This window comes from Bacteroidota bacterium (assembly GCA_021300195.1).
Taxonomy (GTDB): domain Bacteria; phylum Bacteroidota; class Bacteroidia; order J057; family JAJTIE01; genus JAJTIE01.
Window position 1 is genome coordinate 1 of record JAJTIE010000010.1, and the last position, 97,358, is coordinate 97,358.

The window sequence follows — 97,358 nt, forward strand, 5'->3', positions numbered from 1 at the left end:
GAGGAGCTAAAGGCCCAGCTAGCCGCCGATGCCGAACAGGCGCGCAGGATGATGGATGGGCCGCGATAGTGGACGAGGGTGCTTGTTCTATTGACCTAGTGGCCATTTCGCATCGATGGTGTCCTCCCCCCTGACTGTCCCGTTCCGGAAGCCGTGGGGATGGGGGCTATGTGCTGCAGGCCGCGGGCGAGGAGGCTGGTGCAGGTGTTTCCGGCGGGGCGTGGTAGTGTAAGAAGATCTCTACTTTTTCTTGATAAAAAGTACCAAAAACCAAGGGCTGTGCCAGGCCTTGGCAGGCGGAACTTTCGCGAGGACGATGCGGAAACAGCAGGATACAACCCGCGATACTACCCGCGGGGGTTCCCCGCCAAAAAGAACGCGCTTCGCTCAAACAGCTTTTTGTTTTGCCGCTACGGCTCCGCCCCCCTTCCGGGCGCTAGCCTGGCAAGGCCCGGGGAAAACTGAATTTATATTAAACTGAAAAGCAGGAAGATTAGTGATATAAATTACTATTTCCAAAGTGGAACATTCCTATTTTTTTCGATTAAAAGTCCCTCGTAAACAAAACGCCCATATTCTCTTGTTATATTATATTGGTCCTTATAAGTCCAGTATTTTCTGAATGAATTTTTGCAAAAAAGTGCATTGTAGTACTCAGCCCATTTATAGAGTTCAGCAAAACTAGAAAAGGGATATTGATCAACAATATAGTATAAATAGCCCATCATTATATCATTGTAATTTATTACTATATTACATTCCTTCCATTGATATTCATATTTTTTAGTATTTAGACTATCATAGTATAATTCATACTTATTTCTTTTTACACGGACTGTTAGATATACATACTCGAATATATCGGTAAATACATATGAAAATCTCAATCTCTTCTGTGGGTCATTGCATCTTTCAATACATGGATGAATGTCATAAAAAATAATACTATCATTAATGATTATTTGTACCGAATCAAGATCAAAATCCGCACCAAAGAAGAAGTGCAAAGTATCTCGCTCCATAGTATAAGACAACAAGGGTACAAAAAAAACTATGCTAAAAAATAATCTCGTTATCATTATTTATTCCTCGATGGTTTAGGAGCTTCTGGTCTATCGGGTATATCAGACTTAGGAGAAGCATTGGGATTAATCCCTCCATTACCTAAATCCTCAGAAGTAGGCAAACCCTCATAAATAAGCTCAATTTGCTCAATGCTAATATCTATTTCCGGCTCTTGATCCCCTATTTGACTGGAATTCATGACATTACCAGGTATGCGTGGAAAATTATGCTCTAACCCTGCGGTATGCCCGCCCTCGTGTATAGAAACAGCCATAATCTGGATCATATCTGTAATGAGCGAATTGTTTTTTTCTAAGTCATAAACGGCTATTCGGATCCTGTTTATTGACGGACTACCGACTTTGTCCGCTTTACCAAGTATTATATCCTTATTATTACGCTGTTCTATGGCATCAACAAATTCCAGATAAAAGCCATCGCTTACATTTCCATACTCGTCAAAGCGGACTTTCTCTGCCTCATCAGCTGACAGGAATTCTACACTTACATTCAATATATATTGTATCCTCTGACCACTAGTCGAAATTCGTTCACCAGAAAATTCACTACCCATTCCCTGAATAAATGCCATGGTATGGGGTAAAATGTTTAAGTTACCCTCATCTACTATATTACCTAATGCATCCACAGTAGCAGGCTTTGTAGCATGATTAATAACCTTTACGTGGAGGCTCATATTCCTGAGAATTGTACCATCAGGAAGTAACTGTTCGGTAGCCTTTGACCACTCAAGCCCATCCAGATCAACGCCATCTATGGGTCTATTCATTGCAAATGGATATGGACTCCATGAGGGGTACTGCCGCAGTAAGGGATCCACAGTCAGGAAGCGGCCCAGGGCGGGATTATACAGCCGGAAGCCGTAATCCTCGATCAGCTGGGGGCCCCAGTCGGTGTCATTTTCCTTGCCGTTAAAGCCGAAACGATACGCAGCCATGGAGAAACTCCGCCCCTCCATGGCTGCACCGAATGCAGTATAATCCTGGGCCTGCGCTACCTGCGCCACCCCTGGCGGGGCGCCATTTCCGCGTGTGCGGCACCTGGCTGGGCGGGGTGGTTGCTCGCGTATCATGCGGCCTGCTAGGGCTGGTTGTTCATTTCGTAGTGCTTGTTTCCACGTTTGTAAAGGTAATTATTTTGCTTCACGTCTACGTTGCGTGGGTTGTCGCGGCAGTTCAGCAGGGGGGGAGCAGGTAGGGGTTCCAGTGGGTGTAGGTTTCGGGCTGGGCCCAGAATCAGGCTGAAAAAGCCAGTATTATTTAGGTTCTTTGCAGTTATTCCTGTTGTTTTTGTTTGTATGAACCCTGTCGCACGTTTTGCCGAGGCCCTGCTTGCCTATCCCCACCACACGGCCATACAGGCCCGTGGCAGCAGCTATAGCTACCATCAGCTTGCCCAGCTGGTTACGGCCATCCAGCAGCGGCTCAGCCTGCATGCCTTGCCCGACCGGGTGGGCGTGCTTACGGGCGATGAAGCCCATACCTATGCAGCCCTGCTTGCCATCATGGGCCTGGGCAAAACCTATGTACCCCTAAACCGGCACCACCCGGCCGAGCGCAATGCGCAGATTATAGCCGATGCAGGCCTCAGCCTCATTCTGGCTGCCGAGCCCGATCAGATAGCGGGGTCGCTGCCGGCAGCTACCCCCCTGCTGAGCCTGGACAACCTGCCCCTGGCCGAGGGGCAGCCCGAGGTGCAGGCCGTGCGGCCCGATGACCTGGCGTACATCCTCTTCACCAGCGGCAGCACCGGCCGGCCCAAGGGGGTGCCCATTACCTATCAGGCCCTGCACCACTTCCTGCATACCGTTACGGATCCGGCCCTGTGGCAGCTGGGCCCCGAGGATCGGTTCCTGCAGATGTTCGACCTCACCTTCGACCTCTCGGTGTACAGCTACCTGGTGCCCCTGTGCATGGGGGCCAGTACCTACATTGTGCCGCACACGGGCATCAGCTATATGCACATTTATAGCCTGCTGGAAGAGGAGGCGCTGACCATTGCCCTGATGGTACCCAGTGTGCTGGCCTATCTGCGGCCATTCTTCGACGAGATCCGGCTGCCAGCCCTGCGCTACAGCCTCTTCTGTGGCGAGGCCCTGCCCCACACCCTGGCTGCCGACTGGTACCGCTGCCTGCCCCATGCGCGGCTAGAGAATGTGTATGGCCCCACCGAGGCCACCATCTTCTGCCTGCGCTACCCCTGGCAGCCCGCTGCGGCCGAGGCCGAGAGCCACCAGGGTGTGGTGCCCATAGGCCAGCCTATGCCCGGGGTGCACACCTGCGTGGTGGATGAGGATGGACAGCCCGTGGCGGCAGGCAGTGTGGGCGAGCTGTGCCTGGCAGGGGTGCAGCTCACCCCCGGCTACTGGCAGCAGCCGCAGCTAAGTAGCCGCGCCTTTTTTGCCCACGCTGGCACCCGCTACTACCGCACGGGCGACCGCGTGCGCCTGAATGAGCACGGAAACTACCTGTACCTGGGCCGCACAGACCAGCAGGTGAAGATAGACGGATACCGGGTAGAGCTGGGCGAGATAGAGCACCATGCCCGCCAATACACGGGCCTAGCCCAGCTGGCAGTGGTGCCGGTTAGCCAGGGTAGCAGCACCAGCCTGCACCTGTACCTGGAGGGCTACACGGGCCCCCTGGAGCCCCTACGGGCCCACCTGGCCAGCCAGCTGCCCCCCTACATGCAGCCCCGCGCCATCCACACCCTGGCGCGCCTGCCCCTGAATGCAAATGGAAAAATAGACCGAAAAGCCCTGGCCAGCCAGGCACTGCAGGCCCAGTAGCAGCCATCCGGCACCCCGCAGGGAGCCCGGCACCGCTGCACGGCCCCCTTGTCTTTACCGCCCAGCCTCCCTTTCTTGCTTGTGTAATGATTACCAATAACTCCACCCGCCCAATTATCCGCCCAGCTACCGAGGCCGATGTGCCCTTTCTGGCCTGGGTACTGCTGCAGGCCGAGGCCAGCGGCACCCAGGTCATCAGCTATCAGCGCCTGTTCCAGCTGGCAGACAACGAGCTACAAGACCTGGTGACCACCCTGCTGGAAGAGGAGATAGCGGGCTGCGACCTGAGCTACGTAAACTATGCCATAGCCGAGGTGGATGGCCAGCCTGCCGGGGCCTGTGCCGCCTGGATAGAGGCCCAGAGCCACGCCCCCTGCCAGCTGATACGCGGCCAGATGCTGGCCTATGCGCTGGGGCCCGAGCGCCTGCAGGCTGCCAAACCCAGGCTGGACATCCTGGCCGAGCTGAACCTGAACCGCACACCCGGCAGCCTGCAGCTAGAGAGCTTTGCCGTGCGGCCCGAATACCGTGGCAGGCAGATAAGCACACAGCTGATACACCACCACCTGCAGCACTACCAGGCCGCACACCCGGCTCTCGCCCTGGCCGAGATACAGCTGATGGCCGAGAATGAGACGGCCCTGCACGCCTACCTGAAAGCAGGCTTTGAAGTAGCCGAACGCAGAAATTCTGCACATCCCGATATTACCCGGCTGCTACCCGGTAGGGAGAAAATCCTGCTGCGCAGGGCCCTCCGCTAAGCGCCATACACGGGCTTTTACCTATATTTAGCCCACATTGTACGTTTTACGATTTGCACAACGGATGAGAACCGATATTCAAGAGAAGCTCAATACCCTCTTTCGCCAGGTTTTTCAGGACAACCAGATAGAGGTGCGGGCAGACATGACGGCCGCCGACGTGGCCAGCTGGGATAGCCTAAACCACATGACGATGATACAGGCTGTGGAGAAGGCCTTTGGCGTAAAATTTAAGCTCAAGGAAATAACCAAAATGCAGAATGTAGGCGATATGGCCCGCCTGATTGAGGAAAAAGGAGCCTAGCCCCGCTGGATGAGGGGAGGGGCACGGTCGGTACCCCTGTCGTGCAGCAGTGCCTTTACCCGGGCCCTACGCTACGAGAATTGCAAATCTGTGAAGAACTACGCACCCATAGCCCTGGCTACCCTGGCCCTGGCCCTGGCCCTACTGCTGGGGCTGGCAGCCTGCTACCCCTGGCTGCAGCAGTGGCAGGCCCGCTATGAGACGCGCGTACAGCTGAACGGACAGGCCGTAGACCTGGCCCTCAAGTATCAGGATCTGGACCGCATCTTTACCTTCCTGCGGCCCGAAGAGGCCCGACAGGCCCGGCAGCAGATAGCCCGGCTGATAGCGCGCGAAAAGAAGCCCAGCCCGCCCGGGGCCAATGCACAGGACGTAGACTCGGGCGACTCGGCCAAGATCATCAACCCCATCTACCAGGGGCAGCACGCACTGGATGGTTTTTTTATGGCACTGGGCCAGCTGCAGGCCCAGCCCCAGCCACTGCGCATAGCCCACTATGGCGATAGCCAGATAGAGGGAGACCGCCTGACGGTATTCCTGCGTGCCCTCTTTCAGCAGCGCTTCGGCGGGCGGGGTATCGGCTATGTGCCCATGGCCGAGCCAGCCACCAGCCAGAATTTTGTACAGCGCGAGCATACCAACTTTGTGCGCTATTCTGTCTTTCACAACAAGCTGAAGAGCGGCGAGTACGCCCTGGGCGGGTGTATGTGGCGGCTGCCCAAGGGTACGGAGCAGGGCTACTATGCCTTTGAGCTGGCAAAGGGCGTAGCCTACGACCAGCTGAAGCTGATGTGGGGCAATGCCCCCACGGCCTGGCAGCTGCGGGTATACCTGGGCAACGACTCGCTCCTCTACACCGAGGAGCTGCCTGCCGCCGCAGGCTTCCAGCTTACACAGCTGCGCATACCGGCCGGCAGCCGCAAGCTACGCCTGGAAATACTGGCACCGGCCAGCCCCGACCTGTATGGCCTCCTCTTCGATGGCAATACAGGCCTTACGGTAGACAACTATAGCATACGCGGCCATGCCGGAAATGGCCTGCTAGAGATCAGCAGTGGCTTTATGCAGCAGCAGTATGCCCGCCTGAATACCAAGCTGGTGATCCTGCAGTATGGGGGCAATGTAGTGCCCTACATCGATGTGGAAGACTTTGGCTGGCTAGAGCAGGCCAACTATAACTTGATCCGAAAGTTTCGCAGCCTATTGCCCGATGCCAGCATCCTGGTCATTGGCGTGGGTGATGCCGCCTACAAGAATAAGGAGGGCGAGCTAACCACCTGGCCTACGGTGGAGAAGATACGCAATGCCCAGAAGCGGGCCGCGCTGCGTGCCGGCGTGGCCTTTTGGGATCTGTGGCGCGTAATGGGGGGCCCAGGCAGCATCGTAGCCTGGGCCGCCCATAATCCCCCCCTGGCGGGCGAGGACTATGCCCACCTGACCTGGCATGGCCAGCGCCTGATTGCCACCGCGCTTTTTCAATCGCTCATGCATGAGTACGAACGCTTCCGGCAGCGGCTGGCAGCTACGCATACCGCCACACACGGGCCGGGCACAGCACCCACTATGCAGGCCCGAAAACCAAACCTGGCTAATCAAAATCACGTAAACCAATGACAGCTGTATGAGGAGGATCCATTCTATTGCACGTATTGGCTTGCTGTTCATCCCGGTGCTATTTCTGGCATGGACACATGCCGGGAATGGCGGGCTACCCTATGCCGGCAAATACTGGGCACCTACCGATAGTGTAGACCAGGCCGCGTATATCGGGCGAAAAATTGCCTTTCGGGATAAGTATTCTTTCCTGGACTACGACCACAACTACATCCAGTGGGCCAATTCTCTGGCAGTGAATAACTTCTTTGAGAAACTGAAGAATAGCCGCCAGCAAAAGGTAAAAGTGGTGCACATCGGCGACAGCCATGTGCAGGCCGACATCGGCACCGGCCATATACGAAACCTGCTACAGGATGTATTTGGCCCCGGGGGAAGGGGGCTTATCTTCCCCTACGCCACCGCCAAAACCCACCCGGGTGTGGACTACCAGACGTACAGTTACGGAAAGTGGACCTCGGCCCGAAACGTACAGCTGGCACCCCAGCTGCCCCTGGGCACCACGGGCGTGAGTGCCCGCACCGAGGACCAGACGGCTGTATTCAAGATTGTGTTTAACCGATACTACAATGACGTAAACGCCCGGGTGCTGAAGATTTTCTGCGATGCCTCCGAGCAGACCTTCGACCTCAAGCTGCGATACGGAACCGACCCGGCAGATACACTCACCCTCCGCCCACACCACCGCCCACAGGGCGCTCCCTACCTGCTAGCCCACCTACCCAAAAGCCCCGGTATGCTGGAGTGCAGCATGCTGAAGGCAAATGACCGGCAGCGCTATTTCCAGCTATACGGCATTAGCCTGGAGACGGAAGACGATGCAGGCATCCTGTACCACAGTGTGGGCATAAATGGGGCTGCCTTTGGCCATGTGCTGAAGCAGGGGCGGATGGAAGAGGAGCTGGGTGCTATACAGCCTGACCTGGTGGTGATAGACCTGGCCGGCAATGAATTCTACCTGGGCCTGGACGAAACTAGCTTTCGTGAGCGGCTAACCCAGGTGGTGAAGGTGGTCCGACAGGCCGCGCCTGCCGCCAGCATCCTCATTACCTGCTCGCAAGACATCTATCGTAGCTACTATGTCAACATCGGAGAGGCCGAAAGAGCCGCCGAGATCTCAAAAGAGGTGGCTTTTGCCAATAACTGCGCCTTCTACGACTATTACCACATTACCGGGGGGCGCTACAGCATGCTCAAGTGGCGAAGCTTCCAGCTAGCCAAGCAAGACCGCATACACCTTACCTACGAAGGTTATCAGCTAAAGGGTGAGCTTTTTGCCAACGCGCTCCTTACCAGCTATCATCAGTACCTGCTGGGCTACTACCAGATGCCGTTTGTAGCAGAGAGCCTGCCCACCCCCAGGTTTAGCAGTAGCCCAAAGGTGGCACCCTACCAGCCAGTGCAGACCCCCAGCCTGCCGGCTACCGCCACCGCCAGCACCTATACCCCCCCCAGCCCACCTGCAGGGGTCAAGGCCCAGTACTACACCGTACAGAGCGGCGATGTGCTGGGCAGTATAGCCGAGAAGTATGGGGTAAGCGTGTATCAGCTGCGTGTTTGGAACGGAATATCCGGAAACCTGATTCGTGTGGGCCAGCGCCTGACTGTATATAGCAACCAGGCTGTAAGCCAGGCACCGGCTGCCGCTGCACAGAACCCCAGCCCTGCGGCTGTGGCCCGCAGCACCGGGGCCTACCACACCGTGCAGGCAGGCGAAACCCTCTACGGCATTAGCCGCCGCTATGGTGTTAGTGTTTCGGCCATTATGCAGCTAAACGGGCTCCGAGGTTCCGATATTCGCCCGGGTCAGCGTCTGCGCGTCAAGTAATGGAGCACCTTCTCGATCAGCTTGGCCGCGCACTTGCCCACCTGCCGGGCCAGCCACATGCACAGCTGTTGTTTCAGGGGGTGCTTTTCTTTGTGGTATTTACCGCTGTGTATGCCCTGTATACCCTACTAGGCAAAACAAAGGCCCGGGTATACATACTGCTAGGTTTCAGCCTGTACTTTTACTACAAATTTAGCGGCTGGTTTGTCTTCCTGCTCATCGGCACAGGGGGGCTGGGCTGGCTGCTGGGCCAGGCCATAGCCCGCACCCGGCACCAGGGCCGCAGAGACTTGTACAAATACACGGCCATAGCCCTGAGCCTGGGCCTGCTGGCGTACTTTAAGTACACCAACTTCTTTGTACAGAGCTACTGGAGCCTGGCCAACCCCGGCGAGGCCGCCCCCCTGTATGACATTCTGCTGCCTATTGGCATCAGCTACTACACCTTCAGGGGTATCAGCTACATCCTGGAGGTGCACGGCGGCGAACCTGCCGAGCCAAACCCGGCCCACTATCTGTGCTACCTCAGCTTTTTTCCCAGTATGCTGGCAGGGCCCATCAGCCGCCAGGATGAGCTGCTGCCCGCCCTTAGGCAGCCCTATACCCTCAGCCGGGTGCAGATGGGTACGGCATTCTTTCTCTTTATCAAGGGGCTGTTCAAGAAGGTGGTGATTGCGGACTACCTGGCTGAGAACTTTGTGAACCGCATTTTTGGTAACCCGGGCCAGTACAGCGGCCTGGAAAACCTGATGGCTACCTATGCCTTTGGCTTCCAGCTGTATGCAGACTTTAGCGGCTACATAGATATGGCACTTGGCATAGCCCTGCTGCTGGGTTTTGAGCTGCGGCCCAACTTTAACGAGCCCTTCAAGGCGGGCAACATCAGCGAGTTTTGGCGCCGCTGGCACATGACGCTTAGCAGCTGGTTCAACGACTACGTGTTTGTCCCCCTCAGTTTTGCCTGGCGCCGCTGGCGCAGGCTGGGCACGGTGCTGGCAGTGCTGCTCACCTTTTTCCTCAGCGGGCTGTGGCATGGGCCCCACTGGGGCTATGTGCTGTGGGGTAGCAGCCATGGCCTGATCATTGCCCTGGAGGTAGCCGGTGCCGGTCTGCGTCGGCGCATTCGCACCGCTATGCCCCACGGCTTGTACCGCTTGCTCAGCATCCTGCTTACCTACCAGGTGCTGGCCTTTACCTACATCCTGTTTCAGGCGGCGGTGCTGGGCAAGGACCTGGCCTACATCGGCCTGATGTATGACAAGATCCTCACGCAGGTAGATTACAGCCTGCTGGGCGATTTTGTTTCGGCCTACCGCTGGGTAGTGGTGGTGCTGCTGCTGGCCGTAGTGCTGCACTTTTTGCCCTGCCGCTACAAGGAAGCAGTCCGTACGGCCTTTGTGCGCTGCCACTGGCTGCTGCAGGGCGTTATCATAGCCCTGGCTGTGGTGCTGATCTATCAGGTAAAGAGTGCGGCCCTTTTGCCCTTTGTCTATCTCCAGTTCTAGTTCTATCGGCCAGCCCGCTGCCCAGGGGCACCTGTTGCGCTGCAACAACCCCCATCCGTGCACCAGGCCCACTGCCTAGGGGCGCTGCAGCTGGTTCAGGCTGTTCAGGCTTCGGCCCTTGCCCGTCAGTTTGTTCATGGTCTTCATCATCTTCTTCATGTCCTGAAACTGCTTGAGCAGCTGGTTTACCTCCTGTATGCTGGTGCCACTACCGTTTGCTATGCGCTTTCGGCGGCTGCCATCTATCACATTGGGGTTCTGCCGTTCTTTGATGGTCATACTCAGGATGATGGCCTCTATGCGCTTAAAGTCCTTGTCGTCCACATCCACCTCCTTCTTCAGCTTGCCCATGCCGGGTATCATGCCAATCAGGTCTTTTATGTTCCCCATCTTCTTGATGGTCTGTAGCTGGCTGAGAAAGTCTTCGAAGTCGAACTGGTTTTTGCGCATTTTGCGCTCCAGTTTTTCGGCCTGCTCCTCGTCATACTGGGCCTGGGCACGCTCTACCAGGCTCACCACGTCGCCCATGCCTAGTATTCGGCTGGCCATCCGCTCGGGGTGAAACCGGTCTATGCCGTCCATTTTCTCTCCGGTGCCGATGTACTTGATGGGCTTGTTCACCACCGCCTTTATGCTCAGCGCCGCGCCGCCCCGGGTGTCGCCGTCCATCTTGGTCAGCACCACGCCGTCAAAGTCCAGGCGATCGTTGAAGGTCTTGGCCGTGTTCACGGCATCCTGGCCGGTCATGGCATCCACCACAAACAGGATCTCGTGCGGGCCTACTGCCTGTTTGATGGCCACAATCTCGTCCATCATCTGCTCATCTATCGCCAGGCGACCTGCCGTGTCGATGATCAGGGTATCCTTGTTGTTTTTGCGTGCATAGTCCAGCGCAGCCTTTGCCAGCGAAACCGCATCCTTGTTGTCCGGATCCTTATAGATTTCTACCCCCACCTGCTGGGCTATCACCGTCAGCTGATCTATGGCAGCGGGGCGGTATACGTCGCAGGCGGCCACCAGGGGTATGCGGCCCTGCTCCTTCAGCATCCGGGCCAGCTTGCCGGTAACGGTGGTCTTGCCCGAGCCCTGCAGGCCCGACATCAGGATGACGGTTGGCGGCTTCTGGCTAAAGTGGATGCCCTCATGTTTGCCACCCATCAGGGCTACCAGCTCGTCGTTCATCACCTTGGTGAGCAGCTGGCCCGGGCTTATGCTGCTGATCACGTTCTGCCCAATGGCAGCTTCCTTCACCTTGTCGGTAAACTCCTTGGCTACCTTGTAGTTTACGTCGGCATCCAGCAGGGCGCGGCGGATCTCGCGCACTGTCTCGTTCACGTTTATTTCGCTGATCTTGCCTTGCCCCTTCAGGGTTTTGAAGGCACGCTCCAGTCTATCGGACAGATTCTCAAACATAGCGCTAATATACGGCATTTGACTATCAGCAGCCCCATGTGCCGAAAAGCTGCAGGCGGTGCCCGGCTGGTGCCCGCTTGTAGGTGTGCGTGTATACCTGTGTTTGAATCGGAAATTGTGTATTTTTGGCCGCCAAAAAGTAGCATTCATGGAAAAATCGGCCATCAAAAGAGGAAAGGGAAGGGTGTTTGACAACCCAGTTCTCGAATTCCTGACCAAATCCTCGCCCTATTTGATCTGGGGCCTGTACCTCCCCCTTATTTCGCTTTCTGCCTACTGGGGTCTGGTCGTGCATCGCCTGCCGGTATTGGCTATGGCCGGCATCTTTCTGTCTGCCTTGTTCTTCTGGACGTTTGCCGAGTATATCCTGCACCGCTACGTATTCCATTGGGTGAATGAAAATAAGTGGGTACAGAAGTTTCACCACCTGGCCCACGGCTACCACCACGAGTACCCGCGCGACAGTGAGCACCTGTTTATGCCCGTGCTGCCCAGCATTGTGCTCGCCTCTACCTTCTTTGGGCTGTTCTGGTTGGCCTTTGGGGTGTATGCCTACGCCTTTTTCCCGGGCTTTGTGGTGGGTTATCTGGCCTATGCCACCATGCACTTTGCCATGCATACGGTCAATCAGCCCATCAAGCCACTACGTGCCATCTGGCGCCACCACCACCTGCACCACTTCAAGACCTATGACCGTGCCTATGGGGTGAGCACCACCATCTGGGACCACGTGTTTGGCACCATGCCTAAGGTACGAAAGCCCGAGCAAAAAGCAGCCTGAGCAGGTCCAACCTCCAATCGTTAACCGCCCCTCTTACCACCTGAAAAATGAGCATACTCGTAGTCGGCAGCGTAGCCTTCGATAAAATAGAAACTCCCTTTGGCCAGACTGACCGGATAGTGGGAGGGGCTGCTAGCTATATAGCCCTGTCTGCAGCCAATTTTCACCAGCCAGTAAACCTGGTGGGTGTGGTGGGTGGCGACTTTCCGCAGGCGTTTATCGAAAAGCTGCAGCAGCGCGGCGTGGACACCCGGGGCCTGGAGATTCGCACACACGAAAAAAGCTTCTTCTGGCATGGCAGGTACCACAACGACCTGAACACCCGAGACACCCTGGAGACCCAGCTGAATGTGCTCGAGACCTTTGACCCCCAGGTGCCGGAGGCATACCGCGAGAGCGAGTTCCTGATGCTGGGTAACCTGATGCCCGACCTGCAGCGTAGCGTCATCGGCCAGATGAAGAAGCGCCCCAAGCTGATCGTGATGGACACCATGAACTTCTGGATGGACATTGCGATGGACAGCGTGAAGCAGACCATTGCACAGGTAGATGTGCTCACCATCAACGATGAAGAAGCGCGCCAACTGAGTGGGGAGTACAGCCTGGTGAAGGCTGCACGCCTGATTATGAAGATGGGCCCCCGTTTTGTAATCATCAAGAAGGGCGAGCACGGGGCGCTCCTCTTTCATTCCGACCAGGTGTTTTACGCCCCGGCCCTGCCGCTGGAGGAGGTGTATGACCCCACCGGCGCCGGCGATACCTTTGCCGGTGGCTTCCTGGGCTACCTGGCCAGCACCTCAGACATCAGCTTTGCCAACATGAAAAATGCCATCATCTATGGCAGCACGATGGCTAGCTTCTGCGTAGAGCGCTTCGGCACCGAGCGGCTGGAGAGCCTGACCCTGGCGGATATACGCGGGCGCTACCAGGCGTTTCTAGACCTGGTGCAGATAGAGATGCAGCTGGTATAGATTCCGTTCTTTCTGCGGCCCAAACCTGCCGGATCACCGATCTGTATCTCCGGGCCTTTTCTGTAAACGCTTTGGGCTACAGGTCAGAAAGGCCTGTCTTGTGGTGTGCGTTCGCTACCGCCCTTTGACCCTGTACCCTATGCTGTGCAGCTAATCTTCATGTCTTTCATTCTGAGTAAAAAATGCAGGCTTCTTCATCTGGCCTTGCTAGGCTAGCGCCCGGAAGGGGGACGGGGCCGTAGCGGAAAAACAAAAAGCTGTTTGAGCGAAGTGTGTTCTTTTTGGCGGGGAACCCCCGCGGGTAGTATCGCGGGTTGCATCCTGCTGTTTCCGCATCGTCCTCGCGAAACTGCCGCCTGCTAAGGCCTGGCACAGCCCTTGATTTTTGGTACTTTTTATCAAGAAAAAGTACAAATCTTCTTACACCACTACGCCCCGCCAGGCAGCAAATCCCCGCATGGGTAGTGCCAGCTATCGGGCGCTAACCTGGCGCGGACCATTTGCCGGGCGTGTTAGAAGAAAATCCCCGCACGGGTAGTGCCACCTACCGCCAGCGCGAACTGCATATATACGGCAGCAGCAGGATAGGCATGAACCAGGTAGAGCGCATCTGGGGCTGGTAGCAAGCCCACACTGGCATTGCGGCCTAGCCAGCAGCATGCACCAGCTGTCATTTTGGCATGGATATGCAGAATAAAGTGCGTAAATTTGCTGCTTGCGCAGTGCATCATCGCCACAGCCGGAAACTATGAGCCAGCCCAATCAGCATAAAACCACCCAGAAAGTATTTAACCCCATGCCGGTGCCCACAGGTGGAACTGGCACCCATACGGAACTGGACGAAGCGCGGCAGGGCACAGCCTATACGCTGCAGCCTGGCAGCGAGACGGCCCTGCTGCTGCCTGGGCGCAGTGCCTATATAGAGACGTATGGCTGCCAGATGAACTTCAGCGACACCGAGATAATAGCCAGCGAGCTGAGCCGCATGGGCTACGGATTTACCAAAACTGAGCAGGAGGCAGACCTGGTACTGCTAAACACCTGTAGCATACGCGAGAACGCCGAACAAAAGGTGTGGAACCGCCTGGAGCAGCTAAAGCACCTGAAGAAAAAGCGGCCAGCACTAATGGTGGGCCTGATGGGCTGCATGGCCGAGCGCCTGAAAACCCAGGTGCTGGAGGAAGCCCAACTGGTAGACCTGGTGGTGGGCCCCGATGCCTACCGCAGCCTGCCCCAGCTGATAGCCCAGGTAGAGAGCGGCCAAAAGGCCGTAAACGTGCTGCTAAGCCGCGAAGAAACCTATGCCGAGATTGCACCTATCCGCCTGAATACCAATGGCGTATCAGCTTTTATCTCCATCACGCGGGGCTGCAACAATATGTGCTCCTTTTGCGTGGTGCCCTTTACCCGCGGGCGCGAGCGGAGCCGAGACCCAGAGAGTATTGTGCAGGAGGCCCGCAGCCTCTTCCATGAGGGCTACCGGGAGGTAACCCTGCTGGGCCAGAATGTGGACAGCTACCGGCACGAAGACACCGGCTTTGCACGCCTGCTGGAGCGGGTGGCGCAGATAGACCCCCTGCTGCGCGTACGCTTCAGCACCAGCCACCCCAAGGATATGACCGATGAGGTGCTGCACACCATGGCGGCCTACGCAAACATCTGCAACTTTATCCACCTGCCCGTGCAGAGCGGCAATAGCCGCATACTGGAGCTGATGAACCGTGGCCACACACGCCAGTGGTATCTGCAGCGCATAGCCCGCATGAAGGAGCTGGTGCCCGGCATTGGGCTAAGCACCGACATCATCACAGGCTTTTGCAGCGAAACCGAAGACGAGCACCAGGACACCCTGAGCCTGATGACCGAGGTGGGCTACGACAGCGCCTTTATGTTTTACTACAGCGAGCGCCCGGGCACCCTGGCCGCCCGCAAGCTGGCCGACGATGTGCCTCTGGAGGTGAAGAAGCGCCGACTGAGCGAGATTGTAGACCTGCAAAACCGCCTGAGCCGCGAAAGCAACCAGCGCGACCTGGGCAAGACCTTCCGCATACTGGTAGAGGGCAATAGCAAGCGCAGCGACCTGGACTGGTGTGGCCGAAACGACCAGAACAAGATGGTGGTCTTCCCTAAGACAGATGCGCCCGTGCAGCCCGGCGACTATGTGCAGGTACGGGTACAAAAGGTAACGGGGGCAACGTTGATCGGAGAGATGATTAAAGAAACCCCATGACCCGCACCCAGATCAAGCAGCGCTTTAGCATAGTAGGCGATACGGAGGCACTGAACCGCGCCATAGATGTGGCTATCCAGGTGGCCCCCACCGAGGTGAGCGTGCTGGTGGTGGGCGAGAATGGAACCGGCAAAGACGTGTTTAGCCGCATCATCCACCAGCTAAGCCCACGTAAGCACAAGCCCTTTATTGCCATCAACACAGGGGCCATACCGGAGGGCACGCTGGATAGCGAGCTGTTTGGACACGAAAAAGGCAGCTTCACCAGTGCCTACGAGAGCCGAAAGGGCTACTTCGAGGAAGCCAATGGCGGCGTAATCTTTCTGGACGAAATAGCCGAGATGCCTATAAGTACCCAGGCACGCCTACTGCGGGTGCTGGAGAATGGCGAATACCTGCGTGTGGGCAGCAGCAAGGTGCAGAAAACCGATGTGCGCGTAATTGCCGCTACCAACAAAAACCTCATTGAGTACATCCGGCAGGGCAAGTTTCGCGAAGACCTCTACTTCCGGCTCAATACCGTTACCATCCAGGTGCCCCCGCTGAGGGAGCGGGGCAACGACATAGAGCTGCTCTTCCGCTATTTTGCCAATGAGTTTGGCACCCGCTACGGCAGGCCCCCCGTGCAGCTTACTGCCGATGCCAAGGAGCTGCTGTATGACTACCACTGGCCGGGAAACATCCGCGAAATGCGCAATTTTGCTGAAAAAGTAACCGTGCTGTGCGAGGGCGACGCGCTGGATAGGGCCAGCCTGCAGCGCTATCTGCCCACCCAGGAGAAAATGCTGATGCTCAGCCAGGGAGCTGGCTACCAGCAGGCAAGCGAAGAGAGAGCCGGCCAGGGCTTCAGCAGTCGGAACGAGGAGTTCATCATACGCGGCATCCTGGAGCTGCGAAAGGAGATACACGAAATACGAGAGCTGCTGGAGCTAAGCCTGCGCCCTGGCTATACAGACAGCTACGAGGACCTAAGGAGCAGTAAGTATGCGGGACCCTACTATGCAGGTAACAGCCCCTTTGCCAGCCCAGACCCCATACCCACGACCCCGGTTACCCCCCCGCTGCTGGAAGAGTCGTTGTCGATCGAAAAAAAAGAGAAAGACCTGATAAAACGGGCGCTGGATAAATACGGCCAAAACCGGAAGAAGGCCGCCCGCGAACTGGGCATCAGCGAACGTACGCTCTACCGAAAAATAAAAACCTATGACCTGGAGTAAACCCACAGCCACCCCTAACGTAAAGCCTGTATGCGGTACTACCACCTAGTGTACACCTGCCTGCTGGGCCTGGCCCTGCTAGCCGCCTGCCAGTACAGCCAGGCTGGCGGCAAGCTGGAGGGAGAGACCATAACCGTGGCCAAGCTGGGCAATACGGCCACCCTGGTAGTGCCTAGCCTGGCACAAAACTTTACCGAAGCGCTGCGCGACAAATTTCTGCAACAAACGCGGCTGAAGCTGACCGACCGCGAGGGGGACCTGCAATTTAGCGGAAACATCACCCGATATGAGGTGGTGCCCCTGACAATACAGGCGGGCGACCAGGCCAGCCAGAACCGGATGAACCTGACTGTGCATATCCGCTTTACCCACCGGCTGGCACCAGAGCAGAGCTGGGAGCAGGATTTCACCAACTTTATAGACTTCCCTGCCGAGCAGAATGCACAGGCCGAAACGCTGTACCTACCCGAACTGGTGAATAAACTGGTGCAGGATATCTTTACAAAAACCCTCTCGAACTGGTAATTTAAAGGACTATGAATCCCATTCAGCTGTACCAAAAGGCCTTCTACACCAACCTATCGCTAGCCGAGCGAACCTGGATGGAGGAGCAGATGCAAGCGCATCCCTACTTCTCGGTGCTTCATCTGGTAGAAGCCAAAAACAGCCTGCACGAGGGCCGAGCAGATGCAGAACACCTGCGCACCATCGGTGCCATCTATGCCACCGACCGGCAAAAGTTTGCCGAATACATGGATCAGGCCCTCAAGATCAAACTGCCTGAAGTGCCCCCCCCACCGGCAGAATCCACCGATTCTGACCATGCCAGCGCAAAGGCCATAGACGAAAAGGAGGAACCTGAGGTGCCCGTACTACCCGTGTCAGAGGCACCGGCACCTCAGTACCCCACCCTGCCTCTGACAACGGAACAGCCCGCCACCCCTACCCTACCACCGGTAGCCGAGCCAAAGGCTCGAGCGGAAGCGCCCGGGCTACTGCCGGATGATGCGATAAAGGCAGAAAACGAACCCACCCAAGAAATACAGCCCCCTGCGGGCACAGGCAAGCGTACGGAGGAAGCCACCGAACTGGAAACTGCCAGGGCGATGGCGCAGCCTGCCGAAGTGGTTCCGACCGGCACAGGGACAGAACCCCCCCTGCCTGCCAGTGAGCTCAATACCCGCCTGGAAGATCGCCTCCGGCAGGTGCTAAGTGGCCACCAGGAACTGGGGGGCCAGATACGCAGCCAGATACGTAGCCATACCACCACCACCAGCAGGCCCGAAACGACGGCACCCGCCGCAGGCACCCCACCGGCCTACCCGGAGCCGGTAAGCCCGGCAGCCAGCGCACCGGCAACCCGTAAGGGCGAAGACCATGGTTCGCTGGACGAACTGCAGGCCCAGCTGGAGGAATTTGTAGAGGCTAAAAAGCAAGCGGCTGCACGAACAGAAGAGATATCCCACCCAGCGGCGCCCACCCGGGTGCCCCCCATACTGGAGGGCGAAAATAGCCTCAAACGGTTTGTACCCCTGGAAGCCGACCCCAAGCCCGAAACCCTGAACGCGCCCACACGCGAGGCCGAGGCACCGGCACAGCCCACAACACCGGAGGCTATACCGGCTGAGCCGAAACCCCAGCAGCTGCCCCACACACACCCCACGGAGCCGATTCAGACGGAGAGCTTCAAACGATTTGTGCCCCTGCTGCCCGACCCAAAACCTGAAACCCTGAATGCGCCGCAGAGCAGGCACGAACAACCCGATATGCAGGGGGGCAGCATGGAGGTGCCGCCCATAGATGTTGAGCCACAGGAACCCCTGGAAGAAAGCATCCCGACGGAGGGGCTCCGTACAGAGAGTTTCGACCGGTTTGTGCCCCTGGAAACAGAGAGCAAGTTTAATCAGCTGCCCGGTGCAGCCGAAAACCAGGTAGAGACTGCGCAAGAAGTTCTGCCGACCAGTCAGCCCGCTGCTGCGGAAATCCTGGCGGTAGACGCACCCGTGGTAGAATCCATAGCCCCGGAAAAACAACCTGCTGTAGAAGCAGCGGTACTCGGCACCTTCCGCCAACAAGATAGCCAGCCTATTCCCACTGATCCGCTGGGAAAAATTGTACCCATTACTACCGAGTCCTTTGCCCGCTTCATCCCATTGGAAGCCGATCCTAAGCCTGCTACCCTGAACGCCCCCAGCCAGCTGCCCGAGGAGCCACAAAGCGACGAGGCCACGGTCCGGCCAGAAGCCCAGTCGGCAACTACGCCGACAGCCACCCCACCAGAACCCCTGCCCGCAGCGCAGCAGGCTACCCCAACCCGACCCACAACGCACGAAACGGACGGCGGAATACTGGATCTGATCCTGGGAATGGCCAGCGAATTTCAAACCGAATATGACGCCCCCAAACCGAAAGAAGCGCCCGAGGCTGCTACCCACCTACCCTCATCTGTAGCCGAGCCTACGCCCACACCAGCGGTAGTAGTGCCAGAAGCGCACCCACAGAAGACAGAAGCCGCACTCCCCCAGGCTGAGCCAGCAGCGGCGAAAGAAGAAGCAGCCGAGGTGCACACACCTGCACCCACCGAAACCCGCCAGCAGACTGCAAGCGTGCCTGCACAAGACACGGCCCTGGATGCGCGGCTCAAAACTTTCCGCGAAAATCTGGACAAAATCAAGACCAAAACGACCGCTAACCCTACCCACATCACCCTGGAAAGCATACAGGAGAAATATCTGAACAGTGTGGTGCAGTCCTTTGGAGAGGGTTCCGGCAGCACACCCGCCACACCCCCACCCGCCACGCCCGCAGAGGCCCAACAACCTGACGCTGAAGCTGAAATGCCTACCGCCACAGATATACCACAGAGCAAAAAAATAGACCAGATGCTAGAACGGCTCGGTAGTTTTCATCCCAAGCCGGGCCCTGGCGAAGACGAATACCTGGATGAGGCCAGCCTACAGAACCGGGCAGCCCAGGCCGAAGCCCGACCCACTACCTATGCCACCGAAACACTGGCCAGGGTGCATGTACAGCAGGGGAATGTGGAGACCGCAATTGAAATTTATGAGAAACTGAAATTGCTATATCCTGAGAAAAGTGCGTACTTTGAAGCCGAAATTTCAAAACTGAAATGATCTATCTATTCGTTATCATCCTGCTACTCGTGTGTGTAGCAATCCTGGGGCTCATCCTTATTCAAAACAGCAAGGGCGGTGGCCTGGCCAGTAATATGGCCGGATCTCAGATTGCCAGCCAAATGATGGGAACACGCCGCGCCGGCGATACCGTGGTTAAGCTTACCTGGTACCTGATGGGCGCGCTGGTGATCATCACCTTTCTCATAAACCTGAGCATGGCCCCAGCCGGCCCAGCGGTGAATGAAAGGGAACAAGCCCAGCCTGCTGCCGCACCGGCAGCTGCGCCTGCCGCACCGGCTACGCCCGCTGCACCTGCGCCAGCTAGCCCCGGCCAGCCACAGCAGTAGTCGCTCCCGGAATTTCTGCGGGCGTCTCTCTGCATCATAGCGTGCTATAGCTCCCCTGTGCAGGCATGCATAGCGCTCCCGCCCGTATCTATCCCCCCGTACGTTCGTTTTACCTACTATGGCTACCCGCTCTCTCCTGTCTATTGACTATCAGCGTGGCGACCTTTCAAACGAAGAGCTAATTCAGCTCTATCGCGCCATTCTGCTCCCCCGGATGATTGAAGAGAAGATGCTGATCCTGCTACGGCAAAACAAGATCAGCAAATGGTTTTCGGGCATCGGGCAGGAGGCCGTGTCTGTGGGGCTAACCCAGGCGCTGAATGCGGCAGACTTCATCTACCCCCTGCACCGAAACTTGGGCGTATTCACCAGCCGAAATGTACCCCTGCAGCAGCTATTTGAGCAGTGGCAGGGAAAACCCGGCGGGTTTACCAAGGGGCGAGACCGCTCCTTCCACTTTGGCACCGAGCAGCACCGCATCATTGGCATGATCTCTCACCTGGGTGCCATGCTGGGCGTGGCCGACGGCACCAGCCTGGCCAGCAACCTACAGGGCCAGGACTTCATCTCCGTTGCTTTTTCCGGAGACGGGGGTGCCAGCGAGGGCGACTTTCACGAGGCACTGAATACCGCTGCCGTGTGGCAGCTGCCCGTACTGTTTGTGGTAGAAAACAATGGCTATGGGCTAAGCACGCCCAGCCACGAGCAGTTTAGGTGCAAACAGTTTATAGACAAGGGCATAGGCTATGGTATGGAGGCCGTGCAGGTAGATGGCAATAACCTGCTGGAGGTATACCGCACCGCGCGCAGGCTTGTGGCCCGCATGCGTGTGGAACGAAAGCCCATCTTGCTGGAGGCCATGACCTTCCGCATGCGTGGGCACGAAGAGGCCAGCGGTACCAAATACGTACCCCAGGCACTCATGGACGAGTGGGCGCAGAAGGACCCAGTGCAGAACTACGAGGGCTACCTGCTGGAAACCGGGGTACTGAGCGAGCAGGATGTAGCCGACATCCGCAAGGAAACCCGGGACCAGATCAACCTGAACTGGAAGCAAGCCATGGCCGCCCCAGACGTGGCACCGAACCTGGCAGCCGAGCTGGGGGACGTGTATCCTGCCCTAGATGTGCCCGAGGTACAGCCCACCGGGCCCGAACCCGAGCGCCGCTTTGTAGATGCCATAAGCGAAGGCCTGCGCCAGAGCATGGAGCGCCACCCCGAGCTGGTGCTGATGGGACAGGATATAGCTGACTATGGAGGTGTATTCAAGATTACGGACGGCTTTACAGAAGCATTCGGAAAAGAACGGGTACGTAATACCCCCCTCTGCGAAAGCGCCATAGTGGGGGCAGCCTTTGGCCTCAGCCTGGCCGGGCACCGGGCCATGGTAGAGATGCAGTTTGCCGACTTTGTAAGCTGTGGGTTCAACCAGATCGTGAACAACCTGGCCAAAAACCACTACCGCTGGGGGCACGCCCCCCGTTTAGTGGTGCGCATGCCCACCGGTGCCGGGGTGGCAGCCGGGCCATTCCACAGCCAGAGCAACGAAGCCTGGTTTTTCCACACCCCCGGTTTGGTGATCTGCTACCCCAGCAACCCCTACGATGCGAAGGGCCTGCTGAACAGCGCCCTGGCCTACGGGGGGCCCGCCCTGTACTTTGAGCACAAAAAGCTGTACCGGAGCCTGAGTGGCCCGGTGCCCACAGCCTACTACACCCTGCCGCTGGGCCAGGCCCGCGTGGTGCGCAGTGGGCAGGATGCGACCATTGTAACCTACGGCATGGGCGTACACTGGGCACAGGCAGCCGTAGAAGCCCTGAAAGCCGATGTGGAGATCATTGACCTACGCACACTGGTACCCTGGGATCGAGAAACCGTATACGCCTCCATCCGCAAAACTGGCAAGGTGCTGATGCTGCATGAAGACACCCTAACCGGCGGCATAGGAGCCGAATGGGCGGCCTGCGTGGCCGAAGACCTGTTTGAGCAGCTAGACGGCCCCATTATGCGGGTGGGGAGCCTGGATAGCCCCGTGCCCTTCCACGCCGCCCTGGAGGAGCAGTTCCTGCCCGAGGCACGCCTGCGCGAAAAACTGGAGAGCCTGCTGGGCTATTAGGGATCCGGCACAATGCAGGTGGATAGCAGGCCGCCCTGGCCCCGGTGGTTGCCAAAACTGCCCTGACGCACAAGAATAAGGCGTTAAAAATCGTTAACCGGAGCAAAACTACCGTCGGGTAATGCTGCCAGCCCCGCAGGCTTTGTGTACCTTTGCAGAGCGAACAGAAAACAACCGGCTTAAATAGCGCTGATGGCACGCAAATATTTTATCTATAACTCGGATACGTATCGGTATGAAGCCCATATCCTTACGAAACAGCAAAAGCTAAATAAACTGGGCTGGACAATGGGCGGAGCAGCTGTACTCACTGCGCTATTCCTTGCCCTTAACTACTGGGTGCTGGGAGACATAAGCAAAGGCGCGGCAGACAACCTGAATAAGCAGCTGGCAGACCAAATGATGGACCTGCGCCTGCAGCTGCAAAAGATGGATCTATCTATCGAAAAGATACACAAGAACGATCAGTCGTACTTCCGCAGCATCCTGAACCTGCCTAAGATAACTACAAGTGAGTGGGAAGCCGGTTTTGGTGGCTCCGAACAATCCATCTATGAGGGGAAGCCCAACTATCTGCGCCAGACCCTAATACTGGAGCAAAAGCTGAACCACAAATTCAGCTTGCAGAAACAAAGCTTCCGGGAGCTGGCTACCGCTAGTGCAGCCAACCAGGATCAGCTAAGCAAAGTGCCCACCCTGCGCCCCCTGAAGGGCCGTATTTTAAGTGGATTTGGCTATCGCAGAGACCCCATCTCCGGCGGTGTGCATTTTCACCCAGGCCTGGACCTGGATGCCCGGTACGGCGAACCCATACATGCCGTAGCCGAAGGCACTGTGATAGAAGCCGGTGGATCCGATGGCGGCTATGGCATCCAGGTAGAGATAGACCATGGCTACGGCTATGTAACCAAGTATGCCCACATGAGCAAGCTGGCTGTAAAGCCTGGCCAGAAAGTAAAGCGCAAGGACGTGATCGGCTATGTAGGCAACACGGGGTATTCCGTAGGCGCCCACCTGCACTATGAGGTGATCCGATACGGAAACAAAATCGACCCGCGCGACTACATCCTGGCAGACTAGCCGAGTGTAGCGCGGCAGAAGCTGAAGCCAAGTAGAAACTATCCGAAAAATAGAGCACCCACAGCGGGGTGCCTGGGGCATTCATCCAGTCAGCAATTTATTTATACATTTGCCAGCCCAAGCCGATACACGGGGGATCTATAAAGAGTATGGCAAAAAAAATCCTGTTCCTGGATCGAGATGGTACCATCATACGCGAGCCAGACGACTTTTGTGTAAACCGCCTGGATAAGATCAGCTTCCTGCCGGGGGTTATCGGGTCGCTGGCCCGCCTGTGTGCAGCCGGATATGAGCTGGTACTGGTAACCAATCAAGATGGGTTGGGGACTGAGGCCTTCCCTTACTCAGACTTTGAGGGGCCAAACCAGTTTATGTTGGATATTCTGGCTAGCGAGGGGGTTTCCTTTCTGGAAATTTGTGTAGATGGACACTATGCGCATGAACAGCATCCCAACCGGAAGCCCGGAACGGGCATGATTCTGCCCCTGCTGAAGAAGTATGAGGTAGACCTGGCCAGCAGCTGGGTGGTTGGCGACCGAAAAACGGATGCCAAGCTGGCCGAAAACCTGGGCTGCGCCAGCATTACCATCAAAGACCCCGCTAGCAAGGATGGAGATGTAGGCCTGGCCGACATGCCCCAGCACCCCACCTGGCAGGTGCGCAGCTGGGCCGAAATTGTGGCGCGCTTGTTACCCGCAGGGCACTAACCGGTTCCGAGCATTGTTTCAATAGATTCAAATAGGCGATGAAACCGCTTTTTTCCACAGAAACGTAACCTTCCGATTATACATACGTACATAGCCGTAGTTATAAGCCCAGCACCGGTGGAAAGCAGCGGAGAGCCTGAAACGCAAGCAAGCAAGGCTCATTACAACCTTCTTCCAGAAACTTCTTCTAATTACATACCCACTACCCGCATGAGACAATTAAAGATTAGCAAGCAGATTACCAACCGGGAATCTCAATCTTTAGACAAGTATCTCCAGGAGATTGGAAAAGTAGAGCTCTTGACCCCCGATGAGGAGGTAGAGCTTGCCCGCCGCATTAGAGAGGGAGACCAAACTGCCCTGGAAAAACTAACCAAGGCCAACCTGCGCTTTGTAGTGTCGGTGGCCAAGCAGTACCAAAATCAGGGTCTTTCTCTGGGCGATTTGATTAATGAAGGGAACCTGGGCCTGATTAAGGCCGCCAAGCGTTTTGATGAAACCCGGGGCTTCAAGTTTATTTCCTATGCAGTGTGGTGGATCCGCCAGAGCATACTGCAGGCCCTGGCCGAGCAGAGCCGCATTGTGCGCCTGCCGCTGAACCGGGTAGGTGCACTGAACAAGATTGGCAAAGCATTCAGCAAACTGGAGCAGGAGTATGAGCGTGAGCCTGCCCCACACGAAATTGCCGAGGCGATAGAGGGCATGAGTGCCAGCGAAGTAAGCGATACCCTGAAGATTGCCGGGCGCCACATCAGCATGGATGCGCCTTTTGTGCAAGGTGAGGAAAACCGCCTGTTGGATGTGCTGGAAAATGACGAGGAGCCCAGACCAGACCAAGGCCTGATAAATGAAAGCCTGAGCCAAGAGGTGGAGCGCGCCCTGAGTACCCTGACCCAGCGCGAGGCAGAGGTGGTGTGCCTCTACTTTGGTATCGGCGTAGAGCACAGCCTGACCCTGGAAGAGATAGGCGAAAAGTTTGACCTAACCCGTGAACGGGTACGCCAGATTAAGGAGAAAGCCATACGCCGGCTGCGCCACACCAGCCGCAGCAAGATGCTGAAGGCTTACCTGGGCTAGGGATCACTAGCAGCAGAGCCCCCCTCAAAAGGGATTTGTACCGAACTTTCAGCAGTGAGCAGGTTCGCATAAAGAGCCTGCTCACTCTGTGTTGTTTGGCCCTTTGCAAATAACCCCCAGGTAGTACCCTGGTCTCCAGCTCATCGAAACCTGATTTCATCAACAACTCCATGAATAAGGAGTGGGTATTCGCTGTGCACGGGAGCTGCCAGTTACAGCACCATACTCCTCCGAGGAAGGCACAGGTAGTACGTTAGTACGTACGTATCACCCACCTTTCGGGCAGAACACCACACGCCTGGCAAACCCCTGAGTGCGCAAATACCTACCAGGCCAACAGCTCGCCCAGCCGGGCCGCTACTTTTTCGGCACTGGGCAGATAGGCGGCTTCCAAGCCCGAGTTAAGCGGAATGGCGGGGGTATTCTCGCTACCTACCAGCTGCACAGGGGCATCCAGGCGGGTAAAGAACCGGGTAGCAATACGGCCCGTAAGGGCTTCGGCAAAGCTGTTGGGGGCTGGCTCTTCAGTTACCACCATCACCTTGCCATGCCGCAGCACCACCTCAGTTATCAGCGGCCAGTCTAGCGGTTCCAGCGAGCGTAGGTCTACGATCTCTACCTGGCCCGGGTACTGCAGGCTCGCATTCAGGGCCCAGTGCACACCCATTCCCCAGGTTACTACAGCACAGGTATCCCCCTCCGCCAGCTTTTGGGGGTCGGCAGCCTGGGCTACCCGCCCCTTGCCCAGCGGCACCACATAGTCTCGGTCTGGCTCGGGGGTCATGGCGGCCTTGGTGCCAGGCACCTTGCTCCAGTACAGGCCCTTGTGCTCTAGTAGCACCACGGGATTGGGATCGTAAAATGCGGCCTTAAAGAGGCCCTTCATATCTGCCGCATTGCTGGGGTAGGCAATCTTCACCCCCCGGATGTTGGCAATCACGCTCTCTAGGCTGCTGCTGTGAAAGGGCCCGCCACTGCCATAGGCGCCCAGTGGCACGCGTATCAGGCTCTGGGCATTCCACTTTCCGTTGCTCAGGTAGTAGCTGCGGCTCAGCTCGGCAAACAGCTGGTTCAGCCCAGGCCATATATAGTCCATAAACTGAACCTCCACCACAGGCTTGGCACCCACAGCACTCATCCCCACGGTGGAGCCTATGATGTAGGCCTCCTGAATGGGTGTGTTGAACACGCGGTCTCGCCCAAACTTCTGGGCTAGCGTGGCAGCCTCGCGAAAAACGCCACCCAGCCGGTGGCCCACATCCTGGCCATATAGCAGGCTCTCGGGCACATCCTCCAGTATCTCCTGCATGGCGTGCAGCGCGGCATCCACCATCACCACCTTTTCGGCCCCGGCAGGCTCGCGTGTTCCCTTCTCCGTGTGGATGGGTGTGGGGGCGTAGATGTGTGTAAAAAGCTCTGTTGGCTCGGCAGCGGCCCGTGCTTTCTCAAAGGCGGCACGCACCTCGGCAAAGGCTTCTTCGGCCAGCTGGTCCAGCTCGGCCACAGGCACACCCGAGCCCAGTAGTGCCTGCCTAAACCGGGGATAGGGGTCTTGGCTCGCGGCCTCGCTCCACTCCTCCGCCTCGCGGTACCACTCACTGCGCACCCCGCTGGTGTGGTGGCCCAGCAGGGGCACATTGGCCTGTACCAAAAAGGGGCGCCGCTCTTTGCGGATCAGCCCAATCACCTCGGCCAGCAGCTGGTAGCTGGCCTCAAAGTCTGCCCCGTCTACACGGCGGGTCTCCAGCCCCGGGAAGCCCTGCGCAAAACGGACGGCATCCATAGCCCGCATCTCGTCGCCACTGGCACTTATGCCCCAGTTGTTGTCTTGCACCAGGTAGAGGATGGGCAGCTGGTGCAGGATGGCCATCTGCATGGCCTCACTTACCTCGCCCTCGGTCATGGCCCCGTCTCCTATGCTGCACACCACCACAGGGGGGGTACTAGCATCCCAGCTGGCAGCGCCCTGCTGCTCCAGGTACTTGATGCCATGGGCGGCACCGGTGGCAGGGATGGCCTGCATGCCCGTAGCACTGCTCTGGTGGGGTATTTTGGGCCGATCCGCATCGCGCAGGCTGGGGTGCGCATAGTAGGTGCGCCCACCGCTAAAGGGGTCGTCGCGCTTGGCCAGCAGCTGTAGCATCAGCTCGTAGGGGGTTTTGCCTATGCCCAGCAGGATGCTCTCATCCCGATAGTAGGGGTACACAAAGTCGTGGGCCGCTAGCAGATAGGCACAGGCTAGCTGGATGGCCTCGTGCCCGCGGCTGGTGCTGTGCACATAGTGGGCCACGGCCCGGTTTTGGTCATACACCCGCGCCATTTCCTGCACATAGCTCATATGCTTCCAGGCGCGGAGGAGGGTTTCGCGGGGGATAGACACGGCTTGGAGACTAGACTGTGGCATGGGCTGGATAGGTTATCAGCTACGAAACTAACGATTGTTAGGTTTCGGGGCAAGCCGATGCGTAACGATCACCTTGACCAGGTGTAGCAGCGTGCACCGAAGAAAAAGCAAAAAACATCCGCCCAAAATTCACGATCCCCCTGGCGCGACTGTCTAAGCAGGATAATAACCCTAAAAAAATATCCATGAAAAAAATGATTCTCACCACCACACTCATTGCTGGCGGCCTGGGTGCTGCCTGGGCACAGCCACACCCGCAGGGCCAGGCACAGGCAAACAAGCCGGTTATCCTGATCATCCATGGCTTTCCGGGCAATGCCAGCGACTGGGAAGAAACAGCAGCGGCCCTATCCACACACTACCGCGTCCTTCTGCCCGACTTAGCCGGATTTGGTAAGCAGGAAGCCAGGGGGCTTAGCTTCGAACAGCTGTGGGTGGATAGCCAAGCCCAGAAACTGAAAAACCTGCTCGAGCAAGAGCAAGTAGAAAACCTGTACGTGCTGGCCCATGACTATGGCGTGCCGGTGGCTATCTCGCTTAGAGCCCTTATACCCAACCGGATACAGAAAATGGTGCTAACCGCAGGCAACCTCCTGAGCGCCCCCCCGCTGAACCTGATGATGAAAGCAACCAGCAAGCCCCTGGTGGGTGGGCCAGCCAGGGCACTCTTGTTTTCCGCCTTTTCAAACAACGCCATGCGCAAAATGGGCACCCGAAAGGGCAAACACTATCCCGTGAAGAACACTGCCCTGGAGCGCCAGGCCATCAAAACCATTTTTGGTACTGCCCTGGGAGACATGAAAGGCTATTTTATGCCCATAGAGCAGCAGGCCAGAAAGACAGACATTCCGGTACTGCTAATCTGGGGAGAAAAAGACCCCTTTTTCCCGATTGAGCACACACAGCGGATGCAGGCAGCACTACCCCAGGCGGACCTTACCACCTATGCCGGCGTGGGCCACTACTGCTACCTGGAAGAAAAAACTAAATTTACCGAGGATGTGCTAAATTTCTTTTCGAAATGACCGTACAAGAGGAACAAACACTGGTTAGGCAGGCGGTGGCGGGAAGCAAAGAGGCGGTGGAAAAGGTGGTAGTCTACCTGCAGGCCGATCTGTACAATCTATCCATTCGTTTCCTATTCGACACCGAGGAGGGAAAAGATGCCACCCAGGAGATCCTTATCCGGCTGATAACACGGCTTAGCACGTTTGAGCACAAAAGCAGGCTCAAGACCTGGGCCTGGCGGATCGCGAAAAACTACCTGATCAACTACAAGGAAAGTCGAAAAACCGCACAAAACGGCTTCTCTTTCGAAGCCTTCTCGGCCTACCTGCAGCAAGACTCGGCCCAGGATGCGTACGCCGGGCCGGATGGGCCGCTGCTGGAGCTAGAGGTCAAGCTATCGTGCTCTACGGCCCTACTACAGTGCCTATCGCGCGAGCAGAGAATCGCCTATCTACTGGGCGAGCTGTTTGAACTGGGCAGCGAAGAGGGGGCCTATGTAACGGATACTCGTCCGGAAAACTTCAGGAAGCGACTGTCTGTAGCAAGAGAGCGGATCCGGGGATTTATGCAAGACAACTGCGGCATTGTAAATCCGGACAGGGCATGCCGCTGCCAAAAGCGCATCCAGGCCGGCCTGGATAGCCAAAGAATAAAGCCCGGAAAACTAAACTTTGTAGGTGCACTATCGCAGGAGGAAACCGTAAGGCAGGTAGAGGGCCTGGCCAGCCTGGCCGCGCTGTACCACACCCAGCCCAAATACCAGGTACCCGGCGCGCTGCAAGATGCTGTAAGGGCGCTGATAGCGAGCCGAAAGTTTGATGTACTATCCTGAGGCCCCTGATCCAAAACCTGGGCATCCAATAAAGCAAAAGGCTATCCGTTTGGATAGCCTTTCTTTCTTTCAGTTGCGGTCCGGACGGGACTCGAACCCGCGACCCCATGCGTGACAGGCATGTATTCTAACCAACTGAACTACCGGACCGTCTTGGGAGGGACAAAGGTAGACAGGATTTTGTTTGAGGCAAATACCTGACTCCAAAAAAATGAAAAAAATTAGACTGTGGATGAAGTAAGCATCCGCCTGCCGCTGTGTTTATATCTGCCCGATAGGTACGGGCGCCCGCAAGAGAAAAAAAGGCGAACTTTGCGGGCTATGAAACCGAATGCTACCCCGGTCATCTCCTCTACGGTGAATAACACCCTGATTCTGTTTTTTGTCGGGCTGTTCTTTTTCATTGCACTGGCAGCCAATGTACTGGTAGACTTTGCATCGAATAGCCTGGTGGTAAAGGTGGTGGTGAGCGATAATATGACAAAAGCCGAGGCAAATGACTTCATCCAGCGGCTGATGAAAACCAGCTATGCAGAGCGGGCACAGTTTGTAAGCAAGGAGGAAGCCCTGCAGCGCTTCAAAGACAAGGCCGACCTGGCCGAGGTAATGGGCGAGAACAACCCACTGCCCGCCACCGTGGAGCTGTATGTAAAGAAGGAGTACCTGAATGAGGCCGACATGGAGGCCATCACCAAAAAACTGGTGCAAACCCCCGAGGTGTACGACGTGTATTACCCCCGCACCATGATTAAAAACGTGGTGGAAAACCGGGCGCTCTTTCAGGTACTGGCGGGCACCGTAGGGCTGATCCTCATTGTGGTGGCGTTTTTCCTCATCATGAATACCGTTCAGCTCGGCATTTACAGCAAGCGCATGATGATACGCAGCATGCAGCTGATAGGGGCCACTTCGCGCTATATCCGCGCGCCATTTTTGCGCTCGGGCATGCTGCAGGGGCTGGTGGCGGGCACCCTGGCCAGCGCACTCATTTTCGTGCTGCTGCAGGGGCTAGCCAGCTTTATGCCGGCTGCAGCCGTGCTTATTTACCGGCCCGAGGTATTCGCACTCTATTTTTGTCTTATTTTAGCGGGCGTGCTACTTGGATGGTTTAGCAGCACGGTGGCCGTAAATCGCTTCTTAAACAAGAATCTGGACGAAATTGTATGAGTAAAAAGACGAATGGCAAAAAGCCCCAGGTGCTGAAAACCCCCATCGGACAAAAAGCCACCCCCGGCCACACAGAGAAACGCGGCCACCGGAGCCCCGCCATGCAGCACATGCCCTTTGTGCGCGAGAACTTTGTGCACCTGGGCATTGGCATCGCCCTGCTCATCATTGGCTACCTGTTCATGAGCGACGACACCTTTACAGATGCGGCCGAATTCAGCACAGCCCTGTACATAGCACCCTTCTTTACCATCGGGGGCTATGTATACATCCTCTTTGCCATCCTGCGCGGCCACCGGAAACGCATAGGAGGCAGGGGCCAGAACGAGCAGCAAGAAAACTAGACCCAGGGTATTTATGTCCGTACTTGAGGCATTCCTGCTCGGTATCCTGCAGGGACTAACCGAATTTCTGCCCGTCAGCAGCTCTGGCCACCTGGAGCTGGGCAAGGTGTGGCTGGATGTATCGAACGCCAACGACACCACCTTCACCGTAGTGGCACATGCCGGCACCGCCCTTAGCACAATCATCGTCTTCTGGGATAGGGTAAAGCAGTTGCTGCTGGCACCCTTCCACAGCCGAAAGAGCGAGAGTTTCCAGTACCTCCTGTTTGTGCTGATAGCGGCCGTACCGGTGGTGGTGCTGGGCCTGCTGGCCCGGGATGCGGTGGATGCCCTATTTAATGGCAACCTGCTGCTGGTAGGCAGCTGCCTGCTGGTTACCTCCGGCCTGCTCTTCTTTGCCAGCCGGGCCCGCGACCGGGGTGGAGAGGTCACGGGCCGCAGCGCCTGGATTATCGGCCTGGCGCAGGCCGTAGCCGTACTGCCGGGCATTAGCCGCAGCGGCGCTACCATCAGCACTGCACTCATGCTGGGCATACGGCGAGACCGAGCCGCACGCTTCAGCTTTCTCATCGTGCTCATCCCCATATTCGGGGTAATGGGGCTGGATGGCCTAAAGCTAGCCACCGGGGCCGAAACGCTGAAACTAGGCTGGGCACCCCTGCTTACTGGCTTTATTACCAGTTTCTTCGTAGGCCTGCTAGCCTGCCGCTGGATGGTGAGGATTGTGCAGCGGGGGGGGCTAGTGCCTTTTTCGCTCTACTGCCTGCTGGTAGGGCTTGTCACGCTCTATTTCGGCTTCGCAGGCTAGGGGGGGGTACATGAGCAGGACAGCCGATAAACCCGACTACGCCGCCGGTGCAGTCATCCTGATAGACAAACCCACGGGCTGGACCAGTTTCGACGTAGTGGCCAAGCTGCGCAATGGACTGAAGGTAAAAAAGATTGGGCATGCAGGAACATTGGACCCACTAGCCACAGGCCTCCTCATCCTGTGCACAGGGGCTTATACCAAGCGCATACAGGAAATACAGGACGCAGATAAAACCTACATCGCCGAAATCACCTTTGGCGCTACAACAGACACCTACGATGCGGAGGGCAGCCTAACCCCCGGCCAAGACCCCGCCGGCCTGACTGAGGAAAAAGTAAAAGAGGCCCTACAAGCGTTTGTAGGACCGATCCTACAGATGCCCCCTGCCTTCTCGGCCCTGAAGGTAAAGGGGAAACGAGCCTACGAGCTGGCCCGTGCGGGCCAAACACCCGAGCTGAAAGCCCGAGCCATACACATACACAGCCTGGAGCTAAGCCACTGGGCGGGGCCGGTGGCAGTGGTGCAGGTGCAGTGTAGCAAGGGTACCTATATACGCAGCCTGGCGCACGACCTGGGGCAGGCCCTGGGCACCGGTGCCTACCTGAGCGGCCTACGGCGCACCGCCATAGGCACCTATAGCGTGGCGCAGGCCCTAAGCCCGGAGGCCTACCTGGCCCGGTTTGGGGCACAGGCCCGGACCGACCTGTAGTAGGCGGGGCTTTACCATCCCCCATCTTCCAGCAGCCCAGCCCGGGGCGAAAACAAAAAGGCCCGGCTATGCGCCAGGCCTCTCTATTGTTTCGCGGGGTGGAACCAGGCTAGGATACCAGTGCGCCCTCTATCTTCTTTTTCAGCACAGGCTTGGGCGCAGCGCCTACCTGTTTGTCTATCATTTCGCCGCCCTTAAACAGCATCAAGGTCGGGATGGAAGTAATGCGGAAATGCTGGCTGATGGCGGGATTCGCATCCACGTCCAGCTTGCCAATTACCACGGTACCCTTGTACTCATCGGCCAACTCCTCCAGGGCGGGGGCTATTGCCAGGCAGGGGCCGCACCACTGTGCCCAGAAGTCTACAAAAACGGGTTTTTCGCTCTTCAGTACAAGTTCCTCGAAGTTTGCGTCGGTCAATTCTACAGTGTGTTGTCCCATTTTACTTAAGATTATAACGAATATTGAGATGATCCAGAGAATTCAGCAGCTCGCTACTGGCCCGCACTTTTAGCTGGTGCGCGTGTAGCTGCAGGGGGCCTTTTATGTCGCTGTCAAATATAACGAACTCAACAGGCTTATCCCCCTTAAAGTTCTCAAAAAGTTGAATTAGTTGCATACTGAAACTGGTATTGATTTGCTCGAGCGACAGCTGTAGTTCCAGCAGCTTCACCTTTCGTTCCAGCAGGCCCTCCAGGCGGCTCACGTCTTTTACTTTCAGCTCATACTCTTCACTGTTGTAGTAGCGGCTTTCCCACAGGGCCTCCACCAGCACGCAGTTGTTTATGCTTAGGGCACCCTTTATCTTGTCGTAGGCATCGCCAAAGACGGTAAACTCCCTGCTACCGCTAAAGTCCTCGAGCACAAAGGAGCCGAAGGTATTGCCCTTTTTGCTGGTGCGCTCTCGTGCGGCGGTAATGATGCCCGCCAGTAGCACTTTTCCGCCATTGGCCTCCTCGGGCAGGGTGGCTATCTCGGTGGCCTTGGCTGCCAGGATCTCGGCGCGAAAGCTATCCAGCGGATGGCCGCTGAGGTAGAAGCCGATGACATCCTTTTCTCGGTTGAGCTGCTCCATGGTGCCCCAGGCCTCTCGCTGTGGCAGGATAGGCTCCATAGCCTCGGGGAGGCCAGTGCCAGTGGCATTACCACCACCAAAGAGGCTGGTCTGTGCACTACTCTTTTGTGCCTGCACGCGGTTGCCATAGGTGGCTACCAACTCGGCCCCGCTCATCTCGGCATCTTTCTCATTGGCCTTGAAAAACTGGGCCCGGTGCACGCCCGAAAAGCAGTCTAGCGCCCCGGCCATGGCCAGGGCCTCCAGCACGCGGCGTCCGCCCAGGCGCTTGGGGTCTACACGCGCGGCCAGGTCGAATACCGAGGCATAGGCACCGCCTTCCTTTCGGGCCTCTACAATGGCCTCGCAGGGCCCCTCGCCCACCCCCTTGATGGCACCCAGGCCGAAACGGATGGTCTGATCATCCTGCACGCTGAAGCGAATAACGCTGTGGTTTACACTAGGGGGTAGCACCTGGATGCCCATCCGGCGGCACTCTTCCATAAAGAAGGTAATCTTGTCAGTATTATCCAGGTTATGGCTCAGGATGGCTGCCATATACTCAGCCGGATAATTGGCCTTCAGGTAGGCGGTACGAAAAGCCAGGATGGAGTAAGCCGCGGCGTGGCTTTTGTTGAAGCCATAGCCGGCAAACTTGGCCATGATGTCGAACACCTCTCCGGCTTTATCAGCATCGGCGGTGCCCTGCTGTGCACAGCCTGCTATGAAGCTGGTGCGCTCCTGGGCCATCACCTCCGCTTTTTTCTTGCCCATGGCCCGGCGCAGCAGGTCGGCCTGGCCCAGGCTATAGCCCGCCATGGCCTGGGCGCACTGCATTACCTGCTCCTGATACACCATAATGCCATAGGTCATATTCAGGATAGGCTCCAGGCGCGGGTGGGGATACTCCACGGGGTCTATGCCATTTTTGCGATTTATGAAGAGAGGTATGTAGTCCATTGGCCCCGGTCGGTACAGGGCATTCATGGCTATCAGGTCTTCGATGTTGGTGGGCTTCAGCTGGCGCAGGTACTTGCGCATGCCGTCGCTCTCAAACTGGAAGGTGCCTACGGTGTCTCCCTGCTGGTACAGTTCGTAGGTTTTGGCATCATCCAGGGGGATGTGGTCTGCATCTATGTCTTTTCCGTGCCGCTCCTTTATCAGCCTACAGGCTGTTTTGATGATCGAGAGCGTTTTCAGGCCCAGGAAGTCCATTTTCAGCAGTCCGGCGGCCTCGGCCATGGGGCCTTCGTACTGGGTGGTTACCACATTGTCTCGCGTGCTCATGGCCACGGGCGCATAGTCGCTGATGGTGCCTGGCGCTATAATGACCCCGGCAGCGTGTATGCCTGTCTGGCGTGTGGTTCCCTCCAGCGTCAGGGCATAGCGCATCATCTTTTGCACAGCGGGGTCGGGGCTTTCCAGGGCTTCTTTCAGGTGGCCATAGTGGTCGGGGTTGTCTTCGCGGGTTAGCGCTTTGGCAAAGGTGATGCCCGGGCGCTCGGGTATGTACTTGGCTATCTTGTTCACCTCGGCCAGGGGCACACCCAGCACGCGGCCCACATCGCGCAGGGCGGTCTTGGCCCCCATGGTACCGTAGGTGATGATCTGGCTCACGCTCTGCTGGCCATACTTTTCTACCACAAAGTCGATAACCTGCTGGCGGCCCTCGTCGTCAAAGTCCATATCGATATCCGGCGGGCTTACCCGCTCGGGGTTCAGGAAGCGCTCGAATAGCAGCTGGTACTGCAGCGGGTCTACGTCTATTATGCCAGTGGCATAGGCCACCACACTGCCTGCGGCACTACCCCGCCCGGGGCCTACCATTACCCCCCGCCTGCGGGCTTCGTTGGTTATCTCCTGTACGATGAGGAAGTAGCCGGCAAAGCCCATCTTCTGGATGATGGCCAGCTCGGTGTCTATGCGGTCGGCAATGTCGGTACGTAGCTCGCCGTACTTTTTGCGGGCACCCAGCAGGCTTAGGTGCCGCAGGTAGGCATCCATATCGGCATACTCCGGGGGTATCTGGTACACCGGCATCAGCAGCTTTCCGCCCAGGTCCAGGTTCAGGCTGCAGCTGTCGCTCAGGCGCAGGGTGTTCTCCAGTGCCTCGGGCACATCGGGGAAGAGGGCGGCCATTTCTTCTGCCCCTTTCAGGTAGAAGTTGGGGTTCAGGCTGCGGTCGTCATCACTTACGGTAAAGCGGAATCGGTTTGGGTCGTTGTAGTCGCTACCGGTCTGCAGGGCCAGCAGCAGGTCGTGGGCCTCGGCGTCCTGCTTTTCCACATAGTGTACATCGTTGGTACACAGCATGGGTACGTTGTACTTTGCGGCCCATTTTTTCAGCACGGCATTGCACTGGTGCTGCTGGGGTATGCCGTGGTCTTGTAGTTCTATGTAATAGTCGCTGCCAAATAGGTCCAGGTACCAGCGAAACACCGCCTCTGCGGCCTCCTCGCCCTGGTTCAGCAGGGTCTGGTTTATCTCGCTGGCCAGGCAGCAGGTGGTGGCTATCAGCCCCTGGTGGTGCCGCGCCAGTAGTTCTCGGTCTATGCGGGGGTTGTAGTTATAGCCCTCTGTAAAGCCCAGGCTGCTCAGCTTGCACAGGTTGTGGTAGCCTGTTTCGTCTTTGGCAAACAGGATCTGGTGGTAGGTGTAGTTGCCATTGGGGTTATGCTTGGTGTGCTTGGGCTCATGCAGGCTCTTGGCAGCCAGGTAAAACTCGCTGCCCACAATGGGCTTGATGCCTTCGGCCCGGCAGGCCAGCACAAAATCGGGCACGCCGTACATATTGCCGTGGTCGCTGATGCCCAGGGCGGGCATGCCACAGGCGCAGGCTTTTTTTACCAGCTTTTTTATTTTGCCGGCCCCGTCCAGCATGCTGTAGTCGGTGTGGTTGTGCAGCGATACGTATTGCATCTCGTAAAATTAGGGGTCAGCGGCCCAGCTTGCAATCTGGCCCGGATCAATTCAAACAAACAAACGGCTGCCCGGCTTTCAACAAAAAACCTGCGGGCATTTATGCCAGATATGCAGCAGTGGGGGGCAATCCCGCCCGGGGCTAGCCGCAGGCAGAGCGTGCGTCCGTATACGCCTTAGGAGAATTGCCGCAGGGCCTCTTCTATTTCCTGAAACGTGTTCATCACAAAAGGGCCATAACTGGCAATGGGCTCCTGTATGGGGCGTCCGGCCAGGAAGAGCAACTGGCAGTCTGTTTCGGCGCGGATCTCCACCTGGGCGGCTTCATCCGCATACAGGGCCAGGTCATAGGCCTCCAGGCTTTCGCCCGCACTCTGCACCCTGCCCTCCAGCACGTACAGTTGGGCCGTGTAGCCGTCGGGCAGGCTCAGGGCTATCTGTGCGTGGGGCCGGGCCAGCAGGTGGGCTATTACCACGGGGGTCTTTACGGGCGCTGGGCCGTCCAGGCCATTCAGCTGGCCAGCCAGCAGGCGCAGGGTGTAGTCGGCAGTGCTTTGCTCCGGCACATCGGCACGCTGGTAGGCACTATATTCGGGTGGGTCTTGCTTGTTGGCAGCGGGCAGGTTCACCCACAGCTGCACCCCGTGTATGCGGCCTGTTTCCCGGCTTGGGCCTATCTCCTCTGCATGCCAGATGCCACCGGCGGCATTTACCCACTGGGTGCCGCCATCGTGCACGGTGGTGTCGTTCCCCAGGCTATCGGTGTGGCGAATGGCCCCCTCAAAGACGAGGGTAATGGGCTGGAAACCCTTGTGCGGGTGCCGCGGGATGCGGTTGGGCTGCCGGGGCACCTCGGGGCCAAAGTGGTCTAGCAGCAGGAAAGGGTCGGCATGGCGCAGGCCAGGGGCAGGCAGCGGCCTGCGTACCTGCACCCCTGGGGCTACTTCGCTCAGCTGGGCGTGGATGATACCGGATATTTTTCGCATTTTCAGCCAACATTTGCCGGGCTGGAAACATCCCCCCCCGGCTGCGCACTAGCAACCCAACCAGCATGACCCTACGCTACGCCCCTACATGTTTACCTGGCACCCGCCGGCGGGTACTGCACGGGCTGCTGCTGCTGGCCAGCGCCCTACCCTACTGCGGGGTGGCACAGGCGGGCAGCGGGCTGGGTGTAGCGCCCCTGGATGTTCGTGCAGCTGTGTACAAGGCAGCATACCAGCCCCAGCTGGTGGCACCGGTGCTAGACTCGCTGCGGGTGCTTCAGCAGGCCCGTGGGTGGATAGACACCCTGGCCAGTACGGCCATGGCCGGGCGGGGCTACCAGCACCAGGGGCACCGAATAGCCGCCCACTACCTGGTGCAGCAGTTTCGGCTGCTGGGGCTGCTGCCGCTAGGGCCAGATAGTAGCTACCTACAGGCCTTTCCGCTAGAGGTGAATGTGCTGGGCCCTGCCGAGCTAAAGCTGGGCCGGCGGGTGCTGACCTATGGCGAAGACTTTATCTCCAACGGCTACAGCGGGCCTGGCCAGGGGCGCGCCCGCCTGCTAGACCTGGGCACTGGCCACCCGGCCATGGTGCCTGCCCGGGCACTAGCCGGGCGGGTGTGGCTGATACGCCAGGGGTGGCCCGACACCGCCAGCAGCCCGGAGCCAGACCCCCAAAGCAAGGTGCTGGCCCTGGTGCGCAGCTATGGCCAGCTGCCCGCCGCCGTGCTGCTGGAGGAAAAAAAGCTGACCGCAGCCTATGGCCAGCAGCAGCTGCCCTTCCCGGCCTACCAGGTGGCTGCAGGCCGGCTGCATGGGCTAGGGCGGGCCTGGGTGGCCTATGGCCAGCAGGCCGAGCTGCGCACCGAAACGGCCTACAATGTGGTGGGCTGGGTGCGGGGTACCCGCCAGCCCGATACGGCAATTGTGCTCAGTGCGCACTACGACCACCTGGGGCAGCATGGCTGCGCCATCTTTCGCGGGGCCAATGACAACGCAAGTGGCACGGCCATGCTGCTCAGCCTGGCACAGGCCGCCACAGCCGTGGGGGCCGATCTACCCTACTCCACCCTCTTCATCGCCTTTGGGGCCGAGGAAGTGGCCCTGGTGGGCAGCCGCCACTACGTAGCCCATCCCCGGTGGCCGCTGGGCAGCACCCGCATGGTGCTAAACATGGACCTGATGGGCAATGGAGACCGGGGGGTAATGACCGTGGCGGGCAAAACCTACCCACAGATATATGCGCCACTGAGCCGGCTGAACGACTCACTGGGCCTGATACACCCCCTGCTGGCGCGCGAAAACCGCCCCAACAGCGACCATTACCCCTTTACCCAGCGGGGCGTGCCAGCCCTTTTCTTTTACACCCAGGGTGGCCCGCCCCACTACCACGACGTATACGACCGGCCCGAGGCCTATGGCCTGGAGGCTTTCTGGGTATTTCGCAGGCTCATTCTGGCCTGGCTGGCAAAATAATTTCAACTGGCCATATACTTTGGCACGGTTTTCGCTTGTTCATAAGTATGCGAAAACTGATCTACCTCATTGCCATCTGCCTCCCCTTTGCCGCACAGCCGGTGCAGGCACAGGGCACCCAGGAGGTGTTTGCCCAGATAGAGCGGAGCATAGCAGGTGCCAACGCCAGCAGCCTCTCAGCCTACTTCGGCAGCCAGGTAGAGGTTACGATAAACGACCAGGACAATGTGTATAGCAAGGATCAGGCAACCTTTGTCATCAAAGAGTTCTTTCAGGATCACCCCGTACGCAGCTTCAAGATCCTGCACACCGGCAGCAGCAACAATACCTATTATGCAGTAGGTGAGTACTATAGCACACGTGGGCGCTACGATACCAATGTGTTTATCAAAAAGAACGGAAACAGCTACCTCATCGAGCAGATACGCTTCGAGAGCGAGCAGTAAAAGGAATATGTTGTGTGTATGAGACGGTTCTGTGAGCATCTTGCAGGACCGTTTTTTTGTCCTAAAAAATGTACAATTACCTGACCGATGCCGCCCTGGATGCGCTGATAGATGCTGCCCTGGCCGAAGACCTGGGGCCGGACCACCTGGACCACACCAGCTATGCTACCCTGACTGCCAGCCAGATAGGCGAAGCGCACTGCCTGATGAAAGAGAGTGGACGCGTAGCGGGCATCCGCTTTGCCCAGCGGGTGTACCAAAAAATGGACGGCGTTCGAGTGGACGTACAAAAAATGGACGGCGAGCAGGTACAGCCGGGCGATATACTCTTCCGGGCGGCGGGCAGCGTGCGTAGCCTGCTGATGGGCGAGCGCCTGGTGCTGAATGTGCTGCAGCGCATGAGCGGGATAGCTACCCAGACCCATCGGGTGGTGCAGGCCCTGGAGGGAACGGGCTGCCGGGTGCTAGATACCCGAAAAACCACCCCCCTCATCCGCACCCTGGAAAAATGGGCCGTGGTGATAGGCGGCGGTGTAAACCACCGCTATGGCCTGTTTGACATGATCCTGATAAAAGACAACCACATAGATGCCTGCGGAGGCATACAGCCCGCCCTGGCCCATGCCCGGGCCTATCTGCTAGCCAAGGGCCTAACACTGGATGTGGAGATAGAAACCCGCAGCCTGGAAGAAGTGCAGCAGGTGCTGGACGCGGGGGGGGCAGACCGCATCCTGCTAGACAATATGCCGCTGCACACCCTGCGGCAGGCCGTGGCACGCATTGGGGGGCGCATCCCCACAGAAGCCAGTGGGGGCATAACCCCCGAAAACGCCCGCAGTTATGCCGAAACGGGCGTAGACTTCATCAGCATGGGGGCACTCACGCATTCGGTAAAAAGCCTGGATATCAGCCTGAAAATTCGCTGCTAGCCCCTATTCAGCACAAAAAAACACACACCGGATGGGCAAAAAAGCCAGAACCTGTGCAAAGTATGCCCACGTAAGAATAAAAAGTCTATATTTGCCCCCCTTGAGCCTGGAAATATGAAAAAGCCGAACATCCGCTTCTACCGCAACAAGCGCAGCCACAAGCTGGTAGTCCTGAATCGCAAATTCAATCCGCCTGCACGTGGCCTGGAAACCACCCTGCAAGAGGCAAACCGCCCACTGATCGAAAAGTTTGAGGCCGCCCTCGCTGCCAAAAAGCAATAGCCGTACAGGCAGCGCCACTAGCCCGCCCTACCGGGCACAGGGCCATGCAGCCAGCGCACACGCATAGCCAGGCGGCCATGTGTGTGCTTGCCCCAAATACGAAACCCTGCGCCGGAGCACAGCCTCCGGCGTTTTATTTTTGCGCACTTTTGCCAAGGCAAGAAGGATAGCGAGGAAGTACAAACCATGAGCAACACGCTGGAGATACTGGGTGCCCGCACGCACAACCTGAAGAATATAGACCTAAGCCTGCCCCGAAACCGCCTGCTGGTCATCACCGGGGTGAGTGGCAGTGGCAAGAGCAGCCTGGCCTTTGACACCCTGTTTGCCGAAGGGCAGCGCCGCTACCTGGAAACCTTCAGCGCCTATGCCCGCCAGTTTATGGGCAGCATGGAGCGGCCAGATGTGGACAAGATAGACGGCCTGAGCCCGGTTATTGCCATCGACCAGAAAACCACCGGCAAAAACCCCCGCAGCACCGTAGGCACCACCACCGAGGTGTACGACTTCCTGCGCTTGCTCTATGCCCGCGTAGCCGAAGCCTACAGCTACGAAACTGGCCGAAAAATGGAAAAACTGAGCGATGCAGAAATCCTGAAACGCATAGGCGAACAGTTTGAAAACCAAACCACCTACCTGCTAGCACCGCTGATAAAGGGACGAAAGGGCCACTACCGCGAAGAAATAGACAAGGTGCGCAAACAGGGCTACCTGCGCGCCCGCATAGACGGAACTGTGGTGGAGCTGGTGCCAGACATGAAGCTGGACCGCTACAAGATACACGACATAGAAGTGGTGATAGACCGCATACAGGTGAATGAAAAAAGCCTGGGCCGGCTAACCAAGAGCGTAACCGATGCGCTGAACTATGGCAAGGGCAGCATGCTGGTATACGTGCCCGATACGGAAGAAACCACCTACTACTGCCGAGACCTGATGGACCCGGAAACCGGCCTGAGCTACCCCGAGCCGGAGCCGAACAGCTTCTCCTTCAACAGCCCCTACGGAGCCTGCCCCACCTGTAGCGGCCTGGGCCAAGTACTAACGCTGATAAGGGATGCCCTGCTGCCAGAGCCAACAAAGACCCTGCTGAAGGGAGCCATTCCGCCAATGGACGACGCGCTGGAGATACCCATCCTGGACGGGCTGAAGAAGCTGGCCAAAGTGCAGCCCGAATTGGGAAAAACGCCCGTGCACAAGCTGGCCGATGAGCTGGTGCACTACGTACTGTACGGCGATCCGGCCTTTGACTACAACCGCGACCGCGAGTTTTTCAACGAAACCCTGTTTGTAAAAGGGCGCTACATGGGGCTGCAAAGCTTCCTGCAAATCCGCTACCTGAACGCCAGCTCGGAGCAGGCCAAGGCCGAGATAGAACAATACCTGCAGTACGACCCCTGCCCCACCTGCCAGGGGGCACGCCTGCGCAAGGAGAGCCTGTGGTTCAAGATAGACAACCACAATATATGGGAAGTGGCGAGCAAAGACCTGCAGCAGCTGGCCGAATGGCTGGATGGACTGGAAGACCGCCTGAGCGAACGCCAGCGGCTGATAGCCACCGAGCTGCTAAAGGAGATCCGCCAGCGGGTAAGCTTCCTGCTGGAAGTGGGGCTGGAATACCTGAGCCTGGACCGCAGTACCCGCAGCCTGAGCGGCGGCGAGGCACAGCGCATCCGCCTGGCTACGCAGATAGGCTCGCAGCTAATGGGCGTGCTCTACATCCTGGATGAGCCCAGCATTGGCCTGCACCAGGCTGACAATGCCCGCCTGATACGCAGCCTGCACGAGCTGAGAGACCTGGGCAATACGGTGCTGGTGGTGGAGCACGACCGGGATATGATGCTGGCCAGCGACTATATTGTAGACATTGGCCCCGGTGCCGGGGTACATGGGGGCCGTGTCATTAGCCAGGGTGCCCCGGCCCACTTTCTGGCACAGGGGGGCCTTACGGCCGACTACCTCAGCGGACGAAAAACCATCCGCCTACCCGACAACCGCCGAGCGCCCGGCAGCAAATACCTGCGGCTGCTGGGGGCCAGCGGGCACAACCTGCAGCAGGTAGACCTGGAGGTACCCCTGGGACTTTTTGTGTGCATAACGGGCATGAGTGGCAGCGGCAAAAGCTCGCTCATCAACCAGACCCTGTACCCCATCCTGCACGAGCACAGCTACCGTTTCCGAAAAAATGCCCTGCCCTACACCTCTGTGGAGGGGCTGGAACACATAGACAAGGTAATCGAGATAGACCAGAAGCCCATTGGCCGCACACCGCGCAGCAACCCGGCCACCTACACGGGCCTATTCACCTTCATCCGCCAGCTATTTACCGAGCTGCCGGAGAGCAAAATACGCGGCTACAAACCCGGGCGCTTCAGCTTCAACATAAAAGGCGGACGCTGCGAAACCTGCAAGGGTGCGGGCCTGCAGGTTATCGAGATGAACTTCCTGCCGGATGTGCATGTGCTGTGCCCCACCTGCCGGGGCCGCCGCTACAACCGCGAGACGCTGGAGATACGCTACAAGGGGAAAAGCATACACGACGTGCTGGAGATGACCGTGGAAGACGCAATGGGCTTCTTCGAATCCATACCCCACCTACAGACCCGGATACAGGCCCTGTACGACGTGGGGCTGGGCTACGTCCGCCTGGGCCAGGCAGCCACCACCCTGAGCGGAGGCGAGGCGCAGCGGATGAAGATAGCCACGGAACTAAGCAAGAAACAGACGGGCAAAACCTTCTACATCCTGGATGAGCCCACTACCGGCCTGCACTTTCAGGATATAGCTGTGCTGCTGGATGTGCTGAACCGGCTGGTGGAGAAGGGCAATACGGTGCTGGTAATAGAGCATAACCTGGATGTGGTGAAGGTAGCCGACTGGGTGGTAGACCTGGGGCCACGCGGGGGCCGCAATGGGGGCCGCATACTGGCAGCAGGCACCCCCGAAGCCATAGCCGACAGCCCCGAGAGCCTGACCGGACAGTACCTGAAGCCCGAGCTGGTGGCGGCCAAACAGGCAGCACCAAACCCGTAGGCAGCGGAACAGCCTACCCAAGAAAAGCCCGCACGCAGGCCTGGGCCTCAATGGTGTAGGAAGGGGTATAGGAAGCCGTGGCGAAACCAGTCCAACAGCTGCTGGCTGATGGCCATAGCCAATACATACACAATCAACAGGCTGTGGAGTAGCCGGGCAGGCAGGCGCAGGCTAGCCCAGCTGCGGCACAGGCCCTGTGCATAGGCATGCAGGCAGTAGCCACCTATCAGCCCATAAAAGATGCCCCAGTGGCGCGTAACAAACAGGTGAACCAGAAAATGCTGGGGCATCACCAGGCTCCAGCTTAGGGTGGCTAGCAGCAGCACCAGGCCAATGCGCCACAGCCGGATGCCGGCTGGTGCAGGCAGTGCCACCTGCCGCAGCCCGCGCCCAGCAAGCAGGAGGAGCAAAAGCAGGCCCCAACCCGGCAGCATAAACAGCCGCTCGGGCCGGTTGAACCACTGGAACGGAATCTGCAGATACTGGCCCAGACCCAGGGCCTGGTTGCCCGCCTCGGCCAGGGGGCCGGTACCCTGTATGCGGTGCAGGGCCGACTGCGTAAGGTCATTCATCAGGCCCTGCCAGCTGCCCCAGTACAGGTATACGGTATAGAAATGGAGGGCTACGCTGAGTGCCGCACTTGCACCCAGTACAAATACCGGCCAGCGCAGCGGGCTGCCCGTGTACACCCAGCTGAAACCCAGTGCCACCACGGCCAGGTACACCACCGGCTCGAAGGAGCTATGTGCCGCCAGCGCGTACCACAGGGCACACAGCAGCAGTTGGCCCAGCTTTCGGTCGCGGTAGTAGGCCAGCAGGCCGAAAACGAAGAGCCACTTAAACAGCTCTTCGTACACATGCTTGTGAAAACTATCGGCAAAAAAGAGGAAGTAGTGCGACAGCACCACCAGTGCCCCGCCCCACAGTGCCATGGCCGGATGGGGCAGCCAGTAGGATAGCTGGGTAAACACGTAGCCACACAGAAACACCGAGAGCAGAATGGGCACCAGCCGCAGCCACGCCACATGGTCTGTGCCCGTAAGGGCAAATACCGCGCCGGCCACCCAGTCGGGCAGGGCCGGGTAGTGGGTATACACAATCGCGCTGTCTGCCGGGTGCGTCGGGCTGTACTTGTGCACGGGCAGGCCATAGGTATGGGCAAAACCGTGGTCGCGAAAATAGCGAGCCGCACTATAGGTGTTCACGTCCGAGTACTGGTCGCCCCGTATGCTGGATCGTGCCTTGTTATCATGCAGGGGTACGGTGGCGGTGCGCAGCAGGATGAGGGCAAAGGCGGCAGCGAAGATAGCCAGCAGAATAAACCGGTGGCGAGGGCGGGCCCACAGCTGCCTAGGCCAGGCCGACAGGGCGGAGGGTGTGTAGGTAGTGGGTAACATGGTGCTGGATAAGCGACTGGCTGAGGTGCTTCATGCAGTGGTTGTCGCCCCCGCAGGGTAGCTCTGTGGTGTGGTGCACGCAGGGCGAGCAGGCGGGTGCCAGGTACACCACCTGATCCAGGCCCGGGGTGCGGGCACCCAGGTAGTGCTCGGGGTGCGTAGGGCCCCAGAAGGAGAGGACCGGCAGCCCCAGGGCGCGGGCAATGTGCAGGGGGGCACTGTCTATGCTGATCATGCCCGCACAGTGCGTGTACAGGGTGTGGTAGTACTGCCCAAAGGGCCAGGCCCCGGCCCGGTTGTGCACACGGCTGCGCAGTGCAGGGTGGCGGTCCAGAAAGCGCTCGTAGGCGGCGGCATCGGCGGGTGCACCCACTAGCAGCACCTCATAGTCTGCCTGCGCCAGCACACACTCCAGCACCCAGGCCAGCTGCTGCTCGGGCAGCTTTCGCTCCAGGCTCAGCTCGCTGCAGGTGTTGTTCAGCGCCAGGTAGCGGTAGGGGGCGGCGGGGCGCGGCACCGGCCATGCCTGTAGGCCAAAGCGGACCTCCGCACCGGCCCCCAGGGCCTCGGCCAGCTTCAGGTAGTTTTCGTGTATGGGCCTGAATCGGTTAAAATACACCCGGTGCGTATGCAGGTGCTGCCGGAAGGGCACTACCTCCAGCTGAAAGCCAAACCGATTGACCGCGCAGGTGAGCAGGGAGAAGAGTGAGGTCAGGCGGCTATACACCTCCAGGTCCACTGTCCACGTGTGGCCGGGCTGGCGCCACGACCGCCACAGGCAGTGCAGGGCCGACACCAGCAGCGAGCCAAAGCGCCGGTCTTTTATTTCCCATAGCTCATCGAAGAGGCCCAGGGGCTCCAGGCCCGGCCGCAGCCCGCTGCCGCATATCATGATCAGCCGGGCATCCGGGTAGCGGGCACGCACCCGGGCTATGGCATCGGCGGCCATAAACACACTGCCCAGGCCCAGTATCTTGATGAAGATAATGCGGCGCGGGGGCGGCTGCAGGCTATGGTCGCGGTGCAGGAGTGCGCCCAGCAGGCGGGCAGCGGCCACAAAGAGCCAGCTGAACCAGCCACTGGCAACCGAATCAAATTTTCGCTTGAACTGAAGGCGCATGCAGAGGCAGAGGGGGGGTATCCGGGGGCGCAATTTAGCTATATTAGCCCACACACGAGCCCCTTGCAAGGCACCCGTGCAGCCTATGGCCAAAAACCCGGGGCGCAAGGCCACCGCAGCGGGCCACACACCGGATAGGAGGGCTAGTGGGCCGGGTGCTCGGGCCTATCTAGCCCATCCAGGTTCGATACATGGTCGAACACCGAAGAGCAGCTCACGTTGGCCAATATCTGCTTCAGTACGCGCAGCGTGGCTTGCTTATCCGCCTCGGCTACGCCACCCCAGGCAATGGCCAGCGTGTCGGCAGCCAGCCTGTGCAGGCGGGCCTTCATTTGCTCGGCCTGGGGCGTAAGTACTACCTGGTTGATGCGCTTATCCTCCGGATCCTGCTGGCGGCGTACCAGGCTTTTGTGCTCCAGGCCGTCTATCAGGCGGTTTATGGCGGTTTTGTCGCGGCCCACGGCGGCGGCTATCTGGTTCTGCTTCAGGCCCTCATATTCAAATAGATAGGCCAGAACTGTCCACTCATCCGTGCTAAGATCCACATGTGCCTGATCCAGCTTGAAACGCAGGATGTGGCCGATGCAGTCATTTATCTGCTTGCAGATCCGCCCCAGCGAGTCATCAAAGCTATAAGCATCTACCGGTACGGCATCCGCGCTGTTGGGTATTTTGGCAACCATAAGATGACAAATATCATAGGAAAATACGAAAAAGCAGTCATTTGGTTACAAAAAATACGAACAGACACGCTGCTGCCAGCATTACCTGGAAAGCGCGGCCCGGCGGGCGGGGAAGAGGGGAACCGAGGCCCCTACCGCCAGGCTGAACAGAGCGGGCAGGCTGCGACGCGCTACCCGAGAGTCGATAAGGTACCAGAGCGAGGAGGTGAGCAGGCCAGACTCCACATACAGGCTGGGTGTGGCCCCAAAATCTGCCCGCCCGCCCGCCATGGGGAACCAGCGCAGGCCCCCGTAGGCCGTACCGTGGAAGGCCGTAGTGGGATAATACCCGCCGGGAAAATGATCGGGCAGGCGAGTCCATCCGTTCAGGCCGGTATCCCAGCTGAACGTGCCCCCCAGATAGGGCTGCAGCACCGAGTTTTGCAGGCGCAGCTTCCAGATGGCCACGTTTGCCTTCAGGCTAAAGGTATGCACCCGTGCACCGCCTACCGACCGGGGCAGATAGCCATACAGCAGGCTAGCCTGCAGGCGCTGCCGCCAGAAGGTGTAGCCTGCACCTGCCGACAGGAAGCCGATGTTTCCGGCAAACTGGAACTGACCCCAGTGGGGTACGAATGCCCACAGGCGCATGGGGTGCCGGGTGCTATCCGGATCTGCTGGGGTGGAAAAAAGCGGGGGACCAGGGCGGTACGCATGGGGGCCCGAGGTGGCAGCGGGCAGCATGGCCGGGCCGAAGCCCGCCAAGCCCACACACAGGAGGAAAATGAACCGGATCATAAATGCTTTGGGGTACCGTGTATTTATCGTTTAAACCTTTGCTCCAGGCGTACCTGGCCGTTCTCCAGGGTCAGGATGCCATACGAAAGCTTGTCTACAGCAGGCACGGTGGCGTACAGGATATCATTGTTGTAGTTTTCTATACCAAACTGGTGCTTGTGTCCGTGTAGCGAAGCCTGCACCCCATACTGCTCAGTCAGGGCCACATAGCGCGCCTCGTCGGCCTCGGGGAACTGGTCTCCCCAGGGGGGGATGTGTGCCAGCAGGATGGGCGTGCCTCGGTCTGTCTGTTTCAGCCGGCTCTCCAGCCAGTCCCAGTCGGGTGTGCCGTTCTTTTCCCAGTACACATCGTCCCAGGCTATAAAGTGGTAGCCCGCGTAGCTGAAGCTGTAGTTGCGGCTGCCATACAGCTGATCGTATATGTCCTCTCCGTTTGCCAGATACTCGTGGTTGCCAATCACCGTCAGGTAGGGCATCTTCAGGTCATTTAGCACGTCTTCCAGGATCTCAAACTCCGATACCAGTCCCTGGTCTACAATGTCGCCCAATACAATCACAAAGTCTACCGACTCGCCATTCAGCTGGTTCACCAGCTCCTTTATGTCCTGAAAATGGTAGTGCGCATCTGCCAGCAGGCCTATACGCACCGTGGCAGTGGTATCGCGGGCCTTGTCCGTATTCAGCAGGCGGCCCAGGTTCTTGTCTGTCTGCCCGCGTGCCTCGCGGGGCACATCTACCTCAAAGGGGCTGTAGTCAAAGGGATCGGAGCAGCCGTGGATGAAAAACAGCGTCAGGAAAATCGGCAAAGCCCACTTTGCGCAGGCCAAACCCCTACAGCAGGGGCGGAAGAGAAAACCAATCAGACGAACCATAAATAATTACTTATCACCGTAAATAAAGATAATTAACGAGAACAAAGTTGATTAACGCAAACAAAGTTACTGAATATAATCTTAAGATATACACTAAAGTCTAAAAAAGAACGAACTGCCTGCAGCAAGAAGCGGCCCCGACCTGTACGCCCTAACCAAAAGGAGCGTACGCCCATGCTGTGGTTAAAAATCGAAAGGCATGCCAGTTTGGTTTCACATGAAAACAAAAAATGGTAGCCGACACCGACCGTACCGTAAAAAAACCGAGGGAAATGAAGAGTAGCCTGCACCCTGCAATGCGATGAAACAGGGCATGGGGTACCTGGCTCCCCCCGCATCCTACTTGCACACAGCCGGCCTGGTGCCCTATATTGCCGTACTATGACTCCTATGGCTCCCAAGCAATACCCTGAGTGTAAAGGGGCATGAGCAGGCTACTCTTCAACCTGCACGAGGCCCTGGCCGCCCTGCGGAGGCAGCGGCTGCGCGCGGGGCTTACCCTGCTCATCATTGGCTTTGGGGTAATGGCCATTGTGGGGGTGCTCACCAGCATAGACAGCGTGAAGTACTACCTGATGAGCAGCTTCAGCACCCTGGGGGCCAATACCTTCCGGGTACAGAACCGGGAGGGGAGGATACGCATGCGGGGACGTGGGCAGCAGGCCGACTTTCCGGCCATCACCTACCGAGAGGCGCGGGCCTTTCAGCAGCGCATGCAGGGGGTAGCGGTGGTAAGCCTGAGCTACCCCACCGCCCTGCCGGTGCGGGTGCGCTACCGGCAGCATACCACCAACCCCAATGTGTTTGTACAGGGTGCAGACCCCGCCTTTCTGCAAGTACAGACGTACCAGCTGGCCCTGGGCCGCTTCATCACCCCCGAGGACCTGGCGGAGCATCGGGCCGTAGCGGTGCTGGGCTGGGCGGTTTACCAGCGGCTGTTTGGCACCGGCAGCGGGGGGCTGGGCCAGGCCGTGCAGGTGGGCAGCCACCAGTACAGGGTGGTGGGCGTGTTTGCCGAAAAAGGCAGCGGCTTTGGCAGCCAGGGCGATAAGGTGGCGGTCATCCCCCTCTCCACCGCCCTGGCCCATTATCCTGGCCAGAGTACGGAGGTAAGTGTGTATGTGCCCAGCGCCCCACAGCTGGCTGCAGTGGCCGAGGCCGCACGCGGGCACATGCGCCGGGTGCGCAGGCTGCACCCCACCCGGGCCGATAACTTTGCCATCGTGAAAAGCGATGCCTTTATAGATAGCCTGCTGCGCAACCTGCGCATTCTTACCTGGAGTGCCACGGCCATTGCCGTTATTACCCTGCTGGGGGCCGGGGTGGGGCTGATGAACATAATGCTGGTGAGCGTAAGCGACCGCACCATGGAGATAGGCCTGCGCAAAAGCCTGGGGGCCACGCGGGCTGCCATCCGGCAGCAGTTCCTTACCGAGGCGGTGGTTATCTGCCAGCTGGGGGGGCTGGTGGGCATCGGGCTGGGGCTGGGCATGGCGGCCCTGGTGGGCATGGCCATGGGCACGGCCTTTGTGCTGCCCTGGGGCTGGATCCTGCTCAGCATAGGGCTATGCCTGCTGGTGGGCATCCTTAGTGGCTACTACCCCGCCCGCCGGGCCGCGCGGCTAGACCCCATAGAGGCCCTGCGCCAGGGCAGCTAGCCCCCAGCTAGCCCCTGGGCCCCACCCGGCTCACCAGCCACACCCCCAGCAGGATGGCCGCTAGCCCAAAGCCGTGCCACAGCAGGATGGGCTCACCATCCAGCGTGCCCCAGAAGAGGGCTACCACGGGCATCAGGTACGTAACACTGGTGGCCGCTACCGGGCTGAGCACCTTCAGCGCCTGAAAAAAAAGCCAGAGAACAAAGCTGGTGCCCACCACCCCCAGCACCACTAGTGCCAGCAGGCTGTGCCAAAAATGCGGGTGCTGGGCCAGCCCCTGCGTGGGGGTAAACAACAACACCCCTAGCAGGGCCGGCAGGGCAAACACCACCAGGCCGAAGCCCGACACCTCCAGCGTGGAAACGCCGTGGATGCGAAACTTCACATAGTTGGTATGCAGCCCATACAGCAGGGTGGCCAGCACCACCAGCAGGGCATACAGGAGGTCTCCGCCGGGCCGGGCATCCAGCAGCACCAGCAGGCTGGCGCCAGCCAGCCCCAGCAGTACGCCCACCAGCTTTTGCGCACGAAAGGGCTGCCCATACAGCAGCAGGCCTAGCAGCATGGCACTCAGTGGCGTAAGGGTATTCAGCACACCGGTGGTGCCACTCTGCAGCCGTGTTTGCGCCAGCGAGAACAGAAAGGCCGGAATCAAATTACCAATGGCGGTGCCAAACAGCAGGCGCCCGTAGGGTAGCCTGCGCCGGTGGCGCAGCAGCCGGTACAGGATGATGGGTGCAAAACCCAGGCCGGCAAAACCAATGCGTAGGGCCGCCACCTGGCTGGCCGTAAACACCACCAGCCCCCGCTTCATCAGGATGAAGCTGCTGCCCCACACCAGGGCACACACGACCAGGATGAGCAGGGCCAGCCGGTGGGTCATCTTCATAAACCAGCGCGTTTAGCCTGAAAAAAGGACCGCAGCAGGGCTGCACACTCGGTGGCCAGCAGGCCGCTGGCCACCTGGGTGCGGGGGTGCAGCAGGCTGGGGCTGTGTCGGCAGTAGCCATACTTGTCGTCGGCCGCGCCGTATACTATGCGGCCTATCTGGCTCCAGCGCAGGGCACCGGCACACATGGGGCAGGGCTCCAGGGTAACGTACAGGGTGCAGTCGGGCAGGTACTTGCCCCCCACGGCCTGGCTAGCCGCTGTCAGGGCCAGCATCTCGGCATGCGCAGTGGGGTCCTGCAGGCGCTCCACCTGGTTATAGCCCTTGCCCAGCACTCGGTAGCCATGCGCCACCACCGCCCCTATGGGCACCTCCTGGGCCGCATAGGCCTCCTCGGCCAGCCGGTAGGCCATCTGCATAAAGTGTTCGTCTTGCTGTAGCATAATCCCTATTATCCCCCTACCCGGGCATACCCAGGCAGCGGGTAGGCAAAGATACAAACTCGCCACACGCCGGTGCCCCCTACTCGGCACAGATACGCCATACGGCCACCGCTGCAGATTTTTAACACGTAGGGAGGGCGCAAAAGTTAAAGAGCCTAATGGATTTTCTTACTAAATTTGCCCGGGTAACGATAGATACACGCAAGCCTACACACCTACACAAAACGCATGATTAAGCGCCTTATCTCCTACACTTGCTCTTTTCTTTTACTGGGTTTCCTGCTATGGCCAGCCGGGGGAGCTATTGCGCAGGGGGGGTCGCTTACGTTGAATTGTCAGCAGTCAGCCACTTCACTTATTGATAATTTTTCTCCGAGACTCGGAGATCCAATGAATAATGGGATTATAAGTTTTAATATCTCAACGGCAAACTCCCCTGTTATTTTCGAGCTATGCGACAATGAAGATGATCCAACAGGAGGAACAGATTATCTGCTAACTGCATCTGGTATATTCGGAACATCTCCATCAGGTGGGCCGCTCACGGTGACACATACTTTTACCGATATGGGACAAGAGCGATGCTCTACCTGGACTATAACAACTCCGAGTGTAGTAAATTTGATTGTAGTTGGGCTTATAGTTGGCGGCTGCAATATCCCCCTCGCCATCACCAACGACCTGAAGGCCGCCACCGAGGCGGGCCGCCTCAGCTGGCACTATAGTGGCGAGGCGCAGCTGACCCGCATGCGCCTGCACCCGCTGGACGGCAAGCTGCTGCGGGGCGAGGCCCTGGCTAGCCAGCTGTTAGCGGGCGAGCAGGCAGGCAGCTTCGACTTGGAGAGCCTACCCCTGGGCGACGGCCAGGTGCACTACCTGCAGCTGCAGGCCCTGGACCTGGATGGCAACGAGCTGGAGAGCAGACCCATCGTGTATGTATCCGGCCCGGCTACCCAACTGAAGCTGCTGTACCACCCTGCCAACCGACAGTACTACCTGAGCCAGGACGCCACCTACACCCTGTGGGACCTGAAGGGACAGCAGGTAGGCAGTGGCAAGGGCAAGGAGATAGACACCCGAGGCCTGCCTGCTGGCTTGTATGCCTTGGTAACGCCAGGCAAAAGCTTCAAGCTAGTGGTGCAGCAGTAGCACAATAGCGCCGTAGCCTGTATCTTGCAGCATGAATACGCTGACTACCGTAGCACTGCACCACCAGGTACTGGGGCAGGGGGAACCGGTGCTGATCCTGCACGGCTTTATGGGCAGCGCCGACAACTGGCGGACGCTGGGCCTGCGCATGGCCAGCCAGAGCCAGGTGTGGCTGGTAGACCAGCGAAACCACGGCCACAGCCCCCACACCGATGCCTGGGACTACCCCCACATGGCCGCCGATGTGCTGCGCCTGATGGATGAGCACCGGCTAGACCGGGTGAGCCTGATAGGCCACAGCATGGGCGGAAAAACCGCCATGCAGCTGGCAGCCCACCACCCGGATCGGGTAGAAAAACTGGTGGTAGTAGATATAAGCACCCGGCAAAGCACAGGCGGCCACGAGGCAATCCTGAACGCCCTGCAGCAGGCCGATATAACCCACACCAGCAAGCGGCACGAAGTGGAAGCCCTGCTGAAAGCCGGCATCCCCAACGAGGCCGAGCGGCAGTTTATCCTGAAGGCGCTGTACCGAGACGGAGACCACTTTGCCTGGCGGTTCAACCTGCCAGTGTTCGTCCGGCAGTATCCGGCGGTGCTGGCGGGCATGGACGGCAACCCGGTGTACCCCCACCCTACCCGCTTTATCAAGGGGGGGGCCAGCCGCTATATACAGGCTGAAGACTGGCCCGAGATCCAGCGCCTATTCCCACAGGCGCAGCTGGAGGTAATAGCGGGCGCCGGGCACTGGGTGCATGCCCAGGCACCCGCTGAGTTTCTGGCCGTACTGAATCGCTTTCTGAGCAAAACCTATTCCCTATCCTGACCCTACCCCCAAACCTGCTACCCATGGAACTGCTCATAGCCTCAGACCACGCCGGATACGACCTAAAAACGAGCCTGACCGCCTGGCTGCGCCAGCAGGGCCATCAGGTGGAAGACCTGGGCCCCGCCAGCGCCGACCGGGTAGACTACCCGGACTATGCCCACCCACTGGCCCAGCGCATAGAGGCCGGCGAGCCCAAAGTGGGCATCCTGCTGTGCGGCAGTGGAAACGGGGTGTGTATGACCGCCAATAAGTATCCGCACGTGCGGGCCGCCCTGGTGTGGAACGCCGAGCTGGCGGGCCTGGCCCGTGCGCACAACGATGCGAATGTGCTATGCCTACCCGCCCGCTACCTGGATGAACAGGAGGCCCGATTGATTGTAACTACTTTTCTGCAGACTGCCTTTGAGGGCGGGCGCCATGCCCCCCGTGTGCAGAAGATACAGCCTGCCTAGCCCGCTGGCCAGGCGGCCCACAGCAGCCCCTGTGTGCGCCAATAAGCCGTAGCCTTATGTTCCACCCCTATATCGCATGATGAATTCGAGAAAACTGCTTGCTGCCAACTGGAAAATGCACCTGAACCTGGCGGGTGCGCAAAGCCTGACCCAGGAACTGATAGAGCGGCTGGCCGCCCCCCGGGTGCCAGTGGTGCTGTGCACACCCTTTCCGTATCTACACCCACTGCACCAGCTTATCCAGGGCCACCCGGGGTTTCACCTGGGTGCACAAAACCTGCATCAGGAGAAGCAGGGTGCCTTTACCGGCGAAACCAGCGGAGAGATGCTGGCCAGCGTGGGTGCCGAGTACGTGATCGTGGGCCACAGCGAGCGCCGAACCTACTACCAGGAGAGTAGCGACCTGCTGAGCAACAAGCTGATACGGGCACGCCAGGCGGGCCTCAAGCCCATCTTTTGCATAGGCGAGAGCCTGCAGGAACGAGAGCGGGGCGTGGAAAAAGAGGTGATAACCAGGCAGCTCCTGTTTGGCTGCTACAACCTGCTGGCCGAAAACTTTGCCCACACCACCATTGCCTACGAGCCTGTGTGGGCCATCGGCACAGGCCGCACCGCCACCGCCGAGCAGGCACAGGAGATGCACGCCTTTATCCGCGAGAAAATTACCGAACGATACGGAGATAACCTGGCGCAGGAAACCACCATCCTGTACGGGGGGAGTGTAAAGGCCAGCAACGCCAACGAGCTGTTTGCCCAGCCCGATGTGGACGGGGGCCTGATAGGGGGTGCCAGCCTGGATGCTGCCGAGTTTGCCGATATCTACCAGGCCCTGCTGAACGCATAAGCCAGAGCAGAGGGAGGCTGAGACCCAGGGCTGAAAAGCGGTAGTGCGCGCGTACCGGTCTTTGCTACCAGTCGGCTGGCGCTGCCACTCCGGGTGCTGAAAATGAAAATACCTGTCCGGAAGCGGACAGGTATTTTTTGTAGATACAAACAAGTGGTGACGAAATCGCTGGCAAGCACATGTGTGCCGGGGGCCGAGGCGAAGCTGGCTACAGCAGGGCCACCAGCAAGATGAGGATGAGCAGCACCAGTGCTACAATGATGAGAATGCGAATCAGTTCTGAGTCAGACAGACTGGTATCATTCGCATCCGATACGGACAGGGTGTTGGACACCTACTCCTCGTAACTCATGCCCTGGCTAAGGCCAGTCTTTATCTGGTTTTTTACCGTGGCAATCAGCGATTTTCGAGTACCCTTATCTATCTGCTTCCAGTCGGCTAGCGCCTTTTTCCTTTCCAGGCTTGTTATTCCGGCGGCAGCGGGCTGATCGGCACAGTCCGCACAGGCTGTAGGTGTATCACAGTCTATACAGGGTACGGCTTCGGCTCCACAGTCCTGGCAGGGTGCGGGCGTATCGCAGTCGGCACAGGGCTGCACCCGCTCTTCACAGTCGGTGCAGGGGGTGGTGGCACGCTTGGTATCCACACCGGCATATACGGTACCGGCAGCCAGGAAGGCAAGGATCAGGAGTCTTTTGGTCATAAACATGGTTTTAATAAGTTAGGAATTCATACTAGCGCCTGCCAATATACCAAAAAACTGCCGGGTGCAGTGCGCTATACAATGCCCTGTTCGGCCAGCCATCGCTCGGCATCCAGGGCAGCCATACAGCCGCTTCCTGCTGCGGTTACCGCCTGCCTGTACACACTGTCTTGCACATCGCCGGCAGCAAACACCCCCTCGATAGAGGTCTTGCTTGTCTTTCCCTCGGTTATCAGGTAGCCCGTGTTGTCCATCTCCAGCTGGCCCGCAAACAGGTCGGTGTTCGGCTTGTGGCCAATAGCCACAAAGAAGCCCTGCACCGGAATATCCGTCAGCGCCCCGGTCTGGCTATTCCGTATCCGCACTGCCTCTACTACCTCCTTGCCCAATACTTCTTCGGTTTCGGTGTGCCAGTGGACGGTAATGTTTGGGGTCTTCAGCACCCGGTCTCGCATAATCTGGCTGGCACGCATTTCGCCCTTTCGCACCAGCAGGTGCACCTGCCTGCACAGCTTGCTCAGGTAGGTGGCCTCTTCAGCGGCCGTGTCTCCACCGCCTACCACCACTACGTCCTTGCCTTTGTAGAAGAAGCCGTCGCACACGGCACAGGCACTCACACCGGCGCCGTTCAGTCGCTTCTCGCTCTCCAGCCCTAGCCACTTGGCACTGGCACCGGTGCTGATGATGACGGCATCGGCGCTTATCAGCTTATCCTCATCGGTCCACACCAGCTTGGGCGACTGGCTGAAATCTACCTTAGTGATCGTACTATAACGAATATCTGTGCCAAAACGCGCAGCCTGCTGGCGGAAGTCTTCCATCATCTGCACGCCCAGCACCCCCTCCGGGTAGCCGGGGTAGTTCTCTACATCGGTGGTCTGGGTCAGCTGGCCACCCGCCTCCAGGCCGGTGTACAGTACGGGGCTCAGGTTGGCGCGTGCAGCGTATACAGCGGCGGTATAGCCTGCCGGACCTGAGCCGATGATGAGACAGCTAACGTGCTCGGATGGTGTGGACATGATAAAAATATAAGGTGAATGGGGTATAAAGTTATGGCTAAAGTGCTTACATTAAGCGTGGTGACAGATAATTGGTTCCTATTGAAACTAAAAAACAGAATACGTGCAAGAACTAAAACGAATCGGGGTATTCACCTCTGGCGGGGATAGCCCGGGCATGAATGCCTGTATACGGGCCGTGGTGCGCACAGCCCACCACCACCAGCTGAAGGTAACGGGCATCTACCGGGGCTTCGACGGGATGATACAAGGTAATATGCTGGATATGGGGCGGCAGGATGTGAGCAACATCATCCAGCGAGGCGGTACCATCCTGAAGACGGCACGCTCGGAGGGCTTTCGCACCCCCGAGGGCCGCAGGCAGGCCTACCACCAGCTGCAGAAAGCCGGGATACAGGCCCTGGTGGCCATCGGGGGAGATGGCACCTACAGGGCATCACAGGTCTTTATGGAGGAGTATCCGGATATCCGCATAATGGGCTGCCCGGGCACCATAGACAATGACCTGTATGGCACCGACTTTACCATTGGTTACGACACGGCCATCAACACGGCCATGCAGGCCATAGACAAGATACGCGACACGGCCGATGCTACCGACCGGCTGTTTTTTGTAGAGGTAATGGGCCGAGATGCAGGCCTGATAGCACTACGCACGGGCCTGGGCAGCGGGGCCGAGGCTGTGCTGATACCGGAAATAGAGCAGGACCTGGACCGGCTATACGACCTGCTGGAACGAGACTGGAAGCGCCAAAAGAGCAGCATGATTGTGGTGGTGGCCGAGGGCGACGAGGCGGGCGGTGCCTTTGCCGTAGCCGAGCAGGTACGCCAGCGTTTTCCGCAGTATGATACGCGCGTAACCGTGCTGGGCCACATCCAGCGGGGGGGTAGCCCCAGCTGTATGGACCGCATACTGGCAAGCCGCCTGGGGGCTGCCGCCGTGCAGGCGCTGGTAGCGGGCATGGCGGGCTATGCCTGTGGCGTACAGTACAAGTCCGTGGTGCACATCCCCTTCAGCGAGGCCGTAAAGCACAATGTCGAGATTAATCCACAATTGGTAGAGCTGGTGGAAATCCTGAGTGCATAGGCTCACCACAGATTTGTGAAAGAGCAAGGCCATGCGGCCGCTACCGTTGGGCAAAAAGCTACGAAATAGGGCGTATACAAATAGAAAGAGACCTCATATGAGGTCTCTTTCTATAGCAAGACTATAAGCAGTGGCTCAGGCAGTGGCAGTATCCACCTGCTGGTCCACACGGCCAATTTTCTCGAAGATGATCATCGGCTCGTACATCACATCGTAGTACTCGTGGATGATTTTGAAGTCGAGCAGACTCCGGTAAAGCCGGGGCTCAAAAAGCTCCTTCTTATGGCTGATGGCCACATAAATATTGTTGCCAATAAAAGACACACAGATGTCTTCCTTATGTGTTTTCTTGTAGGCCACCAGGTCTTCAAACACCTCCTTGTAGGTAAAAAAACTCTGTTTTGCATCCTCGGAATTTTTGGAATACACCTTGAAAACAGTGTTGAACTCGGGGTCCGGACTCAATACTTCTTCAAAATCAGAACTCTTGTATCCCAGTTTTTCGGGTTCAAAAACCTGGTGCCGGGGCAGGATAATGGTGCCCGTAAACTTCTGCTTGGTGATGGCTACAAAGAAGATTCCGTCGAAAATAGCGCGGAGCTCAGATTTACGCTCACCCTTTCTCACGCTGCGCTTGGCGTGCACCTCGGAGAAGGCAATTTTTGTAGATCCGAGATCGCCAAACACGTAGTCATCTCCCCGGTACTTAGTGGGCAGGTCTGTGAACAGCTTGCTATCTACAAATAGGTTGGGTGGAATGAACTTGTGAGAAATATAGGTGAAGCTGGGATTGATAAACCGAACAATCTGCTCAATTACGCGGGTTTTGAAGATGATGTGAAAGCGTTTGTCTCCGGTAACATCGTAGTACAGCACATAGCCACCAGCGGCAAAAATCACGCCAATGAGGGCATACCAGCCATATATCTGTACACCAGCAGTCTCGGCATCTATTACAGAGGAAATACCAACCAGCGCACCGATCAACGCGGCCACGAGCAGAAAAATCATAACCACAACCTTGAGCACGATTTTTTTGCGCATGGAATCCACCGCGTTCAGGTCTTGGGTTAGTTCTGTTTCAAAGTACTGTTTTAGTTCCTGTAGAGACTTCATAGTGGCGTTTGATTAGATAATCAGGTGGAGTGGTGGAGATGAAAAACGAGCTTTGCTTTGTGCAATTAACGCGTGAGCAGTCAAAAATAGCATAAAAACTGACAGCGGATCGGTCGAAGGGGGGGCCATCCAAAAATTAACGCGCCAGCCCGCCTTGCGCCTGCCAATACGCCTACTAGGCTTCTATGTCAAACTTGATGCCCTGTGCCAGGGGTAGCGCATCGCCGTAGTTGATGGTTTGTGTTTGGCGGCGCATGTAGGCCTTCCAAGAGTCGGATCCGCTTTCGCGGCCACCCCCAGTTTCCTTTTCGCCGCCAAAGGCACCGCCTATTTCGGCACCACTGGTACCTATATTCACGTTGGCAATACCGCAGTCGCTACCGGCGGGGCCCAGGAAGCGCTCTACCTCCTTCATATTCTCGCTAAAGATGGCCGAGCTTAGGCCCTGGGGCACCGCGTTGTGCTGCTGTAGTGCCTCCTGGTAGTCGCTATAGCGGATCAGGTAGAGGATGGGGGCAAAGGTCTCGCTCTGTACGCTCTCCATTTCGTTTTTGGCCTCTATCAGGGCAGGCGTCACATAGTTTCCATGCTCGTGCCCGGGCACCGTGTACAGATCGCCGCCATAGATTAGCTTGCCACCCTGTGCTTGCACCTTCTGCAGGCGGTCTTGCATCATCTGCACCGCATCCTGGTCTATCAGGGGTCCTATCAGGGTATCGGCATCCAGTGGGCTGCCTATCTTGGGTGTCAGGCTTTTGTAGGTATTTACCAGGGCCTCCTTCACTTTTTCGTACATGCTGTCGTGCACAAACAGGCGGCGCGTACTGGTGCAGCGCTGGCCACAGGTGCCTACCGCGCCAAACACGATGGCCTGCAGGGCCAGCTTCAGGTTGCTGTTCGGGGTAAGTACAATGGCGTTATTACCGCCCAGCTCTAGCAGATACTTGCCCAGCCGGCCAGCCACAGTCTGGGCCACGGCCTTGCCCATGCGGGTACTGCCGGTGGCGCTTACCAGGTCGATGCGCTCGTCGGCAGCCAGTTTTTGGCCTATCTCGGCATCGCCCACCACCAGGTTGAAGATGCCCTCTGGCAGGCCATTGGCTGCCAGCACGTCGGCCGCTATCTTCTGGCAAGCCAGGGCGCATAGGGGCGTTTTTTCACTGGGTTTCCAGATCACTACATTGCCACACACGGCTGCAATCATGGCATTCCAGCTCCATACCGCCACCGGGAAGTTGAAGGCGGAGATAATCCCCACAATGCCCAGGGGGTGCCAGCGCTCCATCAGGCGGTGGTCTGGGCGCTCGCTAGGCATCGTAAGGCCATACAGCTGGCGGCTTAGGCCCACGGCAAAGTCGCATATGTCTATGATCTCCTGCACCTCACCCAGTCCCTCCTGGTATATCTTACCCATTTCATAGCTTACTAGCCAGCCCAGGTACTCCTTGTTTTCGCGGAATGCCTCGCCCATCTGGCGTACAATTTCGCCCCGGCGGGGGGCGGGCACCTCGCGCCAATAGCGAAATGCCTCCTGTGCCTTCTGCACCACCTGCTCGTACTGCGGGGCGGAAGTAAAGGCTACGGTGCCAATCTTCTCTCCGTTTGCAGGGCTATGGCTGTCTATGGTCCGCGCGGCGGGGGCTACCTCCATAAAGTGGGTGCCCGTGCTGGTGCCCGAGTGCACCATGCCTGCACGTAGGCCAAACACATCGAGGGCAGTAGGAGCGGCAATCGTATTCATCAGCTTTTTATATTTCAATAATGACGAGAAAAGAATAGAGGGCGAAATAGAGGAATGAATGCACCAGCATAGCCTGCGCACACATTCGGCTAGCGCGGAGCTGGCAGCTCGTAGGCCTGAATGGGGCTATCGAATTGCTCCTTGTGTGCACCATCGCAGAAAGGTGGTGTGGCGGTGTGGCCGCAGCGGCAGAGGCTCACAGCCGTTCGTCCGTTCAGCTCGAAGCGGTTGCCGTCCTGATCGTACAGCTCAAAGTCGCCTTCCAGCCGAATAGAGCCATTGCTCCTGATGGTTATCTTGGTAGACATCGTGATGGGGTTAAACGAAGCCGAGAGGCCGACTTCCTGCTTTCTGATTCTTAATGCGAATATAAGGTTTTTTGCAGAACCATATTGTGCCCGAACTGGCGGCTGATGGCGGCGCATACGGCGGGGCCTAGTTTTGGCTAGACTCCATCAGGTAGGCTTTTATAAATTCGTCTAGCCCTCCGTCCATCACCAGCTGCACGTTGCTGGTCTCCACGCTGGTTCGCAGGTCCTTCACCAGCTTGTAGGGGTGGAACACATAGTTTCGGATCTGGCTGCCCCACTCTATTTTTTTCTTTCCGGCCTCGGTTTTGGCTTTTTCTTCCATGCGCTTCTCCAGTTCCTGCTGGTACAGCCGGCTACGCAGCAGGTGCAGGGCTTTTTCGCGGTTTTGGTGCTGGCTTCGTTCCTGCTGGCACTCTACCACTATGCCGCTGGGTACGTGGGTTACGCGCACGGCTGTTTCCACCTTATTCACATTCTGGCCTCCCTTTCCGCCGGCGCGGAAGGTGTCCCACTCCAGGTCGGCGGGGTTGATGTCTATCTCTATGGTATCGTCTACCAGTGGGTATACGTACACAGAGCTGAAGCTGGTGTGGCGGCGGCCCCCACTATCGAATGGGCTGATGCGCACCAGGCGGTGTACACCGCTCTCGCCCTTCAGGTAGCCATAGGCAAAGGAGCCCTTTACCTCCAGGCTGGCGCTCTTTATGCCTGCGCCTTCTCCCTGCTGCTCGTCTATCAGGCTGGGTTGGTAGCCGTGCTGCTCGGCATACATGGTGTACATACGCAGCAGCATCTCGGCCCAGTCCTGGCTTTCGGTTCCGCCGGCTCCGGCGTTTATCACTACTACGCAGTCCAGCTGGTCCTCTTCTCCACTCAGCATGTTTTTTAGCTCCAGCTCATTCACCACCTGCTCTGCGCGGGCATACACGGTGTCCAGCTCTGGCTCCGTCAGGTCTCCCTCTCGGTAGAACTCGTAGCTTACCTCCAGCTCTTCCAGCGCCTCGGCAGCCGCTCGGTAGGCTTGCGTCCATACACGCATGCCGCGCAGCTGCTTCATGGCGGCCTCGGCTGCCTTACTATCGTCCCAAAAACCCGGTGCTGCGCTTTCTGCCTCCCTGGCAGCTATGGCACTTTCCTTCCCCGCTATGTCAAAGATACCTCCTTAGGGCGCCTACTCTCTCTTGCAGCGATTTTAGTTGGTCGGGTGTCATGGTATGGGGTTGTTTAGGTGAATTTTAGGGGGTCAAGTTTTGCCTGAAGGCGTCCGTATAGTGCTGTATCTCTGGGTCTCGGCCCGGCCATATACGGATTGCTACTACATCAAAGCGAAGGGGTAAATGTACCAAATTGTGCAATTCGGCGTACAGGCTGGCGGCGCGGAAGAGGGTAGCCTGCTTTTTGGGGGTTACGGCCTCCTCGGGCCAGGCAGGGCCGGTTCGGGTTTTTACCTCTACCACCACCAGCTCTTGCCTGTCCATGCACACCAGGTCCATCTCTGCCGGGTGTACGCGCACATTGCGCCCTAGCAGCTGGTAGCCCTGGGCCGCCAGGTAGTGTGCGGCCAGGGCTTCGCCCTGCCTGCCCAGGCTCATCGGGGCCCACCCTGCTGCATGCGGCGGTGCATAATGCGAGACCGCCATAGGCGAAACACCCCATAGAGGAGTACCAGCACGCCCATGGAGCCAGCCGGGAAGCTGATCTGCTGCTGGACAAACCACTGCTGAACCTGCGCCGGTGGGGCAAAAATCATGTAGATGCCCACCAGGCAGATGAGGATGCCCACCACGTAGCCTACGTAAATGAATGTTTTCATAACGGCAAATAAACAAAAACCCGACCTATTGAGCCGGGTTTCGTTCGTATTCTATCTACCAGGGTACTGCCCACGCCCAGGCACCACGCCTGGGGGCAAAGGGCAAGGGTGTTAGTGAAGCTCAAAGTGGATGGGCAGGATGACCCAGCTGGACATGGGCCGCCCGTTCTGTGCCGAGGGCAGCAGCTTCAGCTCGTCCACCCGCTCTTCCACAGCCCTGCTGAAGGAGGGGTGGGTAGAGGAGATAATCTGCCACTTGGAAACCTCGCCCAGGCAGTTTACGTAGAGCTTTAGCACCACTTTACCCTCCTGATGCGTGCCGCGCAGGTCTTCTGGGTACGCTATGCTGTTCACCACAGTCTGCAGGTTCAGCACCTTTGCCTTGGTGTCGCAGTTGTTGTTGCACTCCAGGCATTCCGCCGGGGCTGTGCGCGCTGGAATCGAGGCATCAGCCAGAGACTGGGCATGTACCGAGGTGGCTAGTAGTACCACTGCGGCTGCCAGAATGCTGATTTGTGCTTGGGCTTTCAGGGCCTTGCCCTTCTGGCTTTTTACCTCTCTTGTTTTCATCACTTCAATTGTTTTTAAATCCGTGTCTATTTGATCGTATGAGTTAACAATGATTTAACACGAAATTAACACGAAAAAGTTTCAGCGGCAAGCCTCCATCTACCAGGTTGTAGGTGTACAGGATTCAAAAAATTGATCTAAACAGTTGATTATAAAAAATTTGAAAGAATACTGGTCACCCGAAAAAAGATCTTGTCTCCGAAAAAAATCCTTAACATTCCCTTAACGCACAGAGACAAAGGAGGTTCACCCGAACGGGCACAGACCATGCAGCCGCCCCTGCCCTGGCAGGCCGAAGCCCTAGGGCAAGGGGCACACGGGCTATGAGGTAGCTGGATGTGTCTTCTTTTACCACTTATCCACAGGCCCGGTGGAACAAGGGGTGGATAAGTACCGTATTTTTGCGGCATGAGTCTGGCATCCATCGAGAAAGAAATACGCGCGGGCAAAATCGCGCCGGTATACTTTCTGTACGGAGAGGAGCCCTACTTTATAGACCAGCTGGCCGAGCTGCTGGAGCAGAAGGTGCTGGAGGGGGCCGACAAGAGCTTCAACATGGACGTGCTGCTGGGGCCAGAGACCTCGGCCAATCAGCTGATAACTGCCGCCCGCGCCTACCCCACCTTTGCCAGCCGCAGGCTGATCGTGGTAAAAGAAGCGCACAGCCTGGGCAAGGCGCATCTGGACAAAATAGGGGCCTACATAGAGCAGCCGCTGGAGACAACCGTGGTGGTGTTTCTGTACCGAAAAAAGAAGCCCGATGCCCGCACCCGCTTTGGAAAGGCAGCCCTGCAAAAGGCTGTGGCCTTTGAGAGCAAGCGCCTGTACGACCGCAGCATACTCAGCTGGATAGAGGAGCACGTGGGCGCCGCCGGCTACAGCATAGAGCAGGAGGCCAACCTGCTGCTGAAGGAAGCACTGGGAAACAACCTGGCGCTGATAGACAATGAGCTGCGCAAGATGTACATCCACCTGCGGGCCAATGAGCACAGCCGGATAGACAAGTCGCTGATCTATGCATTCGTAAACATAGACCGAGAGTTCAATGTATTCGAACTGATCAACTACATTGCCAGCCGCGATGTGGAGCGTGCGCACAAAACCATACACTACCTGACGCTGACGCGCAACAGTGGGGCTATAGGCATGCTGGTGCAGCTATACAACTACTTCAGCACCCTGGCCATGCTGCGGCAGCAGCGGCTGCAGAGTGAGCAGGCCATCTGTCAGGCGCTGAAGATTCAGCCCTTCTTTGCCAAAAACTTTGTAACCGGTGTACGCCAGTACGACCTGCGACGCATCCGCGCCAATATGTCCAACATCCTGGAGGCCGATATGCAGCTAAAGGGCGTGCACAACACTAGGATGAGTGAGGCCCACGTGATGAAAACACTGGTGTACCGGCTGGTGCAGTAGGCCCGCCCGCGGGTAGCCCGCCTATATACCGGGCTGCCTGCCTGCCCTGCTCTACAGCCGCGTTTACAGTGGGGCCGTAGGGCAGCAGCTGGCTAAAGTTGACCACAAAGAGCCCCGGGTACGGACTCTGAAACGGTACCTGCACCTCGGAATAGCGGATGATGGGCACGGCCTGTGCATAGGGTTTCCGGTATAGGCGCATGTGCTGGATGGCGGTGCGGTCCAATGCTGGAAAAACCTTTTGCACATATTCCATATACAGATTGCTCAGCTCATCCTCGTCCATCCACATCTGCTCATCCTCGTGCGGGCGGTAGCCGTAGGCATAGTATACATGCAGCGGCCCATGGGATTCATCGCCCGCCAGTGCACTGTGGTGCACCAGCATGGAAAATGGGGCGTGTGTATCGGCCACATAGTGCTCATAGTGGGTAGTGAGCTGCTGCCGCGTGGTAAAGAGCAGAGACACTACCCCCTGGTAGGGTATGGCCTGTAGCTTGTAGGCGTACGCCCTATCGGCCTGGGGCACATCCAGTATCCTTGCCAGTGTAGCGCCTGGCAGTGTGGATAGCACCTGCTGAAAGTGGTGTGGTTGCCCATTTACCTGCACCAGCCATCCGGCATCGGTTTTTTGTAGCAGGCCTACCTCGGCCCCACAGCATACACGCACGCCGCGGTGCGATATCCGGTGCACTAGGGCCTCGGTAACGCGATGAAACCCGCCAATGGGGTACCCCAGCATCTGCCTGCCTTGGTAGAACCTGCGGCTGCGGGCCTTCAGGTTGGCCCAAAACCAGGCCATGTTTACGGCATGCATGTGCAGGTAGAACCGAGAGCGCAAGATAGGCTCCCAGATAGCCCGATACACCCCACGGCCAAACAGCCTGCGCGTGTAGAGCGCGGCAGGCCGCCGCTCCAGCTTGCGCGGATGGCTAAGGTACTTGAGGTAGGTATAGCCGGCAAGGAGCACCAGCCGCTGCAGAAACCGGAGGGGCCTTAGCCGGAGAACAGACCAGACGGAGTGCACGCCATAGGCCCGATCTCGGAGGATAACAGCGGTGCGTATGGGCCGCCAGCGCAGCTGCTGCTCCATGCCCAGGTCTGTCATCAGGCTGAGCAGGGAAGTATCTGACCGATGGAAGCTGTGGGGCACACGCTCGTACACCACCTGCCCCAGCTGTGTGCCCTGGCTAAAGCCCCCTACCTGCGCTTCTTTTTCAAACAAGGTAACCTGGTAGCCCAAGCGGGAGAGGTAGTAGGCCGCCGAATAGTAGGCCGCCGAAAGACCAGAATAACCCCCACCCAAAATGGCTATTGTGCGTTTGCTCTCCTCCATGCCGGTAAAGTATTGAATGTGCCCAAAGAGAACGTAGGAAAAAATACCGACAGTCTATGTCGGCAACCTCCGTTCATGTACCTAACATAAACAATTCAGGCAATATTTTCAATATACCGAAACAAACATGCATAAAATAGCAACAAAACAAGTCATTCGTCGACAAAAAAGAAAACAAGAGCCCCTATATTCAGGGGCGTTAAGACGCCTGTGCTTTACATAAGCACCTGTATTTTATGCCAGGAATAAGCGACCAGGCTACCATGAGACAGAGGCCTGTGGGCGCACCGCCACTAGCAGCGTGTACTAGCCCACAAGCTGTGGTTGCTCCAGCTCAAACACCTCGGTTATCGGGTTGGCCAGCAGCTTGTGTGCAGCCTGCTGGGCCTGCTGGCTCGCAGCCTCGGGGTTGGGGGCCTCTACAGTTAGCAGGATTCGCTTGCCCACCCGTACCTGCCGGATGGCAGAAAACTCCATGTGGTGCAGCCCGTTTAGCGTAGCCTTACCCTGCGGATCCAGGATCTCGGGGTGCGGAAGTACATTGACGTATACCGTGAAAGTCATGATGCAAACAGAAAAGCAGGCCAAAGCCAGCCCACAGCACAAAGATGCAATAAAAATAGGATGAAACAGTTGGGACAACCCGATGTTTGACACCCGAGTCTGAAAAAAGATTTTTAGCCCATAGCTATTTTCAATTTGAATTGAAAATACGAACTTCGCGTTGTACGCAGTAGGCCATTCGGCTCTTCGTGCACATTTTTTTTCTCGACTGTATGAACACCACTGCCATTTTTGACAAAGCCCTGCGCCTGGAGTTTATCACACACGAAGAGGCCAGGTTTCTGTATCAGCAGGCGGCACTGCCCGACATGATGTATGTGGCGAACGAAATACGAAAAATAAAAAAGGCCGAAACAGCAGGCATTGTAACCTGGCAGATAGACCGGAACGTGAACACAACCAATGTGTGTGTGGCCAACTGCAAGTTCTGCAACTTCTTCCGCGTGCCCGGCCATCCCGATGCATATATTACAGACGACGATACCTACAGGCGGAAGATAGAAGAGATGCTGGCCCTGGGGGGCGACCAGCTGCTGCTACAGGGGGGGCACCACCCCGAGCTGGGGATAGAATGGTACGAGGCTCTGTTTAGCAAACTGAAAAGCTGGTATCCGCAGGTAAAGCTGCATGCGCTGGGCCCGCCGGAGATTGTGCACATTAGCGAGCTGAGCAAGCTGAGCTACTACGACACCCTGCAGCGCCTGCAGCAGGCGGGGCTGGATAGCCTGCCCGGAGCGGGGGCCGAGATCCTGAATGACCGGGTGCGCAGGCTGATCTCGAACGGCAAGTGCAGCGGCAGCGAGTGGCTGGAGGTAATGCGCCAGGCACACCGGCTGAACATCTCTACCTCGGCCACCATGATGTTTGGCCACATCGAAACCCTGGATGAGCGGATAGAGCACCTGCTGTGGCTGCGCGGGGTACAGGCAGAGCGGCCCGAAGGGCACGTGGGCTTTCGCGCCTTTATACCCTGGCCCTACCAGGACGACGGAACCCTGCTACAGCGTGTAAAGGGCATCCGCAATGATGTGAGTGCCCACGAGTACCTGCAGACCCTGGCCCTGTGCCGCATCTTGCTGGTAAATATTGAGAATATACAGGTAAGCTGGCTAACTGTGGGCCCCAAGGTGGCCCAGGCCGCCCTGTATGGCGGGGCGAACGATATGGGTAGCATCATGATCGAGGAAAATGTGGTGAGTGCAGCCGGGGCACCTTTCCGTTTCAGCAGCACCGAGATACAGGCCTGCATCCAGCAGGCGGGCTTTACCCCCAGGCTGCGCGACCAGCAGTACCGTTTTCGCGAGCAGCCAGCCGGGGTATCTATCCTGGCCTAGCCAGGGCCGCCAGGCGGATGTAAATGTGCAACCGGTGGCGACGTGCATACACAGGTGGATAACCCACCTACGCTGGGCAGTGGGCTGGCGTTACGGGTAGGGAGACCGATCAGAACGCCAAACAAGGTACGCGCTCAATACGGAAGCAGCTTGTCTATGCGGTGGAATAGCCCGCTATACTGCTTGGCAAGGCTTTGCCCCCCCCCACCCGCCTAGCCCGCATGCTGGCGGTACCAGAGCTGGAAAAAGACGAGAGCCGTAATGCGTTTTCCGTGGTAGGGGTTCCTGCCCGACTGGTATGCCTGCACCCACTGCTGCACCACACGGGGGTCGAAAATATCCTGGCGCTTGAGGTGCTCCGGGTTCAGAAGTTCGTCTACCAGATACCTCAATTCACCGTTTAGCCACTCTGCCACTGGGGCTGGGAAACCCCACTTCCTTCTATACACCAGCTCGTTCGGCAGGTAGTGTGCCAGTAGCTTCTTGGGCAGATACTTCTGTACGCCGGCGTGGTACTTGTACGAAACGGGTAGCGAAAGTGCGTGCTCCACCACCTGATGGTCCAGGTAGGGCACTCGCACCTCCAGTCCATGTGCCATGCTGGCTATGTCTACCTTGTACAGCAGGTCGTTGGCCAGGTAGTGCCGGATGTCAAATAGGCTGATCTTCTCCCAGGGGTGTAGGGGCAGCTGCTGTATGGCATGCCAGTCGGCAGCCAGGGTACTGTGGGTGTAGGGGCGGCGCGTTAGCCTTCCTACCTCGCCCTGGGTAAACATGTCTTGCTGCTGGCTCCATACATGTAGCCAGTCGGTATCCGTACCAGGGCCGTCGAACACGCGGGCAGCGCGCCGCTTGCGTGCGTCGCCCTGGCTTAGTAGCCAGGCCACGGCCTTGCGGCCCAGCCAGCCCATGCGGCTCACCCGCTGGTAGCGGGCCCACCAGTGGTAGTAGCCATAACCCATGTATAGTTCATCTGCGCCATCGCCGCTCAGGGCCACGGTTACCTGCCTGCGTGCCACCTGAGACAGCAGGAGCATGGGCAGGATCCCACTTACCGCAAAAGGCTCGTCGTAGTGCGCAAAGAGGCTGGGTACGTGTTCTCGCGCATCGGCCAGCAGCAGCTGGGTGGTGTGCTGCCGGGTGCCCAGTTGCAGGGCCACCTGCTCCGCATAGTTGCTCTCGTCGTACTGGGGTGCATCAAAGCCGATGGTAAATGTATGCGCTGCCTGTCCACTCTGTGCCTGGTACAGGGCAGCGATCAGGCTACTATCTGTACCCCCACTGAGAAAGGTACCCAGGGGAACATCTGCTATGCTGCAGTACCCTACGGCCTGCTGCAGCCGGTCCTGCAGCAGGGCTACGGCCTCCTGCTCGGGCAGTGCCTGCCGGTGCTGCACGTGGCTTAGCACACTGTAGTAGGCTGCCAGCTGCACCCCCCGGGCCGACACCCTGAGGTAATGGCCGGGTGGCAGCTTGCGGGCCTGCTGCCAGATGGTGCGGTCTCCGGGCACGTATTCCAGAAAGAGGTAATCTTGCAGGCTCTGCACGTCCAGCTCCAGGGCTACCGGCAGTGCCTGCAGCGCCTTTAGCTCGCTGGCAAAGGCAAAGCGGCCGCCCTGCTGCCAGTACACCAGGGGCTTGATCCCCATACGGTCTCGTATGAGCAGCAGCGACTGCTCGTGCCTATCGTACAGGGCTGTGGCAAACATGCCATTGAAGCGTGCCACTGCCTGTATTCCTTCCAGCGCCAGGGCCTCTAGCACCACCTCTGTATCGCCCGTGGTGCGCAGCTGCAGGCCCAGGTCTCGGGCTACCTGCTTGTAGTTATATACCTCGCCGTTGTACACCAGCACATAGCGCCCGTCTCTGGAGGTCATGGGCTGGTTGGCCGCCGTAGATAGGTCCAGGATACTCAGCCTGCGGTGGCCCAGGCCCACAGGCCCCTCTAGCCAGTGGCCCTCCGCGTCGGGCCCCCGGTGCGCTATGGCATCGGTCATGTGCTGTAGGTTCTGGCGGTCGAAACCACCATGCGGATCATAAAAGCCGGCTATGCCACACATACGCTAGATACTCGCCGCATGGAGGAGCTCCAGCTCCATAAAATCCATATTGAACATACGGGCCAGGCTGCGCTGGGTAAGGTAGCGGTGGTATACATAGATGCCGGTGCGAATATAGGGATCGGTCTTAATCATGTTTTGGATACTCCCGGCATCGCCTATACGCAGGATGAGTGGGGTAAGGATATTGCTAACGGCATTGCTGCTGGTGCGGGGTACGCGGCTGGCAATATTGGGCACACAGTAGTGTACCACGTCGTGCCGCACATAGGTGGGGCGGTCGTGTGTGGTTACCTCGCAGGTCTCGATACAGCCGCCCTGGTCTATAGACACATCCACGATTACGCTGCGCTCGTTCATCTGCATCACCATATCCTCAGTTACAATGCAGGGTGTGCGCACACCCGGTACGTGTACGGCACCAATCAGTACATCGGCCTGGGCTACGGCTTCCTCTATATAGTCTCGCTGGCTTACTGCGGTCCATATTTTTTGGCCCAGCTTCTGCTCCAGCATTTGCAGCTTGTGCACCTCGCTGTCTATCACCCGTACGTGTGCGCCCAGTGCCATGGCTGTCCGGGTGGCATGGTAGCCCACGGTGCCGGCACCCAGTATGGTAACCTGGCAGGGGGGTATGCCGGTAATGCCGCCCAGTAGGGTACCCTTTCCGCCACCGGTATAGCTTAGCAGCTCGGCGGCAATGTGTATGCTGGATATGCCGGCTATCTCGCTCATCATGCGCACCAGGGGCTGGCTCCCGTCTGCCGCCTGCATAAACTCGAAGCCGATGGCCGTTACGTTCTTCTGCATCAGCTGCTTCAGGTAGTCGGGCTTTATGGCACCCAGGTGCACGGCCGAGATCAGTATCTGCCGGGGCTGTAGCAGCTTCAGCTCATCATAGTCCAGGGGGGTTATCTTTACAATGATGTTCGCCTTTTGGTACAGCTCAGCTTCGCTATAGGCTATGCTGGCACCCGCCTCGGTGTACTCCCGGTCGGTGTACTGGGCACCGGCCCCTGCCTGGTGCTCTATCAGCACCTGGTGGCCGTTCGCTACCAGCACACCGGCAGCCTTGGGTGTAATGGCCACCCGGTTCTCCTGCAGGCTGCGCTCCTTGGGTACACCAATGATGAACTTCTGTTTTTGCTCGCGAATGCGAGCTGGCTGCTCCAGCGTAGCTGTAAACACCGAAGGATCAACCCCTTTTTTGAGCAACTCCGGATTAAACTCGGGATTATGCGGTACAGATGGCATGCACTCAAATATAAGACTCCAGTTGCAATTTACGTGTATGTATATCTATTACTGATAAAGAAAAAAACACACTGCCCGGGGGTAGCCAGTGCAGGATGCGCTCGGGCCACTCTATCAGGCAGATATCGTCTCCCTCCAGGTAATCTGCCAGGCCCGTTTCCAGCAGTTCAGCCTCTGTCTCCAGGCGGTGCAGGTCCATGTGGTATACTGTGCCGGCTGCTGTGTGGTACACATTCACTAGGCTATAGGTGGGGCTGGTAACCGGCTGGGTATACCCCAGTGCCTGCACCAGTGCCTGTACCAGGCTAGTTTTTCCGGCCCCCATGGGCCCGCCCAGGGCCCATACCCGGGGGGCTGGCTGCCACAGTGCCCACAGCCGCCGTGCCAGGGCGGGCAGCTCGGCCTGGGTGTAGGCGCAGGCAAAAACAGCGGGCTGATCGGGTTTCACGAAACAATAAGCAGGCGTGAAGGTAGCAGGTATTGAACGTCAAAATCAAATCGTATTGTATTGCGACGGCTTCAATAAGCAAATTCTCCATCTTGCTGCCTGCCGCCATGACTACCCTGTTTGATAGCGACCCGAATGCACGGCCGACTCCCGGCGAAAACCTGCTGCCCTACGATGGAGCCGCCTATTTATACCCGGGGGTGCTGCAGCCTGCCGAGGCCGACCGGTACTACCTGCTGCTGCGGCAGCAGGCAGCCTGGCAGGCAGACGAGGGGGTGCTGTATGGCAGGCCATTCCGTACCGAGCGGCAGGTAGCCTGGTATGGAGACCGGCCATACAGCTACCGCTATGCGGGCTATACGCACACAGCACACAACTGGATAGCCCCCCTGCTAGCGCTAAAGGCACACTGCGAGTCCGTGAGCAACTCCGTGTATCACGCCTGCCTGCTAAACCTGTATCCCACGGGTGCGCAGGGCATGGGCTGGCATGCCGATGATGAGCCCGAGCTGGTGCCCCAGGCACCCATTGCCGCACTCAGCCTGGGGGCCGAGCGTCGCTTTGACCTGAAGCACCGGGCTACGGGCTACAGCGTGCAGCTTCTGCTACCCCCAGGCAGCCTGCTGGTAATGCGCGGGGCCACCCAGCAGCACTGGCTGCACCGGCTGCCACCCACCCGCAGGGTGCATGCCCCACGTATCAGCCTTACATTCAGGCAGATGGTAGCAGCCAGATAGAGCAGGCTAGCTAGGCCAGCAGGCGCTGATAGAGCAGCAGCAGGGGCTGGGCATCCCACTGCCAGTGCCGGGTAGCAGGCTGCCGGTAGCGGGCCAGGAAGTCGGCCAGCTCGCCCAGCCGGCTGATGGCGAGGCCCATGCCGGTTTGCGCATTCAGGGCATCCCAGGCAGGACTGTCTGTGTACAGAAAGGGGAGGCCGGCAGCCATGTATTCGTAGAACTTGGTGGGTATACGCGTGGCAATGGCTGGCTGTGGGCTGTAGAGGGCCAGGCCCAGGTCGTGGCTCGCCATGCATGCTAGCAGCTGGCTATGGGGCACATAGTGCTGGCCACCTACCAGCTGCACCCTGGGCAGCCGCGCAGCAGTGGCCTCCAGCTGCCGTGCATAGGCTGGGTGTGGCGCGTGGCCTGCCAGTGTAAGGCTGTGGGCAAAGGGCTGCGCCTGCACCAGGGCCAGGGCCGCCTCTACCCCCCAGTCTGCCGCCAGTGTGCCGCTCAGCAGCACCCGCAGGGGGGGCTGGGCACGGCGGGCCGGGCCTGGGGGCCGTGGCGTAGCCAGGGCTTTATTGGGTACATACACCACCTGGGCATGGGGCAGGGTGCCGGCATAGCAGGCCTCGGCCTGCACGGCTGCATCCACCCAGGCTACACTCAGGTGCTCCAGCAGGCGGATGCCCTGCCCCACCCAGGGCCAGTACCAGGGTGCGTAGGCGGCCCCGTGGGTCAGGTTGGCCAGGTAGTCTTCGTGCTGGTCATACACCAGCCGGCAGCCTAGTAGCCAGCGGGCACATAGGGCCAGTGGCAGCAGCTCGGGGCTATGCAGCTGCACCAGCCGGGGCCGGATGCGCCATAGGCGATACAGCAGGCAAAGCTGTAGGCGGATGCGCTGCCACACACCCTGTGGCCGGCTGTGCGGCCACAGCACTACGCCATCGTGCCGATAGGCGGACCGGGCGGCCCCATGGGCCGGGTCTGCGGCCCCTAGCACATATACGGCATGGCCTGCGCGGGCAGCTGCTACGGCCTCCTTAGCAAATATTCGGCTGTGGGTAACGGGATTGAGGATACTGATGTGCAGGATGCGCATGAAAGAACCGCGCGAAGCGACTAATGCGTGGAGAATTTCTCCTGTATCTCCATCCGCTCACGCTGCTGGGCATCGCTCCGCACTGCAATGCGTACGAAGTAGCGCTCGGTATAGCCTTCTATAGGCTTGAGCAGCAGGACGATCAGGGCCTTGGGGATGAGGCTGATCATAAAGTTGGCCACTCCGCTGTCAAAAAAAGTCAGGTCCTCTATCACTGCCTCCTCCAGCACCTCCGTCAGGAACATGAGTACGACCGCAAAAACCAGAATAAAGGTCTGTGCCCGGCGGCTGGCACGGGCCCGGGTCAGCTCGTCTATGGTATTTTTCAGGTCTACATTGGTTTTCTGTAGGTCCTGGTTTATGCGCTGTATTTCTTCGGCCTGCTGCTCCAGCAGCATATTGGCGCTCTTCAGCTTGCGCTGCAGGCGGTCTCCTACGCTGGTTAGCAGCTTGGTATCGCCCAGCAGGGTTTCGTATCCCTTTACCAGCGAATCTACTGCCGTTTTGTATTCTTCTCGGGTCAGGGCATCGTCATCCGCCACTGCTCGGTATTTTTCCAGCAGCTCGTTCTCTCTCCGGTAGGCAACCTCTGATTTCTTTTGAGACATGAATGTACGGTAGGGGCACTAGTAGGTATCTGTGCGCTCCAGCAGCTGAAAAGGTACAGTAAGGGTAGACTGGTAGTCTTCGCCGGCCTCTTGCATGTCAGTATCGTCTTCGAAGTAGTGCCAGCGGATAAGGCAGGGCTTGCCTGTATCGTGGAAGTCTTGGATAAAACGAAGAATTTCGAGTATGTATTTGGCTGAGCTGGTATTGAAATAGTCGAAACTGAAATCAATGGTCATCCCTCGGGGTGCCTCCGACTCTGAATAGGTACGAAACCACTCCAAAATGGGGGCGTAAAACTTGGTCGAGTTTTCGGGATAGGAGTTTCCTACTAGCTCAAACACGCCGATATGGGGATCCAGTCTTACACGTGGTGTGTCTTCGCTGGCTTCTATTACTAGGGCTTCTATGCTCATCATGTTTAAACTACAAAGCGCATGTTAAAAAACAGAGTCTCCTCACTCACTTCTTGGCTGGAGTAGCTCACACGGTTGTCTACCGTCTTCCGGGCAATGTTCAGTATACCCAGGCCGCCGCCACCAGCGGCACTTATCTTGCCGTTGGTCAGTACTTTTTGGTAAAACTCGCGCAGTTCGTCCCGGCTCATCAGGTTGATCTTATCGATATACCGGGCTAGCTTCTCAGCCTTGGACTTTGTGATGAGGTTTCCGGTAGAGATCTGGTAGCCCGATTCTACTTTCTCAATCTGCAAGCGCGGCGGAAAATCGGCGGCTGAGGGGGCGTGGTGCATCAGGTTCTGGCAGGCCTCTATCAGGATGGAGTTGATTTTTTTTCGGAAGGGCACTTTTTCGCCCATCTCGGCCATCCTGGCATCCATGGTTACCAGTATCCTGTTCAGCACGGAATTGTCCATTTCACCGGCAAAATCATATATCACGTTGGAATCAGACATTTATGCAGGGTGCTCTGCTTTTGTGAATTTAGCGGTTTGGCAGTTCAGCAAATGTACACATGCTTTTCAAATCGCCGAATGCTGGAGGGAAAAAGTAGCAGAAAATAAGAAAACCCGCAGCAGCATCCTGCACAACTATCATTGATGCTTATATTTGCCTGAATGAAGGCTGCGGAAGATTTATACGCATTGGACACCCATTTTGATACAGCAACGCTGGCCGACTGGAAGCGGCAGATAGAGCTGGAGCTGAAGGGCGGGCAGTATTCCGACCGCATGCACTACCGGCTACGCGGCGGGCTAGTGGCCGAGGCAGTCGGCCATCCGGAAACACAGGTCGTTACACCCGGCTACCTGGCGCCAGAGCGGGCAGACTGGGTGCTGCAGCAGTCCTTCGTATTAGCCGGAGACCTGGTTGCCCTCAATCGACTCATCCTGCAGCAGCTGGTACAGGGCACAGAGGCTATCTGCCTACGCCTGCCCTACCACGAGGCATTCCTGACCGAGCCTGAACGAGACTACCTGCCCATGCTGGAGACGGTGCTGAATGGCGTACTGCCCGGCTATATCGCCATTAGTTTTCACGCCGGTATGCAGGGCAGCTATGTGCTGGGCGCCTATATAAAATGGCTGCAGCAGCATGGGCACGACCCCGCCACCGTAACAGGCGCCTTCCTGTGGGACCCCTACACGCTGGCAGCCTGGAGTGGCCACTGGGACGACGCGGATGTGGAGCAGGCAAAAGACTTTGGGCTGAACCTGCAGCAAATGCTACCCGGATATAGCTGGCAGGCTGTAGACGGATATTTCTACAACGCCTGTGGGGCAACGGGCGTGCAGGAGCTGGCCTATGCCCTGTGCGCCCTGCTGGAGCTGGGGCAGCCCAACAGCGATAACCACCTGCACCTGAGGCTGGCAAGCAGCCGAAACCTGATGACCGAGGTGGCCAAGCTGCGGGCCGTACGCAGCCTGTGGCAGCGCCTGGCCCAGCAGTATCGGCCCGAGCTAACCGATACCCCCATACGGCTTACGGTAGTATCGGCCCTGTGGCCCCTGGCCCAGGCCGACCCGCACAACAACCTGGTACGCAACACCCTGCAGGCCATTGCCGGTGTGTGGGGCGGGGCAGATTATCTGGACCTACAGCCGTACAATCAGCTGAACGAGCTGAATGATGCCTTTGGGCTACGGCTGGCAAAAAACATACAGCTCCTGCTGAAGGAAGAAAGTCACCAGAACCAGGTGATAGACCCCACCGCCGGCTCTTACACACTGGAGCAGCTAACCCATGCCACCCTAGAGGCTGCACACCAGCTGGCAGCTGAGATACTGGCCACGGGCGGCCTGGCTACCAGGCTGAAGACAAGCAAGCTACAGAATGAAATGGCCGCCGAACGCGAGCGCCTCATTAGCCGCTTCGATACCGGCAGCGAGGTGATAGTAGGGGTAAACAAGTATAAAAGCGGCGAGGAACAGCCCGCACCAGTGCCCGCCTTCCGGCCTGCTGTAGCGCAGCCCAATATCGAGCGGATCACCCCAATTCGGCTGGGCTAAATGCTGGATGCCGCCCTACAGCTGGACCAAGACCTGATGCTGTGGCTAAACCGGCAGCATACGCCCCTACTCGACTCTTTCTGGTGGATTGTTTCGCTGAAATACACCTGGATCCCCCTGTACCTACTATTGCTGGTGCTGGCCATACGGCGCTACGGAAAGCGTAGCTGGATCCTGCTGCTCGGCTTTGGCCTCAGTGTGGGGGCGGCAGACTATGTGGCCAGCGGTGTGCTGAAGCCCGCTGTGGGGCGGGTGCGCCCCTGCCAGGAGCCACAGCTGGCAGATCGCATTCATACCGTACACGGATACTGCCGCAGTTCGCCCAGCTTCCCGAGCAGCCACGCCGGAAACAGCCTGTGCGTCCTGCTACTCAGCCTCTATTTCTTTGCCAGGCAGTACCGCTGGCTCATCCCCATTGTGATGCTGTACTGCCTGCTGCATAGCTATAGCCGCATCTATCTGGGGGTGCACTACCCGGGCGATATCCTGGGTGGCTGGCTAGTGGGCGGCCTGTGTGCGGGCCTGTGCACCCGGGTGCTAGCCCAAACAGGCAGACGCGCGCTGCGCGCTTAGGCAAAGCCCGTGTGCCGAAGCAAAGCCCAACATCGCATAAAAGTGCGCCGTTGCAAGGCAGCTACACACCCCAAAAGCACGATAATTGCACAATAAGCATGCAGCCCGTTTGTAACTTTTGTGTTAAAAACTCGTTACACCTATTGATATATATGATAGAAAACAGGTAACTAGATAAAATACAAAATATTGGATATCAGTAAATTACATAAAAAATCTACGTATCGCCCAAATGCCTTCCAGCTGAAAAAGGTGAAAGATTGTTAAAAAGCCGTCTTGATCCATTTCGACAAGGGAGGCATTTAGCCTAAAGTGCTACCTTTGCGAGAGTTTAAGATGGAAAAGATATATATTCTATTCAGTATCATGCTGTTGGGCTGGGCCCAAGCGCAGCCCGCTTCGGAATCCGGGCGCCAGATACCACATGCCGAGAATCGCGCATTTTTGCTGGACTCTGCCAGTAGCGAGCTGCTGGGCTATCAGCCAAACCATTTCAGTGGCAGTGGCTTGTTTGAAAAAGCCGGAGGCACTTATGTGGCCGATAGCTTTCAAACATCGGCCTTTCAGAACAAAATACTCGACTATTATCACCACGATGTTACCAGCCTGAGCGATACATTCGAGTTTTCGCTTATAGACCCCCATACCGGAGCATCCAAATTCGTTTTCCCGATCAAGGGGCGCGTAAGCAGCGGCTTCGGCCCACGCTATTTCTGGGGCTACCACTTTCACTATGGTACCGACATCACCCTGCAGCGCGGCGACAGTGTGGTAGCTGCTATGGACGGTACCGTGCGCATTGTGCGGGTAGACCGCTGGGGGTACGGCAACTTTGTAGTCATCACCCACGATAACGGCCTGGAAACACTCTATGGCCACTTGGATAAATCGCTGGTACTGGAGGGTCAGCCCATAAAAGCCGGAGAGCTGGTAGGCCTGGGTGGCAGCACCGGGCGTAGCTCTGGCCCGCACCTGCACTTCGAGTTTCGCTTCATGGGCGAGCAGTTCGACCCGGAAAAGGTATGCTCCTTTGAAGACGGACAACTAAAATGCAGCAAGATCCAGCTAGACCGAAACTGGTTTCGCCATCTGGGTGGCAAAAACTATGCCTCGGCTGCAAAGGTTGCCAATCCGGCTGCCATAGGCACCGGCGGTGCCGTGTATCACACCATCCGCCCGGGCCAAAACCTGGGCCTGATAGCCCGGCAATACAACACCAGCGTAGAGAGCCTGTGCCGCCTGAATGGCATCACGGCCCGGACGACCATCCTGGCTGGCAAAACCCTGCGCGTTAAGTAGGTGGCATCCCCAATGCGGCTTCTGCTTGTATGTACCTGTGCACTGGCAGTAGCCGCCTGTGCCCAAAACGACAGCGACCCACAGTCGGGCAAGGAATCCATAGCTAAAGCAGGAAAAGAAAAAACTTCGTCAGCTATTGCGGATGTACCCACTGCGAGCCGGGCATTCTGTACCTGCAACCGGCGGGTAATAAACAAGAACATACCCCGGATGCAGGCCATGCAAGATGATCCGGTAGAGCAGATACCGGCCGCCCAGATGGCCGAAGCCATGAAGGCAGCGATGGCCGTGGGCGAGGATCTGCGCCTTGGGCTCGACTCCTGCCGCAGCCAGCTGGCCCACTTCATCCGCCGTGTAGAGCAAGACACCACACTGGCACGGAATTTTGGCGAAGCCCTGGAAGCCTGCATGGAACCCATTTTGAAAAAGAACAAGGCGGCCCTGGAAGCCTACGACCAGTATCTGGATAAGCTAAGCCAACGCCAGCACCAAGTGCTGGAACAGTTAAGCAAGTAAGGCCTATCTTTGCCGGCCATGCATATACCCAAGATCTCGCTGCCACTTTGGCTCGCACTTGTAGCCCTGCTGCCTGGTGTAGCCTGGGCACAGCAGGGCAATGAAATAGAGATCCTGAACGCGGATGTGCTAACCGTGACGCAAACCCCCAATGGTGAGGTGCGGCAGATGACCGGTAATGTAGCCATGAAGCAAGACAGCACCTATCTGTACTGCGAGCTGGCCTACCAATACCCAGACCGCAATACCGTAGAGGCGCAGCAGAATGTGCGTATCGTAATGCAGGATGTAACCCTGTATGCAGACCGTGCCACCTACGACGGAAACACCCGCATTGCCCGCTGCGAGGGGAACATCCGCCTGGTGCGCGGGGGGGCCGTGCTGCGCACACAGCGCCTTACCTACTACCGAGACCCCGCCTATGGCTACTACGACACCGGCGGAACGCTGACAGACAGCAGCAATGTGCTGACCAGCCAGTATGGCTACTTCTACACCCGCGAGGATCGGGCGCTATTCAAGCAACAGGTGGTGTACCGGGCCGGAACGGACTATGTACTAACCACCGATAGCCTGCGCTACCAGGTGGATAGGGACGTGGCGTACTTTGTAGATGCCAGCCGGGTGCGCAGTACGGATAGCCTGCAGCACATGTATACCGAGCGGGGCTGGTATGATGCCCCAAACAAGGAGATGCTGCTGTGGCAAAACACCTGGTATCAGGACACCAGCTATACCCTGGCTGCCGACACCCTGTACTACCACCATGCGCAAGACAGTGGCTGGGCCCACTGCCACATACAGGTGTGGCAGAATGACACTTCTGCCTTTCTGGGAGCCGAACGGGCAAGATTCCTGCAGAAAGCGGGCAAGCTGTGGCTGTGGGAAGACCCCTGGATGCTGCAGTTTCAGGCCAATGACACCCTGGCCCTGTACGCCGACACGCTTTTTGCGCACGAGGACAGCACGGCGGGCATACACCTGCTAGAGGGCTACCACAATGTGCAATTTCGCACACCACAGCTACAGGCGCGCGCACACCACCTGCGCTACAACCGGGCCGACTCCAGCATCACCCTAAGCCAAGACCCCGTAAGCTGGAGCCAGGAGAACCAGGTAAGTGGAGATACCCTACAGATCTGGCTACGCAACCAGCAGCCCGACAGTATGCGCGTGCAGCAAAACGCCTTTATGATCTCGCGGGCCGATAGCAGCCAGTTTTTTAACCAGATAAAGGGGCGAGAAGTGCGCGCACGGTTTCGGAACCGCCAGCTGTACTGGATGCAGGTGGAGGGGAACGTGGAAACCATCTACTACGTAGACGACGATAAGGGAGCCCTAATCGGGATGAACCTGGCGTACTGTGCTCGCCTGCAAGCCTGGTTTTCCGACAGCAAGCCGATCCGGATGAAGATGGAGCAGCACCCAAAAGGCACTTTTTTCCCTATCCACGAGGTGTACCTGAACCCCCGTACGCTGGACGGCTTTCGCTACCGCGTTTCGGAGCGGCCTACAGACTACCTGCTGCCTGCCGGTGCTGCACATCCAGCCGAATAAGCATGGCCAGAAGAAAATAGTATAGGAGGCCTACCTTGTTATTCTCCACCAGGTCGTTTAGCACCAGATGCGTGAGAAAAACCACCATGGTAAGTAAGAGGCACATTAGCAGCGTACGACTGAAGGGAGATACAGCCTGTCGGTACAGGTAGCCACCCCGGGCGAAGAAATAAAAAATGCCCGCCAAAAACAGAAGCAAGCCAGGGATGCCCTGCTCGGCAGTAATCATAAGGAAATAGTTGTGTGTGGTGCTGCGCTCGGGATTGTCGCTCACGTAGGTGCGAAAAGCCTCTACCGAGTGCGAAAAATAGGTGGGATAAAAGCTATCGGGCCCGGAGCCCAGCAGGGGGTGCTCGGCAATCATGCGCTTGGCAGCCACCCAGCGGTATACGCGCTCCATGCCGCTCACATCTCGCCCGCTAATCGTAGCCTCCAGGTGCTGGTCCAGCCGGTCGTGCATCACGGTTGTTTTGTACTCCGGGGCCAGCTGCAGGTAGTAGTTATCCTGTAGTAGCCACCCAATAAGGACCAGAAGCCCAACAAACAGTACAGGCAGCAGGCGGCCAATCCACCCACGGTGCACCAGCAGCGCCACCACTGGCAGCAGCAGGATGCTGAGCCAGCTGGCACGGGTGTAGCTAAAGAACGTGGCTGCCAGGGCTGCCAGCAGCAGCAGGCTGCCGCGCACCCCCACCCCACCCCGCTGCCGCTGCCAGCTGCGCAGGCACCAGGCCATGGGCACTAGCAGCGCTGCCCCGCAGCCATACAGCACATGGTTGTGGTAGAAGGGCACAACCGCCGGATTGATCTCCTCCCAGGCAAAGCCGTGCAGCCCATGCCGCACCGTTACATACACCATGACCGCCAGCATGCCCATTCCGTAGAGCACCCACATATTGCGGTAGTGTGCCTGCCGCTGCAGGTACAGGTAGGGCAGCCCTACACAGGCCAGCAGGAACCACAGCTTCTGGATCAGGTACTTTATGCTGGCCATGGGGCTCTCGCTCACCACGGTGCTAGCCATGGCCCAGCCAAATTGCAGCAGGAGGATAAACACCAGCGGATGATACCAGAAGCTGCTGCGCAACCCGCGCCCGGCCAGCGTGAGCAGCAGCACCAGGGCGGATAGGACCAGCAGCAGGAGTTCTACTGGCAGGTCTATCATCAGCTGCTTGCCATCCAGCGGATACTCCATAGAAAATGGAATGCTCAGGCAGAGCAACAGCAAGAGCAGCCCATAGTCTGCCAGCATGGCTAAACTCAAAATAATTGCTAAGGGTACCGCCAAAAAAACTGCCTTCTCGGTAGAGATTGCCCCAAAAAGGCTAAGGCACCAGATGCAAGCAAGAAGATAGGATAAACTTCTTCTTGTAACCAGTGGCCGTAGCGAATCAAAATTCATAAAGTGGCCGTATTCAGGGACCCACCATAGTAGGTAAACCCCCAAGCCACCAGAAACATTAAAATAAATGTACCCAGTGTAGCTCCCAGAATGATCATCAATCGATCGGGACCGTACTTACGCTGAGGGGCTACACCCGGCTGTACTACGTAAGAGGCACTTGCTTGAGAATCTATCAATGCTTGAATTTCGCTTAGTCTTCGCTTATTCTGGATTAGATCCACATTCAGGCTAAGCAATTGGTTGTTCAAATCACGTATGCCAAGTGCTTCTGCCTGGCTACGCGCGCCTACTATGCTGTAGCGTGTGAACACTGCATGCGGGTTTCTTTCTACCAAACCAGAAAGCGCAAGTGTAAGACTATCGATCTCTCTACTCAGCGCAACCACGGATCGCATGTAGCCCTTTCGTCTTTCCTGATTTTCCTCTCTGCTAATCTTTTGATAGGCAGCATCTGCAAAGGCTGCATGTGTATTTACGACAGTGGCAGCCATCTGTGGGTCTTTGTCAACGACAGATATTTCTACCGCAGTGGATTCTACTTCGGCAACACTTACTTTCTTATCCCATTCCTCCCGCAGCTCTTCCTGATAGCCAAGCTCTGTAGTATCAATCTCCCAATGTAATTTTAAATTCAAGGCATTCATTGTCATGATTATAGTCTCATTGCTCAGGGCTACATCGTGTAGCTGTGCAACATGTGATTCATCACCAAAAACATCATATATCCGACCCTCCTCCTCTTCAGAAAAAATAGTTGAGCTCTCGTTAGATCTTGTATTATATGGGATGATAATGGTTGAAGCTATATAGTAGTCATCAACCAAATAGACTGCGATAGTTGCCAGTATGGATGCGGCAATTGTAACTAAAAAAATCCATATCCGCCAAAGTCGGAAAATTCTAAGAGCAAACAAAAAAGGATGATTCTCTACTACCATAAATTTGTAAAAAAGAAGCAAAAAATCTAAACACCCGTCCTATTCACTGTAGGCAGATTCGCGCATCTTAAGCTGAATATCTACACGAACCAGCATTCCTATGAGTAAATAATACAAAATCCCAATCTTATTGTTTTCTACTAGATCATTCAGAAATTGATGCGATATAAATACAACCATAAGCATAATCATAGCAAATAGCAGTGTCCTATAGAAAGGCTCTTTTGCACGTAGATATAGCCTATAGCTACGGTAGAAAAAGTACAGTAAGCCAATCAGAAAGAGTAGTAAGGCGGGAATACCTTGCTCTGCTGTCAGCATCAAAAAGTAGTTGTGGGTGGTGCTGCGTTCCGGATTGTCGCTCACATAGGTACGAAAGGTCTCTACCGAGCGGGAAAAGTAGGTGGGATAAAAACTATCTGGGCCAGAACCTAACAGGGGTCTCTCCTCAATCATTCGCTTAGCAGCAACCCATCTATAAATGCGTTCCATCCCGCTCAGATCCTTACCACTCATAGTGGCCTCCAAGTGCTGATCCAGGTCCCAGTGCATCACGGTTTTGTCAAAGTCTGGGGCATACTCTAAATACTGATTGTCCCGCAGCAGCCAAACGACAAGCACGACAACAAAAACCAGAACAAAGGCGAGCATATGTACAAAAAGCCGGGTGCGTACTAGCAGAACCACGGCTAGCATCAAGAAGAGGCTAAGCCAGCTGGCACGGGTGTAGCTAAAAAGTGTAGCTAGCAGGGCCATGGATAACAATATAATCGGGAAGATTGTCTTTTCACCTTGCTGGCGACGCCACAAAAGGAGAGCCCAAGCTATTGGTACCAGCATGGCAGCTGCGCAGCCGTAGAGGACATGGTTTATGTAGAAGGGACGTACATGTATATTAATGTCATCGCCCCATGCAAAGCCCGCCATTCCATGACGAATAGTGCTAAGAACCAAAACAATAAGCAGTCCCAGCGCGTAGGTAGCCCACAGGCTCTTGTAGCGCCCTGGTTCCCTCAGATATAGATAAGGAAGTCCTACACACGCAAGTATGAACCAGCCCTTTTGAATCAGATACTTCAAGCTTGCGCCAGGCAAATCGCTGCCCATAGTGCTGGCTATAGACCAGATGAGCTGAAGTAGAATGATGAGAACGAGCGGATGAGACCAAAAGTCAACCTTTAGGCCGCGTCTAGCGAGGCTAATCGCGACTACCATTGCAGATAACATGAGAAGCAATGGCTCCACCGGAACATCCAGCATCAGCTCATTGCCCACTAGCGGTACCTCAATAGAGAAGGGAATGCTAAAAAAAAGGAGCAATAAAACCAGTCTATAATCAGCCAGGAGAAGCAACGTAAGCATGCTGCCCAAAGGCAAGACTAACAGCAAAGACTCCTTAAGTAGAATAGCTAGAAACAAACCGACTAACCATAAACCCGTAACCATCCACATCAGGTTACGTTTGGCCGTCTGAAAAGCACTTGGTAGAAGCCTCATGCCCCAGGCTGGATCACTAAGCGCCGGTAATAGTACTTGCCGCAGGCTATAAGAAGCATAAGAAAGAATGTGGCAGCAGTAGCGCCCAGAATAATCAGGGTACGCTGCGGGCCGTATTTTATCTCTGCTTTCTCCCCTGGCTGAACCACTAGCACACTGCGTATATCGCCTTTAATAGCAGCTTCCACCTCATTGGTTCGGCGTATATTTTCGGCCAGACTAGTATTCAATACGCCCAACTGGGTAACCAAAGCAAAAATACGCACGGCATCCTTGGAGCTCCCAGCACCCACTACCCCAAACTCTTGTACCTGGGCTCGAGGGTTTCGTTCCAGGACTACGTCTAGTATTTTAGTGAGGCTATCTAACTCTTTGCGGAGACCGAGCACATTTTTCTTATAAATTGAAAGTTCCTTATAGTTATTTTTTTCAATTCCTTCCTTGAAAGCCCGATCAATAAACCACGCATGTGTATTCACGATCTTGGCCGCCATTTCAGGATCCTCGTCTTCTGCAAGAATTTCTAAAGCACCGTAATCATCGCGACGAATGGTTACATGCTTGTCCCATTTTTTATAAAGCTTGTCCTGGCTATTTTCTTTGCCCTCTAGCTCCCAGTGCGACATCAGCTTTAGTTCCTTCACCGTGCGGTCTATGGTCTTTCTACTCATGCCCAGACTCACTATCCGATCTACATCTGCTTTCTCACCAAACACATCATAAACCGCTTCGTCAAAAAAGAGTGTACGTGGGTCGCTTGTCTTTGGGCTATAAGGAAACAGTACTAACCTAGAGCGGTAATAATCATTGACGAGCAATACAACAACAGTAGCTACAATGGCGCTTAAAAGGGTGATGCCTAGGATCCACCTACGCCCTTGCCTAAAGGCATCGATGACAAACAGCAGACTAATTTCGGGTTTTGACATGGCGGCAAAGATAAGGAGTCAATTTTTAACGAGGCCATTGGCTGAACAGATTACCGTAAAAGCCGTGTTTTTTTTTCAACGTAGCTGGCTAATTTCTAGTTTAGCGGGCTGAATATGAGCGTCAGATCCTCACTACTAGGTAACATTGGCATCATTGTGGTGCTGAATCTGCTAACCAAGCCGATATGGGTGGTTACCGAGAACCTGGTGCAGAATGCCCTGGGGCATACGGTGTGGGGGGGCTACGGGGCCATCCTGGGTTTTACCCTGATCGTGGGGGCGCTGGCAGAGCTGGGGGTAAACCAGTACTGCACCAAGACCCTGAGTCATCAGCCCGAGAAGTATGAGCGTCTATTCCCCTATTTCTGGGGCATAAAGCTTGTCACGGGATTGCTGTACTTTACCCTGCTGCTGGGTTTGGGGTGGGCATTGGGCTATACGCAACAGATCGGCCTGCTACTTGGCATAGGGTTTGCCCAGTGGATCATAGGGCTAGTGGCGTTCTTTCGCGCGCTCATGCAGGCACGGCACGACTTCAAGCTGGATGCGCTGGCAGGGGTATTAGACAAGACACTCTTACTATTGCCGGTTTTATTCCTGCTAGCGGTTGGGATAAGTATTCATAGCTTCATAGCAGCCGTACTAGGTACCAGTCTTTTTAGCTTGGTTCTTTTTGGTGGCTGGGCACTGCGCCGCTATGGCTGGGTGCGGCCCCGCCTGAGCCTGCCCCAGCTGCGCAGCATACTTGGGCGTAGCAGCCACTTTGCCCTCATCTTCCTGCTCTTCATGAGCCTGGAGCGCCTGAACCTGGTACTCGTAGAGCGCTGGGCAGGCGAGGAGGCCAACGGGCTGTACCAGGGTGCCTACCGCTTCTTCAGCATGTTTCAGATGTACCTGTGGACCGTGCTGCCCATCTTCTACGCCAAGTTTGCCCGAAACCACCTGGATGCAGCCCCCGAGCAGCAGCGCCTTTTCAATACCGGCCAGGGCGTGGTGGCCGTGCCCATGCTGTGGATCTTCCTGGTGCTGTGGCACGACAATGTCTTCCTCTTCGGCCTATTCAAAAACAGCAGCCCCGAACAGATCGGCCTAATGGCCGAAACCCTGCGGGTAATGTCTCTGGCCCTGCTTTTCAATTCGGTCTTCAACATATATAGCACCTATCTGACGGCATCGGGCCGGGAAAGGTACGTAAACCTGCTGCTGATACTGGCCATTCTTGTGGATGTGGTCGTGCTGCGTAGCTATGTAGGCGAGCTGGGGCCCGTGGCCGGTGCCTATGGGCTGGTGGCCGCCTTTGCCGTACTCTCGGTAGGCTTTGTGTACAGCCTGTGGCGTACCACCGTGCTCCGTCCGCCCCTGCTCCTGCTCCTGAAATTGCTGCTTGTGCTGGCACTGGGCCAGGGCGTATTCATGCTGGGCAATGCGCTGGATTTTTCCTGGGTACTCGTTAGCCTGGCCGCCGGGCTGGTCATGCTCGGGCTTAGCCTTGCGCTCAGGGTTATCGAACTCCGACTCCGCACCTAGCGCATATCCCCCCCCTACGCATGGAAATAGCCGTCAATACACGCTTTCTGCTACCAGGACGGATAGAGGGCTTGGGCAGATTTTCGCACGAGGTGCTGCGGCGCATGGTGCAGCAGCAGCCCGATGTAGTGTTTCACTTCTTCTTCGACCGGCCCTACGATGCCGACTATCTGTATGGGCCCAATGTAGTGCCCCATGTGCTCAGCCCCCAGGCGCGCCACCCCCTGCTGTACTACCTGTTTTTCGAGCACGCCGTACGCCGAAAGCTCAGCAGGCTGAATCCGGCTGTATTCTTCAGCCCAGATGGGTATCTGAGCCTGGCCAGCCGCCTGCCGCAGGTGCCGGTGTTTCACGACCTGGCCTATATGCACTATCCCCAGTATGTGGGGCCGGCACACCGCTGGCACTACCGCCACTTCTTCCCCCGCTATGCACAGAAGGCTGCGCACATCCTTACCGTCAGCAGCTATTCCAAAGCCGACATCGTGCAGTACTTCCGGGTGCCCGAGTCGAAAGTAACCGTGTGCCACAACGGTGCCGGCGAGGTGTTTCGCCCCCTGGGCGAGGCCGAACGCGAAAAAGCCCGCGCGGCATTTGCCGAAGGCAAGCCTTACTTTCTGTACGTAGGCAGCATACACCCGCGCAAAAACCTGGAGAACCTGCTGCGAGCCTTCGAGCGCTTTAAGGAACAGACTGGCCACCCGGCCAAGCTGCTGCTGACCGGACGCAAAGCCTGGGATTTTGAGAACGTCATTCAGTTCTACACCCAGATGCGCCACCGGGACGATGTCTGCTTCACGGGCTATGTGGATGATGAAAGCCTGAATCAGCTACTGAATGGTGCCCTGGCACTGTGCTACGTAAGCCTGTTTGAGGGCTTTGGCCTACCTATCCTGGAGGCCTTCTGGGCCGAAACCGCTGTGCTGTGCAGCAACACGAGCAGCATGCCCGAGGTGGCAGGAGATGCCGCACTGCTGGCAGACCCCACCCTGCCCGAGCAGATAGCCCACCAAATGGAACAGCTGCTGGAGGCCGACCTGCGCCAGAGCCTGATTGCACGCGGACAGCAGCAGCGGCTACATTTCAGCTGGGATCAAACTGCACGTATCTGCTTCCATACCCTACAGCAGGTGGCCCGGTAGTAGTATATTTATCTCCCCTTACCCCCATCCCCCATGCAGGTTCCCTTTCACCGGCCCTGGCTCACGCACAACGAGGAGGAAGCCGTACTGCGCGTACTGCGCTCGGGCTGGCTGACCACCGGTGCCGAAACACAGGCCTTCGAGGAGGAGTTTGCCGCCTGGCAGGGCAGCGGAGAGGCCGTGGGTACCCTGAGCTGTACCACCGCCCTGGAAATCCTGCTGGCCAGCCTGCAGCTACCCCCAGGCAGCGAGGTCATTACCAGCAGCCTCACCTTTGCCAGCACAGCCCACGCCATTGTGCACCAGGGGCTAGTGCCGGTTTTTGCGGATGTGCTGCCCGGTACCCTGCTGCTAGACCCCGCATCTGTAGCACAGAAAATAGGCCCACGAACACGGGCACTGCTGCCCGTGCATGTGGGCGGCCATGCCTGCAATATGGAGGCCCTGGGTGAGCTAGCTGCCGATAGGCAGCTATACCTGGTAGAAGACTGTGCCCACGCACTGGAAGCACGCTGGCAGGGGCAGCCCCTGGGTAGCTTTGGCTATGGCGGGGCATTCAGCTTCTATGCCAATAAAAACATGACCACCGGCGAGGGCGGAATGGCCTGGGTGCAAGACCCAGCACTGGCAGCCCGGCTACGCCTGTGGCGAAACCATGGCCTGGACTACGATAGCTATGCACGCGACCGGCGGCCCGAGGGCCACTACCAGCAGTACGACATCCTGCTGCCCGGGTACAAGTACGCCATGTTCGACCTACAGGCGGCACTAGGCCGTGTGCAGCTGCGCCGCGTGACCCACATGCACCACAGGCGGCAGCTGCTGGCAGCGCGCTACCAGGCCGGGCTGGCACCCATAGCCACACTGGCACAGCCCCTGCTGCCAGATCCACGCTGCCAGTCGGCCTGGCATCTCTTTGTACTACGGCTAAACAGCGAGGCACTAACGGCCAGCCGAGACCAGATTGTAGCCGCCATACGGCAGGCAGGGGTGGGCCTTAGCATCCACTTCAAGCCCGTGCACCGCTTCAGCTACTACCAGCAGCTAGGCTGGCTGCCCGGAGATGTACCACAGGCCGAGGCCATGCATGCATCGGTCTGCTCGCTGCCCCTGTTTCCGGCTATGACAGAGGCCGAGCAGGACTTTGTGATCCAAACCGTGACCCGCATCCTGAAGCAATATGCCCGCTAGGGCCCATCGGCAAACAATCGCCTATGCCCACACAGTTGAACAAAATGATCCGGAAACCCCTGGATGTGGCCCTCAATGAAGAACGAAACTGGTTCTTCTTTGTCCGGCGCATCCCCCTCACCCGCCTATTCAGGCAGATGGCACCCTCTATGCTGGTGATCGGCGCGTATACCTTTGGGATCATCTATCTACAGAATGCCTATATCCAGTTTCAGTTTACCATCAGCCCTACCGTACATAGCCTGTTGGGCATCACCCTGGGCCTGCTACTGGTCATCCGGACAAATACGGCCTACGACCGCTTCTGGGAAGGCCGGAAACTGGCGGGTGCACTGGTAAACGCCAGCCGGAACCTAGCGATGAAGCTAAGTGCCCTTGTGCCACAGGCCAGCGTGCAGGAGCGGCAGCAAGTGGCGGCACTTATCAGCAGCTTTGCCTACTGCCTGAAAGAGCACCTGCGCTATGGAACTAGCCTGGAGGAACTGACCGACCTGAGCGAACAGCAGCGGGCGGCCCTGCAGCAGCGCAGCCACCGCCCGAACCAGCTGGCACACTGGCTATACCAAGAGGTGTGGAAACTGCGGGCCGTGCACCTGCTTGAGACCGACCAAATGCTGATACTAGACAAGCAGCTGGAGCAGCTTACCGACATTACGGGAGGCTGCGAACGCATCCTGCATACGCCCCTGCCCGCTGCCTACAAGCTGCACCTGAAGATTTTCATCTTCCTCTACATCATTACGCTGCCTTTCAGCCTGATGAACGACCTGATCTATTTTACGGTACCCATTATCATGATCGTGTTTTATGCAATGGTAGGGCTGGAAATGATTGCTGAGGAAATAGAAAACCCCTTTGGAGCCGATGAGCACGACATCCCCATGGATGAGATCTGTGCGGATATCCGTACCGACGTACAGGAAATTCTCCTTCCGCAGCCCGGGCCAACCGATGACCCCCAGCCCGAAAAACCAGGCACCTGACCCCAACCACAAGAAGCTGGTGAAACGGAACCCCAACCTGGCCCGAAAGGCCAGCAAGGACCAAGGACGACGCAGGAAACCCTAACCTGGCCACAGCAGAACACCCAGCCACAGCTGGCACCACCGGGTGGAAAAGCACCGCAACAGGCCCGGGGAAAAAGCCTGGCCGCAAGGATGCTGGCGCAAGCCACAGGCTACAGAATGGCAAGCTAGATAGCCAACCAGCCCTCGGGCTTGGCAATCAGGCGGGCATTGATGTAGGCCTGCTCAAACGTAAGGATTGTACGGGCAGTATAGCCGTCCTCGCTCCTTAGCCGGTCCAGAATAAGCGCATAGCCAATTCGGCTGCGCGGAGAGATCATGAGCGGCAGCAGCAGCTGCAGGCGGCTCTCCTCCATGTAGTACATGGGCACGGCATAGCGATAGTTTCGGTGCAGGTGCTTGATAGCGAGCGATATGGCCCCCTGCAGCAGGATGCTACGTGTCTCGGGGGGTAGCTCCTGCAGCACATCGGGCAGCCGCTCGGGATATTCGTTGAAATGCGCGAGATTAAACGATACCGGCAGGTAGGGGTCCATTACCAGGCTGGGGTAGTCGCCATCTACAAAGTCTGCCATGGGGGGCACTTCATTGTTGAATGCCTGAGCCGCAATCTCGCGAAAACGGGGCATGCTGTAGGTGCCTGTACCAATACAGAACCAAGGAGAGCGTGCAATGGGGTTGGTATTGCGCTCGAAGAAGAACATGAGCTCCTCGCCCGTGTTGCGATCCAGCAGGCCTGTGTTAAACACACAGAAGTCGTTCTCCTCGCCCTTGTAATTAACCGCACGACCCTGATACAGGTAATACTCCTGGTCTTCCATCAGTTTCAGAAAGCTGAACTTGATGAAGTTGTTCAGAATTTCGTACTGGTCTCTCGGCCTGTTCGGAAAGTCCCACTTTTCAAACTGGGCTTGATTGGCCAGTATCCTCAGGTAATGGTTAAAATCTGGCTTTCCCTCCGGCCCGCGGAAAAAGGCAAAGTCATACAGATTCATTCCCTCTATTTCGCCACTACTCCAGGGTTCGCTTGACCTCCTTAGTGGTGTAACATTCGATGTTGTCTCCAACCTTTATATCGTTAAAGTTCTCTATTGATATTCCACATTCGTAGCCCTCTGCCACTTCCTTCACATCATCTTTGAAGCGCTTGAGTGCCAATATCTTCCCGTTGTACACCACTACGCCGTCCCGGATCAGGCGTACCAGATTATTGCGGGCTATGGTGCCATCTATTACCATACAGCCGGCCACGGCACCCACCTTGGAGATTCTGAATACATCCCGCACTTCCGCGGTTCCGGTTACCTGCTCTTCTATATCCGGGCTTAGCAGGCCCTCCATTGCATCTCGTATCTCATTGATAGCGTTGTAGATAACGCTGTAGAGGCGGATATCGATTTTCTCCTGGGCGGCCACCTTTCGTGCAGCGGCACTGGGGCGCACCTGGAAGCCGATAATCATGGCATTGGAGGCCGAGGCCAGCAGTACGTCGCTTTCGGTGATTTGGCCCACGCCTTTCATCACGATATTGACCGCTACTTCGTCTGTGCTCAGCTTGATCAGCGAGTCGGCCAGTGCTTCTACAGAGCCATCCACGTCGCCTTTTACAATCAGGTTTAGCTCTTTGAAGTCTCCTACGGCTGCCCGGCGCGCTATTTCCTCCAGGGTTACGTGCTTGGTCATGCGGATGCTCTGCTCGCGGCTCAGGCGCGCACGCTTGCCAGCCAGCTCACGGGCATCTCGGTCCGTTTCCATTACCTGAAACTTGTCTCCTGCCTGGGGCACCCCATCCAAGCCCAGTATCTGCACAGGCTTGCTGGGCCCGGCCTCTCCCACCTTGTGCTCGCGCTCGTCCAGCATGGCCTTTACACGTCCATAGTACTGGTTTGCCACGATTACATCCCCTATACGCAGGGTACCGGTCTGCACCAGGATGGTGGTTACCACACCGCGGCCCTTGTCCAGCTGTGCCTCTATCACCGTGCCCCGTGCGGGCCGGTCCGGGTTGGCCTTCAGCTCCAGCATGTCTGCCTCCAGCAGCACTTTTTCCAGCAGCTCCTCTACACCCGTGCCTTTTTTGGCCGATATCTCCTGGCACTGGTACTTGCCGCCCCAGTCCTCTACCAGCAGGTTCATTTCGGCCAGCTGGCTGCGTATCTTCTCGGGCTCTGCACCGGGCTTATCCACTTTATTTATAGCAAATACCATCGGCACCCCTGCTGCCTGTGCGTGGTTGATGGCCTCGCGGGTTTGGGGCATCACTTGGTCGTCTGCGGCTATGATGATGATGGCAATATCCGTAACCTGTGCACCCCGTGCACGCATGGCCGTAAAGGCCTCGTGGCCGGGTGTATCCAGGAAGGTGATGGAGCGTCCATCTGGCCGGGTTACCTCATAGGCACCTATGTGCTGGGTAATGCCACCGGCCTCTCCGGCTATTACATTTGCCTTGCGTATGTAGTCCAGCAGCGAGGTTTTGCCATGGTCTACGTGTCCCATCACGGTGATGATGGGCGAGCGCTCCAGCAGGGTTTCGGGGTCGTCCTCTGCGGCATCCTCCACATCCAGGGCTTCGTCTGCCGAGATGAAGTTTACGTGGAAGTCGAACTCATCTGCCAGCAGCAGGATCACGTCTTTGTCCAGCCGCTGGTTGATGGAGACGAACAGGCCTGCCTCCAGGCACTTGGCTATCACCTGGTTTACGCTTACGTCCATCAGGCTGGCCAGCTCATTGGCGGTGAGGAACTCGGTTACCTCCAGCACATTTGCGCTGTCCATTATCTCCATCTCGCGCTGCTCCCGCTGCAGGGCACGCTTGTCGCGCTTGTCGCGGCGGGCTATCTGGCGCTTGCGGCCTGTACCCCGGCCCAGCTGGGCCATGGTGTTGCGTATGTTGGACTGTACATCCTTGCCGGAAACTTCTTCGCGGCGTGGGGCCGTGCCACGGCTTCCGCCCTGGCCAGCGCCGGATCCGCCGCCGGGGCCACTGCCTGGGCCTGTGGGCTTGCGGGTGCGCTTCCGCTTCCGCTTGCTTGCGTCATCTGCCTTGTCCGCAGCAGCCTTGTCTGGTGCCTTTTCCTCTTTGGTGGTGTAGATGGCTTCTTTCTTGCGGGGCCGGTCTGTGGGCAGCTCTATCTTGCCCATCACCTTCAGGCCCTGTAGCTTGGGGGCATGGTCCTTGGCGCGTATGGTCTCTGCCACCTCGGCTTCGGCTGGCTTCTCGGCCTCCATGGCCGGTGCTGTGGCCATGTCTTCTTGCACAGCTCGCACAGGCTCCGTAGCCTGGGGCACTTCTGGCGTGGGCTGCGTAGCCGGCAGCTCTACTGGGGCTTCCGTCTTTGCACCTTTTGCCTCTACCGGCTCCGGCTTGGCAGGCTTTTTCTTTTTGTCGAACTGCGACAAGTCGATCTTCCCTACCACCTTCAGGCCGGGCTTTTCCGGTTCTGCCGGCTCCACTGGTACTTCTGTGGGTGTCTCGGCCTTTTCGGTGTTGGGCGCTTCCACCTCCACAGCCTTGGCTACCTGTGGGGCTACGCGCTCGGCAGGCTCCTCCTTTGCTGTTTCGCGCACCGTGGTTAGCACATTGGTGCGCAGCTGGGCGGCAGTTAGTATTTCCTGCTCCTTCTCGGGCTCTTGCTCCACACCCTCTTCGGGCAGAGCTGCCTTTTGGTCTCGCTGGAACTCGCGGATCTGCTCCACGCGCTCCTTCAGCTTTTTCTCTGACCCGAACTGGTTGAGCAGGGTTTCGTATATGTCAGCGGAAATCTTCTCGTTGGGATCGTTGGAGATGCTGTGGCCCTTGGCATTGAGAAAGTCTACCAGGGTGTTGCTCCCAACGTTTAACTCTTTGGCTACCTTAAACAGGCGATATGTTTTCTTTTCTACTGACATATATTGGCAAAGATAGTGCCTTAATCTTCAAATTCTTGCTGCAGGATTCGCTTTAATTCCACAATCACCTCGGCCTCCAGGTCTGTACGGCGCTCCAGTACTTCATTTTCCAGGCGCAGTACGTCTCGTGCCGAGTCGCAGCCAATGGCCTTGAGGGCATCCAGGATCCAGGGATCTATCTCGTCGGAAAATTCGTCCAGTTCCACATCCTCCTCTTCAGCCGGGTCGGCCTCGCGGAATATATCCAGCTCATAACCAGTTAGTTTGCTGGCCAATTTTACGTTTTGCCCGCCCTTGCCTATTGCCAGGCTTACCTGGTCTGCCTTTAGGTATACACTGGCCTGCTTTATGCTATCGTCCAGCACGATATTCGAAATTTTGGCTGGGCTTAGCGCACGGGTGATGTAGAGCTGTGCATTGTTGCTGAAGTTGATCACGTCGATGTTTTCATTCCGCAGCTCGCGCACAATGCCGTGTATCCGGCTGCCCCGCATGCCCACGCAGGCTCCCACGGGGTCTATGCGCTCATCATAGCTCTCTACGGCTACTTTGGCCCGCTCGCCGGGGTCGCGTACGATGCCCTTGATGTTGATAAGGCCGTCGTATATCTCGGGCACTTCCATCTCGAACAGGCGCTCGAGGAAGGTGGGCGAGGCACGGCTGATGATGACGCGGGGGGTGCCGTTTCGGCTCACCACATCCAGAATAACGGCGCGTATGGTGTCGCCCTTTTTGTATCGGTCTTTTGGGATCTGCTCGGCCTTGGGCAAGATAAGCTCATTGTCCTCGTGGATCACCAGGATTTCATTGCGCCATATCTGGTACACCTCGCCCACCACAATTTCGCCGATCAGCTCCTGGTAGTGGCTGGTTATCAGGCTTTTCTCCAGCTCCTTTATCTTCTGGGCCAGCAGCTGCTTTGCGCTGAGGATGGTGCGTAGGCCGAATTCGGCCAGGCTTACCACCTCGGCTACCTCGTCTCCCACCTCGTAGTCCTCGTCTATGGCCAGGGCTTCGCTCAGGGTAATCTGCGTGTTTTCGTCTTCGATGTCCGTGTCTTCCACAATCAGGCGCTCGCGAAATACCTGGATGTCTCCTTTGTCCACGTTCACGATGAGGTTGAAGTTCTCATCGGTGCCATACTTTCGGCGGATCATGGCACGGATTACCTCCTCCAGCACGCTCATCAGCGTAGCGCGGTCTATGTTCTTGAAGCGCGAGAACTCGCCCAGGCTCTCTACCAGGTCGCTTCTCTGATCTACAACGGGCGTTTTGGTGTTCTTAGCCATAAGAAAAATCTATGGAGTATAGTCGATGATTACTTTGGTTTCTTCCAGTTCGTCCAGGGCCAGTGTGCGGGGGGTTAGGCTGGGTGGATGCGGAGACTTGGGGTTGTACTTGGTTACCACACCCAGCTCCAGCTTATCTGTGCTTACCTGCAGCAGCTCGCCCTGTAGGCTTTGGCCGTCTTTCAGGCGAATCTTTACTTTTCGGCCCACATTCTTTGTATACTGGCGGTGCAGCCGCAGGGGCTCTCCCACACCGGGGCTGGCTACTTCCAGGGCTGCATCATAGGCATCGCCCATGTGTGCCTCCAGGGCTGCGCTCAGGGCCCGGTTCAGGTCCATACACTGCCCCAGGGTAATGCCGGGGTCGGTATCTACCACCAGCCGGATCGTTCCGCCATTTTCGCCCACCAGAGACACGACAAAGGCCTCCGGCAGTATCTGCGGTACCAGTTGGCGTATATGTGTGTGCAGGGCAGACATGATGGGCGAACTAAACGACCTGATAGCGGCGGGTACAGGGGCTGTTTTGAGCAAAAAAAGGAAGACGAAAAACAAGTGTGCGGCTGTGTAGATATGCAAAAAGAGGAGCTTTGGGCCCCCCTTTCGCTTCTTTACAGCCCACAAATGTAAGACATTTTTTGGGAAAACCAAAACACCCGCTATTCGGAGTGAATGCGCTGCAGGCGCACCACGTTTTCTACATGGGTAGTGTGGGGAAAGAGGTCGACCGGCTGCACGTAGTCTATGCGGTAGGCATGGGCCAGCAGGGCCAGGTCGCGGGCCTGGGTTCCGGGGTTGCAGCTCACGTAGAGGATGGTAGGGGGGGCCAGGGCCAGCAGGGCCTTGCACACCTTGGCATCCATGCCTGCCCGGGGTGGGTCGGCTATCACCACCTGGGGTTTGCCGTGCTGCTGCACAAAGCCTTCGTTCAGCACCTGGGCCATGTCTCCGGCCACAAAGGTGAAGCCCGACAGGCCGTTCAGCCTTACGTTCTCGCGCGCGTTGGCCACGGCCTCTTCTATGTACTCCACGCCCACTATCTTCTCGGCCTTGCTGCTTACGTAGATGCCAATGCTGCCGGCACCGCAGTACAGGTCGTACACCAGCGGGCTGTGTTCGGGCATCAGGTCATACACCAGCTGGTACAGCCGCTCGGCCTGGGCCGTGTTGGTCTGGAAAAAACTCTTGGGCCCGATGCGGAAGCGATAACGACCCAGCTGTTCCTCTATATAGGCCGGGCCGTGCACTGTGATGGGTACAAGGTCGTGGTAGCTGTCGTTCAGCTTGGTGTTAATCAGGTAGCCCAGGCTGGTAATCTGCGGAAACTCCGCCTGCAGGGCCTCCATCAGTCCATCCAGAAACGGGCCGGTTTCGGTAAGTAGCAGCATCACCATCAGCTGGCCCAGGCTGCTGCTGCGGATCAGCAGGTTGCGCAGTAGGCCTGTGTGGGCTTTTGGGCTGTAGTAGGGTGCCCCCTGCGCCTGTGCATAGCGGTGCACAAAGTTCCGGATGGCGTTGCCAGGCTCGGGCTGCAGGTGGCAGTGGTCAATGTGCACTACTTTTTCGAACACGCCGGGTACATGAAAGCCCAGCGCCCCATGCTGCTCAAACACCTGGCCACTGTCCACCTCGGCCTGCGTGAGCCAGCGCCTGCTGGCAAAGCTGTATTCCAGCTTGTTTCGGTAGCCATACAGCTGCTCGGCAGCCAATATGGGCTGCATGGGGGGCAGGCTTAGCCCCCCTATTCGGCTAAGGGCCTCGTGCACCCACTGCTGCTTGTGGTGCGCCTGGGTGGCATAGGCCACATGCTGCCACTTGCAGCCCCCACACACCTGAAAGTGCTGGCACACGGGCTGGGTGCGGTGCGGCGAGGGCTGCACAAAGGTGGCTATGCGGGCCTGCCACTGCTTTCGGCGCTTGCCCAGCACCTCTAGCCGCAGGTGGTCTCCCGGTACCCCCTGCTCTACAAAATACACACGGCCGTCTACCTTGGCCACCCCCCGGCCGTCGGTGGCCAGGTCTACAATCTCCACAGGGTCTTCTAGCTGCTGCATCTGGCAAATATAGGGCTTGGCGGGGCTAAAAATTGGGCAAACGCAGTTCATCTCCCACAAGTGGTGTATCCGGGCGTACCAGCACCTAGGGCAAGGATCACCACATCGCGATAGGCTAACGGACGGCCCAAGTGCATAGCCCTGCACACCCACCGTGCCGACAATTGGGCTGGCTACCGGATCAGCGTAAGCGTACGGACCAGCTCGCGCGTGCCGGGCTACAGGCCGCTGAGGGCGGTGGGTGGCACTACCCGTGCGGGGATTTGCTGCTAACACGCCCGGCGGGCAAACCCAAACAGGCGTGCGCTACCCCTTTTCATCCAATAGTCGCCAAAACCGCTTCTCCAATGTGTCTGTCAGCCCAATTAAATAGCGCGTAAC

General features: G+C 57.5%; 87 protein-coding genes and 1 tRNA gene. 46 read left to right on the plus strand and 42 right to left on the minus strand.

All coding sequences use genetic code 11. From position 1 onward, the window contains the following. Nucleotides 1-509: 509 nt before the first annotated feature. Nucleotides 510-1,022, minus strand: coding sequence for a hypothetical protein (locus LW884_02970; GenBank protein ID MCE3007293.1), 513 nt, complete (start codon nucleotides 1,020-1,022; stop codon nucleotides 510-512). Between the two features lie 56 nt (nucleotides 1,023-1,078). Then, nucleotides 1,079-2,158 (minus strand): RHS repeat-associated core domain-containing protein, encoded by a 1,080-nt coding sequence (locus LW884_02975; protein ID MCE3007294.1) that lies wholly within the window; start codon nucleotides 2,156-2,158, stop codon nucleotides 1,079-1,081. 225 nt (nucleotides 2,159-2,383) lie between these two features. Here LW884_02975 and LW884_02980 point away from each other — a divergent pair, with 225 nt between their 5' ends. The 6 genes from LW884_02980 to LW884_03005 all read left to right on the plus strand — a co-directional run bounded on the left by LW884_02980 (nucleotide 2,384) and on the right by LW884_03005 (nucleotide 9,886). After that, nucleotides 2,384-3,874, plus strand: coding sequence for an amino acid adenylation domain-containing protein (locus LW884_02980; GenBank protein MCE3007295.1), 1,491 nt, complete (start codon nucleotides 2,384-2,386; stop codon nucleotides 3,872-3,874). Between the two features lie 86 nt (nucleotides 3,875-3,960). Beyond that, nucleotides 3,961-4,635, plus strand: coding sequence for a GNAT family N-acetyltransferase (locus LW884_02985; protein MCE3007296.1), 675 nt, complete (start codon nucleotides 3,961-3,963; stop codon nucleotides 4,633-4,635). A 64-nt stretch (nucleotides 4,636-4,699) separates the two neighbouring features. Further along, nucleotides 4,700-4,939: an acyl carrier protein gene (locus LW884_02990; GenBank protein ID MCE3007297.1), complete on the plus strand. Its 240-nt coding sequence runs from the start codon at nucleotides 4,700-4,702 to the stop codon at nucleotides 4,937-4,939. 90 nt (nucleotides 4,940-5,029) lie between these two features. After that, nucleotides 5,030-6,553: a hypothetical protein gene (locus tag LW884_02995; protein ID MCE3007298.1), complete on the plus strand. Its 1,524-nt coding sequence runs from the start codon at nucleotides 5,030-5,032 to the stop codon at nucleotides 6,551-6,553. A gap of 7 nt (nucleotides 6,554-6,560) precedes the next feature. Next, nucleotides 6,561-8,381 (plus strand): LysM peptidoglycan-binding domain-containing protein, encoded by a 1,821-nt coding sequence (locus LW884_03000; protein MCE3007299.1) that lies wholly within the window; start codon nucleotides 6,561-6,563, stop codon nucleotides 8,379-8,381. After that, the gene (locus LW884_03005; GenBank protein ID MCE3007300.1) at nucleotides 8,381-9,886 is read left to right on the plus strand and encodes a hypothetical protein; all 1,506 of its coding nucleotides are present in this window, start codon (nucleotides 8,381-8,383) and stop codon (nucleotides 9,884-9,886) included. Before LW884_03000 ends, LW884_03005 begins: the two co-directional genes overlap by 1 nt. A 75-nt stretch (nucleotides 9,887-9,961) precedes the next feature. Here LW884_03005 and ffh read toward each other — a convergent pair whose 3' ends face one another. Continuing rightward, complete coding sequence (gene ffh, locus LW884_03010; protein ID MCE3007301.1) at nucleotides 9,962-11,299, minus strand: signal recognition particle protein; 1,338 nt, start codon at nucleotides 11,297-11,299, stop codon at nucleotides 9,962-9,964. 148 nt (nucleotides 11,300-11,447) lie between these two features. On the opposite strand from ffh, the gene LW884_03015 reads away from it, so the two are divergent. From LW884_03015 to LW884_03065, 11 genes are all read left to right on the plus strand, one after another. Then, nucleotides 11,448-12,080: a sterol desaturase family protein gene (locus tag LW884_03015; GenBank protein MCE3007302.1), complete on the plus strand. Its 633-nt coding sequence runs from the start codon at nucleotides 11,448-11,450 to the stop codon at nucleotides 12,078-12,080. A gap of 47 nt (nucleotides 12,081-12,127) precedes the next feature. After that, nucleotides 12,128-13,051 (plus strand): PfkB family carbohydrate kinase, encoded by a 924-nt coding sequence (locus LW884_03020; protein ID MCE3007303.1) that lies wholly within the window; start codon nucleotides 12,128-12,130, stop codon nucleotides 13,049-13,051. 748 nt (nucleotides 13,052-13,799) lie between these two features. Next, nucleotides 13,800-15,281, plus strand: a complete 1,482-nt coding sequence (gene miaB, locus LW884_03025; protein MCE3007304.1) for a tRNA (N6-isopentenyl adenosine(37)-C2)-methylthiotransferase MiaB — start codon at nucleotides 13,800-13,802, stop codon at nucleotides 15,279-15,281. Continuing rightward, nucleotides 15,278-16,498 carry a sigma-54 dependent transcriptional regulator gene (locus LW884_03030; GenBank protein MCE3007305.1) on the plus strand — a complete coding sequence of 407 codons (1,221 nt, stop codon included), beginning with the start codon at nucleotides 15,278-15,280 and terminating at the stop codon, nucleotides 16,496-16,498. Before miaB ends, LW884_03030 begins: the two co-directional genes overlap by 4 nt. Before the next feature lie 30 nt (nucleotides 16,499-16,528). Then, complete coding sequence (gene lptE / locus LW884_03035; protein ID MCE3007306.1) at nucleotides 16,529-17,023, plus strand: LPS assembly lipoprotein LptE; 495 nt, start codon at nucleotides 16,529-16,531, stop codon at nucleotides 17,021-17,023. A gap of 11 nt (nucleotides 17,024-17,034) precedes the next feature. Next, on the plus strand, nucleotides 17,035-19,632 hold the full coding sequence (locus tag LW884_03040) for a hypothetical protein (protein MCE3007307.1): 2,598 nt from the start codon (nucleotides 17,035-17,037) through the stop codon (nucleotides 19,630-19,632). Next, nucleotides 19,629-19,982 carry a preprotein translocase subunit SecG gene (secG, locus tag LW884_03045; GenBank protein ID MCE3007308.1) on the plus strand — a complete coding sequence of 118 codons (354 nt, stop codon included), beginning with the start codon at nucleotides 19,629-19,631 and terminating at the stop codon, nucleotides 19,980-19,982. The genes LW884_03040 and secG overlap by 4 nt, the downstream gene beginning before the upstream one ends. Before the next feature lie 118 nt (nucleotides 19,983-20,100). Further along, nucleotides 20,101-22,098, plus strand: a complete 1,998-nt coding sequence (locus LW884_03050; GenBank protein MCE3007309.1) for a dehydrogenase E1 component subunit alpha/beta — start codon at nucleotides 20,101-20,103, stop codon at nucleotides 22,096-22,098. A 192-nt stretch (nucleotides 22,099-22,290) separates the two neighbouring features. Beyond that, on the plus strand, nucleotides 22,291-23,178 hold the full coding sequence (locus LW884_03055; GenBank protein ID MCE3007310.1) for a M23 family metallopeptidase: 888 nt from the start codon (nucleotides 22,291-22,293) through the stop codon (nucleotides 23,176-23,178). Nucleotides 23,179-23,327: 149 nt separating this feature from the next. Beyond that, nucleotides 23,328-23,885, plus strand: coding sequence for a histidinol-phosphatase (hisB, locus tag LW884_03060; protein ID MCE3007311.1), 558 nt, complete (start codon nucleotides 23,328-23,330; stop codon nucleotides 23,883-23,885). Between the two features lie 210 nt (nucleotides 23,886-24,095). After that, nucleotides 24,096-24,962, plus strand: a complete 867-nt coding sequence (locus LW884_03065; GenBank protein MCE3007312.1) for an RNA polymerase sigma factor RpoD/SigA — start codon at nucleotides 24,096-24,098, stop codon at nucleotides 24,960-24,962. 325 nt (nucleotides 24,963-25,287) lie between these two features. On the opposite strand, the gene LW884_03070 is transcribed toward LW884_03065, so the two are convergent. Beyond that, nucleotides 25,288-27,366: a tungsten formylmethanofuran dehydrogenase gene (locus LW884_03070; protein ID MCE3007313.1), complete on the minus strand. Its 2,079-nt coding sequence runs from the start codon at nucleotides 27,364-27,366 to the stop codon at nucleotides 25,288-25,290. A 185-nt stretch (nucleotides 27,367-27,551) separates the two neighbouring features. Here LW884_03070 and LW884_03075 point away from each other — a divergent pair, with 185 nt between their 5' ends. Then, nucleotides 27,552-28,391, plus strand: a complete 840-nt coding sequence (locus LW884_03075; GenBank protein MCE3007314.1) for an alpha/beta hydrolase — start codon at nucleotides 27,552-27,554, stop codon at nucleotides 28,389-28,391. Then, nucleotides 28,388-29,206, plus strand: coding sequence for an RNA polymerase sigma factor (locus tag LW884_03080; protein ID MCE3007315.1), 819 nt, complete (start codon nucleotides 28,388-28,390; stop codon nucleotides 29,204-29,206). Before LW884_03075 ends, LW884_03080 begins: the two co-directional genes overlap by 4 nt. Nucleotides 29,207-29,282: 76 nt before the next feature. On the opposite strand, the gene LW884_03085 is transcribed toward LW884_03080, so the two are convergent. Next, nucleotides 29,283-29,356 (minus strand) — tRNA-Asp (locus tag LW884_03085). A gap of 171 nt (nucleotides 29,357-29,527) precedes the next feature. Between LW884_03085 and LW884_03090 the strand changes: the two genes are divergently transcribed. The 4 genes from LW884_03090 to truB are packed head-to-tail and all read left to right on the plus strand — an operon-like array spanning nucleotide 29,528 to nucleotide 32,237. Next, nucleotides 29,528-30,373 carry a permease-like cell division protein FtsX gene (locus LW884_03090; protein ID MCE3007316.1) on the plus strand — a complete coding sequence of 282 codons (846 nt, stop codon included), beginning with the start codon at nucleotides 29,528-29,530 and terminating at the stop codon, nucleotides 30,371-30,373. Further along, nucleotides 30,370-30,717, plus strand: coding sequence for a DUF3098 domain-containing protein (locus tag LW884_03095; protein ID MCE3007317.1), 348 nt, complete (start codon nucleotides 30,370-30,372; stop codon nucleotides 30,715-30,717). The genes LW884_03090 and LW884_03095 overlap by 4 nt, the downstream gene beginning before the upstream one ends. A gap of 13 nt (nucleotides 30,718-30,730) precedes the next feature. Beyond that, nucleotides 30,731-31,525: an undecaprenyl-diphosphate phosphatase gene (locus LW884_03100; GenBank protein ID MCE3007318.1), complete on the plus strand. Its 795-nt coding sequence runs from the start codon at nucleotides 30,731-30,733 to the stop codon at nucleotides 31,523-31,525. A 10-nt stretch (nucleotides 31,526-31,535) separates the two neighbouring features. Further along, entirely contained in the window at nucleotides 31,536-32,237 is a 702-nt protein-coding gene (gene truB / locus LW884_03105; GenBank protein MCE3007319.1) for a tRNA pseudouridine(55) synthase TruB, read from the plus strand. Between the two features lie 109 nt (nucleotides 32,238-32,346). Here truB and trxA read toward each other — a convergent pair whose 3' ends face one another. The 3 genes from trxA to LW884_03120 all read right to left on the minus strand — a co-directional run bounded on the left by trxA (nucleotide 32,347) and on the right by LW884_03120 (nucleotide 37,197). Next, on the minus strand, nucleotides 32,347-32,679 hold the full coding sequence (trxA, locus tag LW884_03110; protein MCE3007320.1) for a thioredoxin: 333 nt from the start codon (nucleotides 32,677-32,679) through the stop codon (nucleotides 32,347-32,349). 1 nt (nucleotide 32,680) lies between these two features. Further along, entirely contained in the window at nucleotides 32,681-36,211 is a 3,531-nt protein-coding gene (gene dnaE, locus LW884_03115) for a DNA polymerase III subunit alpha (GenBank protein MCE3007321.1), read from the minus strand. 176 nt (nucleotides 36,212-36,387) lie between these two features. Beyond that, complete coding sequence (locus LW884_03120) at nucleotides 36,388-37,197, minus strand: pirin family protein (protein ID MCE3007322.1); 810 nt, start codon at nucleotides 37,195-37,197, stop codon at nucleotides 36,388-36,390. Nucleotides 37,198-37,262: 65 nt separating this feature from the next. Between LW884_03120 and LW884_03125 the strand changes: the two genes are divergently transcribed. The 5 genes from LW884_03125 (at nucleotide 37,263) to uvrA (ending at nucleotide 43,362) form a co-directional block, all read left to right on the plus strand. Next, the gene (locus LW884_03125) at nucleotides 37,263-38,672 is read left to right on the plus strand and encodes a M28 family peptidase (protein ID MCE3007323.1); all 1,410 of its coding nucleotides are present in this window, start codon (nucleotides 37,263-37,265) and stop codon (nucleotides 38,670-38,672) included. 47 nt (nucleotides 38,673-38,719) lie between these two features. Further along, the gene (locus tag LW884_03130; protein ID MCE3007324.1) at nucleotides 38,720-39,118 is read left to right on the plus strand and encodes a DUF4783 domain-containing protein; all 399 of its coding nucleotides are present in this window, start codon (nucleotides 38,720-38,722) and stop codon (nucleotides 39,116-39,118) included. A gap of 68 nt (nucleotides 39,119-39,186) precedes the next feature. After that, the gene (gene nadC / locus LW884_03135; protein MCE3007325.1) at nucleotides 39,187-40,047 is read left to right on the plus strand and encodes a carboxylating nicotinate-nucleotide diphosphorylase; all 861 of its coding nucleotides are present in this window, start codon (nucleotides 39,187-39,189) and stop codon (nucleotides 40,045-40,047) included. 114 nt (nucleotides 40,048-40,161) lie between these two features. Then, entirely contained in the window at nucleotides 40,162-40,329 is a 168-nt protein-coding gene (locus LW884_03140; GenBank protein ID MCE3007326.1) for a hypothetical protein, read from the plus strand. A gap of 186 nt (nucleotides 40,330-40,515) precedes the next feature. After that, nucleotides 40,516-43,362 carry an excinuclease ABC subunit UvrA gene (gene uvrA / locus LW884_03145; protein MCE3007327.1) on the plus strand — a complete coding sequence of 949 codons (2,847 nt, stop codon included), beginning with the start codon at nucleotides 40,516-40,518 and terminating at the stop codon, nucleotides 43,360-43,362. A 47-nt stretch (nucleotides 43,363-43,409) separates the two neighbouring features. On the opposite strand, the gene LW884_03150 is transcribed toward uvrA, so the two are convergent. The 5 genes from LW884_03150 to LW884_03170 all read right to left on the minus strand — a co-directional run bounded on the left by LW884_03150 (nucleotide 43,410) and on the right by LW884_03170 (nucleotide 48,145). Next, complete coding sequence (locus LW884_03150; GenBank protein ID MCE3007328.1) at nucleotides 43,410-44,759, minus strand: hypothetical protein; 1,350 nt, start codon at nucleotides 44,757-44,759, stop codon at nucleotides 43,410-43,412. After that, nucleotides 44,713-45,879: a hypothetical protein gene (locus LW884_03155; protein MCE3007329.1), complete on the minus strand. Its 1,167-nt coding sequence runs from the start codon at nucleotides 45,877-45,879 to the stop codon at nucleotides 44,713-44,715. The genes LW884_03150 and LW884_03155 overlap by 47 nt, the downstream gene beginning before the upstream one ends. A gap of 143 nt (nucleotides 45,880-46,022) precedes the next feature. Beyond that, nucleotides 46,023-46,562, minus strand: coding sequence for a MarR family winged helix-turn-helix transcriptional regulator (locus LW884_03160; protein ID MCE3007330.1), 540 nt, complete (start codon nucleotides 46,560-46,562; stop codon nucleotides 46,023-46,025). Nucleotides 46,563-46,643: 81 nt separating this feature from the next. Next, nucleotides 46,644-47,339 carry a hypothetical protein gene (locus LW884_03165; protein MCE3007331.1) on the minus strand — a complete coding sequence of 232 codons (696 nt, stop codon included), beginning with the start codon at nucleotides 47,337-47,339 and terminating at the stop codon, nucleotides 46,644-46,646. 23 nt (nucleotides 47,340-47,362) lie between these two features. Then, a complete protein-coding gene (locus LW884_03170; GenBank protein ID MCE3007332.1) occupies nucleotides 47,363-48,145 on the minus strand; it encodes a metallophosphoesterase in 783 nt (260 codons plus the stop codon). A 491-nt stretch (nucleotides 48,146-48,636) separates the two neighbouring features. Between LW884_03170 and LW884_03175 the strand changes: the two genes are divergently transcribed. Then, nucleotides 48,637-49,869, plus strand: a complete 1,233-nt coding sequence (locus tag LW884_03175; GenBank protein ID MCE3007333.1) for an ABC transporter permease — start codon at nucleotides 48,637-48,639, stop codon at nucleotides 49,867-49,869. Between the two features lie 7 nt (nucleotides 49,870-49,876). Here LW884_03175 and LW884_03180 read toward each other — a convergent pair whose 3' ends face one another. Both LW884_03180 and LW884_03185 read right to left on the minus strand, forming a co-directional pair. Beyond that, complete coding sequence (locus LW884_03180; protein ID MCE3007334.1) at nucleotides 49,877-50,758, minus strand: DMT family transporter; 882 nt, start codon at nucleotides 50,756-50,758, stop codon at nucleotides 49,877-49,879. Continuing rightward, on the minus strand, nucleotides 50,755-51,201 hold the full coding sequence (locus LW884_03185; GenBank protein MCE3007335.1) for a nucleoside deaminase: 447 nt from the start codon (nucleotides 51,199-51,201) through the stop codon (nucleotides 50,755-50,757). The genes LW884_03180 and LW884_03185 overlap by 4 nt, the downstream gene beginning before the upstream one ends. Before the next feature lie 621 nt (nucleotides 51,202-51,822). On the opposite strand from LW884_03185, the gene LW884_03190 reads away from it, so the two are divergent. The 4 genes from LW884_03190 to tpiA all read left to right on the plus strand — a co-directional run bounded on the left by LW884_03190 (nucleotide 51,823) and on the right by tpiA (nucleotide 54,475). Next, on the plus strand, nucleotides 51,823-52,350 hold the full coding sequence (locus tag LW884_03190; protein ID MCE3007336.1) for a hypothetical protein: 528 nt from the start codon (nucleotides 51,823-51,825) through the stop codon (nucleotides 52,348-52,350). A gap of 31 nt (nucleotides 52,351-52,381) precedes the next feature. After that, nucleotides 52,382-53,176 carry an alpha/beta fold hydrolase gene (locus LW884_03195; protein ID MCE3007337.1) on the plus strand — a complete coding sequence of 265 codons (795 nt, stop codon included), beginning with the start codon at nucleotides 52,382-52,384 and terminating at the stop codon, nucleotides 53,174-53,176. A 23-nt stretch (nucleotides 53,177-53,199) separates the two neighbouring features. Then, nucleotides 53,200-53,631: a ribose 5-phosphate isomerase B gene (gene rpiB, locus LW884_03200; protein MCE3007338.1), complete on the plus strand. Its 432-nt coding sequence runs from the start codon at nucleotides 53,200-53,202 to the stop codon at nucleotides 53,629-53,631. Between the two features lie 76 nt (nucleotides 53,632-53,707). After that, a complete protein-coding gene (gene tpiA / locus LW884_03205) occupies nucleotides 53,708-54,475 on the plus strand; it encodes a triose-phosphate isomerase (protein ID MCE3007339.1) in 768 nt (255 codons plus the stop codon). Between the two features lie 334 nt (nucleotides 54,476-54,809). Here tpiA and LW884_03210 read toward each other — a convergent pair whose 3' ends face one another. Further along, nucleotides 54,810-55,178 (minus strand): hypothetical protein, encoded by a 369-nt coding sequence (locus LW884_03210; protein ID MCE3007340.1) that lies wholly within the window; start codon nucleotides 55,176-55,178, stop codon nucleotides 54,810-54,812. Between the two features lie 74 nt (nucleotides 55,179-55,252). Continuing rightward, a complete protein-coding gene (gene trxB / locus LW884_03215) occupies nucleotides 55,253-56,197 on the minus strand; it encodes a thioredoxin-disulfide reductase (GenBank protein ID MCE3007341.1) in 945 nt (314 codons plus the stop codon). Between the two features lie 103 nt (nucleotides 56,198-56,300). On the opposite strand from trxB, the gene pfkA reads away from it, so the two are divergent. Continuing rightward, complete coding sequence (gene pfkA / locus LW884_03220) at nucleotides 56,301-57,284, plus strand: 6-phosphofructokinase (protein MCE3007342.1); 984 nt, start codon at nucleotides 56,301-56,303, stop codon at nucleotides 57,282-57,284. Between the two features lie 135 nt (nucleotides 57,285-57,419). Here the strand turns inward: pfkA and LW884_03225 are convergent, their stop codons facing one another. The 7 genes from LW884_03225 to LW884_03255 form a co-directional block, all read right to left on the minus strand. Next, nucleotides 57,420-58,400: a DUF3137 domain-containing protein gene (locus tag LW884_03225; protein MCE3007343.1), complete on the minus strand. Its 981-nt coding sequence runs from the start codon at nucleotides 58,398-58,400 to the stop codon at nucleotides 57,420-57,422. 175 nt (nucleotides 58,401-58,575) lie between these two features. Continuing rightward, nucleotides 58,576-60,141 (minus strand): aldehyde dehydrogenase family protein, encoded by a 1,566-nt coding sequence (locus LW884_03230; GenBank protein MCE3007344.1) that lies wholly within the window; start codon nucleotides 60,139-60,141, stop codon nucleotides 58,576-58,578. Nucleotides 60,142-60,230: 89 nt separating this feature from the next. After that, complete coding sequence (locus LW884_03235; GenBank protein MCE3007345.1) at nucleotides 60,231-60,449, minus strand: CDGSH iron-sulfur domain-containing protein; 219 nt, start codon at nucleotides 60,447-60,449, stop codon at nucleotides 60,231-60,233. 127 nt (nucleotides 60,450-60,576) lie between these two features. Continuing rightward, nucleotides 60,577-61,663, minus strand: a protein-coding gene (gene prfB / locus LW884_03240) for a peptide chain release factor 2 (GenBank protein ID MCE3007346.1) whose coding sequence is annotated in 2 segments (ribosomal slippage) — nucleotides 60,577-61,602 and nucleotides 61,604-61,663 — 1,086 coding nt in all. Because the reading frame shifts where the segments join, the coding sequence is not laid out codon by codon here. 24 nt (nucleotides 61,664-61,687) lie between these two features. After that, complete coding sequence (locus LW884_03245; protein ID MCE3007347.1) at nucleotides 61,688-62,044, minus strand: YraN family protein; 357 nt, start codon at nucleotides 62,042-62,044, stop codon at nucleotides 61,688-61,690. Continuing rightward, complete coding sequence (locus LW884_03250) at nucleotides 62,041-62,265, minus strand: hypothetical protein (GenBank protein ID MCE3007348.1); 225 nt, start codon at nucleotides 62,263-62,265, stop codon at nucleotides 62,041-62,043. The genes LW884_03245 and LW884_03250 overlap by 4 nt, the downstream gene beginning before the upstream one ends. A gap of 111 nt (nucleotides 62,266-62,376) precedes the next feature. After that, nucleotides 62,377-62,835: an energy transducer TonB gene (locus LW884_03255; protein MCE3007349.1), complete on the minus strand. Its 459-nt coding sequence runs from the start codon at nucleotides 62,833-62,835 to the stop codon at nucleotides 62,377-62,379. 408 nt (nucleotides 62,836-63,243) lie between these two features. Here LW884_03255 and holA point away from each other — a divergent pair, with 408 nt between their 5' ends. Continuing rightward, nucleotides 63,244-64,251 (plus strand): DNA polymerase III subunit delta, encoded by a 1,008-nt coding sequence (gene holA, locus LW884_03260; protein ID MCE3007350.1) that lies wholly within the window; start codon nucleotides 63,244-63,246, stop codon nucleotides 64,249-64,251. Here the strand turns inward: holA and LW884_03265 are convergent. Together LW884_03265 and purS are read right to left on the minus strand one after the other, a co-directional pair. After that, nucleotides 64,196-65,587 carry an FAD-dependent oxidoreductase gene (locus tag LW884_03265; protein MCE3007351.1) on the minus strand — a complete coding sequence of 464 codons (1,392 nt, stop codon included), beginning with the start codon at nucleotides 65,585-65,587 and terminating at the stop codon, nucleotides 64,196-64,198. The genes holA and LW884_03265 overlap by 56 nt on opposite strands. 306 nt (nucleotides 65,588-65,893) lie before the next feature. Further along, entirely contained in the window at nucleotides 65,894-66,151 is a 258-nt protein-coding gene (gene purS, locus LW884_03270; protein MCE3007352.1) for a phosphoribosylformylglycinamidine synthase subunit PurS, read from the minus strand. Nucleotides 66,152-66,363: 212 nt separating this feature from the next. Between purS and LW884_03275 the strand changes: the two genes are divergently transcribed. After that, the gene (locus tag LW884_03275; protein ID MCE3007353.1) at nucleotides 66,364-67,485 is read left to right on the plus strand and encodes a CofH family radical SAM protein; all 1,122 of its coding nucleotides are present in this window, start codon (nucleotides 66,364-66,366) and stop codon (nucleotides 67,483-67,485) included. 212 nt (nucleotides 67,486-67,697) lie between these two features. Here LW884_03275 and asnB read toward each other — a convergent pair whose 3' ends face one another. The 3 genes from asnB to tsaE are packed head-to-tail and all read right to left on the minus strand — an operon-like array spanning nucleotide 67,698 to nucleotide 71,247. Continuing rightward, entirely contained in the window at nucleotides 67,698-69,545 is a 1,848-nt protein-coding gene (asnB, locus tag LW884_03280; GenBank protein MCE3007354.1) for an asparagine synthase (glutamine-hydrolyzing), read from the minus strand. 3 nt (nucleotides 69,546-69,548) lie between these two features. Beyond that, on the minus strand, nucleotides 69,549-70,799 hold the full coding sequence (locus LW884_03285) for an alanine dehydrogenase (protein MCE3007355.1): 1,251 nt from the start codon (nucleotides 70,797-70,799) through the stop codon (nucleotides 69,549-69,551). Nucleotides 70,800-70,803: 4 nt separating this feature from the next. Further along, nucleotides 70,804-71,247, minus strand: a complete 444-nt coding sequence (gene tsaE, locus LW884_03290) for a tRNA (adenosine(37)-N6)-threonylcarbamoyltransferase complex ATPase subunit type 1 TsaE (GenBank protein MCE3007356.1) — start codon at nucleotides 71,245-71,247, stop codon at nucleotides 70,804-70,806. Nucleotides 71,248-71,354: 107 nt separating this feature from the next. Here tsaE and LW884_03295 point away from each other — a divergent pair, with 107 nt between their 5' ends. Next, nucleotides 71,355-71,984 (plus strand): alpha-ketoglutarate-dependent dioxygenase AlkB, encoded by a 630-nt coding sequence (locus tag LW884_03295; GenBank protein ID MCE3007357.1) that lies wholly within the window; start codon nucleotides 71,355-71,357, stop codon nucleotides 71,982-71,984. Between the two features lie 10 nt (nucleotides 71,985-71,994). On the opposite strand, the gene LW884_03300 is transcribed toward LW884_03295, so the two are convergent. From LW884_03300 to LW884_03315, 4 genes are read right to left on the minus strand one after another with little or no spacing between them, the layout of a single operon-like run. Continuing rightward, complete coding sequence (locus LW884_03300) at nucleotides 71,995-73,071, minus strand: glycosyltransferase (protein ID MCE3007358.1); 1,077 nt, start codon at nucleotides 73,069-73,071, stop codon at nucleotides 71,995-71,997. Between the two features lie 20 nt (nucleotides 73,072-73,091). Beyond that, nucleotides 73,092-73,679: a hypothetical protein gene (locus LW884_03305; protein MCE3007359.1), complete on the minus strand. Its 588-nt coding sequence runs from the start codon at nucleotides 73,677-73,679 to the stop codon at nucleotides 73,092-73,094. Nucleotides 73,680-73,697: 18 nt separating this feature from the next. After that, entirely contained in the window at nucleotides 73,698-74,096 is a 399-nt protein-coding gene (locus LW884_03310) for a DUF1987 domain-containing protein (protein MCE3007360.1), read from the minus strand. Between the two features lie 2 nt (nucleotides 74,097-74,098). Further along, entirely contained in the window at nucleotides 74,099-74,590 is a 492-nt protein-coding gene (locus LW884_03315; GenBank protein MCE3007361.1) for a SiaB family protein kinase, read from the minus strand. A 162-nt stretch (nucleotides 74,591-74,752) separates the two neighbouring features. Between LW884_03315 and LW884_03320 the strand changes: the two genes are divergently transcribed. The 5 genes from LW884_03320 to LW884_03340 all read left to right on the plus strand — a co-directional run bounded on the left by LW884_03320 (nucleotide 74,753) and on the right by LW884_03340 (nucleotide 80,089). Further along, complete coding sequence (locus tag LW884_03320; protein ID MCE3007362.1) at nucleotides 74,753-76,144, plus strand: methylmalonyl-CoA mutase family protein; 1,392 nt, start codon at nucleotides 74,753-74,755, stop codon at nucleotides 76,142-76,144. Then, nucleotides 76,145-76,717 (plus strand): phosphatase PAP2 family protein, encoded by a 573-nt coding sequence (locus LW884_03325; GenBank protein ID MCE3007363.1) that lies wholly within the window; start codon nucleotides 76,145-76,147, stop codon nucleotides 76,715-76,717. A 336-nt stretch (nucleotides 76,718-77,053) separates the two neighbouring features. Then, entirely contained in the window at nucleotides 77,054-78,016 is a 963-nt protein-coding gene (locus LW884_03330) for a peptidoglycan DD-metalloendopeptidase family protein (GenBank protein MCE3007364.1), read from the plus strand. Between the two features lie 12 nt (nucleotides 78,017-78,028). Next, a complete protein-coding gene (locus LW884_03335) occupies nucleotides 78,029-78,532 on the plus strand; it encodes a hypothetical protein (GenBank protein MCE3007365.1) in 504 nt (167 codons plus the stop codon). A gap of 18 nt (nucleotides 78,533-78,550) precedes the next feature. After that, on the plus strand, nucleotides 78,551-80,089 hold the full coding sequence (locus tag LW884_03340) for a hypothetical protein (protein MCE3007366.1): 1,539 nt from the start codon (nucleotides 78,551-78,553) through the stop codon (nucleotides 80,087-80,089). Here LW884_03340 and LW884_03345 read toward each other — a convergent pair. The 4 genes from LW884_03345 to LW884_03360 form a co-directional block, all read right to left on the minus strand. Next, nucleotides 80,043-81,353 (minus strand): O-antigen ligase family protein, encoded by a 1,311-nt coding sequence (locus LW884_03345; protein MCE3007367.1) that lies wholly within the window; start codon nucleotides 81,351-81,353, stop codon nucleotides 80,043-80,045. The two genes, LW884_03340 and LW884_03345, sit on opposite strands and share 47 nt — an antisense overlap. A 134-nt stretch (nucleotides 81,354-81,487) precedes the next feature. Next, a complete protein-coding gene (locus LW884_03350) occupies nucleotides 81,488-82,432 on the minus strand; it encodes a hypothetical protein (GenBank protein ID MCE3007368.1) in 945 nt (314 codons plus the stop codon). Between the two features lie 39 nt (nucleotides 82,433-82,471). Next, complete coding sequence (locus tag LW884_03355) at nucleotides 82,472-83,929, minus strand: O-antigen ligase family protein (protein MCE3007369.1); 1,458 nt, start codon at nucleotides 83,927-83,929, stop codon at nucleotides 82,472-82,474. Continuing rightward, nucleotides 83,926-84,858, minus strand: a complete 933-nt coding sequence (locus LW884_03360) for a hypothetical protein (GenBank protein MCE3007370.1) — start codon at nucleotides 84,856-84,858, stop codon at nucleotides 83,926-83,928. The genes LW884_03355 and LW884_03360 overlap by 4 nt, the downstream gene beginning before the upstream one ends. Before the next feature lie 114 nt (nucleotides 84,859-84,972). On the opposite strand from LW884_03360, the gene LW884_03365 reads away from it, so the two are divergent. Genes LW884_03365 through LW884_03380 form a run of 4 tightly spaced genes read left to right on the plus strand, consistent with a single transcriptional unit; the run spans nucleotide 84,973 to nucleotide 89,701 of the window. Next, the gene (locus tag LW884_03365) at nucleotides 84,973-86,385 is read left to right on the plus strand and encodes a lipopolysaccharide biosynthesis protein (protein MCE3007371.1); all 1,413 of its coding nucleotides are present in this window, start codon (nucleotides 84,973-84,975) and stop codon (nucleotides 86,383-86,385) included. A 20-nt stretch (nucleotides 86,386-86,405) separates the two neighbouring features. Beyond that, nucleotides 86,406-87,527, plus strand: a complete 1,122-nt coding sequence (locus tag LW884_03370; GenBank protein MCE3007372.1) for a glycosyltransferase family 4 protein — start codon at nucleotides 86,406-86,408, stop codon at nucleotides 87,525-87,527. Between the two features lie 33 nt (nucleotides 87,528-87,560). Continuing rightward, nucleotides 87,561-88,718, plus strand: coding sequence for a DegT/DnrJ/EryC1/StrS family aminotransferase (locus tag LW884_03375; protein MCE3007373.1), 1,158 nt, complete (start codon nucleotides 87,561-87,563; stop codon nucleotides 88,716-88,718). Between the two features lie 23 nt (nucleotides 88,719-88,741). Further along, on the plus strand, nucleotides 88,742-89,701 hold the full coding sequence (locus LW884_03380; protein ID MCE3007374.1) for a hypothetical protein: 960 nt from the start codon (nucleotides 88,742-88,744) through the stop codon (nucleotides 89,699-89,701). A 209-nt stretch (nucleotides 89,702-89,910) separates the two neighbouring features. On the opposite strand, the gene LW884_03385 is transcribed toward LW884_03380, so the two are convergent. The 5 genes from LW884_03385 to rlmD form a co-directional block, all read right to left on the minus strand. After that, on the minus strand, nucleotides 89,911-90,738 hold the full coding sequence (locus LW884_03385; protein ID MCE3007375.1) for a DUF3825 domain-containing protein: 828 nt from the start codon (nucleotides 90,736-90,738) through the stop codon (nucleotides 89,911-89,913). 16 nt (nucleotides 90,739-90,754) lie between these two features. Continuing rightward, complete coding sequence (gene infB, locus LW884_03390; GenBank protein MCE3007376.1) at nucleotides 90,755-93,634, minus strand: translation initiation factor IF-2; 2,880 nt, start codon at nucleotides 93,632-93,634, stop codon at nucleotides 90,755-90,757. A 20-nt stretch (nucleotides 93,635-93,654) separates the two neighbouring features. Further along, complete coding sequence (nusA, locus tag LW884_03395; GenBank protein MCE3007377.1) at nucleotides 93,655-94,923, minus strand: transcription termination factor NusA; 1,269 nt, start codon at nucleotides 94,921-94,923, stop codon at nucleotides 93,655-93,657. Between the two features lie 9 nt (nucleotides 94,924-94,932). Beyond that, nucleotides 94,933-95,403, minus strand: coding sequence for a ribosome maturation factor RimP (locus tag LW884_03400; GenBank protein MCE3007378.1), 471 nt, complete (start codon nucleotides 95,401-95,403; stop codon nucleotides 94,933-94,935). A 179-nt stretch (nucleotides 95,404-95,582) separates the two neighbouring features. Further along, the gene (gene rlmD, locus LW884_03405) at nucleotides 95,583-96,977 is read right to left on the minus strand and encodes a 23S rRNA (uracil(1939)-C(5))-methyltransferase RlmD (GenBank protein MCE3007379.1); all 1,395 of its coding nucleotides are present in this window, start codon (nucleotides 96,975-96,977) and stop codon (nucleotides 95,583-95,585) included. Nucleotides 96,978-97,358: the final 381 nt, after the last annotated feature.

Bases quoted from the DNA above. Each gene is read 5' to 3' on its own strand.
- LW884_02970 (MCE3007293.1), bottom strand. From the start codon at position 1,022: ATGGAGCGAGATACTTTGCACTTCTTCTTTGGTGCGGATTTTGATCTT.
- LW884_02975 (MCE3007294.1), bottom strand. From the start codon at position 2,158: ATGATACGCGAGCAACCACCCCGCCCAGCCAGGTGCCGCACACGCGGA.
- LW884_02980 (MCE3007295.1), top strand. From the start codon at position 2,384: ATGAACCCTGTCGCACGTTTTGCCGAGGCCCTGCTTGCCTATCCCCAC.
- LW884_02985 (MCE3007296.1), top strand. From the start codon at position 3,961: ATGATTACCAATAACTCCACCCGCCCAATTATCCGCCCAGCTACCGAG.
- LW884_02990 (MCE3007297.1), top strand. From the start codon at position 4,700: ATGAGAACCGATATTCAAGAGAAGCTCAATACCCTCTTTCGCCAGGTT.
- LW884_03000 (MCE3007299.1), top strand. From the start codon at position 6,561: ATGAGGAGGATCCATTCTATTGCACGTATTGGCTTGCTGTTCATCCCG.
- LW884_03005 (MCE3007300.1), top strand. From the start codon at position 8,381: ATGGAGCACCTTCTCGATCAGCTTGGCCGCGCACTTGCCCACCTGCCG.
- ffh (MCE3007301.1), bottom strand. From the start codon at position 11,299: ATGTTTGAGAATCTGTCCGATAGACTGGAGCGTGCCTTCAAAACCCTG.
- LW884_03015 (MCE3007302.1), top strand. From the start codon at position 11,448: ATGGAAAAATCGGCCATCAAAAGAGGAAAGGGAAGGGTGTTTGACAAC.
- LW884_03020 (MCE3007303.1), top strand. From the start codon at position 12,128: ATGAGCATACTCGTAGTCGGCAGCGTAGCCTTCGATAAAATAGAAACT.
- miaB (MCE3007304.1), top strand. From the start codon at position 13,800: ATGAGCCAGCCCAATCAGCATAAAACCACCCAGAAAGTATTTAACCCC.
- LW884_03030 (MCE3007305.1), top strand. From the start codon at position 15,278: ATGACCCGCACCCAGATCAAGCAGCGCTTTAGCATAGTAGGCGATACG.
- lptE (MCE3007306.1), top strand. From the start codon at position 16,529: ATGCGGTACTACCACCTAGTGTACACCTGCCTGCTGGGCCTGGCCCTG.
- LW884_03040 (MCE3007307.1), top strand. From the start codon at position 17,035: ATGAATCCCATTCAGCTGTACCAAAAGGCCTTCTACACCAACCTATCG.
- secG (MCE3007308.1), top strand. From the start codon at position 19,629: ATGATCTATCTATTCGTTATCATCCTGCTACTCGTGTGTGTAGCAATC.
- LW884_03050 (MCE3007309.1), top strand. From the start codon at position 20,101: ATGGCTACCCGCTCTCTCCTGTCTATTGACTATCAGCGTGGCGACCTT.
- LW884_03055 (MCE3007310.1), top strand. From the start codon at position 22,291: ATGGCACGCAAATATTTTATCTATAACTCGGATACGTATCGGTATGAA.
- hisB (MCE3007311.1), top strand. From the start codon at position 23,328: ATGGCAAAAAAAATCCTGTTCCTGGATCGAGATGGTACCATCATACGC.
- LW884_03065 (MCE3007312.1), top strand. From the start codon at position 24,096: ATGAGACAATTAAAGATTAGCAAGCAGATTACCAACCGGGAATCTCAA.
- LW884_03070 (MCE3007313.1), bottom strand. From the start codon at position 27,366: ATGCCACAGTCTAGTCTCCAAGCCGTGTCTATCCCCCGCGAAACCCTC.
- LW884_03075 (MCE3007314.1), top strand. From the start codon at position 27,552: ATGAAAAAAATGATTCTCACCACCACACTCATTGCTGGCGGCCTGGGT.
- LW884_03080 (MCE3007315.1), top strand. From the start codon at position 28,388: ATGACCGTACAAGAGGAACAAACACTGGTTAGGCAGGCGGTGGCGGGA.
- LW884_03090 (MCE3007316.1), top strand. From the start codon at position 29,528: ATGAAACCGAATGCTACCCCGGTCATCTCCTCTACGGTGAATAACACC.
- LW884_03095 (MCE3007317.1), top strand. From the start codon at position 30,370: ATGAGTAAAAAGACGAATGGCAAAAAGCCCCAGGTGCTGAAAACCCCC.
- LW884_03100 (MCE3007318.1), top strand. From the start codon at position 30,731: ATGTCCGTACTTGAGGCATTCCTGCTCGGTATCCTGCAGGGACTAACC.
- truB (MCE3007319.1), top strand. From the start codon at position 31,536: ATGAGCAGGACAGCCGATAAACCCGACTACGCCGCCGGTGCAGTCATC.
- trxA (MCE3007320.1), bottom strand. From the start codon at position 32,679: ATGGGACAACACACTGTAGAATTGACCGACGCAAACTTCGAGGAACTT.
- dnaE (MCE3007321.1), bottom strand. From the start codon at position 36,211: ATGCAATACGTATCGCTGCACAACCACACCGACTACAGCATGCTGGAC.
- LW884_03120 (MCE3007322.1), bottom strand. From the start codon at position 37,197: ATGCGAAAAATATCCGGTATCATCCACGCCCAGCTGAGCGAAGTAGCC.
- LW884_03125 (MCE3007323.1), top strand. From the start codon at position 37,263: ATGACCCTACGCTACGCCCCTACATGTTTACCTGGCACCCGCCGGCGG.
- LW884_03130 (MCE3007324.1), top strand. From the start codon at position 38,720: ATGCGAAAACTGATCTACCTCATTGCCATCTGCCTCCCCTTTGCCGCA.
- nadC (MCE3007325.1), top strand. From the start codon at position 39,187: ATGTACAATTACCTGACCGATGCCGCCCTGGATGCGCTGATAGATGCT.
- LW884_03140 (MCE3007326.1), top strand. From the start codon at position 40,162: ATGAAAAAGCCGAACATCCGCTTCTACCGCAACAAGCGCAGCCACAAG.
- uvrA (MCE3007327.1), top strand. From the start codon at position 40,516: ATGAGCAACACGCTGGAGATACTGGGTGCCCGCACGCACAACCTGAAG.
- LW884_03150 (MCE3007328.1), bottom strand. From the start codon at position 44,759: ATGTTACCCACTACCTACACACCCTCCGCCCTGTCGGCCTGGCCTAGG.
- LW884_03155 (MCE3007329.1), bottom strand. From the start codon at position 45,879: ATGCGCCTTCAGTTCAAGCGAAAATTTGATTCGGTTGCCAGTGGCTGG.
- LW884_03160 (MCE3007330.1), bottom strand. From the start codon at position 46,562: ATGGTTGCCAAAATACCCAACAGCGCGGATGCCGTACCGGTAGATGCT.
- LW884_03165 (MCE3007331.1), bottom strand. From the start codon at position 47,339: ATGATCCGGTTCATTTTCCTCCTGTGTGTGGGCTTGGCGGGCTTCGGC.
- LW884_03175 (MCE3007333.1), top strand. From the start codon at position 48,637: ATGAGCAGGCTACTCTTCAACCTGCACGAGGCCCTGGCCGCCCTGCGG.
- LW884_03180 (MCE3007334.1), bottom strand. From the start codon at position 50,758: ATGAAGATGACCCACCGGCTGGCCCTGCTCATCCTGGTCGTGTGTGCC.
- LW884_03185 (MCE3007335.1), bottom strand. From the start codon at position 51,201: ATGCTACAGCAAGACGAACACTTTATGCAGATGGCCTACCGGCTGGCC.
- LW884_03195 (MCE3007337.1), top strand. From the start codon at position 52,382: ATGAATACGCTGACTACCGTAGCACTGCACCACCAGGTACTGGGGCAG.
- rpiB (MCE3007338.1), top strand. From the start codon at position 53,200: ATGGAACTGCTCATAGCCTCAGACCACGCCGGATACGACCTAAAAACG.
- tpiA (MCE3007339.1), top strand. From the start codon at position 53,708: ATGATGAATTCGAGAAAACTGCTTGCTGCCAACTGGAAAATGCACCTG.
- LW884_03210 (MCE3007340.1), bottom strand. From the start codon at position 55,178: ATGACCAAAAGACTCCTGATCCTTGCCTTCCTGGCTGCCGGTACCGTA.
- trxB (MCE3007341.1), bottom strand. From the start codon at position 56,197: ATGTCCACACCATCCGAGCACGTTAGCTGTCTCATCATCGGCTCAGGT.
- LW884_03225 (MCE3007343.1), bottom strand. From the start codon at position 58,400: ATGAAGTCTCTACAGGAACTAAAACAGTACTTTGAAACAGAACTAACC.
- LW884_03230 (MCE3007344.1), bottom strand. From the start codon at position 60,141: ATGAATACGATTGCCGCTCCTACTGCCCTCGATGTGTTTGGCCTACGT.
- LW884_03235 (MCE3007345.1), bottom strand. From the start codon at position 60,449: ATGTCTACCAAGATAACCATCAGGAGCAATGGCTCTATTCGGCTGGAA.
- LW884_03245 (MCE3007347.1), bottom strand. From the start codon at position 62,044: ATGAGCCTGGGCAGGCAGGGCGAAGCCCTGGCCGCACACTACCTGGCG.
- LW884_03250 (MCE3007348.1), bottom strand. From the start codon at position 62,265: ATGAAAACATTCATTTACGTAGGCTACGTGGTGGGCATCCTCATCTGC.
- LW884_03255 (MCE3007349.1), bottom strand. From the start codon at position 62,835: ATGAAAACAAGAGAGGTAAAAAGCCAGAAGGGCAAGGCCCTGAAAGCC.
- holA (MCE3007350.1), top strand. From the start codon at position 63,244: ATGAGTCTGGCATCCATCGAGAAAGAAATACGCGCGGGCAAAATCGCG.
- LW884_03265 (MCE3007351.1), bottom strand. From the start codon at position 65,587: ATGGAGGAGAGCAAACGCACAATAGCCATTTTGGGTGGGGGTTATTCT.
- purS (MCE3007352.1), bottom strand. From the start codon at position 66,151: ATGACTTTCACGGTATACGTCAATGTACTTCCGCACCCCGAGATCCTG.
- LW884_03275 (MCE3007353.1), top strand. From the start codon at position 66,364: ATGAACACCACTGCCATTTTTGACAAAGCCCTGCGCCTGGAGTTTATC.
- asnB (MCE3007354.1), bottom strand. From the start codon at position 69,545: ATGTGTGGCATAGCCGGCTTTTATGATCCGCATGGTGGTTTCGACCGC.
- LW884_03285 (MCE3007355.1), bottom strand. From the start codon at position 70,799: ATGCCATCTGTACCGCATAATCCCGAGTTTAATCCGGAGTTGCTCAAA.
- LW884_03295 (MCE3007357.1), top strand. From the start codon at position 71,355: ATGACTACCCTGTTTGATAGCGACCCGAATGCACGGCCGACTCCCGGC.
- LW884_03300 (MCE3007358.1), bottom strand. From the start codon at position 73,071: ATGCGCATCCTGCACATCAGTATCCTCAATCCCGTTACCCACAGCCGA.
- LW884_03305 (MCE3007359.1), bottom strand. From the start codon at position 73,679: ATGTCTCAAAAGAAATCAGAGGTTGCCTACCGGAGAGAGAACGAGCTG.
- LW884_03310 (MCE3007360.1), bottom strand. From the start codon at position 74,096: ATGATGAGCATAGAAGCCCTAGTAATAGAAGCCAGCGAAGACACACCA.
- LW884_03315 (MCE3007361.1), bottom strand. From the start codon at position 74,590: ATGTCTGATTCCAACGTGATATATGATTTTGCCGGTGAAATGGACAAT.
- LW884_03320 (MCE3007362.1), top strand. From the start codon at position 74,753: ATGAAGGCTGCGGAAGATTTATACGCATTGGACACCCATTTTGATACA.
- LW884_03325 (MCE3007363.1), top strand. From the start codon at position 76,145: ATGCTGGATGCCGCCCTACAGCTGGACCAAGACCTGATGCTGTGGCTA.
- LW884_03330 (MCE3007364.1), top strand. From the start codon at position 77,054: ATGGAAAAGATATATATTCTATTCAGTATCATGCTGTTGGGCTGGGCC.
- LW884_03335 (MCE3007365.1), top strand. From the start codon at position 78,029: ATGCGGCTTCTGCTTGTATGTACCTGTGCACTGGCAGTAGCCGCCTGT.
- LW884_03340 (MCE3007366.1), top strand. From the start codon at position 78,551: ATGCATATACCCAAGATCTCGCTGCCACTTTGGCTCGCACTTGTAGCC.
- LW884_03350 (MCE3007368.1), bottom strand. From the start codon at position 82,432: ATGGTAGTAGAGAATCATCCTTTTTTGTTTGCTCTTAGAATTTTCCGA.
- LW884_03355 (MCE3007369.1), bottom strand. From the start codon at position 83,929: ATGAGGCTTCTACCAAGTGCTTTTCAGACGGCCAAACGTAACCTGATG.
- LW884_03360 (MCE3007370.1), bottom strand. From the start codon at position 84,858: ATGTCAAAACCCGAAATTAGTCTGCTGTTTGTCATCGATGCCTTTAGG.
- LW884_03365 (MCE3007371.1), top strand. From the start codon at position 84,973: ATGAGCGTCAGATCCTCACTACTAGGTAACATTGGCATCATTGTGGTG.
- LW884_03370 (MCE3007372.1), top strand. From the start codon at position 86,406: ATGGAAATAGCCGTCAATACACGCTTTCTGCTACCAGGACGGATAGAG.
- LW884_03375 (MCE3007373.1), top strand. From the start codon at position 87,561: ATGCAGGTTCCCTTTCACCGGCCCTGGCTCACGCACAACGAGGAGGAA.
- LW884_03380 (MCE3007374.1), top strand. From the start codon at position 88,742: ATGCCCACACAGTTGAACAAAATGATCCGGAAACCCCTGGATGTGGCC.
- LW884_03385 (MCE3007375.1), bottom strand. From the start codon at position 90,738: ATGAATCTGTATGACTTTGCCTTTTTCCGCGGGCCGGAGGGAAAGCCA.
- infB (MCE3007376.1), bottom strand. From the start codon at position 93,634: ATGTCAGTAGAAAAGAAAACATATCGCCTGTTTAAGGTAGCCAAAGAG.
- nusA (MCE3007377.1), bottom strand. From the start codon at position 94,923: ATGGCTAAGAACACCAAAACGCCCGTTGTAGATCAGAGAAGCGACCTG.
- LW884_03400 (MCE3007378.1), bottom strand. From the start codon at position 95,403: ATGTCTGCCCTGCACACACATATACGCCAACTGGTACCGCAGATACTG.
- rlmD (MCE3007379.1), bottom strand. From the start codon at position 96,977: ATGCAGCAGCTAGAAGACCCTGTGGAGATTGTAGACCTGGCCACCGAC.